The 114,696-nt window shown below is 64.2% G+C and carries 105 protein-coding genes and 3 pseudogenes (1 of these 108 only partly in view); 54 read left to right on the top strand and 54 right to left on the bottom strand.

Going from position 1 to position 114,696, the window contains the following annotated elements; genetic code table 11:
* Positions 1-648: the 5' portion of an SDR family oxidoreductase gene (locus tag J3367_RS18595; RefSeq protein WP_421462075.1), read on the bottom strand. Its footprint begins 108 nt before the window's first position; only the first 648 of its 756 coding nucleotides appear in the window; the start codon lies at positions 646-648; the stop codon falls past the left edge of the window.
* A gap of 99 nt (positions 649-747) precedes the next feature.
* On the opposite strand from J3367_RS18595, the gene J3367_RS18590 reads away from it, so the two are divergent.
* Complete coding sequence (locus J3367_RS18590) at positions 748-1,653, top strand: AraC family transcriptional regulator (protein WP_228242243.1); 906 nt, start codon at positions 748-750, stop codon at positions 1,651-1,653.
* 337 nt (positions 1,654-1,990) lie between these two features.
* On the opposite strand, the gene J3367_RS18585 is transcribed toward J3367_RS18590, so the two are convergent.
* From J3367_RS18585 to J3367_RS18575, 3 genes are all read right to left on the bottom strand, one after another.
* Positions 1,991-3,244: a DUF5996 family protein gene (locus tag J3367_RS18585; RefSeq protein ID WP_421462073.1), complete on the bottom strand. Its 1,254-nt coding sequence runs from the start codon at positions 3,242-3,244 to the stop codon at positions 1,991-1,993.
* 96 nt (positions 3,245-3,340) lie between these two features.
* Positions 3,341-4,276, bottom strand: coding sequence for a pirin family protein (locus J3367_RS18580; RefSeq protein WP_421462072.1), 936 nt, complete (start codon positions 4,274-4,276; stop codon positions 3,341-3,343).
* 244 nt (positions 4,277-4,520) lie between these two features.
* Positions 4,521-5,432 carry a LysR family transcriptional regulator gene (locus J3367_RS18575; protein ID WP_228241719.1) on the bottom strand — a complete coding sequence of 304 codons (912 nt, stop codon included), beginning with the start codon at positions 5,430-5,432 and terminating at the stop codon, positions 4,521-4,523.
* 153 nt (positions 5,433-5,585) lie between these two features.
* On the opposite strand from J3367_RS18575, the gene J3367_RS18570 reads away from it, so the two are divergent.
* The 3 genes from J3367_RS18570 to J3367_RS18560 all read left to right on the top strand — a co-directional run bounded on the left by J3367_RS18570 (position 5,586) and on the right by J3367_RS18560 (position 8,707).
* The gene (locus tag J3367_RS18570; protein ID WP_228241718.1) at positions 5,586-6,239 is read left to right on the top strand and encodes a hydrolase; all 654 of its coding nucleotides are present in this window, start codon (positions 5,586-5,588) and stop codon (positions 6,237-6,239) included.
* A gap of 355 nt (positions 6,240-6,594) precedes the next feature.
* Positions 6,595-7,599, top strand: a complete 1,005-nt coding sequence (locus tag J3367_RS18565) for a zinc-dependent alcohol dehydrogenase family protein (protein WP_228241717.1) — start codon at positions 6,595-6,597, stop codon at positions 7,597-7,599.
* Positions 7,600-7,870: 271 nt separating this feature from the next.
* Entirely contained in the window at positions 7,871-8,707 is an 837-nt protein-coding gene (locus J3367_RS18560) for an alpha/beta fold hydrolase (RefSeq protein WP_228241716.1), read from the top strand.
* A 159-nt stretch (positions 8,708-8,866) separates the two neighbouring features.
* On the opposite strand, the gene J3367_RS18555 is transcribed toward J3367_RS18560, so the two are convergent.
* The 5 genes from J3367_RS18555 to J3367_RS18535 form a co-directional block, all read right to left on the bottom strand.
* Positions 8,867-9,493 carry a TetR/AcrR family transcriptional regulator gene (locus J3367_RS18555; RefSeq protein ID WP_228241715.1) on the bottom strand — a complete coding sequence of 209 codons (627 nt, stop codon included), beginning with the start codon at positions 9,491-9,493 and terminating at the stop codon, positions 8,867-8,869.
* An 81-nt stretch (positions 9,494-9,574) separates the two neighbouring features.
* Complete coding sequence (locus J3367_RS18550; RefSeq protein ID WP_421462070.1) at positions 9,575-12,754, bottom strand: efflux RND transporter permease subunit; 3,180 nt, start codon at positions 12,752-12,754, stop codon at positions 9,575-9,577.
* Between the two features lie 153 nt (positions 12,755-12,907).
* Positions 12,908-14,092, bottom strand: a complete 1,185-nt coding sequence (locus tag J3367_RS18545) for an efflux RND transporter periplasmic adaptor subunit (RefSeq protein WP_421462068.1) — start codon at positions 14,090-14,092, stop codon at positions 12,908-12,910.
* Positions 14,093-14,325: 233 nt separating this feature from the next.
* Positions 14,326-14,628, bottom strand: coding sequence for a hypothetical protein (locus J3367_RS18540; RefSeq protein WP_421462066.1), 303 nt, complete (start codon positions 14,626-14,628; stop codon positions 14,326-14,328).
* An 816-nt stretch (positions 14,629-15,444) separates the two neighbouring features.
* A complete protein-coding gene (locus J3367_RS18535) occupies positions 15,445-16,452 on the bottom strand; it encodes a homoserine dehydrogenase (RefSeq protein WP_421462064.1) in 1,008 nt (335 codons plus the stop codon).
* Positions 16,453-16,934: 482 nt separating this feature from the next.
* Here J3367_RS18535 and J3367_RS18530 point away from each other — a divergent pair, with 482 nt between their 5' ends.
* The 10 genes from J3367_RS18530 (at position 16,935) to J3367_RS18485 (ending at position 27,249) form a co-directional block, all read left to right on the top strand.
* Positions 16,935-18,533, top strand: coding sequence for a sensor histidine kinase (locus J3367_RS18530; protein ID WP_421462062.1), 1,599 nt, complete (start codon positions 16,935-16,937; stop codon positions 18,531-18,533).
* Complete coding sequence (locus J3367_RS18525; RefSeq protein WP_421462060.1) at positions 18,530-19,153, top strand: response regulator transcription factor; 624 nt, start codon at positions 18,530-18,532, stop codon at positions 19,151-19,153. Before J3367_RS18530 ends, J3367_RS18525 begins: the two co-directional genes overlap by 4 nt.
* Before the next feature lie 143 nt (positions 19,154-19,296).
* Positions 19,297-19,707: a response regulator transcription factor gene (locus J3367_RS18520; protein WP_421462058.1), complete on the top strand. Its 411-nt coding sequence runs from the start codon at positions 19,297-19,299 to the stop codon at positions 19,705-19,707.
* A 119-nt stretch (positions 19,708-19,826) separates the two neighbouring features.
* Positions 19,827-20,483, top strand: a complete 657-nt coding sequence (locus J3367_RS18515; protein ID WP_421462056.1) for a hydrolase — start codon at positions 19,827-19,829, stop codon at positions 20,481-20,483.
* Positions 20,484-20,617: 134 nt separating this feature from the next.
* A complete protein-coding gene (locus J3367_RS18510; protein ID WP_421462054.1) occupies positions 20,618-20,896 on the top strand; it encodes a DUF1427 family protein in 279 nt (92 codons plus the stop codon).
* Positions 20,897-20,984: 88 nt separating this feature from the next.
* Entirely contained in the window at positions 20,985-22,862 is a 1,878-nt protein-coding gene (locus J3367_RS18505; protein WP_421462052.1) for an amidohydrolase, read from the top strand.
* A 2-nt stretch (positions 22,863-22,864) separates the two neighbouring features.
* Positions 22,865-23,302: a DoxX family protein gene (locus tag J3367_RS18500; protein WP_421462144.1), complete on the top strand. Its 438-nt coding sequence runs from the start codon at positions 22,865-22,867 to the stop codon at positions 23,300-23,302.
* 134 nt (positions 23,303-23,436) lie between these two features.
* On the top strand, positions 23,437-24,273 hold the full coding sequence (locus tag J3367_RS18495; protein WP_421462050.1) for an alpha/beta fold hydrolase: 837 nt from the start codon (positions 23,437-23,439) through the stop codon (positions 24,271-24,273).
* A 6-nt stretch (positions 24,274-24,279) separates the two neighbouring features.
* On the top strand, positions 24,280-25,890 hold the full coding sequence (locus J3367_RS18490; RefSeq protein ID WP_421462048.1) for an MFS transporter: 1,611 nt from the start codon (positions 24,280-24,282) through the stop codon (positions 25,888-25,890).
* A 756-nt stretch (positions 25,891-26,646) separates the two neighbouring features.
* On the top strand, positions 26,647-27,249 hold the full coding sequence (locus J3367_RS18485; protein WP_421462047.1) for an exopolysaccharide biosynthesis protein: 603 nt from the start codon (positions 26,647-26,649) through the stop codon (positions 27,247-27,249).
* Positions 27,250-27,433: 184 nt separating this feature from the next.
* Here the strand turns inward: J3367_RS18485 and J3367_RS18480 are convergent, their stop codons facing one another.
* From J3367_RS18480 to J3367_RS18395, 18 genes are all read right to left on the bottom strand, one after another.
* Positions 27,434-29,089 (bottom strand): ATP-binding protein, encoded by a 1,656-nt coding sequence (locus tag J3367_RS18480; protein ID WP_421462045.1) that lies wholly within the window; start codon positions 29,087-29,089, stop codon positions 27,434-27,436.
* Positions 29,090-29,099: 10 nt separating this feature from the next.
* Positions 29,100-29,888, bottom strand: a complete 789-nt coding sequence (locus J3367_RS18475) for an alpha/beta fold hydrolase (RefSeq protein WP_421462043.1) — start codon at positions 29,886-29,888, stop codon at positions 29,100-29,102.
* 775 nt (positions 29,889-30,663) lie between these two features.
* Entirely contained in the window at positions 30,664-31,284 is a 621-nt protein-coding gene (locus J3367_RS18470) for a response regulator transcription factor (protein ID WP_421462041.1), read from the bottom strand.
* Positions 31,285-31,560: 276 nt separating this feature from the next.
* On the bottom strand, positions 31,561-32,235 hold the full coding sequence (locus tag J3367_RS18465; RefSeq protein ID WP_421462039.1) for a class I SAM-dependent methyltransferase: 675 nt from the start codon (positions 32,233-32,235) through the stop codon (positions 31,561-31,563).
* Between the two features lie 235 nt (positions 32,236-32,470).
* Positions 32,471-33,610, bottom strand: coding sequence for an alpha-D-ribose 1-methylphosphonate 5-triphosphate diphosphatase (locus J3367_RS18460; protein WP_421462037.1), 1,140 nt, complete (start codon positions 33,608-33,610; stop codon positions 32,471-32,473).
* Positions 33,611-33,693: 83 nt separating this feature from the next.
* Entirely contained in the window at positions 33,694-34,515 is an 822-nt protein-coding gene (gene phnE / locus J3367_RS18455) for a phosphonate ABC transporter, permease protein PhnE (protein WP_421462036.1), read from the bottom strand.
* A 104-nt stretch (positions 34,516-34,619) separates the two neighbouring features.
* A complete protein-coding gene (phnD, locus tag J3367_RS18450; RefSeq protein ID WP_421462034.1) occupies positions 34,620-35,615 on the bottom strand; it encodes a phosphonate ABC transporter substrate-binding protein in 996 nt (331 codons plus the stop codon).
* A gap of 39 nt (positions 35,616-35,654) precedes the next feature.
* Complete coding sequence (gene phnC, locus J3367_RS18445; RefSeq protein ID WP_421462032.1) at positions 35,655-36,512, bottom strand: phosphonate ABC transporter ATP-binding protein; 858 nt, start codon at positions 36,510-36,512, stop codon at positions 35,655-35,657.
* Positions 36,513-36,628: 116 nt separating this feature from the next.
* Positions 36,629-37,243, bottom strand: coding sequence for an acetyltransferase (locus J3367_RS18440; RefSeq protein ID WP_421462030.1), 615 nt, complete (start codon positions 37,241-37,243; stop codon positions 36,629-36,631).
* On the bottom strand, positions 37,244-37,966 hold the full coding sequence (gene phnL, locus J3367_RS18435) for a phosphonate C-P lyase system protein PhnL (RefSeq protein WP_421462028.1): 723 nt from the start codon (positions 37,964-37,966) through the stop codon (positions 37,244-37,246). It lies immediately after the preceding gene.
* A gap of 3 nt (positions 37,967-37,969) precedes the next feature.
* A complete protein-coding gene (phnK, locus tag J3367_RS18430) occupies positions 37,970-38,749 on the bottom strand; it encodes a phosphonate C-P lyase system protein PhnK (protein ID WP_421462142.1) in 780 nt (259 codons plus the stop codon).
* Positions 38,750-38,754: 5 nt separating this feature from the next.
* On the bottom strand, positions 38,755-39,651 hold the full coding sequence (locus J3367_RS18425) for an alpha-D-ribose 1-methylphosphonate 5-phosphate C-P-lyase PhnJ (RefSeq protein WP_421462026.1): 897 nt from the start codon (positions 39,649-39,651) through the stop codon (positions 38,755-38,757).
* Complete coding sequence (locus J3367_RS18420; RefSeq protein ID WP_277025394.1) at positions 39,648-40,778, bottom strand: carbon-phosphorus lyase complex subunit PhnI; 1,131 nt, start codon at positions 40,776-40,778, stop codon at positions 39,648-39,650. The genes J3367_RS18425 and J3367_RS18420 overlap by 4 nt, the downstream gene beginning before the upstream one ends.
* A 1-nt stretch (position 40,779) precedes the next feature.
* Entirely contained in the window at positions 40,780-41,376 is a 597-nt protein-coding gene (phnH, locus tag J3367_RS18415; protein ID WP_421462024.1) for a phosphonate C-P lyase system protein PhnH, read from the bottom strand.
* A gap of 11 nt (positions 41,377-41,387) precedes the next feature.
* The gene (phnG, locus tag J3367_RS18410) at positions 41,388-41,861 is read right to left on the bottom strand and encodes a phosphonate C-P lyase system protein PhnG (protein WP_421462022.1); all 474 of its coding nucleotides are present in this window, start codon (positions 41,859-41,861) and stop codon (positions 41,388-41,390) included.
* Between the two features lie 114 nt (positions 41,862-41,975).
* Entirely contained in the window at positions 41,976-42,782 is an 807-nt protein-coding gene (phnE, locus tag J3367_RS18405; RefSeq protein WP_024351254.1) for a phosphonate ABC transporter, permease protein PhnE, read from the bottom strand.
* Positions 42,775-43,551, bottom strand: coding sequence for a phosphonate ABC transporter ATP-binding protein (locus J3367_RS18400; RefSeq protein WP_421462020.1), 777 nt, complete (start codon positions 43,549-43,551; stop codon positions 42,775-42,777). Before J3367_RS18400 ends, phnE (J3367_RS18405) begins: the two co-directional genes overlap by 8 nt.
* 86 nt (positions 43,552-43,637) lie before the next feature.
* Positions 43,638-44,495, bottom strand: coding sequence for a PhnD/SsuA/transferrin family substrate-binding protein (locus J3367_RS18395; RefSeq protein ID WP_421462018.1), 858 nt, complete (start codon positions 44,493-44,495; stop codon positions 43,638-43,640).
* A gap of 71 nt (positions 44,496-44,566) precedes the next feature.
* Here J3367_RS18395 and J3367_RS18390 point away from each other — a divergent pair, with 71 nt between their 5' ends.
* The 3 genes from J3367_RS18390 (at position 44,567) to J3367_RS18380 (ending at position 47,263) form a co-directional block, all read left to right on the top strand.
* The gene (locus tag J3367_RS18390) at positions 44,567-45,775 is read left to right on the top strand and encodes an alpha-D-ribose 1-methylphosphonate 5-triphosphate diphosphatase (RefSeq protein WP_277025387.1); all 1,209 of its coding nucleotides are present in this window, start codon (positions 44,567-44,569) and stop codon (positions 45,773-45,775) included.
* A 5-nt stretch (positions 45,776-45,780) separates the two neighbouring features.
* Complete coding sequence (gene phnF, locus J3367_RS18385; protein ID WP_421462016.1) at positions 45,781-46,557, top strand: phosphonate metabolism transcriptional regulator PhnF; 777 nt, start codon at positions 45,781-45,783, stop codon at positions 46,555-46,557.
* A gap of 388 nt (positions 46,558-46,945) precedes the next feature.
* A complete protein-coding gene (locus J3367_RS18380; RefSeq protein ID WP_081651944.1) occupies positions 46,946-47,263 on the top strand; it encodes a hypothetical protein in 318 nt (105 codons plus the stop codon).
* An 84-nt stretch (positions 47,264-47,347) separates the two neighbouring features.
* Here the strand turns inward: J3367_RS18380 and cysG are convergent, their stop codons facing one another.
* From cysG to J3367_RS18330, 10 genes are all read right to left on the bottom strand, one after another.
* On the bottom strand, positions 47,348-48,853 hold the full coding sequence (gene cysG, locus J3367_RS18375) for a siroheme synthase CysG (protein WP_421462140.1): 1,506 nt from the start codon (positions 48,851-48,853) through the stop codon (positions 47,348-47,350).
* A gap of 52 nt (positions 48,854-48,905) precedes the next feature.
* Positions 48,906-51,626, bottom strand: coding sequence for a molybdopterin-dependent oxidoreductase (locus J3367_RS18370; protein ID WP_421462013.1), 2,721 nt, complete (start codon positions 51,624-51,626; stop codon positions 48,906-48,908).
* Positions 51,627-51,640: 14 nt separating this feature from the next.
* Positions 51,641-51,985 carry a nitrite reductase small subunit NirD gene (gene nirD / locus J3367_RS18365; RefSeq protein ID WP_421462012.1) on the bottom strand — a complete coding sequence of 115 codons (345 nt, stop codon included), beginning with the start codon at positions 51,983-51,985 and terminating at the stop codon, positions 51,641-51,643.
* On the bottom strand, positions 51,982-54,426 hold the full coding sequence (nirB, locus tag J3367_RS18360; protein WP_421462010.1) for a nitrite reductase large subunit NirB: 2,445 nt from the start codon (positions 54,424-54,426) through the stop codon (positions 51,982-51,984). Before nirB ends, nirD begins: the two co-directional genes overlap by 4 nt.
* A gap of 11 nt (positions 54,427-54,437) precedes the next feature.
* Entirely contained in the window at positions 54,438-55,373 is a 936-nt protein-coding gene (locus J3367_RS18355; protein ID WP_277025715.1) for a GAF domain-containing protein, read from the bottom strand.
* Positions 55,370-57,130 (bottom strand): ABC transporter ATP-binding protein, encoded by a 1,761-nt coding sequence (locus tag J3367_RS18350; protein WP_421462008.1) that lies wholly within the window; start codon positions 57,128-57,130, stop codon positions 55,370-55,372. The genes J3367_RS18355 and J3367_RS18350 overlap by 4 nt, the downstream gene beginning before the upstream one ends.
* A 32-nt stretch (positions 57,131-57,162) precedes the next feature.
* Complete coding sequence (locus J3367_RS18345; RefSeq protein WP_188077215.1) at positions 57,163-58,257, bottom strand: ABC transporter permease; 1,095 nt, start codon at positions 58,255-58,257, stop codon at positions 57,163-57,165.
* Positions 58,258-58,331: 74 nt separating this feature from the next.
* A complete protein-coding gene (locus J3367_RS18340) occupies positions 58,332-59,714 on the bottom strand; it encodes a CmpA/NrtA family ABC transporter substrate-binding protein (protein ID WP_277025708.1) in 1,383 nt (460 codons plus the stop codon).
* Positions 59,715-60,055: 341 nt separating this feature from the next.
* A complete protein-coding gene (locus J3367_RS18335) occupies positions 60,056-61,228 on the bottom strand; it encodes a CmpA/NrtA family ABC transporter substrate-binding protein (protein ID WP_421462005.1) in 1,173 nt (390 codons plus the stop codon).
* Positions 61,209-61,811: an ANTAR domain-containing response regulator gene (locus J3367_RS18330; protein ID WP_187392585.1), complete on the bottom strand. Its 603-nt coding sequence runs from the start codon at positions 61,809-61,811 to the stop codon at positions 61,209-61,211. The genes J3367_RS18335 and J3367_RS18330 overlap by 20 nt, the downstream gene beginning before the upstream one ends.
* A gap of 341 nt (positions 61,812-62,152) precedes the next feature.
* Between J3367_RS18330 and J3367_RS18325 the strand changes: the two genes are divergently transcribed.
* The 12 genes from J3367_RS18325 to J3367_RS18270 all read left to right on the top strand — a co-directional run bounded on the left by J3367_RS18325 (position 62,153) and on the right by J3367_RS18270 (position 72,548).
* Entirely contained in the window at positions 62,153-62,518 is a 366-nt protein-coding gene (locus J3367_RS18325; RefSeq protein ID WP_421462003.1) for a hypothetical protein, read from the top strand.
* 53 nt (positions 62,519-62,571) lie between these two features.
* On the top strand, positions 62,572-63,306 hold the full coding sequence (locus J3367_RS18320; RefSeq protein WP_421462001.1) for a HupE/UreJ family protein: 735 nt from the start codon (positions 62,572-62,574) through the stop codon (positions 63,304-63,306).
* A 28-nt stretch (positions 63,307-63,334) separates the two neighbouring features.
* Complete coding sequence (locus J3367_RS18315) at positions 63,335-64,072, top strand: hypothetical protein (RefSeq protein WP_421461999.1); 738 nt, start codon at positions 63,335-63,337, stop codon at positions 64,070-64,072.
* 99 nt (positions 64,073-64,171) lie between these two features.
* Positions 64,172-65,554 carry an MFS transporter gene (locus J3367_RS18310; protein WP_421461997.1) on the top strand — a complete coding sequence of 461 codons (1,383 nt, stop codon included), beginning with the start codon at positions 64,172-64,174 and terminating at the stop codon, positions 65,552-65,554.
* 198 nt (positions 65,555-65,752) lie between these two features.
* Positions 65,753-66,073 carry a hypothetical protein gene (locus J3367_RS18305; RefSeq protein WP_277028296.1) on the top strand — a complete coding sequence of 107 codons (321 nt, stop codon included), beginning with the start codon at positions 65,753-65,755 and terminating at the stop codon, positions 66,071-66,073.
* Between the two features lie 402 nt (positions 66,074-66,475).
* Positions 66,476-67,930, top strand: coding sequence for a TolC family protein (locus tag J3367_RS18300; protein ID WP_421461995.1), 1,455 nt, complete (start codon positions 66,476-66,478; stop codon positions 67,928-67,930).
* 17 nt (positions 67,931-67,947) lie between these two features.
* Positions 67,948-69,339 carry a multicopper oxidase family protein gene (locus J3367_RS18295; protein ID WP_421461994.1) on the top strand — a complete coding sequence of 464 codons (1,392 nt, stop codon included), beginning with the start codon at positions 67,948-67,950 and terminating at the stop codon, positions 69,337-69,339.
* A 45-nt stretch (positions 69,340-69,384) separates the two neighbouring features.
* The gene (locus J3367_RS18290; protein ID WP_421461992.1) at positions 69,385-69,873 is read left to right on the top strand and encodes a cupredoxin domain-containing protein; all 489 of its coding nucleotides are present in this window, start codon (positions 69,385-69,387) and stop codon (positions 69,871-69,873) included.
* Positions 69,874-69,904: 31 nt separating this feature from the next.
* Entirely contained in the window at positions 69,905-70,189 is a 285-nt protein-coding gene (locus tag J3367_RS18285; RefSeq protein ID WP_024351233.1) for a copper-binding protein, read from the top strand.
* Between the two features lie 80 nt (positions 70,190-70,269).
* A complete protein-coding gene (locus J3367_RS18280; protein ID WP_187392574.1) occupies positions 70,270-70,716 on the top strand; it encodes a DUF305 domain-containing protein in 447 nt (148 codons plus the stop codon).
* A 7-nt stretch (positions 70,717-70,723) separates the two neighbouring features.
* Entirely contained in the window at positions 70,724-72,124 is a 1,401-nt protein-coding gene (locus tag J3367_RS18275) for a multicopper oxidase family protein (RefSeq protein WP_421461989.1), read from the top strand.
* A gap of 10 nt (positions 72,125-72,134) precedes the next feature.
* Positions 72,135-72,548 carry a c-type cytochrome gene (locus tag J3367_RS18270; RefSeq protein WP_187392576.1) on the top strand — a complete coding sequence of 138 codons (414 nt, stop codon included), beginning with the start codon at positions 72,135-72,137 and terminating at the stop codon, positions 72,546-72,548.
* An 11-nt stretch (positions 72,549-72,559) separates the two neighbouring features.
* Here J3367_RS18270 and J3367_RS18265 read toward each other — a convergent pair whose 3' ends face one another.
* The 5 genes from J3367_RS18265 to dsbD all read right to left on the bottom strand — a co-directional run bounded on the left by J3367_RS18265 (position 72,560) and on the right by dsbD (position 77,213).
* Positions 72,560-72,682: a hypothetical protein gene (locus J3367_RS18265; protein WP_266102233.1), complete on the bottom strand. Its 123-nt coding sequence runs from the start codon at positions 72,680-72,682 to the stop codon at positions 72,560-72,562.
* 132 nt (positions 72,683-72,814) lie between these two features.
* The gene (locus J3367_RS18260) at positions 72,815-73,585 is read right to left on the bottom strand and encodes a MauE/DoxX family redox-associated membrane protein (RefSeq protein WP_187392577.1); all 771 of its coding nucleotides are present in this window, start codon (positions 73,583-73,585) and stop codon (positions 72,815-72,817) included.
* 248 nt (positions 73,586-73,833) lie between these two features.
* On the bottom strand, positions 73,834-74,514 hold the full coding sequence (locus tag J3367_RS18255; RefSeq protein WP_421461987.1) for a L,D-transpeptidase: 681 nt from the start codon (positions 74,512-74,514) through the stop codon (positions 73,834-73,836).
* 1 nt (position 74,515) lies between these two features.
* A complete protein-coding gene (locus J3367_RS18250; RefSeq protein ID WP_187392579.1) occupies positions 74,516-75,322 on the bottom strand; it encodes a TlpA disulfide reductase family protein in 807 nt (268 codons plus the stop codon).
* 1 nt (position 75,323) lies between these two features.
* A complete protein-coding gene (gene dsbD / locus J3367_RS18245; protein ID WP_421461985.1) occupies positions 75,324-77,213 on the bottom strand; it encodes a protein-disulfide reductase DsbD in 1,890 nt (629 codons plus the stop codon).
* 132 nt (positions 77,214-77,345) lie between these two features.
* Here dsbD and J3367_RS18240 point away from each other — a divergent pair, with 132 nt between their 5' ends.
* From J3367_RS18240 to J3367_RS18230, 3 genes are all read left to right on the top strand, one after another.
* A complete protein-coding gene (locus J3367_RS18240) occupies positions 77,346-77,783 on the top strand; it encodes a PA2169 family four-helix-bundle protein (protein ID WP_421461983.1) in 438 nt (145 codons plus the stop codon).
* 313 nt (positions 77,784-78,096) lie between these two features.
* On the top strand, positions 78,097-79,104 hold the full coding sequence (gene galE, locus J3367_RS18235; protein WP_421462138.1) for a UDP-glucose 4-epimerase GalE: 1,008 nt from the start codon (positions 78,097-78,099) through the stop codon (positions 79,102-79,104).
* Between the two features lie 672 nt (positions 79,105-79,776).
* On the top strand, positions 79,777-80,109 hold the full coding sequence (locus J3367_RS18230) for a hypothetical protein (protein WP_421461982.1): 333 nt from the start codon (positions 79,777-79,779) through the stop codon (positions 80,107-80,109).
* A 10-nt stretch (positions 80,110-80,119) separates the two neighbouring features.
* Here the strand turns inward: J3367_RS18230 and J3367_RS18225 are convergent, their stop codons facing one another.
* Complete coding sequence (locus J3367_RS18225; RefSeq protein ID WP_421461981.1) at positions 80,120-81,499, bottom strand: polysaccharide biosynthesis/export family protein; 1,380 nt, start codon at positions 81,497-81,499, stop codon at positions 80,120-80,122.
* 37 nt (positions 81,500-81,536) lie between these two features.
* Complete coding sequence (locus J3367_RS18220; RefSeq protein ID WP_421461979.1) at positions 81,537-83,081, bottom strand: polysaccharide biosynthesis C-terminal domain-containing protein; 1,545 nt, start codon at positions 83,079-83,081, stop codon at positions 81,537-81,539.
* Between the two features lie 127 nt (positions 83,082-83,208).
* On the opposite strand from J3367_RS18220, the gene J3367_RS18215 reads away from it, so the two are divergent.
* Positions 83,209-84,033: a glycoside hydrolase family 16 protein gene (locus J3367_RS18215; protein ID WP_421461977.1), complete on the top strand. Its 825-nt coding sequence runs from the start codon at positions 83,209-83,211 to the stop codon at positions 84,031-84,033.
* Positions 84,034-84,104: 71 nt separating this feature from the next.
* Here the strand turns inward: J3367_RS18215 and J3367_RS18210 are convergent, their stop codons facing one another.
* The 8 genes from J3367_RS18210 to J3367_RS18175 form a co-directional block, all read right to left on the bottom strand.
* Complete coding sequence (locus tag J3367_RS18210) at positions 84,105-85,166, bottom strand: glycosyltransferase (protein ID WP_421461975.1); 1,062 nt, start codon at positions 85,164-85,166, stop codon at positions 84,105-84,107.
* Positions 85,163-86,038, bottom strand: coding sequence for a hypothetical protein (locus J3367_RS18205; protein ID WP_421461973.1), 876 nt, complete (start codon positions 86,036-86,038; stop codon positions 85,163-85,165). The genes J3367_RS18210 and J3367_RS18205 overlap by 4 nt, the downstream gene beginning before the upstream one ends.
* Positions 86,039-86,087: 49 nt before the next feature.
* Positions 86,088-87,218: an acyltransferase family protein gene (locus J3367_RS18200; RefSeq protein WP_421461971.1), complete on the bottom strand. Its 1,131-nt coding sequence runs from the start codon at positions 87,216-87,218 to the stop codon at positions 86,088-86,090.
* Between the two features lie 7 nt (positions 87,219-87,225).
* The gene (locus J3367_RS18195; protein ID WP_421461969.1) at positions 87,226-88,119 is read right to left on the bottom strand and encodes a glycosyltransferase family 2 protein; all 894 of its coding nucleotides are present in this window, start codon (positions 88,117-88,119) and stop codon (positions 87,226-87,228) included.
* A complete protein-coding gene (locus J3367_RS18190; protein WP_421461967.1) occupies positions 88,116-88,760 on the bottom strand; it encodes a methyltransferase domain-containing protein in 645 nt (214 codons plus the stop codon). The genes J3367_RS18195 and J3367_RS18190 overlap by 4 nt, the downstream gene beginning before the upstream one ends.
* A 4-nt stretch (positions 88,761-88,764) precedes the next feature.
* Positions 88,765-90,573 carry a Wzz/FepE/Etk N-terminal domain-containing protein gene (locus J3367_RS18185; protein WP_421461965.1) on the bottom strand — a complete coding sequence of 603 codons (1,809 nt, stop codon included), beginning with the start codon at positions 90,571-90,573 and terminating at the stop codon, positions 88,765-88,767.
* The gene (locus J3367_RS18180; RefSeq protein WP_421461964.1) at positions 90,570-92,030 is read right to left on the bottom strand and encodes a hypothetical protein; all 1,461 of its coding nucleotides are present in this window, start codon (positions 92,028-92,030) and stop codon (positions 90,570-90,572) included. Before J3367_RS18180 ends, J3367_RS18185 begins: the two co-directional genes overlap by 4 nt.
* Before the next feature lie 165 nt (positions 92,031-92,195).
* Positions 92,196-92,903, bottom strand: coding sequence for a sugar transferase (locus J3367_RS18175; protein ID WP_188077187.1), 708 nt, complete (start codon positions 92,901-92,903; stop codon positions 92,196-92,198).
* A 284-nt stretch (positions 92,904-93,187) separates the two neighbouring features.
* On the opposite strand from J3367_RS18175, the gene J3367_RS18170 reads away from it, so the two are divergent.
* The 14 genes from J3367_RS18170 to gspM all read left to right on the top strand — a co-directional run bounded on the left by J3367_RS18170 (position 93,188) and on the right by gspM (position 107,477).
* Positions 93,188-94,009 carry a Crp/Fnr family transcriptional regulator gene (locus J3367_RS18170; protein ID WP_421461962.1) on the top strand — a complete coding sequence of 274 codons (822 nt, stop codon included), beginning with the start codon at positions 93,188-93,190 and terminating at the stop codon, positions 94,007-94,009.
* Positions 94,010-94,100: 91 nt separating this feature from the next.
* The gene (locus tag J3367_RS18165) at positions 94,101-95,453 is read left to right on the top strand and encodes a glycosyltransferase family 4 protein (RefSeq protein ID WP_421461960.1); all 1,353 of its coding nucleotides are present in this window, start codon (positions 94,101-94,103) and stop codon (positions 95,451-95,453) included.
* Complete coding sequence (locus J3367_RS18160; protein ID WP_421461959.1) at positions 95,450-96,706, top strand: polysaccharide pyruvyl transferase family protein; 1,257 nt, start codon at positions 95,450-95,452, stop codon at positions 96,704-96,706. Before J3367_RS18165 ends, J3367_RS18160 begins: the two co-directional genes overlap by 4 nt.
* A gap of 4 nt (positions 96,707-96,710) precedes the next feature.
* On the top strand, positions 96,711-97,970 hold the full coding sequence (locus tag J3367_RS18155) for a glycosyltransferase (RefSeq protein WP_421461958.1): 1,260 nt from the start codon (positions 96,711-96,713) through the stop codon (positions 97,968-97,970).
* 358 nt (positions 97,971-98,328) lie between these two features.
* Positions 98,329-100,671 (top strand): multicopper oxidase family protein, encoded by a 2,343-nt coding sequence (locus J3367_RS18150; RefSeq protein WP_421461956.1) that lies wholly within the window; start codon positions 98,329-98,331, stop codon positions 100,669-100,671.
* Between the two features lie 46 nt (positions 100,672-100,717).
* On the top strand, positions 100,718-101,776 hold the full coding sequence (locus tag J3367_RS18145) for an SCO family protein (protein ID WP_421461954.1): 1,059 nt from the start codon (positions 100,718-100,720) through the stop codon (positions 101,774-101,776).
* 67 nt (positions 101,777-101,843) lie between these two features.
* Positions 101,844-103,058 (top strand): type II secretion system F family protein, encoded by a 1,215-nt coding sequence (locus J3367_RS18140; RefSeq protein WP_421461953.1) that lies wholly within the window; start codon positions 101,844-101,846, stop codon positions 103,056-103,058.
* Positions 103,055-103,519 carry a type II secretion system major pseudopilin GspG gene (gspG, locus tag J3367_RS18135; protein ID WP_421461951.1) on the top strand — a complete coding sequence of 155 codons (465 nt, stop codon included), beginning with the start codon at positions 103,055-103,057 and terminating at the stop codon, positions 103,517-103,519. Before J3367_RS18140 ends, gspG begins: the two co-directional genes overlap by 4 nt.
* Positions 103,473-103,973, top strand: coding sequence for a prepilin-type N-terminal cleavage/methylation domain-containing protein (locus J3367_RS18130; RefSeq protein WP_421461949.1), 501 nt, complete (start codon positions 103,473-103,475; stop codon positions 103,971-103,973). The genes gspG and J3367_RS18130 overlap by 47 nt, the downstream gene beginning before the upstream one ends.
* Positions 103,970-104,341 (top strand): type II secretion system protein, encoded by a 372-nt coding sequence (locus tag J3367_RS18125; protein ID WP_421461947.1) that lies wholly within the window; start codon positions 103,970-103,972, stop codon positions 104,339-104,341. The genes J3367_RS18130 and J3367_RS18125 overlap by 4 nt, the downstream gene beginning before the upstream one ends.
* Positions 104,341-105,033, top strand: a complete 693-nt coding sequence (locus J3367_RS18120; RefSeq protein WP_421461945.1) for a PulJ/GspJ family protein — start codon at positions 104,341-104,343, stop codon at positions 105,031-105,033. The genes J3367_RS18125 and J3367_RS18120 overlap by 1 nt, the downstream gene beginning before the upstream one ends.
* Positions 105,020-105,862: a general secretion pathway protein GspK gene (locus J3367_RS18115; protein WP_421461944.1), complete on the top strand. Its 843-nt coding sequence runs from the start codon at positions 105,020-105,022 to the stop codon at positions 105,860-105,862. The genes J3367_RS18120 and J3367_RS18115 overlap by 14 nt, the downstream gene beginning before the upstream one ends.
* The gene (locus J3367_RS18110) at positions 105,859-106,920 is read left to right on the top strand and encodes a PilN domain-containing protein (protein ID WP_421461942.1); all 1,062 of its coding nucleotides are present in this window, start codon (positions 105,859-105,861) and stop codon (positions 106,918-106,920) included. Before J3367_RS18115 ends, J3367_RS18110 begins: the two co-directional genes overlap by 4 nt.
* On the top strand, positions 106,920-107,477 hold the full coding sequence (gspM, locus tag J3367_RS18105) for a type II secretion system protein GspM (RefSeq protein WP_421461940.1): 558 nt from the start codon (positions 106,920-106,922) through the stop codon (positions 107,475-107,477). Before J3367_RS18110 ends, gspM begins: the two co-directional genes overlap by 1 nt.
* A gap of 474 nt (positions 107,478-107,951) precedes the next feature.
* Here the strand turns inward: gspM and J3367_RS18100 are convergent, their stop codons facing one another.
* Positions 107,952-109,619, bottom strand: a complete 1,668-nt coding sequence (locus J3367_RS18100; RefSeq protein WP_421461938.1) for a GspE/PulE family protein — start codon at positions 109,617-109,619, stop codon at positions 107,952-107,954.
* A gap of 270 nt (positions 109,620-109,889) precedes the next feature.
* On the opposite strand from J3367_RS18100, the gene gspD reads away from it, so the two are divergent.
* Both gspD and J3367_RS18090 read left to right on the top strand, forming a co-directional pair.
* On the top strand, positions 109,890-111,914 hold the full coding sequence (gene gspD, locus J3367_RS18095) for a type II secretion system secretin GspD (RefSeq protein WP_421461936.1): 2,025 nt from the start codon (positions 109,890-109,892) through the stop codon (positions 111,912-111,914).
* A gap of 89 nt (positions 111,915-112,003) precedes the next feature.
* The gene (locus J3367_RS18090; protein ID WP_421461935.1) at positions 112,004-112,489 is read left to right on the top strand and encodes a prepilin peptidase; all 486 of its coding nucleotides are present in this window, start codon (positions 112,004-112,006) and stop codon (positions 112,487-112,489) included.
* Between the two features lie 188 nt (positions 112,490-112,677).
* Here the strand turns inward: J3367_RS18090 and J3367_RS18085 are convergent.
* Positions 112,678-112,926: pseudogene (locus J3367_RS18085) on the bottom strand (IS5/IS1182 family transposase); the annotation flags it as partial.
* A 3-nt stretch (positions 112,927-112,929) separates the two neighbouring features.
* On the opposite strand from J3367_RS18085, the pseudogene J3367_RS18080 reads away from it, so the two are divergent.
* The 5 genes and pseudogenes from J3367_RS18080 to J3367_RS18060 form a co-directional block, all read left to right on the top strand.
* Positions 112,930-113,127: pseudogene (locus tag J3367_RS18080) on the top strand (ATP-binding protein); the annotation flags it as partial.
* Positions 113,128-113,213: 86 nt separating this feature from the next.
* A complete protein-coding gene (locus tag J3367_RS18075; protein WP_421461933.1) occupies positions 113,214-113,426 on the top strand; it encodes a hypothetical protein in 213 nt (70 codons plus the stop codon).
* Positions 113,427-113,497: 71 nt separating this feature from the next.
* Positions 113,498-113,689, top strand: a complete 192-nt coding sequence (locus J3367_RS18070; RefSeq protein ID WP_421461931.1) for a transposase — start codon at positions 113,498-113,500, stop codon at positions 113,687-113,689.
* 136 nt (positions 113,690-113,825) lie between these two features.
* Entirely contained in the window at positions 113,826-114,236 is a 411-nt protein-coding gene (tnpB, locus tag J3367_RS18065) for an IS66 family insertion sequence element accessory protein TnpB (protein WP_421461929.1), read from the top strand.
* A 72-nt stretch (positions 114,237-114,308) separates the two neighbouring features.
* A pseudogene (locus tag J3367_RS18060) lies at positions 114,309-114,542 on the top strand (IS66 family transposase); the annotation flags it as partial.
* Positions 114,543-114,696 lie beyond the last annotated feature (154 nt).

The raw sequence follows: 114,696 nt of genomic DNA, 5'->3' as shown, positions 1-114,696 counted from the left end.
CCTGGTGACGGGACCGGAGTGCTGCCGCAACTGCTCAACGACCGCGTTCGTGTAGTCCGCATAGGGCTCGGGGAACCCGCCAGCCTCCTCGATACGTCCAAAAGCATTCTTTCCGAAGCTCGTCTCGGGCGCGAGACCCGGCAGCACGATGCGGACCGTAACGTCGAAGGGGGCCAGCTCCAGCGCGACGGATTCGGTGAAGGCGTTCACTGCCGCCTTGCTGGCCGTGTAAACGGACAGCAGTGGCAGCGGCTTCACCGTGACGGTCGAAGTCACGTTGACGATCGTGCCAGACCGACGCTCACGGAACTGCGGCAGCACAGCCTGCATGGTCCGCATGGTCCCGATCGTGTTGGTCTCGAAGATGTCCCGGGCAATGTCCATGGGCGTGCCTTCCAGGGCATTAAGCCAGCCGACCCCGGCATTGTTGACGAGAACGTCGATCGGGCCTGCCGCCTCGACCGCGCGCCGGACGCTCTCGTCGCACCGGACGTCGAGGGGGAGGATACGCAGATGTTCCGAGGCGGGGAGGACGCTCTCGTCGGGGGTGCGCATGGTGGCGACGACCTTCCAGCTCTGGCCGAGGAAGTAGCGGGCGATGTCGAGCCCGAAGCCGGACGAGCAGCCTGTGATGAGGACGGTGTTCATGATGTCTCCTTTGGTGCCTGTGCACGGGGAGACATGTGGACGTCGCAGGGCGGACCAGCTATCGCAGGTAGTCCTGTTGGCATTCGCGAGCGTCCTGAATTGATCGATCCCTTCGCCGAGGTGGTGGCTTTGCTGCGGCCGAGTCTGCCGTTCTCCAAGCAGGCCAGCGGCGCGGGGTCGTGGCGGATCGACGCGTCGGTGACGAAGGATCCGCTGTTCTGCGTGATCCTGGAGGGAGCCGTGCTCATAACCCTGGATGGGCAGCCGAGGCTCGAACTGAAGGAGAATGACTTCGTTCTTGTCCCCGCGGCCCGCGACTTCACGATGTGCAGCGTCGATGGAGGTCCGCCCAAGGGGCATTCGGTCCATACGATGCTCGACGGCGAGATGAGGCACGGCGATCCGTCGAATCCGACGGACGTCCGCATGCTGGCCGGCCGCCTTGCCTTCGGCTCGCCGGATGCCGGGCTGCTCCTGTCCCTGCTTCCGGAACTCATCCATGTGCGGGGGCTGAAGCGGATCGCGACCCTCGTGCAACTCGTCAGGGACGAAGCACAGGACGACCGTCCGGCCCGGGAGATGGTCCTGGCACGCCTGCTCGACGTCCTGCTCATCGAGGCGTTGCGGGCGGCGTCGGGCAATGCCGCGCCGCCGGGATTGCTCCGCGGACTGGCCGATGCCCGGCTGGGAAGCGCCATACGCTGCATCCACGCCGATCCGCGTCATGGCTGGACGGTGGAGCGATTGGCGAGGGAGGCGTCGATGTCGCGCTCTGTCTTCTTCGACAGGTTTCGAAGGGAGGTTGGAATGCCGCCGATGGAATACCTGCTGTCCTGGAGAATGGCGCTCGCGCGGAACATGCTGAGGCGCGGGGAGGGCGGCGTAAAAGCGGTCGCCGAGGCGGTGGGCTATGGATCCGCCAGCTCCTTCAGCGTCGCGTTCACCCGGTTTGTCGGTGTCCCGCCGATGCAGTTTGCTCGCCAGTCCGGCTCCGAGGCGGGCTAGGGCTGCCCGCCTGCGGCCGCTCTTGAGGCGCTATAGGCACGGGTTCAACGACGAAAAAGGTTGGAAGCGGAAGGTCCGCTGCCGGTTGGCAGATGACGGAAGCGAACTTCACGGTTCCGTACGCAGAGGTTCGCCTCAAGCAGAGTGATGCATGGCAGCCAGACGGGAGAGCCGTGGACGACTGAACCCGTCCATCGTCATCCACTGTGACAAGCTCAGCTGCAACCCTTCACCAGTCCCGGTGATGATCGTCGCATCCGAGTACGGGGAGGGGCTTCGCGGTCGCCTGGCACAGTCGAGGCTGCGGCGTTGCGGACGCCGTCGGGATGCCAGACCGCTATGATCGGCGCAGCACGTCCTGCCATTCCGGATGGCGGTCGATCTGCGCCCTGGCGAACGGACAGAGCGGGACGATGGCCACCCCGTCGCGACGAGCGTCCTCAATGGCCTGTCGCACCAGCCGCTCGCCGATCTTCTGGCCGCGCAAAACGGCCGGGACATCCGTGTGGTCGATAATGATCAGCGCCTTGCCAGCCCGGCTGTAGGTCATCTCGGCTTCAACCCCGTCGACGACGAGCAGGTAGCGACCCTTGGAGGCACCGTCCTCACGTTCTACCGTTTCGCCCGACGACTGGGCGATCGTCTCGGGCTGCGCGGCGTCCAGAGGTCGTACCTGGCGTGGACGTCCCTGCGTACATTCCAGCAGATCGCGGTCCCAGCCGCCCAGATCGGCCGCAGCCTCGTACGTCGAGACAAGAAACGCCATGAGTGCATCATCGGGATCGGACGCAGACTGAACGGCCTCGTAGGGCAGGACGAACTCCGACAAGCCGTCGTGCCAGAACGCGGCCGCGGGCTGGACCGTCGCGCCCCGGAAGCCATTCGGCGCCGGATAGGCGTAGGCGTAGAATGCGGGGTAGTCGAGGCCGCCACCGCCAGGCCAGAAGCCTGCCGACGACACCTCACGGTCGTAGGCCTCCCGCGCCACATCGTCTGGTAATGCAGGAACGCCACCCGGATGCACCGGCGCGCGTCGCCCGGAGAAGCGGGTGACGGCTAGGTCGAAACTGCCCCAGAACAAGTGAACGGGACTGGACTTGCCGAGGAAGCCGGTTCGGAACCGGTTGAAGACTCTATCAACAGCCACCGAGCCCGCGTGGAAGCGCTGAACGGCGTCCGGGTCATAGGGCCGGTCGCGATGATCCTCGGAAAACGGAATGGGGTAGGGCACCTCGTTCGGAATGTCGTTGAAGGTCGGCGTACCTCCCAGTTCGGACAACAACCGAACGAAATCGGCATGGAATGCCGCGACGGTGGACGGTCCAAGTGCAAAGGACGCCCTCTTGCCGTTGCCGGAGGTCCCGACGACCATGTGCTCGCGAAGATCGAAGAGGATCTCGATGCCCGGGCCATCGGGGATCGGCGAGGAGGCCAAGCCGAGTGGCGTGACATAGAAGGTCGCATGCCAGGAATGGTTGAGCCACGGGGTATGGGCAAGGCGATACTTGCCGGCGATCTGCAGATAGAGATGCAGGGCCGAACACGTCTCACGCCAGCCGAGATAGTCCAGTTGGGGCCACCTGTTGCTCATTGCGCTTCCTCCATTCAAACCATACCGGCACGCAACGCGCCGTCTCCGTCCGAACCACCCGGGTCCGTTCCTGTGCGGCGGCTTTCCTGCCACTGGTCAGCCGGGCAGGGGGATGTGCTCGTCCCGGTCATCGATCGGCAGATCGAAACGTCCGTTGCCCCAATCCTGTGCCCGCCATTCGGCCTTGGCTTGTTCAATCCGCTCCATGGAGGAAGCGACAAAATTCCACCAGATATAGCGCGGTCCGCCGAGCGTTGCGCCGCCCAGGATCATCAGCCGGGCACCCCGGCTGCCGGCCGCGACCGTGATCCTGTCGCCAGGCCTGAAGACCATCATCTGCGATGCCTCATAGTCCTGGCCGGCAACCGAGATCGAACCGTCGACGATGTAGATACCCCTGTCCTCGTGGTCGTCCGGCATCGGCAGTCGGCATCCGGCATCGAGCGTCACGTCGGCGTAGAAGGTCTGCGAGTACATCGTCGCGGGCGCCGTCTGGCCATAGGCGTTCCCGAGGATGAGCCGGACCGAGACGCCGGTGTCCTCGATCACCGGCAGCGCCTCCTTGCCGTGGTGCTCGAACAGCGGGTCCATGTCCTCGTGGCTGTCGGGCAGCGCCAGCCATGTCTGGATTCCGAACAGGCTGTTCGGGCCGGTTCGCGCGGCTGCGGAGGTGCGCTCCGAATGGGACACGCCGCGTCCGGCGACCATCCAGTTTAGCGCGCCCGGACGGATGATCTGGTCGGCGCCGGTGCTGTCCCGGTGATGGAAATCGCCGCGATACAGATAGGTGACGGTCCCGAGTCCGATATGGGGATGGGGCCGGACGTCAATGCCCTGCCCGGTCAGCAGCTCGGCGGGGCCGGCCTGGTCGAAGAAGATGAACGGCCCGACCATCTGCCGCTTTGGCGCCGGCAAGGCGCGCCGGACCTCGAAGCCGCCAAGGTCTCGGGCCCGGGGGACGATCAGGGTTTCGATCGCATCGATGCCGACGGCATCGGGGCACCCCGGTTCGACTGCTGGGTTCCAGCTCATCCGCGTCATCCTCGCTTGGGTCTCCAGACAACCTCGCTCATGGCAATGCGAATGCCTGGCTCAATTCGATCCACGCCAAACAAGCGGTGAGCGCTTTCGGCCGAACCAGAGCGCAATCTGACGGGCGAGCATGCGTCCAGCTAGTCCTGCGATGCACCAAGCTGTGTCGCAGCGAGCGGAACGCGCTGGCGACGTCGCTGCGGGCAATGGCGAAGTCGAGGTTCCTCGAACTCCTGCCGTCGGATCAGCCTTTGCATTGATCGTGTTCGGTCATCCCCCAACGGCGTGGGTTCATCTCGAAGCTCTTGATCAGCATCTCGGTGAGAGCCCGCACCTTTCGCGCGGGATGCTGACCTGGTGGGCGGATGACATACGCCCCGGCTGACGGAGGTGGGTAGCGTGTCAGGATCGGAACGAGGGCGCCAGAGGACACGTATTCATACGTGATGCAATCGGGGAGCCAGGCGATGCCGAGGCCTGCCGCAGCGGCCGCGGCAAGCGCCAAGGCGTTGTCGGCCTTGAACCTGCCCTGCGGCTGCACCGAGACGATCCTGTCGCCATCCATGAACTGCCAAGCTTCCGTTCCCTGCATGAGGGCCTGGTGATTTACGATCTCATCGATTGTCTCGGGCGAACCGTAGGCTTCGATGTAATCCGGGCTTGCGACGAGCTTTCCATAGATCGGCCCGACCCGCTTCGCGATCAGATTGGAGTCCTGAAGGTACCCCACCCGGATCGCGCAGTCGAAACCTTCGGTGATCAGATCCACGAAGCGGTCGCTGTAAACGGTATGGACGTTGAGTTGCGGGTGCTGTTTCGCCATGTCCGCAAGGACGGGGGAGAAGTGGCTCGGGCCGAAAGAGAGCGGCATGGCAACCCTGAGGCGGCCGCGCAGTTCGCCGTTGGGCAGGATCGTCTCCCTGGCCGCATCTATCTCGGCGCTGGCCCGGGCCGCATGGTCTCGGAACGTGGTTCCCGCTTCCGTGAGGGCAGCCCCTCGGGTCGTGCGCGCCAGCAGCTGGACGCCAAGCTCCGCCTCGACCCGAAAGAGCCGCCGACTGACGATCGATTTGGAGATGCCGAGCCGGCGTGCGGCGGCCGATACGCCCCCGGCATCGGCCACTGCGACGAATGTCTGGAGATCCTCGATGTCCAATTCGGCGTTCCTTCTTTCGCGACACAGCTTGGCTGAGTATGGCGCTATCGCATCACCCGGAAGAACAGCAAATTGCGTTCAGGCAATTCCGCCAGCCGGCGCATGTCGCCAGCGAACCCATCGCCGTCCCTGGCGGCAACCAAGGATATCGTGATGATCCTGCGTAACGGCCTCGATTCTCTACTTCGCCCCGAAAAATCTGTCCTTGTTCTGATTGACCACCAGCCCTACCAGCTCGCGAACCTGAACAGCCATGAACCGCAGATGGTGATCAACAATACTGCCGGGCTGGCAAAGGCCGCCAAGGCATTCGCCGTTCCCACGATTCTGACGTCCGTGCTTGCCGAGCGCGGCGGTCTGCTCTTTCCCCAGATCACTGAAGTGTTCCCGGGACAGGACGTGATCGACCGCACGCTCATCAACACCTGGGAGGACCGGACGGTGGTGGACGCGGTCAAGGCAACCGGCCGCAAACAGCTGATCATCGCCGGACTGTGGACCGAAGTGTGCGTCGCGATGCCGACGATCCAAGCCCTCGGCGAAGGCTGGGACGTGACGGTGATCACCGATGCATCCGGTGGCGTTTCGGTCGAAGCCCATCAGGTCGCCATCCAGCGCATGATCGCGGCCGGAGCGAACATGATGACATGGGTCGCGCTCGCTGCCGAATGGCAGCGTGACTGGGCCCGGGCCGATACTGCCAGCAAGATGACCGAGATCTTCGCGCAGCATGCCGGCGGGAGCGGCATCGCTTACTTGTGGGAACAGCAGCTGCTGAATACGCCGGTGCCGAGCGTCGCAGTCTGATCTCCGGCAGACGACAGAAGCCGTGCGACACCAAACGGAAGCCGGCCGTCGCACGAGCGTCGTGATGTCCCGCCGCGACAAAGTTTGGAAGCATCGCAGGTGGAAAGCCGCGATGCCGATACGTCGGCAGATTCGACCGGGGCCATTCACACAGGGTAGCGGAACGAAGACGATACCGAGGAGCAGAGGGGCCGTGTTCGCAACCGGGATTGCCATCCAAACTGGAAGGGCGCCCGCTTGACCGTCCCAGTATCTTCCTCAGCAGGCAAGAAAGATCGTTGCGTATCGCAGTAAGAATGTGGGGATACTGATGGGGATATTGCTGTCGTCCGGCTTTACGAAAGAAATGCTAGCCATGACCGATACCATGAAGGCAGTCGTTCTAAAGAAGTTTGGTGGCTACGACGCGTTCGAGATACGCGACGTTTCCGTACCCGTCGTCGGACCTCGGCAGGTCCGGGTCCGGGTCCATGCCACGGCCATCAATCCCCTGGACTATCAAATCCGCCGCGGCGTCTATGCGGACTATGTGCCCCTTCCCGCCATCATCGGTCACGACGTGTCCGGCGTCGTGGAGGAGAAGGGGGCGTCTGTGAACGAGTTCGACGTGGGTGACGAGGTCTACTACACGCCGAAGATCTTCGGCGGCCCCGGTTCGTACGCGGAACAGCACGTTGCCGATGTCGATCTGCTTGCCCACAAGCCGCGCAACCTCAACCATCTGGAGGCTGCCAGCCTGACGCTGGTTGGAGGAACTGTCTGGGAAGCTTTGGTAACCCGTGCCCAGCTGACCGTTCAGGAGACCATCCTGATTCACGGTGGTGCCGGCGGTGTAGGTACGGTGGCGATCCAGCTTGCTAAGGCGATTGGTGCGCGGATCATCACCACTGCGCGCCGCAGCAACCATGACTTCGTGCGTTCCCTGGGAGCCGACGAGGTCATCGACCACACGTCCGATGACTACGTCCCGGTCGTGGCTGATATGACGCGGGGGCACGGCGTCAACGTCGTCTTCGATACCATCGGCGGCGATACCTTGGCGAGAAGCGCGCTCGTCCTGGCGGACGCCGGACGGGTCGTCAGCATCGTAGATATCGCACAGCCACAGAACCTGATCGAGGCGTGGGGCAAGAATGCCGCATACCATTTCGTGTTCACGCGGCAGAACCGCGGCAAGCTCGACGCGCTGACAAACCTCGTCGAACGCGGCCTGATCAGACCGGTGATCGGAGCGGTGCTGCCTCTGGCTCGCGTTGGAGAAGCGCATGAATTGCTTGAAAGCGGGGGCGCGCGCGGGCTTCGCGGAAAGGTGGCGATCGATGTGGAGGGCCAGACCGTCGATCTCCCCACGCGGCGATAAACCCGCCTGTCGTTGCCATTTTCCAGATCGGGCGCAGCAAGCGCGTCGAACACCGGAGCGTGTCGTGGACCCCAGGTGCCAGCAGCGAGGTGTTGGTGGTCTCCAGGTGCAGATACACGAGGTTGCCATCCGGGCCAGCTAGGATCGCCGCCAAACCGTTCGCACCGTCATCCTGCAACCGGGATGCCATCGCGGCGAACAGCTCTGCTTTTCTCTAGGAATGCTCATACTTCAGTGCCCACGAAGCCGACCTTCTAGAAGGAGAACTCACATGGGCTTTGTCACGACCAGCGACGACGTACAGATCTTCTACAAGGACTGGGGGCCCAGGGAGGCCCAGCCCATCGTTTTTCACCATGGCTGGCCGCTCAGCGCCGACGACTGGGACGCGCAGATGCTGTTCTTCCTGTCGAAGGGCTACCGCGTCGTTGCGCATGACCGGCGGGGCCACGGACGCTCGGCGCAGGTCGCCGACGGACACGACATGGCCCATTACGCGGCCGATGCGTTCGCCGTCGCCGAGGCGCTGGACCTGCGGAATGCGGTCCACATCGGCCACTCCACCGGTGGCGGCGAAGTCGCGCGATATGTGGCGCGACACGGTGAACCTGCCGGGCGCGTGGCCAAGGCGGTCCTCGTCTCCGCCATTCCGCCGCTGATGCTGAAGACCGACGTCAACCCGGAAGGCGCACCGCTGGAGGTCTTCGACGACTTTCGGGCGGCCCTGGCCGGCAATCGCGCGCAGTTCTTTCGCGACGTCCCGTGCGGGCCGTTCTACGGCTTCAACCGGGATGGCGCGACGGTCCACGAAGGCGTGATCCAGAACTGGTGGCGGCAGGGCATGATGGGCAGCGCCAAGGCGCATTACGACGGCATCAAGGCCTTCTCGCAAACCGACCAGACCGAGGACCTAAAGGCGATGACCGTGCCGACGCTGGTGCTGCACGGCGAGGACGACCAGATCGTCCCGATCGCCGCTGCGGCCCTGAAGGCGGTCAAATTGCTGCCGAACGGCACGCTGAAGACCTATCCCCGCTTCTCCCACGGGATGCTGACAGTGAACGCTGACGTGCTGAACGCCGACCTTCTTTCGTTCGTCACCGGCTGAGCCGCAGCGGGACGAAATACCCGATCCTGTCCCGGTGCTCGGCGACGTTGCCCGGGAAGGTGTACGCGCGTCGGCGGAGCACAGGAGTTCCCTCGCGCACCACCGCAGCGGCGAGGGGACGCATCGACGCCGTTGATCCCGAACGCTGTCGATTGCTGTTCAAGCCGCGCAGACGTCCGGCGCTCCTGCGTCATCCGGCTTGCCGGGCCACGACTGCATGAACTGCCGGACGACCGTCCTGAGCTGCTCTGGTCCGGCGCCGCCATTGGCCTGCACCACGAGGCCGTTGGCGACGGTGATCACATAGCGGCCGAGGCTGTCGGTGTCGGTATCGACCGGGAGGTCGCCGTCAGCCTTCCAGCGCTCCAGCCGTTCGCACAGCCGCTTCAGATTCGACATCCGGCGCGACTGCAGATCGTCCTTCACGGAATCACCGTCCGGGCTGCAGACGAGCGCTCCCTGCACCATCAGGCAGCCGCTGGGCGTACCGTCGGGCGCTTCCGCTCCGGTAAACAGCATAAGGAAGCCTTCGATGGCGCGCCGGGACGAGGGTTGGTCGAGGATCGTATCCAAGTATGCGATCCGCCGTTCGGCGTAGCGATCGACCGCCTTTCGGAACAGCTCTTCCTTGTTGCCGAAGGCCGCATAGAGGCTGGGCTTGGTGATGCCCATCGCGTCGATTAGTTCGGCCAGCGACGTGCCCTCGTAGCCCTGTCGCCAGAACAGGAGGATCGCCTTGTCCAGAGCCTCGTCGACATCGAACTCCCTGGGACGGCCCCTGGCCATTTCATATCCTCCCGATCTGCAGGTTTCCTTGCCTTCATATAGGAAACCCTGCGCCGTCCTCAAAGCGTCAGGCCAAGCTTGTCATCGCTGGGCGACCGGCGCCGCATCGGCATCTGTCGCATCGGCTCGCGTCAGCGGCCGGAAACCTGCCAGAGCGCGCACCAGCACGTAGAACACCGGCGTTAGAAAGATCCCGAAGACCGTGACGCCCAGCATGCCCGCGAACACAGCGACGCCCATGGCCGCGCGCATCTCGGCGCCCGGGCCGGTGGAAAGCACCAGGGGCACCACACCCATGATGAAAGCGATCGAAGTCATCAGAATGGGACGCAGCCGCAGCCGGCTCGCCTCCACTGCCGCCTGGCGGGTCGCCATGCCAGAAATCTCCAGATCGCGGGCGAACTCAACGATCAGAATGGCATTCTTGGCGGACAGGCCGACCAGGACGATGAAGCCGATCTGCGTGAAGATGTTATTGTCGCCCTGCTCGAGCCAGACGCCGACCAGCGCAGCGAGAATGCCCGTCGGCACGATCATGATGATCGCGATGGGCAGGGTCAGGCTCTCGTACTGAGCCGCCAGGACCAGGAAAACCAGGAGCAGGGCCAGCGGAAAGACGATCAGGCCCGAATTGCCGGCAATGATCTGCTGGTAGGTCAGGTCCGTCCACTCGAAGCCGAAGCCGTTGGGCAGTGTCTTGGCCGCGACGCGCTCGACCGCGGCCTGCGCTTCGCCGGACGAATAGCCGGGGGCAGGGCCGCCATTGATATCTGCGGCGAGGAACCCGTTGTAACGGCTCACCAGTTCAGGCCCGGCCGACGGCTTCACGGTCATCAGCGCCGACAGCGGCACCATGGCGCCGTTCGACGAGCGCACCTTCAAACGGGCGATATCGTCGGATTGGCTGCGAGCGCCGGCATCGGCCTGGACGCGCACCGAGTAGGTGCGGCCGAAGGCGTTGAAATCGTTCACGTACAGCGATCCGAGATAGATCTGCAGCGTGTCGAAGACGTCCGTCACCGAGACGCCGAGCTGATGCGCCTTGGTCCGGTCGAGATCGGCGAAGAGCTGCGGAACGGTGATACGATAGCTGGAGAACATGCCGGCGAGCTCGGGCGTCGCCCGAGCCTCGGCCAGGAAGTCGTTCGTCGCCTGGCTCAGCGCCTCGTAGCCGCGGCCGGCGCGGTCCTGAAGCTGCAGCTTGAAGCCGCCGATGGTGCCGAGGCCCTGCACCGGCGGCGGTGGGAACATGGCGATCGTCGCCTCCCGAAGGGCGGCGTATTTCTGGTTGAGCGAGCCCGCAATGGCACCTCCCGGCAGGCCTTCACGGTCCTCGAAGGGCGCTTCGGTGACGAAGACGACGCCGGCGCTGGGGCTGTTGGTGAAGCCATTGATCGACAGACCCGGGAAGGCGACGGTGCTGCTGGCGCCTGGCTCGTCGAGGGCAATGTCGCTCATCTCGCGGATGACTGTCTCTGTCCGGTCGAGGCTGGCGCCATCGGGCAACTGGGCGAAGCCGACGAGGTAGCCCTTGTCCTGCGCCGGCACGAAGCCGCCGGGCACCTGGTTGAACATGAACGCGGTCGCCCCGACGAGGACGAGGTAGACGCCCATCACGATCGACTTTCTCGACAGCAATCGTCCGACGGAGTTGCCATAAGCGCGTGAGCCGAAACCGAAGGCGCGGTTGAAACCGCGGAAGAACCACCCGAAGACGCCGTCCATGGCTCGCGTCAGGGGATCCTTCGGGGCGTCGTGTCCTTTCAGCAGAAGGGCCGCGAGTGCCGGCGACAGGGTCAGCGAATTGATCGCGGAGATCACGGTCGAGATCGCGATCGTGACGGCGAACTGTCGGTAGAATTGCCCCGTGAGACCGGAAATGAAGGCCAGTGGAACGAAGACAGCGACAAGGACCAGAGCGATCGCGATGATCGGGCCGGAGACCTCGCGCATCGCCTTGTAGGTCGCCGCGCGGGGCGCGAGGCCCTCTTCGATGTTGCGCTCGACATTCTCGACGACGACGATTGCGTCGTCGACGACGATGCCGATCGCCAGCACCAGGCCGAACAGGCTGAGCGCGTTGATCGAGAAACCGAGCAGGTAGAGCGCGCCGAACGTGCCGATGATCGATACCGGGACGGCGATCAGCGGGATGATCGAGGCACGCCACGTCTGCAGGAAGACGATGACCACCAGCACGACGAGCACGACGGCTTCGAGCAGCGTGTGCACGACGGCCTCGATCGATGCGCGCACGAACTGGGTCGTGTCGTAGACGATCTCGTACTCGACGCCTTGCGGCATGTTGGCCTGCAGCTCGTCCATCGTCGCGCGGATGGCGTCGGAGACTGCGATCGCGTTGGAGCCAGGCGACTGGAAGATCGGCAGGGCGACGGCCGGCTCGCTGCTGAGGAGGGAGCGCAGCGAATAGCTGGAGACGCCGAGTTCGACCCGGGCGACGTCGCGCAGGCGGACGACGGCGCCGTTCGGGGCGGTCTTGATGATGATGTCGCCGAAGGCCTCGGGCGTGTTCAGCCGGCCCTGCGCGTTCACGGACAGCTGCAGCTCGATGTTGCCGCTGGTCGGCGGTGCGCCGATCTGGCCGGCGGCGGCCTGGACGTTCTGCTGGCGGATCGCGGCGACCACGTCGTTCGCCGACAGGCCCTCCTCGGCGACCTTCTGCGGGTCGAGCCAGACACGCATGGCATAGTCGCCCGAACCGAACACCTGGACGTCGCCGACTCCCGCGATCTGCGCCAGCCTGTCCTTGACGTTGATGACGGCGTAGTTGCGCAGATACTTGATGTCGTAGCGGCCATCCGGCGAGACCAGATGCACCACCATCATCAGGTCCGGGGAGCTCTTGGTCGTGGTGATGCCGAGCGCGCGGACCTCTTCCGGCAGCCGGGGTTCCGCCTGGCTGACGCGGTTCTGGACGAGCTGCTGGGCCCGGTCGGGATCGGTGCCGAGCTGAAACGTGACGGTCAGGGTGAGGGCGCCGTCCGCGGTCGCCTGGCTGGACATGTAGAGCATGCCCTCGACGCCGTTGATCTCCTCCTCGATCGGCGTTGCGACGGTCTCCGCGATAACCTTCGGATTGGCACCGGGATATTGCGCCCGGACCACGACCGAGGGCGGTACCACCTCGGGATATTCGGAGATCGGCAGGGCCTGCATGCCGAGCAGGCCGCCGAGCAGGATGAGAACCGACAACACGCCTGCAAAGACCGGGCGATCAATGAAGAAGTTCGAGATGTTCATGTGGGGCTCTCCGTCTGACGGCGAGGGCGTTTCATCAGCACGCCCGGCGCCCGGCAAAGCGGGGAGGCACGGCGGCCGGCGGATCTTGAAGGCACTGGTCGACGGGCGGCCCGGCTACGGGGGAAGAGCCGGGCCGCCCTCGACCGTCACGACTTATTCGGCAGAGGCGAGCGTGACGGGTTGGGGATCGACGAGCGTGCCCGGGGTCAGGGACTGGATTCCCTCGGCGACGATCTGCTCGCCGGGCTTCAGGCCATCTTCGACCACCCGCAGCCCATCCACCGAGGCACCCAGCCGGATGGTCCGGTACTCGACCGTCCTGTCCTTGCCGACGACCAGGACATATTTGCGGTCCTGGTCGGTGCCCACGGTGCGCTCGCTGATCAGCAGCCTGTCCTGCGGCCAGGGTTGCCCGAGCCGGATCCGCACGAATTCGCCGGGGATCAGCGATCCCTTCGGATTGTCGAGCGTGGCCCTGATCCGCAAGGTGCCGCTCTGCGGATCGACCTCGTTGCCGATGAGCTGCACATGACCGCGCACGGCTGCCTGCGCGCCCTCGGAATCGAACCGCTGCACCTCGACGGGGATGTCGCCATAGGCGGGAAGCGCGCCGTCCTGGTCGGGCAGAGCGGAGAGGATCTCGGCGACATCGCCGGCATTCACGTCAAAACCGGCGTAGATCGGATCGACCGAGACCACAGTCGTCAGAACGGCGGAGGAGAGACCCGCCGCCACCAGATTGCCTGCAGTCACCGCGATCTGGCCGATCCGGCCATCGATCGGCGACCGGACCTCGGTGTAGCCGAGGTCGAGTTCGGCGGTTCTCAGGGCGGCCTTTGCCGCATCGGCGTTGGCGACCGCCTGGGTCAAGGTGCTGGAACGCTGGTCAAGCGTGCTCTGCGAGACGGCGCGAGAGGTCACCAGTGACTTGGCGCGGCCGACTTCCAGCGCTGCCAGATTCACCTGCGCCTCGGCCGCCTCGACATCGGCACGAGCCCTGGCAACGGCGGCCTGGTAGGGCGCCTGGTCGATCGTCGCAATGAGATCGCCCGTCTTCACCAGCGCGCCCTCGCGAAAATGAAACGACTGGATCGCGCCGCCGACGCGGGGCCTGATCTCGACCCGGTCGACCGCTCCCAGCCGTCCGGAATACTCCTTCCAGAGCGTCACGGATCGCGGTGTCACCTCCTGGACGGAAACCTTCACCGCGGCGGTGGCTGCCGATTCACCGGCCGCCGCGCGACCTGTTTCGTTCATCGCCGCGGTCGTCGCGCCCATTGCGATGGCGACCACCAGGCCCGAGCTCCAGAGGAGCCGCCGAAAGACTGTCCGTGTCATTGGAACCTCTTGCGAAGGATTTTGAGATGAGGTGCGGTCCGGCGATCTCTTGCCTGACCGTCTGCTTTCGATGGGAACGCGGGGCAGTACGTCGACTTTTGCGTCACGCTCATCGCGGCGACGGACCGCCGGAGAATCGCATTGCGTAAGGGCAGGGCGCCTGGACGGCTGAACCTGCCGGGCGCGGACACGTGCGCGCGCTCATGGCGAAAACCGGCCCTCAGGCTGGTAGGTCAGAAGCCGCCAGCGCGGGTCGGGCGCAGGACGCTCGCCCGGGCAGCCTCTTCGGCTCGCTTGCGCGCGTATTCGGAGCCCGGAATGTTGGCCGATGACGGACCGGCGACCGGATAGCCGTAGGTCGAATTGCGCGTTGTCGGCCGGGTAACGGCATCGGGATATCCGGCGGCAATCCGTTCGCGCTCGGCAAAACCGTTGGCGCGGCTGGTCGCGTCGGAACCCGGCACGTATTGCGCGGAAGCCAGGGTCGTGCCGAACAGAACGAGCGCGACAGCACTGGTGGCGAGAAGACGGGTCATGATCTTGCCCTTTGTGACAGGCGCTGCGCCAGACCCCCAGATCAACGGAAGAGGCTGCGAGCGTCCGGATCGGTGCGATATGTACCGATTGGTAGCGATCAGATAGATGGACCCCTTGACCGGTTCAAGGACTTCAGTACCGATCGGAATAAAAAACTTTTTTGGCGTCCGCTTTGCCGCTGACGCTCGCCGTCAAGCACGAGGTTCGGTCGCTGGCGACCCGGATCGACGCTGCGTGATTGCCTTGCCCGTAGCCATCGCGGGAACCGCAAGGTTTTGGCTGCCGATGGCCGTCGGCATTACCGCGACGTTCTGTAGCGTCAGCCGGCGGACCGTGCGATGCGCACCTCATCATCCTGACCCGCTGCCGCTCGGCGTGGGCTTGAGCCTTAAGGGAATCTCCAGAGGGCCGAACGTACGCCATGCTGATGAACGGCAGCCACGCTACGTAGGAGCACCCGAGCGTTAATGCTTGCTGAGACTGTCGAATTGCTAAGCCATCAGATGATTTCCCGGTGGCCTCGCATAAGCGCGGGCTCCGAGGCAGATGCTCAGCGGCAGGCACCAAGGCGCACGTAGGAGACGCAATTCCTCCCCCACGACAGATTACTTTTGGTCATGCACGCCGATCGGGACGCTAAAACCACGAGCAGGTCGGCGCCGAGCGGGTAAGGCGGCCAATACCGCTCACGGCCATCCGCGTAGTCGATACGTTAGCGGGCCTCCAGCAAAGAGGCTTCAAAGCCGCTAAGGTCGCCAAAGCTACATGGCAAATTGCTTGGGCGATGCTCCGCGCATGAGGCATTTCGCAATCCATCAGGGTCCCTTGGCGGATCGCGCCGCCAGGATGTGTTCGAGATCCTTCAGCGCGGCAGCGCTCGTGGCAAGGGGCTCGGTTCCGGAGCCGATGGCAACCGTCTCACCCATCGCATCGGTGATAATCCGGACCGCCTTGTTCTTCCCCCGCACCAGCGCCAGAGGATCGGCTGGCGAATAGGTCCTGATGCCGACCTCGGCACGCACCCCACCACTCTCGCGAACGAGGCTACCGATAAGCTTCGGTACGAGGTTTTCCGTCCGCAACGCGGCAATCTGCTCTCCTGTCACCGACTGGATCCCCTGGACCACAAGGTCGTCCATCGTAAGGTCCAAGCCGAGGCCGAAATTGGCGAGGATCAGGAGCTTGCTGGCAGTATCCCATCCTTCCGTGTCGTTGCGTGGATCGCTTTCCGCGAACCCGCCTGCCTGGGCCTCCTGCAACGCTTCGTCGAATCCGATCCCCCGCGCGGTCATCGCGTCGAGAAGATAGTTGGTTGTGGCGTTCAGGATACCTTCCAACCGCAGCACGGTTCCGCCCAGGAGACTGTGCTCTACGAGGTCGATCGTCGGGAGAGCGCCGGCAGTCGCGCCGCTGATCTTCAGGTTTGCGCCCGAAATTCGTGTGAGGTCGCGCAACTCCCGCCCGCTGTGAACGAGCGCGCCCTTCGAAACAACGATCGCATCGCGACCGTCGGCCAGGGCAGAGCGGATATAGTCCAAGCCCGGACGACCCGTGCGAAAGTCGCTGGGGCCGGCCTCTATCAGAATGTCCGCGCCGCTCGCTGTCATGAACTCCGGTCCAGACAGACCCGGCTCCAAAGTGTCCAACTGCCCCGGCTCGATTCCCCGCGGGTCGCAAAGTCCGGATCGGGAGCCACAGACGGCAACTAGGCGAACCTCGGTCCGGTAGAGCCGGAGATAGCGCGCGCTGCGCGACAAGAGTAGCATTGCGGTGGCCCGACCGACCCCGCCTACGCCAGCGATGGCAACCTTCGCGACGCGCATGGCTTCGATCCCTTTCAAGCTAACTGGCCAACTGCAGGCTCTCGATCAACGCGACATCTGAAGCCTGCCGTCCAATTCCGTCCTTGCTCAAAATCCAAAAAAGCAAACGTGGCGAGCGATGCATAGCTGGGCGGCTTGGTCGCTGATACTAGCGGTCCACGAACTCCGGATCGAACGCTGGGTAAAGCGCCCGATCGGTGTCTTTCCTGATGGGCGCGGCCAGCACCGCGTTGTGGTCCGCCAGCTCATCTAAGTAGGCAAAGAAGGTCGCGGACGAAGACTGAGGGCATGTTTCATCCAACGATGCTCTGGAAACCGCCTTCGGGATTGGCGAGGCGCTGGCTCGACCCACCGACGCGCCCCAATCGTGCCGGTAGCAGATAGCTCAGTAATGAACTTGCATTCAGAGTTGCCGCAAACGACGGTATGACTGATTGGAGTGCGGCGCCGAAGCGACGAAACCGCCGACGCGGGGACCAGACTTGGACGACGATCGGTTTCTCCTGTCGACATCGATGCCGACCCCGGGGCAGGCGAAGCTTGCTTGGGGCACGATCGCCCTCCTGTGCCTCGCGGGGCTTCTGGTCACGCCCTTCGCCCGCATTCATCTGCCCGGAACGGAGGGGCTTCTGCCGGCCTATGGAGCGGCCGTGTTTCTGGCGGAGGCAATCACCGCCGGCCTTCTGTTTTCGCTGTATTACGTCATGCCGCGCACCGCGGTCCTCATCCTGGCGGCCGGCTATCTCGTCTCGGCACTGAGCATCGTTCCGTGGATGCTGAGCTTTCCCGGAGTGTTCCAGGCGTTCGGCCTCGACAGCGGTCCGCAGGGCACGGCCGCCATCGCGGCATTGCGGCGGCTGCTCTTCCCGATGGCCGTCGTCGCTTATGCGCTTCTCAAGAACCGGCCGGTCGGACCCGTCGGCCGACGCGGCGTGCGCATGCGGATCGTGGTCTGTATCGCGGCGGTTCTGCTCTGGACGCTGACGGTGGCGTATTACGTCCTCGGTACGGCGGGCTGGCTGCCGCCGTTTCTCTCGGCTGACGGAACCCTGACGATCGTCTGGATGCTCGTTCCGGCGATCGCGCTGCTTCTCTACGCGGTGGGCATTGCCCTTCTGGTGCGCGGCGTGCGCAGCGTCGTCGACACATGGCTGATCGTGGTCCTCGTCGCCCTGACCATCGAGACCGTTCTTCTTGCCTATGTCAGCGCGGGATTGCGGCTCAGTCTCGGATGGTGGGCGGGCCGCGTGTACGGTCTGGCGTCGGCCAGCCTCGTGCTGATGGTGCTCCTGTCGGAAGCCGTGCTGATGCAGGGGCGCCTCGCGCGCTCGATGGCGGCGGAGCGACGGGCCCGCAGCGATCGTCTCACCGCGATGGAGGCTCTCTCGGCTATGGTCGCGCACGAGGTCAATCAGCCCCTTGCGAGCATGGTGACCAACGCGGCAGCAGGCCTCCGCTGGCTTGACCGGCCGCAACCCGATCTCGCAGAAGCCAGAGATGCCTTCCGGCGGATCGGCGCCGATGGCCACGTCGCCGGTGAGGTTGTCGCCGGAGTGCGCACGATGTTCCGGCGCGGCGCGCGCGATTGCGAGCCCTTGGACCTCAATGCGATCGTTGCCGACGCGCTGCGTCGATCGGCCGACGAGACGCGGCTCGCCGGGATCGCGGTGACGACGCGCCTTCATACTCCGCTCCCCCAGGTGCTCGGCAATCCGGCCCAGATCCAGCGGCTGGTGGCCAATCTCGTTTCGAACGCCGTCGACGCGATGCTGGGTGGGGCGAGCGATCCGCGACGTCTGCTGGTGGCGACGAGCCGGCAGGGAGATCGCGTGACCCTGTCCGTGGCGGATACCGGGACCGGCATCGAGCCGGCGACGGGTCACACGATCTTCGAGCCCTTCGTCACGACCAAGCCGGACGGCATGGGCATGGGGTTGATGTTCTGCCGCGTCGTGGCCGAGGCTCATGGTGGCCGGGTCACCCACGCCCCCAATCATCCGCAGGGCACGATCTTCACGATCACGCTTCCGGCCGCTACGGTGCCCCGCGACGCATCATCGGATGATCGGGCCGGACCATGAACGCGACGGTATTCGTGGTGGACGACGACGCATCGGTTCGCGAGGCGGTCTCGAGCCTGTTGCGGTCGGTCGGCTACGACGTGGCCGGATTCGCCACCACCCGCGACTTCCTGCTTGCCGAGCGCGGACGGCAACCCTCCTGCCTCGTTCTCGACATCCGGCTACCTGGCGCCAGCGGGCTGGAGCTGCAACGGGAACTCTCGGCCCTGGGCTCCCATCCGCCGATCGTCTTCGTCACCGGACATGGCGACATTGCCATGTCCGTCGCGGCGATGAAGGACGGTGCGGTGGAGTTCCTGACCAAGCCGTTCCGCGAACAGGATCTCCTCGACGCCGTCCACGCGGCGCTGGAAATCGACCGCAGGCAGCGGGCGGAGGGGGAGGCCTTCGCGGTCATTCGGCAACGCTGGGAGACGTTGACCCCGCGCGAACGCCAGGTGATGGCGCAGGTGGTGGCCGGTCGGCTGAACAAGCAGATCGCCGGCGATCTCGGTCTGAGCGAGGTGACGGTGAAGGTTCACCGTGCCGCCGTCATGACGAAGATGCAGGTGGCCGGTCTGCCCGATCTCGTCCGGGCGGCCGACAGGCTGGCCAACGACGCCGCCATCCAGAAGGCGTAGCGCGGTTATACCACCGCACGATTGCGCCGAACCTCTCCTTTTCGGCACTGTCTCCCCCGAAGCGACAAGGTGCTTCGCGGTCGCATCCTCCGCCAGCGGACGCTTCCAGCAAGGCCACTTCGTCGGCGGCGGGAGGGTCAGCCATGAGTGAGGCACGCCTGATCGCGATCGTCGATGACGACGCTTCGGCGCGCCAGGCTCTGTCCGCCCTTTTGCGCGCCATGGGGTTTCGCGTCGCCGAGTTCGGCAGCGGACCGGAGATTCTGGAGACCATGCCGATGATCGAACCGGACTGCCTTATCGCCGATATCCGGATGCCGGCGATGACCGGCCTGGAACTGCATCGCCGGCTGCACGAGACCGGCCGGCCCCTGCCGACCATTCTGATCACGGCCTTTCCGACCGCACTGGTCACGGAACGGGCGAGGGCGGAAGGCATCCTTGCTGTCCTGACCAAACCGCTGGAACCGGGCCCGCTTGCGGCCGCCATCGCGGCAGCGCTCGGCGAAGAAGACGGGGATCCAGGCCTGCCGGTGGATCCCTCCACGACCTGAACGCGGCGTCGGGACACTGGCTCCCACACGCCAGCATCGACCCAACCGGGACATGGCACGCGCGGCAACTGCCGGCGTGATCGCCCCTCCATGCTCATCGACAACACAGGAAACACAACATGCCGATCGAAGCCACTGCCGCTGCTGGATCGCTCCTGATCTCTCCGACGGATCATGCGTTGGTTCTCATCGACTTCCAGTCGCAGATGTCCTTCGCCACCAAGTCCATCGACGCGGTGATGCTGCGCAACAACGCTGCACTGATCTCGCGTGCCGCCGCCGGGTTCAACGTGCCCACCATCCTCACGACGGTTGCGGAAAAGAGCTTCTCCGGGCCGATGTTCGAAGAGATCACCAGCGCCTTTCCGGGGCAGAGCCTGCTCGACCGGACGTCGATGAACACCTGGGAGGACGCGGCGGTGATCGACGAGGTCAACCGGATCGGCAAGACGCGCATTGTCTTCGCCGGCCTGTGGACCAGCGTCTGCATCGTCGGGCCGACGCTGTCTGCCCTCGATCAGGGGTTCGAGACCTATGTGATCGCCGACGCCTGCGGCGACGTCTCCGACGAGGCGCATGAGCGGGCGATGGAGCGCATGATTCAGGCCGGCGTGCGGCCGATGACGGCGCTGCAGTATCTGCTGGAGCTTCAGCGCGACTGGGCGCGTGGCGAAACCTACGACATGACCACCGGGATCGCACGCCAGTTCGGCGGGGCTTACGGCCTCGGTGTCACCTACGCCAAGACCATGTTCGGCGCGTCGGAAGGCCACTGAAGCGAAAACGCTGGTGGTCCGCGCGGGGCGAGCCCGCGCCGTGCGGATCACCAGAGCCAATCGCTCGGGCTTCGCCGTGATCTTCGGAACCTCGCGGCCTGTCTCACCCAATTTCTGGACGGAAAGAGATCGACATGAGGATCTACATCGCCTCCCTCGGCGCAGGGCTTCTCGTCGGCGTCGTCTACGCCCTGATCAACGTGCGCTCTCCCGCGCCGCCGATCGTTGCGCTTGTCGGGCTCCTCGGAATCCTGCTCGGCGAGCAGATCCCGCATCTCGTCAAGGCGGCGGTGCGCGGGTCGACCGACGCGTCCGCTGTGCTGAGCCGTCAGGTCCGTCCCCACGTCTTCGGCCACCTGCCGTCAGGTGAGCGCGCCTCAGACGCCGCTATTCCCGCATCGAGGGAAGGCTGATGCCGGTCCCTAAACCATTCCCTGCATCGCCTTCACTTTCGGCTTCTCCGCTCCCGCAGGGGCGACCCCATTCATCGGAGACCTGCGCATGACTGCCGATCTCATTCTCCATAGCGGACTGGTGTCCACCCTCGACAGCACCAACCCGAGCGCCGAGTCCATCGCCGTCAAGGACGGGAGTTTCCTTGCGGTCGGCCGTACGAACGAGATCATGGCGCATCGCGGGCCCGATACCAAAGTGATCGACCTGAAGGGGCGCCGCGTCCTTCCCGGCCTGATCGACAACCATCTCCACATCATCCGTGGCGGTCTGAACTTCAACATGGAGCTGCGCTGGGACGGCGTGCGCAGCCTTGCCGACGCTATGGACATGCTGAAGCGACAGGTTGCGGTGACGCCCCCGCCGCAATGGGTGCGCGTCGTTGGCGGGTTCACCGAGCATCAGTTCGCCGAGAAGCGCTTGCCGACCATCGACGAGATCAACGCGGTCGCGCCGGATACGCCGGTCTTCCTCCTGCATCTCTACGATCGCGCACTGCTCAACGCCGCGGCGCTTCGCGCCGTCGGCTATACGAAGGAGACGCCGGCGCCGCCCGGAGGTGACATCGTGCGCGATGCGTCCGGCAACCCGACGGGATTGCTGCTGGCCAAGCCGAACGCCGCCATCCTGTACGCGACGCTCGCCAAGGGCCCCAAACTCCCCTTTGACTACCAGCTCAATTCCACGCGCCATTTCATGCGCGAACTCAACAGGCTCGGCGTCACGGGCGCGATCGACGCCGGCGGCGGCTTCCAGAACTATCCGGACGACTATGCGGTGATCCAGAAGCTGGCGGACGAGAAGCTGCTCACCGTCCGCCTGGCCTACAACCTGTTCACCCAGAAGCCGAAGGAGGAGAAGGAGGACTTCCTTCGCTGGACGGCAACCTCCCGCTACAAGCAGGGCGACGACTACTTCCGGCACAACGGAGCGGGCGAGATGCTCGTCTTCTCCGCTGCCGATTTTGAGGATTTCAGGGCCGAGCGGCCGCACATGCCGCCTGAAATGGAGGGCGATCTCGAAGGCGTCGTGCGGGTGCTCGCCGAGAACCGCTGGCCGTGGCGCATGCATGCGACCTATGACGAGACGATCTCGCGAGCGCTGGACGTCTTCGAGAAGGTCAATCAGGACATTCCGCTGGAGGGCTTGAACTGGTTCTTCGACCACGCCGAAACCATCTCCGACCAGTCGATCGACCGCGTCGCGGCACTCGGCGGTGGCATCGCGGTCCAGCACCGCATGGCCTACCAGGGCGAATATTTCGTCGAACGCTACGGTTTCGGTGCGGCGGAAGCCACGCCGCCCGTCGCCCGCATGCTGGAGAAAGGGGCTCGAACCTCGGCGGGAACCGACGCCACGCGCGTTGCCTCCTACAATCCTTGGGTCTCGCTCGCCTGGATGATCACCGGCCGCACGGTCGGCGGCTTGCGGATCACGCCGCCCAGGAACTGCCTCGACCGCGAAACGGCGCTCCGCATGTGGACGGAGAACGTCACGTGGTTCTCGAACGAGGTGGGCAGGAAGGGCCGGATCGAGGCGGGCCAGTTCGCCGACCTCGTCGTTCCGTCGAAAGACTTCTTCGCCTGTGCCGAGGACGAGATCTCGCACGTCACCTCCGATCTCACCATGGTGGGTGGCCGCGTGGTGTATGGTGCGGGCGACTTTTCCGCCGAAGATGAGACCGACATCCCTCCCGCCATGCCGGACTGGTCGCCGGTGCGAAGCTTCGGCGGCTATGCCGCCTGGGGGGAGGCTGAGGGCGCCGGACGCAATTCGCTTCGTCGCACGGCGATATCGTCCTGCGGCTGTGCCAATGATTGCAGCGTGCATGGCCATGACCACGCGACGGCATGGTCGTCGAGCCTGCCGATCTCCGACCTGAAGGGCTTCTGGGGTGCGCTCGGCTGCGCATGCTGGGCGGTCTGAAGATGAGGGCCCTTTCGCTTTCTCCAGGACACGACGCTCTGTTCCGCACGTTGCCGGAAAGGCTGGCACTGGTCGCTCTCTGCGGCGCTTACATCCAGGGGCCGATCTCGAAACTCGCCGACTTTCCCGGAGTTGTGGACGAGATGGCAAATTTCGGTCTCCGCCCGTCCGCGCTGTTCGCCGTCGGTGTGATCGCGTTCGAGCTCGTCGCGTCCGGCATGGTCGTGTCGGGCCTCAAGCGTCGCGCCGCGGCTCTGGCCCTGGCCGCTTTCACGCTCGCCGCGACAATGCTGGCCCTGCGCTTCTGGGAGATGGAGCAGGGCACGGCACGCCAGATGACCGCCAACGCCTTTTTCGAGCACCTCGGTCTCGTCGTCGGCTTCGTCATCGTCGCCGGTCTCGATCGGCCTGCTCGGTTCAAGCGAGAGGACGTTCCATGACCGGCCCATTCCCGACTTCGTCCGTATCGCGTCGCGATGCCCTCATCGGCGGCGCCAGCCTCGCGGCCACGGCCATGCTTCCCGGCATGGCGTTGTCCACGACCACCACCCCGCATCCGAAAAGGACCCACACTATGGCTACCGTGAAAACCAGCGACGGCGTCGAGATCTTCTACAAGGACTGGGGGCCGAAGAACGCCCAGCCGATCATGTTCCATCATGGCTGGCCGCTGTCCTCGGACGACTGGGACAGCCAGATGCTGTTCTTCCTTCATAATGGCTACCGTGTCGTCGCCCATGACCGGCGCGGGCACGGACGCTCGGCGCAGGTCAGCGACGGGCACGACATGGATCATTATGCGGCCGATGCCTTCGCGGTGGTCGAAGCACTCGACCTGAAGAATGCCGTCCATATCGGCCATTCGACCGGTGGCGGCGAAGTCGCCCGCTACGTCGCCCGGCACGGCGAGCCCAGCGGCCGCGTCGCCAAGGCGGTTCTCGTCAGCGCGGTGCCACCACTGATGCTGAAGACCGAGGCCAACCCCGAAGGCCTGCCGCTGGAAGTGTTCGACGGATTTCGGAAAGGCACTGCCGAGAACCGGGCGCAGACCTTTCTCGACGTGGCTTCCGGGCCGTTCTACGGCTTCAATCGCGAGGGCGCGACGGTCCACCAGGGCGTCGTCCAGAATTGGTGGCGCCAGGGCATGATGGGCAGCGCCAAGGCGCATTACGACGGCATCAAGGCTTTCTCGGAGACCGACCAGACGGAGGATCTGAAGGCCATCTCGGTTCCGACGCTGGTTATGCATGGCGATGACGACCAGATCGTGCCGATCGCGGATTCAGCGCTGAAGTCTATCAAGCTCCTGAAGAACGGGACGCTGAAGGTCTATGAAGGCTTCCCGCACGGCATGCTCACCACGCATGGGGCGGTCCTGAATCCCGACCTCCTTGCCTTCGTGAAGAGCTGAGCCGCGGTGGCGAGCCCGGCGTCCCGACCCGTCGCCGCCGACGGAGGTTTTGCGCCTCTGCGCCACCCTGTCTTCGCCGTCCTGTGGACGGCGACGATCCTCGGCAATGTTGGCAGCTTCATGCGCGACGTTGCAAGCTCGTGGCTCGTCACGGACCTCACGGCATCGCCCGCCGCCATCGCCATGATCCAGGCGGCGGGGACGCTGCCGGTGTTCCTGCTCGCCATCCCGGCGGGTGTGCTGTCGGACATCCTCGACCGGCGCCGGTTCCTGATCGGCGTCCAGGTCTTCCTAGCCGGCGTCAGCCTCTCGCTGGCCATGCTTGCGGCCACCGACTCCTTGACGATCGAAGCGCTGGTCGCGCTGACGTTCCTTGGCGGCGTAGGCGCTGCCCTGATCGGCCCTGCCTGGCAGTCGATCATGCCGGACCTCGTGCCCCGGGACGAACTCAAGCGTGCCGTCGCACTCAACTCGCTCGGCATCAACATTGCCCGCTCCATCGGCCCGGCGGCGGGCGGACTGATCCTCGCAAGTGCCGGGGCGGCGGCGACCTATGGCGCCGATGTGGCGAGCTATCTGTTCGTGATCGCGGCGCTCTTGTGGTGGAAGCGTCCCGCCGTCACCCGTGACGATCTCTCCGAAAGCTTCAACGGCGCCTTCCGCGCAGGGCTGCGCTACGTCCGCGCCAGCCCGGAGGTCCATCGCGTCCTGCTGCGCGCCTTCGTGTTTTTTGCCATGGCCAGTTCGGTCTGGGCGCTGCTGCCGCTCATCGCACGCAATCTGCTGGGCGGCGATGCGAGCTTCTACGGCATTCTGCTGGGGACCGTCGGCGCAGGGGCGATCCTCGGCGCCGTGCTGATGCCCCGGATCCAGGCCAAGCTTGATGTCGACGGGCTGGTGCTTCTCGCGGCCTTGCTGACCGCGGCGGTCATGGCGCTCCTGTCCCTTGCTCCGCCTCGCTGGGCGGCCTTGCCACTCTTCCTGGTTCTCGGCGCAGCCTGGATCATGGCACTGACGACCCTCAACGGTACGGCTCAGGCCGTTCTTCCCAACTGGGTCCGGGGGAGGGCGCTGGCGGTCTACCTGACCGTGTTCAACGGCGCGATGGCCGCGGGCAGCCTGGCCTGGGGGCTGGTCGCGCAGGAAATCGGTGTGCCGGGGGCACTTCTCGCCGCCGCTGCCGGGCTGACTGCGAGCGCTCTCGCCATGCACCGTGCGAAACTGCCAATGGGTGAGGCCAATCTCGGTGCCTCCTATCATTGGCCCGAGCCGTTCGTCGCAGGACCAGTAGCGCAGGATCGCGGCCCGGTGATGATCACCGTGGAATATTGCGTCGCCCCGAGCAATCGCGGCGCATTCCTCGAAGTTCTTTTCCGGCTCGCGTCCGAGCGCCGGAGGGATGGCGCGTTCGCCTGGGGTGTCACGGAGGATGCCGCCAAGCCGGCCACGATCCTCGAGTGGTTCATGGTGCCGTCATGGGCAGAGCATTTGCGTCAGCACGGGCGTGTGACAAAGGCCGATGCGGAGGTTCAGGCGGAACTGCACCGCTTCCATCAAGGCGATCTGCCACCCCAGGTACGGCACTTCCTGAGTATCGACAGGTTGGCAGTAAGCTAGGGGCTCGCTCGGCAAGCCGGCGCGAACGCATTCGGCCGGGCGCCGACACTTGCCTGTTGCATACGCTGGAGTAGCCCTTGGGGCCGACAGGAGAACCAATCCAATGGGGAAATTGGAAGTCGTGGCGTCGGACACAGAAGTTCGTTTCCTCGGCGGATTGCGAGGAGTTGCGATTGTCGCACAAACTGCATAACATGGACATTGCACAGGCCGACAAGTCTCTGTAATCACTGGTAAAAGTTTGGTGTGGATCGAGTCCTGCCGGGCCCACAATTTCCTGCTCAAGTAATTGCAATCTCTTGCCAGTTTGCGCGAATTCGGCCTCGACGGAGCCCGAGCTGCATAAGATGCAACATACGGTGCTCTTGCCGAGTGACGTCACCCTGCGAAACGGGGGGCAGTACGTCCGTCACGTGCGGGATGATGATGTCGCGGACGTCTTTGCCGGCGCCCGGATTCAGCGATCCCTCGAAACGCGTCTTTCCAGCGAAGCACGCCAGCGGGCAGCGCGGATCGACGCCGATATCGGGCACAGTTTGCCGAGGCGCTTCAGCGCAAGGGCGCGCGCTTCACGCTTGCCGCTGAACCTCGGGACGTTGAAGCCACCCGACACGCTGACCGAGACATTCAGGGAGCTCCCATCGCGGCTGAGCGTCGCTTCTTTCTGTCAGCCGGGCCCACAGATGGATCAGGCGGCACGGAACGGACCGAAGAAGCAGGAGTTGGTCACGCTGGAGTCACCGTCGAGGAGCCGGCATGCAGAAGGAAGAGGGCGCGCTCACTGACGTCATAGCCGAACTCGAGGAATCTGCTTCGGAGTCGGGAGGCGACGAGGTCGAGGCTGGACACCTCATCGACGCGCTCGATCATCGCGGCTACGGGCCAGCCCTGGCCGTCCTGCCGCTGATCGAGATTTCCCCGCTTGGGGGCATTCCCGGCTTCCCGACGATCCTTGCGCTGACGCTCGCAGCAATCACGGTGCGCCTTATCATAGGCTATGAGCATTTCTGGGCGCCGAACTGGCTGCGCCGGCGGACGCTCAAGTCCGACCGGGTGATCAGGGCGGTGGAATGGCTGAAACCGGTGTCGCTCCGGATCGATGCGAAGTTGCACGAGCGCTTGTCGCGCTTTGCCGGTTCGACCGGGCGACGCGCGGCCTGTATCGTGATCCTGTTCCTGCTTCTTACAATCCCGCCGCTCGAACTCGTGCCATTCGCGACGACGGGGCCGATGATCGTCATTTCGATTTTCGGGCTGGGGCTGCTCTACCGCGACGGGCTCCTGATGCTCTTGGGATTCGTCGGCGCAGCAATCGCAGTTGCCAGCGGGCTTTGGGGATTTGTCGGCTCCTCGAGTTGATCGCATCAAAGCGGCTCATGATCGACATTCGCGTCGCCTCGGGCATCTGATTGACCTGGAGCGGTCGAAGGAAATGGCCGCTTTCCGCAATCTCGTCCCACAGGCTGCCAGGCCGGCTTCGGCCCTGTACTTCTATAGCGGGTATCCGCATCCACGCTCGCATGAACCCGAACGTCGAGACGACCTACTCATCCAGAACTTCGCGGACCTTCAGAGCCAATTGCTCAAGCGAGGCCGGCTTTGGCAAGAGATGCACACCCGGGTCCAGCACTCCATTGTGCACGATCGCATTGCGCGAATATCCTGTCGTGAACAGAACCCGGAGTTCGGGCTTTCGCTGCCTGGCTACATCGGCGAACAGGCGCCCGCTCATGCCCGGCATGACGACGTCGGTGAAGAGCAGGCAAACCTCCGGATGCCGGTCAAGCATCTCTAGCCCGCAGGCACCGTCTTCGGCTTCGAGAACACCGTAGCCGAGATCACGAAGCATCTGGACCGCGAGTTCTCTGACCCGCCGCTCATCTTCCACGACAAGGATGACTTCGGACGATTTCCCGTATGCAACGCCACGGGCGGACGTGCGAGCCGGAGCCTCGGCGTTGCCGTAGTACCGGGGAAGATAGATCTTCACCGACGTGCCATGGTCCGGCTCGGAATAGATCTTCACGTGCCCGCCGGATTGCTTCACGAAGCCGAAGACCTGGCTCAGCCCGAGGCCGGTGCCCTTGCCGACGCCCTTGGTCGTGAAGAAGGGGTCGAACGCCTTGGCGGCAACCTCGGGCGGCATGCCGCTGCCATTGTCCGTCACTGCGACCAGAACGTATTGTCCTTCCGCTACGCCGTGCTCGGCGGCATAGGCGCTGTCGAGGTGGCAGTTCGCGGTTTCGATCGTCAACCGCCCGCCATCCGGCATGGCGTCGCGTGCGTTGACCGCCAGGTTCAACACGACATTCTCAAGCTGACCAGCATCAGCATAGGTTTGCCAAAGCCCGCCTGCCAGCACCGTCTCCATCTGGATCGTCTCGCCCAACGTCCGACGCAAAAGCTCGGACATGTCCGAGACCATGTCGTTCGCCTTCAGAGCCTGCGGCGACAGGGGCTGCTGGCGCGAGAAGGCGAGAAGGCGCTGCGTCAGCGTCGCGGCCCTGTTGGCTCCCTCCATCGCGCCCGAGATGAACTGGCCGACATCCGTGTCGCCCTTGGCGAGCCTGCGCTGAACGAGGTTCAATCCACCGATGACGATTGCCAGCATGTTGTTGAAGTCGTGTGCGATGCCGCCGGTGAGCTGCCCGACGGCCTCCATCTTCTGCATCTGTCGGATCTGGTCCTCGGCCCTGAGACGCTCCTGGACGGCATCGTTGATCCGCTGCTCCAGTGTCAGGTTGAGATTGCGCAATTCTGCACTCGCCTGTTCTGCGGCGTTGCGCGCCTCAAGCAACTCCCGCTCGTACCGTCGGCGATCGGATGCATTGAACACCGTCATGCGGATGAACCGCACGTCGCCGGTCTCGTCGCGTCGCTCGACAGCGTTGACCAGGACGGGGAAGGCGGTGCCGTCCGCGCGCACAAGGTCGAGCGCAACCTCATTGAAGAAGCCCTGCATTCTCAACAGCGGGGCGAAGTGCGTCTCGTAATAGATCTTCCCCGCGATGTTCAGAAAGTCCTGGAACCGTTGCCCGTGAAGTTGCGCGCGCTCATGCCCCAGCCATGCGAGCAGGGTCTGGTTGACCTTGGTAATCCGGCCTTTCGCATCCGCCGACACATAGCCGCACGGCGCACTCTCAAAAAGGTCCTCCAGATCTTCCAGATCATCCTCTTCGAAGTTGTTGGCCCGGCTCACCCTCGCACCCTCAGAGGAAAGCTCTCATGGCCGCTATCGTTTCGTTGGGCGCGCTGAGGTTCGGGCAGTGTCCGACGGCATCCAGGGTCACGAGTTTGCTGTTCGGAATATTGCTGTGAACGTACTCGCCCACGCTGGTCGGCGCGATGACATCTTCAGAGCACTGGAGGATCAGTACAGGGACCTTGATGTGCGCAAGATCCGCCCGGTTGTCGGAGAGAAAGGTGACGCGGGCAAAGCGCTTGGCGATATCCGGATCCGTGCGGCAGAAGCTGTTCGTGAGTTCTTCACCCAGCTCTGGCCGGTCGGGATTCCCCATGATGATCGGGGCCATGGCTTGCGACCATCCCAGATGATTGCTGTCGAGGAAGTCCAGCAACTCGGCAATCTGAGGCTCGGTGAAGCCACCGACATAGTCTCCATCGTTCGTATATCGCGGTGACGGGCCGATCATGATCAATCGATCGAACAGGTCGGGCGCCTTGTTGACAGCCAGAACGCCGATCATCGCGCTGACCGAGTGGCCCACGAAGACGCCGTGCTCGACGCCGGCTTCCCGACAGAGCGTGACCACGTCGTCGACATATCCGTCGAGCGAGGCATATTTCTCCGGGTCGTAGGCCGTCAGATCAGATCTCCCGGCGCCGACATGATCGAACAGGACGGTCCGATACTGGTCTTCGAAAGCAGGAGCCACGAACCGCCACATGTTCTGGTCACAGCCGAAGCCGTGCGCGAACACCATCGACATTGTCCCGGTGCCGGCCAAGGTCACATTGTGCCGCTGAAATGCCGTCAAAGCCGTCTCCTCTCCAACTGCATCGTCATGATCGAATGGCCTTCCCCCGAAGGCTCTCATCGGCTCTTGCGTTGGCGAGCCCTGCCAAGACGGAGCCCCTCCCAGGGACGATCAAGCTTCCTGCCACAACGTCGAGGCCTCGTGTTTTCGGCGTATCATTGGAAGAGAAACGATACGTGTCGCGCGGCACCGACTATCGCATCGCTATTCGTTCGCTTCGCGGGCGTCAATCGCCGCAAACGATCCAGGCGACGTTCGGTCTGCCTCGGATGGAGCTGGTCTCAAGGCCTCCGGGCCCGGGAGTTCCGATTGCCTTGCATCACCGACATGCGTGAGAAAGGCGAGCCGCGGCAGCAGAGAAAGGCCTTTAACTTCTGGCCTCTCAGCCGCTCCGCGCGGGTGGCCGAGGGGCTACATGGCTCTTCAGATCAGGCTTCGGAAACCTTCCGGAATCATCGCCATCTCGGCAAGCTTAAGTACGGCGATCTAGCGCCTTCGATGCCCAATCCATCCGGCTGCTTACCTGCAGTCTAACGGCGCGACCGACTTGGAGCCGAAGACGCGAACATCGTCCTCGGCACCGATTCATTCGCACAAGCGAAGGCGCGCGCGACATGTCTGAAACGCAGCGAAACAACCGCTGCAACCGCCCGACGTGGACTGCTTCCGGGGGCGCCGATTTGCGTTCCCTATGACCGGGATGGCTCGGCTCCCGCCGTTTGGGGGGGGGGGGGACGGCGCCGGGCAAAGAACATTGTCGATGGCGGCCAGTCGCCTATTGCTCGAAGAGCTTGGCGTCGCGGGCGATCATGGCGGCGTGGGTGCGGTTGCGGGCGTCGAGCTTGCGGGACAGCGTCTTGACGTGCAGCTTGACGGTGACCTCCTGCAGGTCGAGATCGCGGGCGATCTCCTTGTTGGCCTTGCCGTCGCACAGCCCTTCCAGGACCTGCATTTCCCGTGCCGACAGCTTGTCCGCCAGCGGATGGGCGGCTTTCGCCTCCATCTCCGTCATCCATTTGACCGGCGCGTATTGTTCGCCCGACGCCATGAAACGCAGCGCGTTGACCATGGATTTCGCGCCCAGCGTCTTCGGCACGAAGCCGGCCGCCCCGGCCGCCAGCGCGTCTTCGGCGACGGTGCGCGATGCCACCCCCGACATCAGCGCCACCGGCTTGTCCTGATTGGCCGCGATGGCCCGCTTGAGGCCGGCAAGGCCGTCCATTCCAGGCATGCCGTAATCGAGGAGCACCAGATCGAAGGAGCCCACCTCGTCGATGCGCACCAGCGCCTCGTCGAGGGTCGCTGCGACCGTCACCTCGATCCCGCCCTCATTCTGCAGGAACAGCGCGATGGTATCGCGAACCAGGTCGTGATCGTCTGCAACGAGAATCTTCAAGGACCGTCTCCTTCCGATCGCAGACCTCGGGCTTCTGCCGCCAGGACTGCGGCTCTCATTGTGCCCCGCCCGGCAGGCGAGGACCAGCGGCGCCTCGCAGTGATCCGTCTCGCACGGTCAGCGTGAGGGCCCAGGCTTTCCGATGGATTAAACAGGCGCATGGGGGACCGCTGCACTCGGCAGAGGCCCCCGTGCGTTGCACATTGTCTGTGCGCGCCGTTCCATGGCCGGCGCCGCATCTAGAAAGCGTCTTTCCCGCCCACGTTCGGCACCGGGTCAGGGGGCGTAGGCGGTCCAGCCCCTGAACGTGAACCCGGCGTAAAACAACGCGACGTCCTCGAAGCCGGCCTCCCGAAGCAAGGCCTCGTCGTCTTCCGGCGACAAGGCCGGCAGACGGTCGCCGATCGCCGCGATCGCGCCCGGCATCTGCGCTGCAGGCACGCCCGACATGACTGCAAAGGCGGCGAAGCGTTCCAGCCAGAGTGCTTTGCGCTCCGGGTCCTGCGGAAAGCTGTGATGCGCAACGGCGAAGGGCGCACCGGGCCTGAGCCGCCTGCGGAGGGCGATCAGCGTCCGCAGGCGCTCCTCCCGGGGCAGAAAGTGCAGGGTCAGGAGGCAGGTGGCACCGTCGAAGGGCCCGTCCGGCGCGACATCGATGGTGCCTTCATGCAGCCGAACGCGCGAGGCGAGGGGGCCGAGCGTCCTCTTCGCCAGATGCAGCATCTCCGCCGAGGGATCGACGCCGTCGAACCGCCAGCCGGGCTGGAACTCGGCAAATGCCTTCAGTTCAAGCCCGCCACCGGCCCCCAGGACGAGCACACGACCGTCCGCATCCACGCGCTCCGCAAGAAGCAGCGCTGCCATGCGTTGCAAATGGTGAAAGCCCGGCACCATTCGCACCGGACCTTCTGCATATCGGGCAACCGAGGCGGGATCAGAGAACGACGACAAGTGGCACCTTCAGGTCTCCGGGTGCAGAGGCACCGCCTGCATAACATGGACTTAGTACATGCCGGCAAGTCACTGTCATTGCTGATGGAAATCTGGCGTGGATCGAGGCATGCCGGCCCCACCATCTTCTAATCAAGCGATTTGCAGTTGCCTGCAATTAGGCGAATTCGGAGTCCGCACAGGCCGCGAGGGGCCGGTCGTTCTTCCGGGCCGGAGCGGGATGCCCGCGCACGCCTCAGGCGACACGGTTGCCCTGGCGCCAGACGGAGCGGACCACCGGCGGCTCGCCGGGATGGCTGCGTACCCGCACCAGATCGGCGCGCCGGCCGACGGCGATGGTGCCGCGGTCTGTCAGGCCGACCGCCTCCGCCGGGTTCAGCGTCACCAGTCTGATCGCCTCCGGCAAGCCCGCCGCACCAATGCCGACGAGATGGAAGGCTGCCTGCAGCATCGAAAACGGGACGTAGTCCGAGGACAAGATGTCGAGGAGGCCGAGCCGAAGCAGTTCGATCGCCGAGACGTTGCCCGAATGCGAGCCGCCGCGCACGATATTCGGCGCGCCCATCAGGACGTGCAGACCAGCGGCGCGCGAAGCGGACGCCGCCTCCAGGGTCGTCGGGAACTCGGCGATGCTCATACCCAGCGCCAGGGCCTCGTCGACATGGGCGATCGTCGCATCGTCATGGGAGGCCAGCGCGATGCGGCGCTCCCGGCATATCTCGGCGATTTCGCGGCGGTGTCGGTCGGAAAATTCCGTCGACTGCGCCAGCCGCTTGCTGCTGAAGCTCTCGAACGCGGCGTCCGAGAGGCCGAGCTTCTTCTGGTAATACGTCCGGTACGCCCCGAGATCGGCGAACTGCCTCTGGCCGGGCGCATGGTCCATCAGCGAGACGAGCTTCAGGAGGGGATTGCCGGCCAATCCGGCAAAGCCTGCGAGGACATCCGCTGAGGAAACTTCGCAGCGCAGATGGATGTAGTGGTCGGCGCGCACCCGTTCTTCGTTGACGGCCCTGCCGATCATCTCTCCCATCTCGGCCATTTCGTCGGCATTGAGCGTGGCGTTCTCGTCGGTGCCGACCCGCAGCGCGTCGAAGACCGTGGTGATGCCCGAGCCGGCGATCTGGGTATCGTGCGCCTGGATGGCGGCCATCTTGTTCCACAGCACCTTCGGCCGGGGCATGAGATGCCCCTCGATATGGTCGGTATGCAACTCGACGAGGCCGGGGATGAGTGTGTCGCCGTCCATGTCCTGCCCAGTCCTTGCCGGGCCCTCGCCGATCTCCGCGATCAGTTCGCCGTGCAGGACCAGGTGCCCGTGGATGACCCGATCGGCGGTGACGATGCGGGCGTTGGTCAGGACTGTTTCGTGCGGCATGTCGGGTGATTTTCTGGGCTGAGGGCTTGCGGGAGGAGAATGGCGCCGGCCGCTGCCTTTTCGGGACGCGCGGCGTCGACCCCTCAGGTGACGAAACGCCGGAGCTGTTGCGACAGGAGGTCGGTCAGCACCACCGACAGGACGATGATGATCAGGATGGCGGCGGATTGCGGATAGTAGAATCCGCGGACCGACTCGAACAGGACCTGACCAATGCCGCCGGCGCCGATGACCCCCAGGACCGTTGCGGCCCGCACATTGGATTCGAAGCGGTAGAGCGCATAGGAAATCCACAGCGGCAGCACCTGCGGGATCACCCCGAAGACGATTTCCTGCAGCTTCGACGCGCCGGTGGCGCGGATGCCTTCCACCGGCCGCGGGTCGATCGCCTCGACCGCTTCCGAGAACAGCTTGGCGAGAATGCCCGTGGTGTGGATGAACAGCGCCATGACGCCGGCAAACGGTCCGAGGCCGACGGCGACGACGAACAGCACCGCCCAGACGATCTCGTGGATGGCGCGGAAGAAGTCCATCAGCCGGCGGCAAGGCTGCAGGATGTACCAAGGCACCATGTTGTGCGCCGACAGGATGCCGAAGGGGATGGCGAGCAGCACGGACAGGACGGTGCCCCACAGGGCGATCTGCACCGTGACGACCATTTCCTCGGCGTAGTAGCGCCAGTCGGTGAAGTCGGGATTGGCGAAGCCGGCGGCGTATTGCGCCATATTGTCGGCATCGGTGAAGAGATAGGTCCAGCGTCCCATCTCGGCCGGTGCCCAGCTCCACAGAAGGGCGGCCGCAAGCCCGATCCAGATCACCGCGTTCCAAGCACTGCGGGACCAGTCGCGGCCGGCATTCAGGTCGGGGGCAGCGGGGCGCGAGAGAGAAACCGCGTCGTCGGTCATCGGGCATCCTGTGATCGGCGAAACCGGCCGGCGCCTGGATGCGGTGCCGGCCGGAGGGATGTGGCGAAATGTGCGGCGGGCAGGGCCCGTCGCCGCGTGACGCGTCAGCTCTGCGGAGCGCTCTTGATCTTCTCCTCGTAGCCGGCCTTTTCCGCTTCGAGCTTCTCGATCTCGGCGGTCTTCTCCTCGGCGCTCCGGGACTCGTCGGCCTCGATCTGGGCGATCGTCTTCGACAGTTCCATCACGCGGATCGGCAGGAGCTGGTCATTGGTGGATGCGACGAAAGGCGCCCATTCGAGGCCCGCAAGGACTTCCTTCTCGTGGGCCACGTCACCGGTCGACTGGTCGGTGCCGTAGGTCACGAAGAACTCCCTGATCTTGTCCTTGCTCTCCTGCGGCAGGTTGGTGTTCCACACGATCGGATCGGCCGGGATCAGCGGCGACTTCCAGATCACCTTGATCTTGGCGAAGGCGTCCGGATTGTTCTTCTCGATGAGGGCAAGGCTCTCGGTATTGTTCGCCGCCGCATCGACCTGGCCGTTGGCGACGGCCATGGCGTTGGTCTCGTGGTTGGCGTTGGTGACGTTCTTGAAGCATTCCTTCGGGTCGACGCCGTTGGCGGCGAAGACGAAGGTCATCGGGACGAGATAGCCGGAGGTCGAGTTCGGGTCGCCGAGGCCGAAATTCAGCGACTGGTCGCAGGTCAGGAGATCCTCGACCTTCTCGAGCGGCGAGTCCTTCGGTGCGAGCACCAGCGACCAGTAGCCGGGATTGCCGGAGATATCGACGGTCTGCGCGAAGATCTCGCCATTGGCGCGATCGACGGCTTCCATGGCGGACTTGTTGCCGTACCAGGCGAGCTGCACCTTGTCGAAACGCATGCCCTCGATGACGCCGGCATAGTCGGACGCGAAGAAGGGCTTCACGGCGAGGCCGGTCTTCTCTTCCATGTCGGCGAGGAACGGCTCCCATTTCGGCCGCAGATTCTGCTGGCTCTCGGTGGAGATGATGCCGAAGGCCAGCTCGTCCTGGGCAAGCGCCGTGGTCGAGATGCCGGCGACCATCGTGGCGGCGGCGAGTGTGCGAAGAACCATGTTCATGGCGTTGTTCCCCTGTTGCGTTTGGTTGTCGTGGTGACTTCAGGCCGGCACCAGCGCCGGTGCGTTGACCGGCGCTTGCTTCGTCGCCCGGACGCGCCTGTCGGCGTCGACCGGCAGTGCGTCCGGAAGGACGAGTTCTTCCGAATCCGCGCCGTAGAGCTCGGTCAGGAAGGCGTTGGTCAGTGCGTGGGAGGGGCCGTCATAGACGACCTCGCCGCCGCGCAGCGCGATGGTGCGGGGGCAGTAGCGGCGGGCATATTCGACCTGATGCAGCGACACGACGGCGGTGATCCCGTCGGTGCGGTTGATCTCCGCGATCACGTCCATCACGCGGCGGGCCGAGGCCGGATCGAGCGAGGCGATCGGCTCGTCGGCAAGGATGACGCGGGATTTCTGCACGAGGCAGCGGGCGATGGCCGCGCGCTGCTGCTGGCCGCCGGACAGGGTGGAGGCGCGCTGCCAGGCGACTTCCGGAATGCCGACGCGGCCGAGCGCGGCACGGGCCGCAAGCTTCTCATCGCGCGAGAACCAGCCGAGCGTGCCGCGCCAGCGCGGAATCCGGCCGAGATTGCCGAGGAGGACATTGGTGATGACCGGCAGCCGCGAGACGAGATTGAACTGCTGGAAGATGACGCCGATCTCGCGGCGCATGGCGCGCGCGCCGGCGCCGAGCCGGCCGTCGGACTGGATCGGTGCGCCGAACAGCGCGATGCTCGATCCGGTGCCGCGGTCGGCGCGTTCGAGGCCGGCGATATGGCGGATCAGCGTCGACTTGCCGGAACCGGACGCGCCGATCAGCGCGACCATTTCGCCTTCGGCAATGGTCAGGCTGACCTTGTCGAGCGCCTGCTTCAGGGCAAAGCGCTTGGACAGGTCTTTGATCGCTATGGCGCTCATGCGGGTCCCCCGTCCGGCGTCTCGACGGGTGACTCTTATGAGCGCTCCATGTGGGTGCGATGACGACTTTCTAAACGTTCGATGACAGCCGCTCGGCGGCATCGAAGCGCAGCGGATTATCCGCCGTGACGGTCGAGAAACGCCTGTGCGTCAAGGTTTTGGAAGTCGGCAAGGGCGGCGCGCAGCGTCTCGTGCGGCCAGTCCCACCACGCCAGCGCATCCATGCGCGCGCCGATCTCGGCGGCAAAACGCGGCCGGATCGGCCGGGCGGGAACGCCGCCGACGATCGTATAGGCCGGCACGTCCTTCGAGACGACCGCGCCCGCGCCGATCACAGCGCCGTTGCCGATGGTGACGTCAGGCAGGATCGTCGCGCCATGGCCGATCCAGACATCGTGGCCGATGACGACCCGGTGCGCGCGGCGCCAGTCGAAGAAGCCCGCTTCGTTCTCTTCACCGTCGAAATAATCACCGGCCCGGTAGGTGAAATGGTGCTGGGTGGCGCGCCATGTCGGGTGGTTTGTGGCGTTGATGCGGACGCAAGCGGCAATGTTCACGAACTTGCCGATCGCCGTGCACCAGATGCTGCCGTCTTCCATCACGTAGGAATAGTCGCCGAGGACGGTCTCGGTCAGGCGGCAGCGTTCGGCGATCTCGGTGTAGCGCCCGAGAGCGCAATCCTCGATCTCGGCGCTGGGGTCGACCAGCGGGGATAGGGAGAGCTTCGGCATTCAGGCCGCCTTGCGGGCGGAGAAGGCGGAGACGTCGATGATCCGCGTCGCGATCCGCTCGCGCACCGCCGCATCGTGGAAGATGCCGAGCACGGCGGTGCCCGCCGCGGTCTTGGCCTCGATCATCTCGCAGACCACTTCGCGGTTCTGCGCGTCGAGCGAGGCGGTCGGTTCGTCGAGCAGCAGCAGCGGCTGGTCGGTGATGAAGCCGCGGGCGATGTTCACCCGCTGCTTCTCGCCGCCTGAGAAGGTGGCGGGCGGCAGCTCGAACAGCGGCTCGGGCAGATTGAGGCGGGCCAGCAGAACGCGGGCCCGTTCGCGCGCGGCTTCGGGCGCGGTGCCGCGGGCGACGAGCGGCTCAGCGACGACGTCGAGCGCTGGTACGCGCGGGATGGCGCGCAGGAACTGGCTGACATAGCCGATCGCGTCGCGGCGAAGGGCGATGATCCGCCGCGGGTCGCCGCTGGCGAGGTCCGTCTCGTTGCCAGTGGCCCCGTCGCGGATCAGGATCTCGCCAGCATCGACGGCGTAGTTTCCATAGACCATGCGCAGGATCGACGATTTGCCGACCCCCGAGGGGCCGCCCAGCACGACGCATTCGCCGGGCGCGACGGTGAAGGAGGCCGCCTCGACGACCGGCAGGCGAATGCCGCCGCGCAGATGCATGGTGAAGGACTTGGCGACGTCGCGGACCGTGAGGATCGGCTGGGAAGGCACGGACATGGCTCAGCTTTCCGGGATCGAGGCAACAAGGAGCTGGGTGTAGGCATGGTGCGGGTCGTCGAGGACCCGGTCGGTCAGGCCCTGTTCGATGACGCGGCCGGCCTTCATGACGATCATGCGCTGCGACAGAAGCCGCGCAACGGCGAGGTCGTGGGTGACGATCACCACCGACAGGCCCATCTCGGCGACCAGCGAGCGGATCAGGTCGAGAAGCCGCGCCTGGACCGAGACGTCGAGCCCGCCGGTCGGCTCGTCCATGAAGACGAGGCGCGGCCGGGTGACGAGATTGCGGGCGATCTGCAGGCGCTGGCGCATGCCGCCGGAGAACGCGTCCGGGCGGTCGTCGATCCGATCCTCGGCGATCTCCACACGGCCCAGCCAGTCGGTGGCGCTCTCGCGAATGCCGCCATAATGGCGCTCGCCCACCGCCATCAGCCGTTCGCCGACATTGGCGCCGGCCGACATCCGCATCCGCAGGCCGTCGGCGGCATGCTGGTGGACGAAGCCCCAGTCGGTGCGCATCAGAAGGCGCCGTTCCGCCTCGCCGAGGCTGGCGAGATCGCGCATCGTGCCATCGCGCATGGCGTAGGAGACGCTGCCCGACGTCGGGGCCATGCGCGCTGCGATGCAGTTCAGCAGCGTCGTCTTGCCGGAGCCGGACTCGCCGACGATAGCGACGACCTCGCCGGGCCAGACGTCGAACGAAACGGCTTCGCAGCCGACCCGGGGGCCATAGCGGCGGGTGAGGTCGCGAACGGTGAGAAGCGGCGATGCCTGGTCCATCGATGTCATGCCTCGCCCTGCCTGGTCTCTTGCCGTAGAGCCGGACCACCGTCGCCGGCATGGCCGGCCTCGCGCCGCGTTTCGCAATGGTCGGTGTCGGAACAGACGAACATCCGCCCGCCGCGGTCGTCGGTCACGACCTCGTCGAGATAGACGTTCTCGGCGCCGCACAGCGCACAGGGGCGGTCGAAAGCCTGAACGGCGAAGGGATGGTCCTCGAAATCCAGCGACACGACGTCGGTGAAGGGCGGCAGGGCGTAGATCCGCTTCTCACGCCCAGCACCGAAGAGCTGAAGGGCCGGCGAGCGGTGCATTTTCGGATTGTCGAATTTCGGGATCGGCGAGGGATCCGTCACGTAGCGGCCCTCGACCTTCACCGGATAGGCATAGGTCGTGGCGATGTGGCCGTGGCGGGCGATGTCCTCGTAAAGCTTCACATGCATCAGCCCGTATTCCTCCAGCGCGTGCATCACCCGCGTTTCGGTCTCACGCGGTTCGAGAAACCGCAGGGGCTCGGGGATCGGTACCTGGTAGACGATGATCTGGCCGGCGGTGAGCGGCGTTTCGGGAATGCGGTGACGGGTCTGGACGATCGTCGCCTCGCTCGTCCGCGTCGTGGTGGCAACCCGCGCGGTCTTTTCGAAGAAGGCGCGGATCGACACGGCGTTGGTGGTGTCGTCGGCGCCCTGGTCGATGACCTTCAGGACGTCGTTCGGGCCGAGGATCGCTGCGGTCACCTGCACTCCGCCGGTGCCCCAGCCGTAGGGCATCGGCATTTCGCGGGAGGCGAAGGGGACCTGGTAACCGGGGATCGCGATCGCCTTGAGGATCGCGCGGCGGATCATCCGCTTGGTCTGTTCGTCGAGATAAGCGAAGTTGTAGGCGGGCAGGGCGGCGGTCATTCGGCGGCCTCCCGCGCGGCGGCTTCGTCGTCGCCGGTGTCTCCGTTGGCCTCATCGACGTCTCGCGCGGCGTGCTCCCGGCGCATGCGACGCACCAGATCGAGCTCGGCCTGGAAGTCGACATAATGCGGCAGCTTCAGGTGCTCGACGAAGCCGGTGGCCTGTACATTGTCGGAATGGGCGATGACGAACTCCTCGTCCTGCGCGGGGGCGGTGCGTTCCTCGCCGAACTCGTCGGCCCTGAGCGCCCGGTCGACGAGGCTCATGGCCATCGCCTTGCGCTCGGACTGGCCGAAGACCAGTCCGTAGCCGCGGGTGAATTGCGGCGGCTGCTTGGCCGAGCCCCGGAACTGGTTGACCATCTGGCACTCGGTCATCCGGACCCGACCGATGGTCACCGGGAAGCCGACTTCGGGCATGTCCATCACGACATCGACGAGGCCGATGCGGATTTCGCCGACGAAGGGATGCGAGCGGGCAAAGCCGCGCTGGGTCGAATAGGCGAGCGACAGGAGGAAGCCCTCGTCGCCGCGCGCCAGTGCCTGCAGTCGCAGGTCGCGGCCGGCAGGAAATTCCGTCGGCTCGCGGGTCAGATCACCCGGCTTGCCGTCCGGTGCGTCGCCGTCCGGCTCGATCAGGCCGTCGGCGCCGAGAATGTCGGTCACACGCGGACAGGCTTCGCCCGGCCAGTCGCGACGCGCGCCCGCCTCGACCGGCGGGTCGCCCGCCATGTCCGGGTCGATCAGCCGATGGGTGTAGTCGAAGGTCGGGCCCAGCAACTGGCCGCCCGGCAGATCCTTGTAGGTTGCCGATACCCGCCGTTCGATCCGCATGTTGTCCGTCTCCAGCGGCTCCGAATTGCCGAAACGGGGAAGGGTGGTGCGATAAGCGCGGATCAGGAAGATCGCTTCGATCAGATCGCCCCGTGCCTGACGCACGGCCATCGCGGCGAGTTGGGGATCGTAGAGCGAGCCCTCGGCCATCGCCCGGTCGACGGCGAGCGCCAGCTGACCGGCAATCTGCTCCAGTGTCAGTGCCGGGACGTCGCGGTTGCCGCGACGACGGTCGGCGAGAAGACGGTGGGCGCTGGCGATTGCGGCTTCGCCTCCCTTGGCGGCGACATACATCTCAGCGATCTCCGATCTGGGTGGTGCGCGGCAGGCCCAGGGCTTCGCTGCCGGAAACAAGCAGCATGTCGATGCCGCGGGGATAAAGGCCGCGATTGTTTGCCCAATCCTCGAGGAAGAAGTCCGGCAGTCCGCGCGGGCTGACGGAGGCGGTCGTCTCTATGCCGGGGCCGGTCAGCTGCAGTCTCTCGCCGCCCCGAAGAGCGGGGAGGCAAAGGATCAGCGTTGCCGAACGATCGGGATAAGCCGCAGTGCCGGCCGAAAAATGCGACAGGGCTGGCAGCTGGGTCGGGTCGCAGACGAGGGCGAAGGCGGCAGCCTGCGGCTCGGGAACGATCGCCGCACCGGTGTGGAAGGCAAGCCATTCGGCGACACCGGCGCCGAGAGCCGCAGGGTCGAGCCAGAGGGGCGTGTCGTAGTCGGCCAGCGCGGCAAGGATCGCCCCCGCCGCCGGTGGGGCAGCCGATGGCGGCGCGGCCAACGCGCCAAGATCGAGCATCGTGCCCGGCCGGGCAAAGGCATTCATGATCGCGGAAAAGGCGGCCTGGGCATCGAAGACGGGGTCGGCGAAGCCACCTTCGAGGGATGCGGTCGTCATTGTGCCGGTCATCATTCGTCGCCCCAAACCATCGTGAAGAAGTCGACGCGTGTCGCCTCGGTCTCCTCGGCGGAGCGCCGGTCGGCCTCCTCCTGCTTCGTCAATGCTGGGCCGACGACCATGGCTTCGATCGCGGCTCGCCAGTCGTCGCGCTGCCAGCCGGCATCGAGTTGCGCGGCAAGGCGCGCGTGGTCGGCGTCCCGCCCCATGATCATCGCGTGGCCGACTTCGCCCGAGGCGAGGCGCATGCTGGCGCGCGTGACGCTGGCCTCGCCGATATTGAACGGCGCGCCGCTGCCGCCGATCCGGCCCTGCAGCATGACAAGCCCGACCTCGGGGCCGCGCAGGCTGGTGACCGGCACTTCGCCGGCGATCGCGTCCCAGGCCGTTGCGAGCGAGTGTGCATCGCTGGCTGCAAAGGCTTCCATGGCGCGGCGGCGCGCGGGCCGGCTGGGATCGCAGGAGTGGTTGTCCGAGGAGGGCATGGCATTCTATCCGTTGTGGTCTGATCTGATGGCGTCAGTCGGCTGAGGCACTCAGCGCGGATCCCGACAGGACCCGCTTTGGCGGTGTCGGTCGTCAGGCTTGCGATTACCGGCTCACTCGAACCGGGCACGCAGCCGGTCGGTGAAATATTCCATCACCAGCACGATCGCGAAGATCGCGAGGATGATCGCCGAGGCGTTGCGGTACTGGAAGAGGTCGAAGGCAACCTTCAACTCCTGGCCAATGCCGCCGGCGCCGACGAGGCCGAGGACGACCGAGGAGCGGACGCCCTTCTCCAGCGCAAAGAGCGAGCTGTTGATCAGCGTCGGCATGATGCTCGGCAGCGTCGCCCCGAAGAGGATGCTGACCCGCGAGGCGCCGATCGCCCGCAAGGCCTCCTGCGGCTTCTTGTCGGCCTCTTCCATGGCTTCGGCGAAGAACCGGCCGCAGAAGCCGATCGTGTCGACGACGATCGTCATGGTGCCGGCAATTGCGCCGAGCCCGACCGTCGAGACGAAGACCAGTGCCCAGACGAGATCCGGAATGGTCCGAAACAGCGAGATGATGCCCCGTGGCAGCTGCCGGAACGCCCCGAGCGGGGAGATGCCGCGCGCTGCGAGCCAGCCGATCGGCAGGCTGATGACGACGCCGATGACCGTGCCGACGAGTGCGATCTGCAGGGTTTCGAGAATGCGCCAGCCCATGCGCTGGAGGAAGGTCGGTTCCAGATTGGGCGGCAGCATGCGGCCGATCAGCTCGACCATCTGCGGCGCCCCGGCGGCGAGCCGCTCGGGCGACGGGGCGACCTGGCCGAGCGAGACCAGGAAGACCGCTGCAAAGGCGACGAGCAGCGTGAAGCTGATCGGCGAGATCGAGGGCAGACGCGAGGGCGCGCGCATCCGGGCCGGCGCGTCACCCATTGAAGACGTCTTCCATCTGCTGCCGGTCGACCATCGGAGTCGGGAGATCGAAATGCACCCGACCGGCCTTCAAGGCGATGATCCGGTCCGAATAGTGCATCGCATGTTCCATATCGTGCGTCGTATAGACCAGCGTGATGCCGTGCTCGGAGGCCAGGTCGGAGAAGATCGTCATGATCTCGCGACCGACCCAGGGGTCGAGGCTCGCGGCGGGCTCGTCGGCGATCAGCAGCTTCGGCTTTCGGATCAGCGCGCGCGCAATGGCGATGCGCTGGGCCTGGCCGCCGGAAAGCTGGTCGGCGCGGGCGCAGGCCTTGTCGGCAAGGCGCACGTCGGCCAGCACCTGCATCGCTTCCTCGCGCCAGTCCTCGCGGGCAAGGGCATGGTGCCAGGCCCGCCATCCGCCGGGCAGGCCGAGCTTGCCCTGGACGACGTTGGTGAGCACCGACTGGCGCCCGACCAGTCCGTGGTTCTGGAAGACGAAACCGATCTGCCGCCGAAGGCGCTGCAATTGCGCGCCGCTCGGGGCCGACCGGAAGGTCTCGCCCAAGGTCATGATCTCGCCGTCGCTGAGCGACAGCAGACCGACGAGGCATTTGAGCAGTGTCGACTTGCCGGCGCCGTTCGAACCGATCAGCGCGACACGCTGATCGCTCCCGATGTCGATCTTCACACCGGTGAAGACATGGCGGCCGTTGGCGTAGGCTTTGCCGAGATCACGGGTGCTGATGATCGTTGCCCCCGGCGCCGTGGCCGGCGGGACATCCAATCGTTCCGGCTCCCCGCAAGGGGGAGCCGACAGGGCCGCGTGAAACGGACCGGCCTTCGCGGCCGCCGTCTGGTCCAGGAGAACGCTCATTCGACGAAGGCGGTGAAGGTGTCGACGCCGATGGTGCGATACATCGAGCGCACATAGTCGTACTCGCTGTCATCGATGTCGGTCAGGAAGGTGCCGCCCTTGAACTTCTGATTGTCCTCGCCCTTGAGGACGGCGTTCATCAGTTCGTTGCCGTTCTCGAGAAAGGCGTCGCGGATCGTCTCGTAGACGTCTTCGGGGATGTCCTTGCGGGCAACGAGGATGTCATTGGGCAGATCGCGGCCGCGGGCGACGACCGCAAAGGCCTTGTCGGGGAAAGCGGCCCGGATCGAGTTGAGATGGTCGAAATTGAGCCCCATCGCCGCGATGTCGCCGCGGATCAGGGCCTCGGCCGCGACGTTGCGCGAAATGATCACCGGCTCGTAGTCGACGCCGTAGTTCACGCCCTGATCGGCGAGCGCCTGGGCGGGTCCCAGATGCTGCGAGGTGGAGCCGACCGAACCGAAGGCGATCTTCTTGCCCTTCAGGTCCTCGATAGTGCGGATCGGCCCGTCGGCGAGAACGGCGAGCTGGGCAAAATAGTCCGGGCGCTGCCAGGCGACCACGATGCGCGGGTCGCTCAACTCCTTCATCACCACGTATTCGGCGGGGCCGGTCAGGACCAGCTCGACCTGTCCGGCGTTCAGCGCCTCGACGGCCGCCGTGCGCGAGCTGACGGAAATGAGCTCGATATCGAGGCCGGTCTCGGCTTCGAGCGCTTCCTGGAAGCCTCCGAACTCCTGCTGCAGGGCTTCGAGCCCCTCGATGTCGGTGACAGCGAAGCGGACGGGTTCGGCGATAGCCGTCACCGAGGAGACGACCGAGGCGGCGAGAGCGAAAACCAGCGAACGAAGCATTCTGTTTGTCCTTCTGTATAGACAGGGCAGCGGGTTCGCAGCTACCTGTATAGACAGCAGGTGACGCATGAATGACAAAAGAACGAGGGGCCGAGATGGCGTGGCTGATCGAGAACGCGAGGACGCTGGCCGGCGACAGCTGGCATGAGCGCGGACTGCACGTTGCGGGCGAGCACATTGTCGACCGGGCCGAGCAGCCGAGGCGACTGAATGCCGAAGGGCTGCTGGTGCTGCCCGGCATCGTCGACATCCATGGCGACGCCTTCGAGCGGCAGATCATGCCGCGGCCCGGCGTGCGCTTCGATGTCGGTCTGGCGCTGCGCGACACCGATCGCCAGCTCGTTGGCAACGGCATCACCACGGCGTTTCATGGCGTGACGATCTCCTGGGAGCCGGGGCTCCGCTCGCTCGACGCGGCGCGCAGCTTCATCGGCTCGCTCCTGGCCCTGCGCCCGCATCTGAACTGCGACACGCGGCTGCATCTGCGCTGGGAAACTTTCGCGCTCGACGCGGTTGCCGAGGTGACCGGGTGGTTGTCGCTGGAGCCTTCGCCGATCCTCGCCTTCAACGACCACACGACCGGCTCGGTGCTGAAAGGAACCATCGCCCGAAAGATCGGCCAGATGGCCGAGCGCTCCGGCCTGTCGCGCGATGACTACATGGCGCTGCTCGACGCCGTGTGGGCGCGGCGTGACGACGTGCCGGGCGCCATCGCCGAGCTCGCGGCGGCAGCCCAGGCAGGCGGCAATGTCCTGCTGGCGCATGACGAGGCGACGCCCGAGGAGCGCGCCCGGTTCCGGGCGCTCGGCGCGCGCTCCTGCGAGTTTCCGCTGAATGCCGAGACCGCGGCGGCGGCCCGTGCCGGCGGGGAAGACGTTATTCTGGGCGCGCCGAATGTCGTGCGCGGCGGCAGCCACAACAAGGCGATGGATGCGCGCGAAGCGGTCGCATCGGGCCATTGCACGGTGCTGACCAGCGACTATCACTATCCGTCTCCGCTGCATGCGGCCTTCGCTCTGGCCGATGGCGATGTGGACGCGCTGGCGCATTACTGGCCGCTCGTCTCCGCCAACGCTGCGCGCGCCGCGGGGCTTGAGGATCGCGGCAGTCTGACCAATGGCAAGCGGGCGGATCTCGTCCTGGTCGACATGGCTGACATGCGGCATCCGGAAATCGTGGCGACGATGGTCGGCGGGCGCATCGTGTATGCACGGCGGGCACTGGAGGAGTTGCCTTCGGCATCACCGGTCGCGGCGACCCCCGAGATGGCGGCGGGGTAGGACCCATGAGCAGCATCGCCTCGCAGAAGATTGAAAACGACGCCGCGACGCCGGATTTCGGCGATCTGGTTTTGCGGCCGCGCAGCGACATGCCGATCTGGCAGCAGATCCACGATTATGTCCTGGCGCTTGTCGAGGATGGGCGGCTGCGCCCGGGCAGCCAGTTGCCGGGCGAGGTCCATCTGGCCGAGAAATTCGGCGTCACCCGCATCACGCTCCGCCAGGCGCTGCTGCAATTGCAGCAGGAAGGGCATCTCACCTCACGGAAGGGCGTCGGCGTGTTCGTGCGCAGCCCGCCCTCGGTGCTGTCGGTGCGCGACGGCAGCCGATTCTTCGACAGCTTGCGCTCCGACGGCAAGCTGGTCGAGACGCGCACGCTCGTGCTGGAGGAAGAGGAGGCCGACGCGGCAGCCGCCGCGCAGTTGCATCTCCCCGTCGGCGCTCCGGTCATCCGGCTGCGCCGCGTGCGCTCGGCCGATGGACAGCCGATCCACGCCAGCACCAAGATCCTGCCCGCAAGGCTCCTGCCGGACTTCGCCGCCGTCTATGCGCGGCGGCAATCGGTCACCGATGTGTTCGTCGCACATGGCATCGGCAAGTATCGGCGGATTGAGACGCGGATCAGCGGAGGCTTTGCCACTGCCGAGGAGGCGAGCCAGTTGGAGCTCACGCCCAGCACGCCGGTCTTCCGCACCAGCGCCGTCAATGGCGACGCGGCGGGGAACCGGATCGAATGGGGCACCGGCTGCTGGCTGCTCACGTCGGTCGATTTCGTTTTCTGAGGGTCGCAGGAGTCGATGTAACCGGCGACCAATCCCATCAAGTCCTGCCGAAGGTGTTCGGGGCCTTTCGCGTCATGGCCGAAGGCCTGCGCGCCGGCGCCGAACGAGTGCGCACCCGGGCCCGGCACGAACCTCGAGAGGCACTCACAACGCTAAGTCGGCTTCTGGTGGACGCTTCACGGCGTCGATAAGACTGGGCCGAGAACGGGACGGCAGCTCTCCGCGTGCAACGCCCCAATGCTGCCAGTCCGCTTTCGGCCCCTTTGCGTTAGTCAAAGATGGCGCCGAGACTTGACCGACCGCGTGAAGTCGGCCCATCACTCGCGCCGAATGCAGATAGTGCCACAGCACAATGCCGCACCGTGTTCTGCGCAATAGGAGCTGTGAGATGGCGCGAAAAATTCGGGACGCAAGTTGGCTTGAGAACCAGACAGCCGATGCCGAGCCTCCGGAACCGTGCTGGCTATGCGGCCGATTGCTGGGTGAGACCGTGGATCGCTTCCACCCGATCCCCAAAAGCCGGGGTGGCCGAGATACCGTTCCTGTCCATCCCATCTGCCGGGAGACCATCGACGCCAATTTCACGGCGAGCGAACTGGTCCGCCACGCAGAAAGCGGGACGCCCCTTACGGACAATCAGACGGTCGCGCGCTTCGTAAAATGGGTCGCCAAGAAGCCTGCTGACTTCCATTCTGCGACCAAATAGGGCTGCCAGTCGAACGTCGGCTTCGTCACCTCTTCTCCCGGAGAGCTGCCCGGCTGCAACCGGCCCATTCTAAATGAGCGATCATCAGCACGCGTCGACGAGAGCCTCCAGATCGTCAGTTGCGTTGGGAGGTCCGCGCCAAGCGCGGTGTGCCTCTCCGGTGATCGCGCATCCGCGCGCATGCGCAATGGGGCTGGCAAACCGTGCGCGCTCCGCAAACACCCGGCCAACGCCGATCAGGATCGGGCGGTCGACGCCGATCCGGGCGACGATGGCGCCGAGGTCCGCGAGCGTGCCGGCAGCGCGGGTCTCGTCTTCGCGCGACAGATTGGCGGCGACGGCGACCGGGGTCGTGGCCTGCAGGCCGTGATGGATCAGCCGCTCGGCGATCTTCGCCGCCATCCGGCCGCCCATGTAGAAGACGGTGGTGGCGTGATCGTCGGCCAGCGCATGCCAGTCGAGGTCCTCCGGCAGGCCGCCCTTCTTGGAATGGCCGGTGACGAAACGCAGCTGCTGGGCCCGGTCGCGATGGGTCAGCGACACGCCGAAGCTCGCCGCCAGCGCCGAGGCGGCGGTGATGCCCGGCACGATAGCGACCGGAATGTTCTCGCGCGCCAGCTCGTCCAGTTCTTCGCCGGCCCGGCCGAACACCGACACGTCGCCGGATTTCAGCCGCACCACGTGCTTGCCCGCCTTGGCGAAGCTGACCATCATGGCGTTGATGTCTTCCTGGCGGCAGCTGTCGCGGGCGGCGCGCTTGCCGACCAGCATGCGCCGGGCCTCGCGGCGGGCGAGTTCCAGGATCTCGTCGGAGACGAGGTCGTCGAAGAGGATCACGTCGGCCGCCTGCAGGGCGCGCACCGCCTTCAGTGTCAGGAGTTCGGCCTCACCGGGGCCGGCCCCGACCAGGGTGACGCGACCGCCCGCCTCGGGTGAGCGGGCCAGATCGTCGATGAAGCCGCCGGCCGCCGCCTCGGCCGCGGCGTCGGGCAGCTTCGTGGTGAAGGCGCTGTCGGCGAAGCGTTCCCAGAAGGCCCGGCGCAGCGGGCCCGGCGCCAGCCGCTCCATCACCGCGCCGCGGACCCTGGCGGCCAGGGCCGCCCACTGGCTGAGCGCCGGCGGCAGCAGGGTCTCGATGCGGCGGCGGATCGCCTGGCCAAGGATCGGGGCGGCGCCGTCGGTGGAAATGCCGATGACCACCGGCGAACGGTTGACGATCGTGCCGAAGCGGAAGTCGCAATAGGACGGCTTGTCGACGACGTTGACCGGCACGCCGGCCGCCCGCGCGGCGCAGGCGAAGGCCTGCCCCTCGGCGAGGCTCTCGGTATCGCCGACGGCGATCGCCGCGCCGGCGAAGACATCGGTCGCCCAGGGCCGGTCGTGATGAAGGATGACGCCGGATTCCGGCGGCACGGCGAGAAGCTCGGCCATCTCGCCATTGATCCCGTCGGACGGGACGTAGAGATCGACATGGGCGCCCGCCGAGGCCAGGAGCTCGGCCTTCCATGCCGCACCCGGTCCGCCGCCCGCCATGACGACGCGCTTGCCCGCCAGATCGAAGAACACCGGCAGGCTCGCCAGCGGACCCATGCGCTGGAAGCGCTGCGGGAGCTGTTCGGTGTCGTTCACGGCGAGGGGCGGCTTACGCCGTGTTCGCGAGCCGTGCATCATCGATGATCCCCTTGATCTCGCTGCGGCAGGAGCCGCAATTGGTTCCTGCCTTCAGCGCCGCGCCGACGGCCTCGACGGTGATTGCCCGGCCGGTGGTCACCGCCGCCGCGATCTCGTTGACGCCGACGCTGAAGCAGGAGCAGACGATCGCGCCCGGGTCCGGGCGGTCGGCTCCCCCACGCCCGGCCAGCAGCCGGAAGCGGTCGCGGACAGCGTTGTGCGCGTCGCCCAGCTGTCCCGCGGCCCAGACGCGCGACACGGCGACGGGATCGCGCGCAATCCAGAGCGCGCCGATCAGTGCTTCGCCGTCGAAGGCGGCAAAGCGATGCGCACCGGTCGTCGTGTCGTGGAACGCCAGCATCTGTGCCCTGTCCGGCGCCTCGAGCAACGCCATGGCGAAAGCGCTCGGGTCGGCCAGCGGCGCCAGGCCGGCCAGTTCCATGCGCCAGCCAGCCTCGGCTCGCGCCAGCGCGAAATAGTCGAGGCCTTGCGGATCGGGCCGCGACCGCGTGACGGCGAAGCCGAACCAGGCGGCTGGGAACGGCGCGATCGACACCTCGGTGGCCTTGAGACCCGGCTGGCCGGAGACCGGATCGACGGCCGGTGCGACCACCGCGTCGATGCGCCCGCTGCCCGAGAATTCGTCGCTCCAGTGCATCGGCACGAACACCGAGCCGCGCGATTGCCGGTCCGTGGTGCGGCAGCGTACGATCGCCGCGCCGAAGCCGGATCGAACGGTGACGAGGCTGGCTTCCGCAATCCCTTGCGCTGCGGCGTCCGCCGGATGGACGTCGACGAAGGGCTCCGCGACATGGGCCGAAAGCCGGGCCGAGCGACCGGTGCGGGTCATCGTATGCCAATGGTCGCGCACACGCCCGGTGTTGAGCAGGAACCGGCCCTTGTCCGCCCGGCGACGGGGTTCGACATCGACGGCCACGAAGCGGGCGCGCCCGTCCGGGTGGTAGAAGTGTCCGTCGCCGAAGAAGCGGCTTCCGTCCTTCGCCGAAGCCGCACCCGCTTCGGCCGAGGCGTCGCCGGAATCGGGAGAGGGGACGGTGCGGCGCTGCGGCCACAGGACCGGCTGCAGCGCGTCGTAGCCGCACTGGTCGAGCCCGGCGAGCGCGCCGATGTCGAAGTCGCGCTCTCCCGCGTTATCATGGGCCGAGAGCCGGGCGTGTTCGTCGAAGACGTCCGCCGCGCTGGCGTGGGAGAAGCCGTCGGCGAAGCCCATGCGGCGGGCGACGTCCGCGATGATCGCCCAGTCGGGCCTGGCCTCGCCGGGCAGCGTCAGGAAGGGGCGTTGGCGCGAGATCCGCCGCTCGGAATTGGTGACCGTTCCGTCCTTCTCGCCCCAGGCCGCAGCGGGCAGGGCGACATCGGCGAAGGGCAGGGTGTCGTTGCGTGCGACGACATCGGAGACGACGACGAAGGGACAGGCGGCGAGGGCCGCCTTCACGGAATCTGCGTCGGGCATTGAGACGACGGGATTGGTGCCGATGATCCAGAGCGCCCTGATCCGGCCGTCGGCGACGGCGCGGAACATGTCGACCGCCTTCAGGCCGGCGCGGTCGGGCATCGCCGGGGCGTCCCAGAAGTCCTGCACCAGGGACCGGTGCGCCGGGTCCTCGATCGCCATATGCGCCGCGAGCATGTTGGCCATGCCGCCGACTTCGCGCCCGCCCATGGCATTGGGCTGGCCGGTCACCGAGAAGGGACCCATGCCGGGCCGTCCGATGCGGCCGGTCGCCAGATGGCAGTTGATGATCGCGTTGACCTTGTCGGTGCCCGACACCGACTGGTTGACGCCCTGGCTGTAGACCGTGACGACCTTTTCGGTCCTGGCGAAGAGCTCGTAGAAGGCCTGGATCTGGCGGATGTCGAGGCCGGTGGCCTCCGCGACATGCGGTAGCCGCATCCCGCGGGCTCGGCGCAGCGCCTCGACGAAGCCGTCGGTATGCCGGGCCACATAGTCGCAATGGATCGCACCGGCCTCGGCGAGGAACGGCAACAATCCGGCAAAGAGCGCCGTGTCGCCATCGGCGGCGATCGGCAGATGCAGATCGGCGAGATCGGCGCTCGCCGTGCGGCGCGGATCGACGAGTACGATCTTCATCTGCGGATGCGCGGCCCTGGCCGCGGCGATCCGCTGGTAGAGCACCGGATGGCACCAGGCGAGGTTCGAGCCGACGAGGACGATCAGATCAGCCTGTTCCAGATCCTCATAGGTGCCCGGCACCGTGTCGGAGCCGAAGGCCCGGCGATGGCCGGCGACCGAGGAGGCCATGCACAGGCGGGAATTGGTGTCGATGTTCGCCGAGCCGATGAAGCCCTTCATCAGCTTGTTGGCGAGGTAGTAATCCTCGGTCAGCAACTGGCCGGAGACGTAGAAGGCGACGGAGTCACGGCCGTGTTCGGCGATGGTGGCGGTGAAGCGTTCGGCGACGCGCGACAGCGCGTCGTCCCAGGTCGCACGTGCGCCGGCGATGGTGGGGAACAGCAGCCGTTCCTCCAGCCCCAGTGTTTCGCCGAGGGCCGAGCCCTTGGAGCAGAGGCGGCCGAAATTCGCCGGATGAGCGGGGTCGCCGGCGATCGCCACGCTGCCACCCGGACGCGGACTTGCCAGGACTCCGCAGCCGACGCCGCAATAGGGGCATGTGGTCCGGATGGTGGTGTCGGCCGGTCGTTCGTCCATCGCGCGGGTCCCGGCTATTCGGCGGCGAGGACGAGGGAGGGTTCGTCCAGCGACAGTTCGATGGCGCCGGTCGGCGGGTCGACCCGCACGGCGAAGACCCGCACCCGACCTTCGTCCGGCCCGGCGGCGATCCCGCTCTCCAGCGAAAACACCATGTTGTGCAGCGGGCAGGTGACCGAGGCGTCGTGGACGATGCCCTGGCTGAGCGGCCCGCCCTTGTGCGGACAGCGGTCCTCGGTGGCGAAGATGCCGTCATTGGCGGTCCGGAACACCGCAACCCGACCGAACGGCGTGAGCACGCAGCGCGCGCCGCGGCGGGGGATGTCGGTGACCGCTCCGATGCGATGCCAGCCGGTCATTCGGCAGCCTCCAGGGTGAGATCGGCCATCGGCCGGAACTCGTGGCTGGCGCGCGCACCCGAGGCCCGCTCCGACCAGGGGTCGGTCTGGCTGAAGGTCTGGCTGTGGACGAAGGCTTCGTAATAGCCGCGTCGCCGCGCAGGATCCTCGACAATGACGGCGCGGATCGAGTCCATGCCGACCCGCTTCAGCCATTTGTACATGCGCTCCAGGTAATGACCCTGCTCACGGTAGAGCTGGACGAGGGCGACGATCATCTCCAGTGCCTCGTCCTCGGTCTTCACGTGGGTGAGGATCTCGGTGCCTTTGATGTCGAGCCCCGCCGCACCGGCGAACTGGATTTCGTAGCCGGCGTCGGTGCAGATCACGCCGACATCCTTGCAGGTCGCCTCGGCGCAGTTCCGGGGGCAGCCGGACACCGCCATCTTCACCTTGGCGGGCGTCCATGAGCCCCACATGAACTTCTCGATCCTTACGCCGAGGCCAGTGGAATCCTGCGTGCCGAAGCGGCACCAGTCGGTGCCGACGCAGGTCTTCACGGTGCGCAGGCCCTTGGCATAGGCGGCGCCGGAGACCATGCCGGCGGCGTTCAGATCAGCCCAGACCGCGGGCAGGTCCTCCTTCCTCACGCCGAGGAGGTCGATGCGCTGGCCGCCGGTGCACTTGACGGTCGGGATCGCGAACTTGTCGGCGACGTCGGCGATCGCCCGCAGTTCGTTGGCCGAGGTGATGCCGCCCCACATGCGGGGCACGACCGAATAGGTGCCGTCCTTCTGGATGTTGGCATGGACCCGCTCGTTGATGAAGCGGGACTGCTTGTCGTCGACATAGTCGCCCGGCCAGTCGGCGATCAGGTAGTAGTTGAGCGCCGGCCGGCACTTCGCGCAGCCGCAGGAGGTCTTCCACTCCAACTCCTGCATGACCTCGGGGATCGACTTCAGCGCCTTGGCGCGGATCAGCCGCCGCACGTCGCCATGGCCGAGATCGGTGCAGGGGCACATCGGCTTGACCGCGGCGGGATTGAAGGCGGCGCCGAGGGTCAGCGCCATCAGCTGCTCCACGAGCCCGGTGCAGGAGCCGCAGGAGGCGGACGCCTTGGTGTGGGCCCGCACCTCGTCGAGGCTGGTCAGCCCGCCCGCGGCAACCGCGCCGGTGATCTTCGATTTGCATACGCCGTTGCAGCCGCAGATTTCCGCATCATCCGGCAAGGCTGCAACGGCCGCCATAGGGTCCAGGGGGGCGCCCCCCTGGAAGGACTGGCCGAAGATCAGGGTTTCGCGCATGTCCGATACCGGTGCGCCGTCGCGAATGAGGTCGAAGAACCAGTTGCTGTCGGCGGTATCCCCGTACATCACGGCGCCGACGAGCCGGTCGTCCTCGATCACCAGGCGCCTGTAGACACCCTGCGCCGGATCGCGAAGGACGATCTCCTCGCGTCTCTCGCCCTCGGCAAAGTCGCCGGCGCTGAAGAGGTCGCATCCCGTGACCTTGAGCTTGGTCGACAATTCCCTGACCGCAAAGGCGTCGGGCTGGCCGAGCAGCGACTTCGCCAGCACCCTGGCCTGATCGTAGAGCGGGGCGACGAGGCCGAAGAGCGTGCCGTCGAACTCCACGCATTCGCCGACGGCGTAGATGTCGGGGTCCGACGTCTGCATCTGGGCGTTCACGACGATCGCGCGGCCGACGTCGAGACCCGCATCCCTGGCGATCTGCGCCGCCGGGCGGATGCCGACCGCCATGACCACCAGATCCGCCTTCAGGGTCGTCCCGTCCGCCAGTTCCACGCCTTCGACACGGTTCGTACCGAGAATCTTCTGGGTCGAGGCCCGCGTCATCACCGTGATGCCGCGCTTTTCCAGATCCTTGCGAAGGAGATAGCCGGCCGCCTCGTCGAGCTGGCGCTCCATCAGGTGACCCGACAGATGCAGGACGGTGACCTCCATGCCGCGCAGCCGCAGCCCGGCCGCCGCTTCCAGGCCGAGAAGGCCGCCGCCGATGACGACCGCATGGCTGCCGGGTGTGGCGGACGCCTCGATCATGGCATGGGTGTCGTCGAAATCGCGGTAGGTGATGACCCCGGGCAGGTCCCGGCCTTCCACCGGTACGATGAACGGGACCGAGCCGGTGGCGATGATCAGCTTGTCGTAGGGCACTTCGCCCTTGGCGCCGATGACGATCTTGCGCTCGCGGTCGACCGCGATGACTTTCTCGCCGAAGCGGCAGGTCACGTTGTGCGCGCCGTACCAGTCCTCGTCATGGGTGACGATCTCGTCATAGCTCTTCTCGCCGGACAGGACCGGCGACAGCATGATGCGGTTGTAGTTGCCGCGCGGTTCCGCGTTGAACAGCGTGACCGCGTAGGCGTCCCGATCGGCCTCGAACAGCGTCTCGAGCACCCGGCCGGACGCCATGCCGGCACCGATGACGACCAGTTTCTGCATGAACGTTCCTTTCAATAGTACCAGGCGACGACGTGGCTGATCGCTCCGTCGCGATAGATCGGAACAGCCACCATCGATGCGTAACCGGCGGTCAGAGCGGGATTGCCGTGCTTGACGGCGGGGATGCCGGTGCCCAGCACCTCGCCGATCGGTCCCTGCCAGGCCGCCACGCGCCGCTCGGTCTCGTCGTCCCAGAGCGGTCCCTCGCGCTGGCAGATGCCGTCGGCGAGGATCGCTTCCCTGGCGCCGGTCGTTCCGGCGGCGCGCACATTCCACAGCTCGAACCGTTGGGCGATCGGCGTGCCGCGGGCCGAAAGCAGCGTCAGGACATAGGTCCGGTCCCCCGGCACGGTGATCGGCAGGCCAAGACCGGTGGTCAGGCCGGCCCTGCCGGCGCTTTCGGCGCGGATGAAGCGGTAGCCCGAGCCGAGATCGCGCATCAGCATCGGCGCGTTCGCCGCCCATACGCCGCCGGGCAGGCCCTGTCCGCGGGGGAAATGCGTATGCTGCGAGACCCATTCGAAGTGCCGCGCCGCGCCGTAATAGCCGTCGTCCAGCATCAGGAGGCCGTCGCTCTCGCGCCAGACCTCGATGGCACCGGTGCGCGATTCGTCGTCGGCGCACAGCACGACGATGACGGCCTTCAGGGCGCTTCCGGCGAAGATCGGCACGGCGACCGCGCAGGTCAGTCCCGCCGCCCTCGCGGCTTCTGCGCGCTGGAAATAGGAGCCGTCGAACTGCTTCAGCACCACCGGGCGGGCCTCGTCCCAGGCTCGGCCGGGCAGGCCTTCGCCCCTTGCGAAGCTCTGTTCTGCCGAAACGGCGGCGAAGGCGTCCAGCGTGCCATAATTGCCGCTCGACCAGACCAGACGGTCGCCATCGGGCACCCACACTTCCGTCACCTCGACAAAGGCGCGGGTGGCGAGTTCGGGCGCGATCACGCTCATGCCGCTTCCCTTTCCGCGCCCGCGGCCTTGTCGTCGGCGGTCGTCTCTGCGCCGGCCGCCTGTGTGCCTGGGCCACCCTTTTCGTACTCTTCCAGGAAGCTCAGCAGCTGTTCGCGATAGAGGTAGTAATCGGGATGTTCGAGCAGCGCCTTGCGCGTGCGCGGGCGCGGCAGGTCGACCTTCATGATCTTGCCGATCCGGGCCATCGGGCCGTTGGTCATCATCACGACCCGGTCGGCGAGGAGGATCGCCTCGTCGACGTCGTGGGTGACGCAGACGGTGGTTACCTGGGTTCGCTTCCAGACATCCATCAGGACGTCCTGGAGCTCCCAGCGGGTCAGTGAATCGAGCATGCCGAACGGCTCGTCGAGAAGCAGCAGTTTCGGCGACAGGGCGAAGGCACGGGCGATGCCGACCCGCTGCTTCATGCCGTTGGACAGGTCTTCGGCCCGTCGGTGCATGGAATCCCCGAGCCCGACACGGTGGAGATAATGTTCGACGACATCGCGGCGTTCGGCCGGCGTCGCGTCGGGATAGACCCGGTCGACTCCGAGAGCGACGTTCTCCCGGGCGGTCAGCCAGGGCATCAGGGATGGCGACTGGAAGACCACCGCGCGTTCGGGGCCGGCTCCGCTGACCTCGCGGCCATCGAGGATGATGCCCCCTGACGAGATGTCGTTAAGTCCGGCGGCCATGGAAAGGACCGTCGACTTGCCGCAGCCCGAATGGCCGATCAGCGAGACGAACTCGCCCTTTTCCATCTTCATGTCGAAGCCGTCGACGACGGTCAGCGGCCCCTTCGGCGTCGGATAGGTCTTGGTGACCTCGAAGAACTCGACATAGCCGCGCCCGATGGCGGACTGCGCTGCGCGGCGATAGGCCGCCGGAAGCTCCGGCATCGGTCCCTTCGCCGACTTCTGGGTGATCGGGACGACGTTGGGCAGTGAGACCGCTGCATCCGTGTCGGCGGAGGCATGGCGCCCCCGATCCATCAGATAGCCCGTGACCTCGCGCCGCAGGCGCTTGAACTCGTCATTGGCATTCATTGCCGAGCGGTCGCGCGGGCGCGGCAGCTCGACCGGAAAGGACGGGCCGAGACTGGCCCTTGGGCCAGGGTCGAGCGGGATGATCCGGTCGGCGAGCAGGATCGCCTCGTCGACATCGTTGGTGATCAGGATGATGGTCTTCTTCTCGACCTGGCTGATCGCGGCGAATTCGTCCTGCAGCTTGGCGCGGGTCAGGGCGTCGAGCGCCGAGAGCGGTTCGTCGAGCAACAGGATCTGCGGGCTCATGGCGAGAGCCCGCGCCACCGAGACACGCTGGCGCATGCCGCCGGAGAGCTCGGCGGGCTTGCGGTCGACGGCGTGTGCGAGGCCGACCATCTCGATGTATCGGTCGACACGCGCCTTGCGGGAGGCCTTCGTCTCGCGGGCGAAAACGGTGTCGACCGCGAGCGCGACATTGCCGCGGACCGTGAGCCACGGCATCAGCGAATAGGACTGGAAGACCAGCCCGCGCTCCGGGCCGGGGCCCGTCACCTGGGCGCCCCTCATCAGCACCTGGCCGGCATCGGGCCGGATGAGCCCTGCCAGGAGGGAGATCAGCGTGGTCTTGCCGGAACCGGAAAAGCCGACGATCGCGACGAACTCGCCTTCCGCGACCTTGAGGTCGATGCCGTCGAGGATTTCGGCGCGAGCCGGGCCCTCGCCGTAGGCCTTCGAGACATTCGCCAGTTCGATCATCGGGGAGGTGGCCATGGTCGTGTCCTTTCGCGCCCGGGAAGGCCGTCTCAGCGGTTCGAGGTGAAGGTGAAGGCGGTTTGCAGGGCAGCCATGATCCGGTCGAGCATGAAGCCGACGATGCCGATGGTGATCACCGCGACGATGATCCGGGCCAGCGAATCCGACGAGCCGTTCTGGAACTCGTCCCACACGAACTTGCCGAGGCCGGGGTTCTGGGCCAGCATCTCGGCGGCGATCAGCACCATCCAGCCGACGCCGAGCGACAGGCGCAGCCCGGTGAAGATCAGCGGCATGGCCGAGGGCAGGACCAGCTTGGTGATGGTCTTGTGCGTCGGCAGTTGCAGCACCTTGCCGACATTGACGAGATCCTTGTCGATCGAGGCGACGCCGAGCGCCGTGTTGATCAGGGTCGGCCAGAGCGAGCAGAGGGTGACCGTGATCGCCGAGACCACCATCGACTTCGGCACGGCGTCGGAGGCGTTCACGTAAAGAGCCGAGACGATCATCGTGACGATCGGCAGCCAAGCCAGCGGCGACACCGGCTTGAAAATCTGGATCAGCGGATTGAGCGCGCCGTTGATCGTCGCGGACAAGCCGCAGGCGATGCCGACCGGAATGGCGATGATGGTGGCGAGCACGAAGCCGAGAAACACCGTCTTGAGGCTGGTGAGAATCTGTTCCGGATAGGTCGGGGCACCCGTGTAGCTGCGGGTCTTCACGCGGTCCGCCATGCCCTGTTCGACCAGCTTGGCATTGCGCGCCTCCTGTCGCTCGTAGAACGCCACCCGGTCCTGCCGGCCCCGCTGATAGTCGTCATAGAGCGAGCCGACCTGCTGCCAGACCTGAACCGGCCCGGGCACCGTGCCCAATGATGTCTGGACCTGCGGGGCGAGGGCGGCCCAGGCGGCGAGAAAGGCGACGATGCCGATCAGCGGCACGATCAGGCTCTGCCACAAGGCGCGCAGATTGCTGCGGGCATCGTCTCCCGCAGCGATCTTCATGACCGGCACGGACCAGCCAAGGCCGATCGCGGTCAGCGGTCCGGTGGCGCGGGTGATCCGGGACATCCGCTTTTCGCGCTTCAGAATCCGGCGCTCGGCGGGGGACAGCTCGTCGCCCATGAAATCGGAGGCGGTACTCATCGCTGGCGTTCCTTCGTCGAATGCTTCGGCGGCAAGGGCGCCGGGCAGGGGCTGCCCGGCGCGAGCGGCTGCGCTCAGTTGGAGACGACGCTGGCGACGTCCTCGGAGCCCTTCAGCCCGATCTCGAACTTCGCGAGATATTCGTTCGGCTTGCGCCCCTCGTATTCGACGCCGTCGATGAACTCGGCCGTCGCCGGCTTGTAGCCATCGGTGTCGGGCACTGCGGACGGGTCCAGATAGCCGTCCTCGACGAGTGATTCCGCAGCCTGGCGGTAGATGTCGGGCCGGTAGACCGACGCGGCGGTCTCGGCGTACCAGGCATCGGATTTTTCCTCGGAGATCTGGCCCCAGCGGCGCATCTGGGTGAGGTACCAGACCGCATCCGAGTAGAAGGGGTAGGTGGCGAACTTGTCGAAGAAGACGTTGAAGTGCGGCGCTTCGCGCGTGTCGCCCTTCTCGTATTCGAAGGTGCCGGTCATCGAGTTGGCGATGACCTCGGGATCGGCCCCGACATATTCGGGCCGCGACAGGATCTCGACCGCCTGCCGGCGGTTGGCGCCGCCATCGGCATCGAGCCACTGGCCGGCGCGGATCAGCGCCTTGGTGATGGCGATCGCAGTGTTCGGGTTTTCCTCGACGAAGGCCGCCGTCATCCCGAAGACCTTCTCGGGATTGTCCTTCCAGATCTCGTAGTCGGTGATCACCGGCACGCCGATGCCCTTGAACACCGCCTGCTGGTTCCAAGGTTCGCCGACGCAATAGCCCTGGATAGTGCCGGCCTCGAGCGTCGCCGGCATCTGCGGCGGCGGGGTCACGGACAGGAGCACCTCGGCGTCGATCTGGCCGGAGGTATCGCTCGGCGAGTAATAGCCGGGGTTGAGCCCGCCGGCGGCAAGCCAGTAGCGCAGCTCGTAATTGTGGGTCGAGACGGGGAAGACCATCCCCATGTTGAAGGTCTTGCCGGCCGAGCGGTACTGCTCGACCACCGGTGCGAGCGCGGCAGCCGAGATCGGATGCTCGGGCTTGCCGTCCGCCCCCGCCGGGATGTGCGTCTTCATCTCCGCCCAGACGTCGTTCGATACGGTGATGCCGTTGCCGTTCAGATCCATGGAGAGCGGCGTGACGATATGCGCCTTGGTGCCGTAGCCGATCGTTGCCGCCAGGGGCTGGCCGGCCAGCATGTGGGCGCCGTCGAGCTCGCCGGTGATGGTGCGGTCGAGCAGCACCTTCCAGTTGGCCTGGGGCTCGATCGTAACGTACAGGCCCTCATCCTCGAAGAAGTGCATCTCCTTGGCGATGGCGAGCGGCGCCATGTCGGTGAGCTTGATGAAGCCGAAGGTCAGTTCGTCCTTCTCGACCGGCAGCATGCCGGCCGACGCAGGCGAGGCGGCCAGGACGGCAAACGCTCCCGTGCAGCCAAGAAGGGTTCGGCGAGAGACTGCGATGATGCTGGCCATGGCGTAGGCGTCCCCGTTCGCCGGGCATGCCGCGCCGGCGTTGCTGATCGTTGAAATGAAAAAAGGCTGCCCGACCCGTTGTCGCTCCGAAGCCTCGGAAGCGCATGAAAACGAAGTCGGCAGCCTTGCCGGTGCGCCCGCCATTGGGCGCCTATGATGCCGGCAAGCGTTGCCGGGAGATAATGGGAGACGGATCAGTAATCCGGTCTCTGGCGACCATTCTTACTGCCGCGGCGGAGATGTTGCAACGCGGCAGGACACGTTTTTGCGGTTTTTTTGAACTTTTCCAAAGTCTGTATATTTGTTGTGCAGATCGCCGCCCATCCGATCAGGCGATGTGCTCATGTCTCATGCGGATCGCCGGTTTCTGCATCAAAAAAGCCCGCCGGACGGTTCGTGATGGAGGACGGTCCATCCATGTCCGCATCTTCATCTTGTGCGGCAGTGGGCTTTGGATCTCCTCGTGCCTCGTCGAAGAGATCCGGGCGGAATGTCCGGCCGGCGATGGCCAGACCGGTTTCGCAGAAGCGGACATCGCCCCATCGTGCCATCTGACGATAAAGCCATCTGCCATGGCTCCGGTCGGGACGGTTGGCGTCCCCACCCGCGAAGATCATGAAGCCCTCGATCGACCGGAATCGTCCGGGAGCGACTTCCATGCGACCCGTTATCCCCGCCATGAGATCGTCCGACGGCACGCCGAGATGTTGCGGCAAGGCCAGCAAGTCCGCGAGAGCGCGATGATTGGCGGGATCAGCGCACCAGAGCGCGGCCTGGCCGAGGGCGTCGATGAGCCGCGACAGGGTTTCCGGGCGGTCCCTTGCAAAGGCGGCGGAGACGCCGAGCACCTTTTCCGGGCCGCGTCGCCAGATCTCCGCCTTGCTGGTGACAATCCGCCCGACACCGCGCCGCACGGCCACCGTGCTCCAGGGTTCGCCGACGCAGAAGCCGTCGATCTCCCCGGCGGCGAGGGCGGCGGGCACCAGTGACGGCGGGACGACGGTGATCTCCACGTCCCGGTCCGGTTCGATCCCGGAGGCGGCAAGCCAGTACCGCAGGTCGTAATTGTGGCTCGAATACCGATGGACGACAGCAAGCCGGGCATGGCTGCGCCCCGCCTGCGCCCGCCGGCCAAGGGCCGATTTCAGCGCGGCACCCGCCGCCGCAGGTCCATCCGGATCGTCGCCGGCCGAATCGGCCATCGCCTGGGCGAGGGCGGTCGAGACAGTGACGGCATTGCCGCCGAGCGCCAGCACCATCGGCGCGATCATCGGAACGGCGAGCGGGCCAATGCCCAGATTGGCCGCGATCGGCATCGGCGCCAGCATGTGTGCGGCGTCGAACTGGCCGACCCCCATCCGGTCGCGGATCGTCGCCCATGAGGTTTCCCGGAAGAGGGGGAGGTCGAGGCCGCGTTCCTCGGCAAAGCCGAGCTTCGCCGCAACCAGCAGCACGGCGCTGTCGAGCAGCGGCAGATAGCCGAGGCGCACGCTCTCAAGCTTCGTCACGGGCATCTCCCAACAGCGAATAGGCGCTGACGAGGCCTTGGGCGACGTCGGCGATCTTCCGGTTCTCGTTCATCGCCGTTCGACGCAGGAGCGCGTAAGCTGCAGGCTCGTCCAGCTTCTTCAGTTTCATCAGGATGCCTTTGGCGCGTTCGATCACCTTGCGCTCGGCCAGTTCCGAGCGCGCTTCCGCCAGTTCGCTGGACAGCCGGGAGAAGGCATTGAAGCGCGAGATCGCCATGTCGAGGATCGGCTTGACGCGCTCCTTCCTGAGCCCGTCGACGATATAGGCCGAGACGCCGGCATCGACGGCCGCCTCGATCGCGCCGGCGTCGGAGCGGTCGACGAACATCGCCACCGGCTTTTTCACCGAGCGGGAGACCTGGAAGAAGTGTTCCAGCTGGTCCCGGTTGGGGTTTTCCAGATCCACGACGATCACGTCCGGCTGAACCGTCTCGATGCGTTTCACCAGGCCGAGAATTTCCCTGACGACGGCGACCCGCCGATGTCCGGCCTCGCGCAGTCCCGCCTCGATGATGGCGGCACGAACGGCATTTTCGTCGAAGACCAGGATGGAAAGATCGGCGTCCATGCCGCGCAGTGTGCGCACGCAGGATTTTTCCGCAATGCAATATTTTCGATGGCCTGTACCGCTGGGCGACTGGAACGTCGCTTTGCGCGGCCTGCCGATCAATCATCTGCTCTCGGCTGCGATGGAAGAAGCTGCGGCCATCATGTCGTGGAGGCCCGCCGCAATCGCGCTGGACAGGTCCATCGTCGCGATGGCCTGGTCGCAATCGCGAGCTGGTGGCGTCGAGCACGAAGGAGGTTCATTCGCCACCATGACCATGCCATGTTCTTCGCCGACAAGTTTCGCGCCGGGATCGGGGATCAGGATCGCGGTCTCCGCCGAGGGAACCAACCGCCGACAGTATGCTGACGTTCAGTCGAACCCTCCTTGGACATCTGACGATCGCCCTGGCGGTCGCCTTCGCCATGTTCGCGGCGCCTCAGGGGCCGTCGGCTTCGCACGACCCGGTCGCCACGCTGCACGCCGCCCTTGATGACCACGGCCACTCGCATGACGACGAGCCGCTCGCCGACACATCCGGGCACGGCGATCACGAGCACAAGCACAACCCCTTCGACCATTCCCACGACAAGCCCGGAACGTTGCCCAGGTTCGACGCGCCCGTGCCGCCCGGTGCCGTGCAGCATGCTCTGGTTCGTCAGGACCGCGGCCTGGAGGGCGAAGCTTCGACCCTCGATCGACCGCCGAGACCGTCCGTCACCGCGTGATCAGACGCCGTCCCCGCGACGGCATGGCACCTTACGGACAATCGGAACCAACCATGCAAGACCCTTCCGTCGAAGGTCGTCTCGGGTCGCGCCACGCGATCCGGTCGACGCTTCGCACCCCCATGCTCGCGCTTCTCCTGGCTATGACATGGGGCACGACAGCTCTCGCGCACGGCGTTGCCGCCGGCGACCAGGGCTACATCCAGGAGATCACCGGGGTGAACCTCATCGCCTTCATGTATCTCGGCGCCAAACACATGGCGACGGGCTACGACCACATCCTGTTCCTGCTCGGCGTGATCTTCTTCCTCTACCGGATGAAGGACATCGGCATCTACGTGACCCTCTTCGCGATCGGTCACTCCACGACGATGCTGCTCGGCGTCTATTTCGACGTCGGGATCAACAGCTACATCATCGACGCGATCATCGGCCTGTCGGTCGTCTACAAGGCGCTCGACAACATGGGAGCGTTCCAGCGGTGGTTCGGCTTCCAGCCGAACACCAAGGCCGCAACCGTGATCTTCGGCTTCTTCCACGGGTTCGGTCTGTCGACCAAGATCCTCGAATACGACATCTCGCCGGACGGCCTGGTGCCGAACCTCCTCGCCTTCAATGTCGGCGTCGAGATCGGCCAGCTCCTCGCCCTCGGCGCGATCCTCATCGTCATGGGCTTCTGGCGGAGGACCCCGAGCTTCTTCCGCCACGCCTACACCGTCAACGTCGTCATGATGGCCACCGGCTTCGTGCTCTTCGGCTACCAGGTCGCCGGCTATCTCGTCACCTGACGACCCCTCAACGCAAGGATATCGACACATGTACAATACCGACATGCCCACCCGCGCCGAGCTTCCTTCCACGCGGAAGCTGGTGCGCTCGACCGTCATCGCGGCGGTCTCCGCCACTGCGATCCTCGTCGCCGTCGTGCTCCCGGCCGAGTACGGGATCGATCCGACCGGGGTCGGATCGGCGCTGAACCTCACCGAGATGGGCGAGATCAAGACCCAGCTCGCGGCAGAAGCCGAAGCCGATGCCACGAGGGACGCGGCCGCCCGCGCTGCCCCGGCAACCGGTGACGACGCTGCGCCACTTCCGCCTGCCGCCGTCGGGGTGGTGCCGCCGCCCGTCGCCCCGCTGGCCCCGCCCGCGCCACCGGCCCCGCCCGCCCCGGAGCGGCAGTCCAGCCTGTTCGGTGCGATCGGCGGTCTCTTTGTCTCGTCCGCCGTCGCTCAGGAGATGCGCCAGGACGAGATGACCATCACGCTCGCCCCCGGGGAGGGTGCGGAGATCAAGCTGACCATGCAGGAGGGCGAGATCGCATCCTTCGCCTGGGTCGTTTCGGAAGGCGGCGCAGTCAACTACGACACCCATGGCGACGGCGGCGGGCAGAACATCTCCTACGAGAAGGGGCGCTCGGTCTCCTCCGACGAGGGGACCATCCAGGCGGCCTTCACCGGCAACCACGGTTGGTTCTGGCGTAACCGCGGCGATGCGCCGGTGTCCCTGACGCTGCGCACGAGCGGCACCTACACCGCCTTCGAGCGCAAGGTCTGACGAGGCCTTCCAATCACCGCCGACCGATGGTCCCGTGCCGTCGGTCGGCATTTTCTTCCGGCTGGGCAGCCGCAACGCCGGGGTCGAGGTAACACAACCATGCTGACCGTCCTGCGCCATCGCACCTATCGCCATCTCTTCGCAGCGCAGGTTCTGTCGCTCATCGGGACCGGCCTGACGACGGTGGCGCTGGGGCTGCTGGCCTACGACCTTGCCGGCGCGAACGCCGGCGCGGTGCTCGGGACGGCGCTTGCGATCAAGATGATCGCCTATGTGGGTGTCTCGCAGTTCGCCGGGGTCCTGACGGGTTACCTGCCGCGGCGGACGCTGCTCGTCGGCCTCGACCTCGCCCGGGCGGCCTTCGTGCTCGTCCTGCCCTTCGTCACCGAGATCTGGCAGGTCTACGCCCTCGTCTTCGCGTTCCAGTCGATGTCGGCCCTGTTCACGCCGACCTTCCAGGGCACGATCCCCGACATCCTGCCGGACGAGCGGGCGTACACGAACGCCCTGTCGCTCTCGCGGCTCGCCTACGACCTCGAGTCGCTCTTCAGCCCGCTGCTGGCGGGGCTTCTGCTCACCGTGATCTCCTTCCACTGGCTGTTTCTCGGCACGGTCTTCGGCTTCCTCGCATCCGCGGCGCTGGTCGTCTCGGTCGCGCTTCCGGTCGCGAAGGCGGCCACCGGCGGTCGGTTCGTCGACAAGTTGACCCGGGGTATCCGCGTCTACCTCGCGACACCGCGGCTGCGCGGTCTCCTGGCCCTGTCCTTCGCGGCGTCGTCGGGCGGGGCGATGGTGATCGTCAACACCGTCGTCTTCGTGCGCGCCGATCTCGGCGGCACCAACAACGACGTGGCCTTCCTCTTCGCCGCCTATGGCCTGGGCTCGATGGCGGTCGCCATCCTGCTCTCGCGGCTTCTCGACCGGGTTCCGGCCCGCACCGTCATGCTGACGGGCGCGAGCGCCATGGCGGGTCTCCTCGTCATAGCCAGCACGGGCCCCGGATGGATGGGCAGCCTCATCCTGTGGGCCCTGCTCGGTGCGGCCGCGTCGGCGATCGGCACCCCCGGGGGGCTGCTCCTGCGCCGCTCCTCCGATGCCGACAGCCGGCCCGCCGTCTTCGCCGCGCAGTTCGCTCTCTCGCATGCCTGTTGGCTCGTCACCTATCCAGCCGCCGGCTGGCTTGGCGCGACGATCGGCCTTGGCCCGACCTTCCTGGTCATGGCTGCTGGAGCGGCCGGGGGCGCCGCGATCACGCTGGTCTTCTGGCCCGCGAACGATCCGGTCGAGGTCGAGCACGTCCATCAGGCGCTGGCGCACGATGCGCTGCATGTCCACGACGATCACCATCAGCATGAACACGAGGGCTGGGAGGGTCCGGAGCCACACCGCCATCCGCATCGCCACCAGCCGATCCGCCATCGGCACGCTCTGGTGATCGACGACCACCACGCGACCTGGCCGACCGGCACCGCCGGCGGGTGACCCTCGACTTGCCCCGATGACGGGTTGGTTTCAGGAGTACGGAGATCGTCGCGTCGGACCAGGCGCGTCCCACGAGGGCAGGGGGGCTGAGAATGGACGCCTCTTCGAGTTCATGATATCCACAACCCGATGATGTTTCACCGATCCCACGCTCGCACGCCTGCTCGGCTGCTGACTGCTCTCGCGGTCATGCTGAGCATGCTGTTCGCATCCGTCGGGTCGGTCGGGGCGGAAACCCCCATCATGTCGTCGCAGCCCCTCGCCATGGCGGTGGTCGCTGAGGCGGATATGGCCGGCGAACCCGGGCACGCGCACGATGGCCACCATGCGCCCGCGAAAGCCCATGATCACAAGGCCGCCGGCGCAAGTGACTGTGCGACGCACTGCCTGACGGCAGTCCCGCAGGCCGTCGGGCCGACCGACGCCATGCCGGTCAGTCGCAATCTGTCCTATCCGATCCTCACGACGGATCTGACCGGACAGTCCGGCCCCACTACCGAGCGTCCTCCTCGAATCTGATCGTCCAGGGCTTTTCCAGCCTTATTGCGTCTTCCGGCCATCCCTTGGTCGCAAGCGTGGACGTCAGGAATTTGCCTACGGCGAAGCCTGATCCTCTTCCTCCATGACCGGTTCCGCGAGGCGTATCTCGCGGCGAGCGGTATGGCGTTCAGGTTCAACAATGAGATTCTCCATCATTGCCGGCATCCTGCCCGGCCTGCTTCTGGCGGGCTGCGCGGACGCTGCTCGGGGTCTGCCCGAAACAACCCTATTCCCGTCGCCTGATGACCCGAGCACTTCCGGCGGAACACCCGGCCGTGCTTCCGTCGTCGGCGCCTATACCCATCGCACGGTCCGCGAGCCGGATGGTTGGCGCGGTACCGGCGTGTCCATATCCCCCGTTGCCGGCCAGGAGCCGACACGATGAGGCCGCTGTTCAGGGTGAGCAGCGTCCTTCTCCTGCCGCTGATCATGTCCGGCTGCGTCGCGGCATCGGAGACCTTCGAGCCGGATCTCGGCTTCGGTGCCGTGTCGGCAGACGCCGGACGGCGCCTGGGAAAGCAGACGGTCTGGGTCCAGGATCAGGCGCAGGCTGCGGCGGCCAACGAGCAGGTCCGGAACCTGCTCGCGGCGAAATATATCGGCGCCGACGCGGCCGTGCAGGTCGCGCTTCTCAGCAATAAGACGTTGCAGGCGGACTATGCAGAGGTCGGACTGTCGGTTGCCGAGCTCTGGCAGGAGGGGCTCGCCGTCAATCCGAGGCTTTCGCTCTCCTACAGCGGGATTGGAGTCGGACGGACGATCGAGGGGCTGATCGCCGCCAACATCATCCGGATGATGACCCGGGACCGGCGCCTCGACGTCGCGGAGGTGCGGGTCCTCCAGGCGCAAATGCGGGCCGTCGACGCAACGCTGGCGCTTGCGGCCAGAACGCGTGAGGCATGGATCGAGGCTGTCGCGGCCTGGGAGACGGTCGCCTATCTGAACCGTGCGAAACTCGCCGCGGACGCTGCCGCGGAACTGGCCAGCGAACTGGGCCGGACCGGAGCGATGCCGAAGGTCGAGCAGGCCCGCGAACAGGCCTTCTATGCCGAGCTCACCGGGCGGACGGCCGAAGCGCGACTGGCCGCGCAACTGGCCAAGGAGAAGCTCTACCGGGTGATGGGCGTATGGGGGAAGAATCTCGATTTCGAGGTTCCGAACGCATTGCCCGCACTGCCCGGCACGCTGAAGGGCTTCAAGGCCATCGAGGCCGAAGCCCTTCGCAACCGGGTCGACCTTCAGGTCGCGCGTCTCGAACTCGAGGCGCTGGCGCGGTCCTACGGCCTGACGAAGGCCACGCGATATGTGTCCGACCTCGAACTGGCCGCTGGCGTGGAAGTCGAACGCGAGGTCGAGGAACGCGACGACGGATCCGAAGCGGCAAGCAACGTCGTCTCCGCATCGGTGGAGGTGGGGCTCGAAATCCCGATCTTCGACAGTGGGCAGGCCCGGCTGCGAAAGGCGGAATTCCAGTACCTGAAGGCCGCCAACCAGCTGGCGGCCAAAGCCGTCGACATCCGGTCGCAGGCACGCGCCGCCTACAAGGCCTATCGCGGTCGCAGCGAGATCGCCCGCCACTACCGCTCTCGCGTCGTGCCATTGCGGACGACGATCGAGAAGGAAGCTCTTCTCACCTACAACGGGATGATCACGAGCACCTTCGATCTCCTCGCCGATACGCAGGCGAAGCTCGACGCGATCCTGCTCTCCCTCAACGCAAAGCGCGAATTCCACCTCGCCGACGCCGCTCTCACCGCGGCCGTCTACGGCGGCGGCGAAGATGCGTCCGAAGCCGCTGGTGGCGCCGAGATGGCGTCCGCCTCCGGCGACGATTGATCGAAAGGATCCGAACGATGGTTTCGAGACGACAATTCATCGGGGCCGGAGCGGCTCTTGCAGGCGTCGCCGCCTGGTCGAAGACGTCGGCCATGGGGCTTCCGGAAGCGCCGATCATGGAAACGGCGGCCACCCAGCCGCCGCTGATGCCGACGGCCGGGCCGGACTACAATCCCGTGGTGACGCTGAACGGCTGGTCGCTGCCCTTTCGCATGAATAACGGCATCAAGGAGTTCCATCTCGTTGCCGAACCGGTGGAGCGGGAGATGGGCGAGGGCATGACCGCCTATCTGTGGGGCTACAACGGCCAGGCGCCGGGACCGACCATCGAATGCGTCGAAGGCGACCGGGTGCGGATCTTCGTATCGAACAGGTTGAGGGAGCACACGACCGTTCACTGGCACGGCGTCATCCTGCCCTGCGGCATGGACGGCGTGACCGGCCTGACCCAGCCGGGAATTCCGCCGGGCAAGACGTTCGTCTACGAGTTCGACGCCGTGAAGAGCGGGACCTTCATGTACCATCCGCATGGCGACGAGATGGTCCAGATGGCCATGGGGATGATGGGCATGTTCATCATCCATCCGAAGGACCCGGCCTTCATGCCGGTCGATCGCGACTTCGTTTTCATGCTGTCGGCCTACGACATCGATCCCGGTGCGTATCTGCCGAAGGTCATGGAGATGACCGATTTCAATCTGTGGGCGATCAACGCCCGGGTTTTCCCGGATGTCGCACCTCTCGTCGCGGCGACCGGCGACCGGGTCCGGGTGCGGGTCGGAAACCTGACGATGACCAATCATCCGATCCACATGCACGGTTACGACTTCGAGGTGACCTGCACCGACGGAGGATGGGTGAGGCCCGAGGCACGCTGGCCGGAGGTCTCGATCGACATTCCCGTGGGGGCGATGCGCGCCTACGAGTTCGACGCGGTCTATCCGGGCGACTGGGCCCTGCATTGCCACAAGTCGCACCACACGATGAACGCGATGGGACACGACATCCCGACGCCAATGAATGCCAACAAAGCCAGGGTTGCGGCGAAGATCCGCCAGATCCAACCGGACTACATGCCGATGGGCGAAACCGGGATGGCCGAAATGGCCGAGATGGCGATGCCACTGCCGGACAACACGATCCCGATGATGGCCGGCTGGGGGCAGTTCGGCGCCCTCGAAATGGGCGGCATGTTCACCGTGATGAAGGTTCGGGACGGGCTTGCGGCCGACGATTACGCCGATCCGGGCGATTACGAGTTTCCCGCCGGAACGGTGGCCTACGAATGGACCGGATCGCTCCCTGAAGCACCTGTCGCGCCAGTTGGCAGCGCCGACGGTGCCGCACTGCCCCACACGCCATCCGCCAGACGGGTCATGCCGGCCGGCGGCGATCATTCCGGCCATTGAGGCCGGGACGCAAGGAACACCAACCACAATCAAAGAGGACCATTCATGCGCAAACTCACGATGCTGCTCTTCGCCGCAACCTTGCCGCTTGCCCCAGCCACCGCCCTGGCGGCCGGGAGCCATTCGGGGGGGCACCACGACGAGATGATGCTCGGCAAGCCGGCGGAGCCCGCGCAGGCGGGGCGAACCATTGCCGTGCGGATGCTGGAGACCGACGACGGCGCGATGCTGTTCGAGCCGTCGTCCATCGCGGTCAAGCGGGGCGAGACCGTGCTTCTGGACATCCGCAACGATGGCGAGATCGAGCACGAATTCGTCATGGACGGGCACGAGATGATCCAGGAGCACAAAGTGCTCATGGAGAAGTTCCCGGAGATGGAGCACGCCGATCCGAACGCCGTGCGTCTGGCCCCCGGCGAGAGCGGCCAGATCGCCTGGACCTTCACCAATGACGGCAGCTTCGAGTTCGCCTGCCTGATCCCCGGCCACTACGAATCCGGCATGCACGGTCCGCTGACCGTTGCCGCCGAATAGCCCCCGACCGAACGATCCTCCGGAGAGAACCATGTCCAAATTCGTGAAAACCCTCGCGCTGGCGCTCGTTGCGCTTCCCCTGGCTCTGCCGGCTCTTGCCGCCGATTACACCAGAGGCACCGTCCAGAAGGTCGATACCAAGGCCGGGAAGCTGACGATCCGGCATGAGGAACTGGCCAATCTCGACATGCCGGCCATGACGATGGTGTTCGTCGTCGCCGATCCGGCGATGCTGGAAACGGCAAAGGAAGGCCAGGCGATCGAGTTCGTGGCGGAACGGATCCGCGGCAAGTTGACCGTCGTCGAGATGAAATAGGCGCCTTTCCCGCCGGGCGGCGCCAACCGCTCGGCGGGAGCAGGTCCCGAACATCACCACCATCACCACAGGCCCGCCCCATGAAGTACTCGACCTTCGGCGCGATGATCGCGACCTCCACCATCGTGATGTTCGGACTGATGTATCTGAACACCTACAGCCTCGATCATATCCTCTTCAGCGAAACCCGGGCATGGATGGCGATCGTCATGGGGGCGGCGATGGCCGTCATCATGCTGGCCTTCATGCTCGGCATGTACCGGAACCGGACGACCAATATCGCGATCTTCGCCGCCGCGATCATCGCCTTCGCCGGCGCGGTCTATCACGTGCGCAGCCAGGACACGGTCGCGGACGTTGCCTGGATGAAGGCGATGATCCCGCATCATTCGATCGCTATTCTGACCAGCGAGCGTGCCAACATTTCCGATCCGCGCGTCCGCAAGCTCGCGGACGCGATCATCGAGGCGCAACGCCGGGAGATCGGAGAGATGAAGGCTCTGATCGCTGATCTCGAAAGGGAGTAAGCCCGCAATGACATGTCCGATCAGTCGCCGGAGCTTCCTGCTCGGATCGAGCGCGCTGCTTGCAACCAGCGGAATATCGAGCGCCTCCGCCGCCACGCGGCACCGTCTCGTCGCTGCCGTAGGCCAGGCGCAGATCGTGCCCGAAACATTCGCAGGCCCAACGCCAGTCTGGGCATTCAACGGGACCGCGCCAGGGCCGGTGTTGCGGGTGCGCGCAGGCGAACGCCTGGCCGTCGATGTCGAGAACGGCCTTGCTGAGCCGACCAGCGTGCACTGGCACGGCATCCGGATCGACAACGCGATGGATGGCGTGCCCGGGCTGACGCAGGCCGCGATCGCGCCGGGCGAGCAATTCTCCTACGATTTCGTCGCGCCGGATCCGGGGACCTACTGGTACCACTCCCACAATCGATCCTGGGAGCAGAATGCCCGCGGGCTTCACGGGGCGCTGATCGTCGAGGAGCCTGAGCCGTGGCGGGGTGCCGACCGCAACCTCGTTCTGGTCCTCGACGACTGGCGTCTCGCCCGGGACGGCGCCATCGCAGACGGCTTCGGCCAGATGATGGAATGGGCACATGGCGGCCGCATCGGCAACACGCCGACGGTCAACGGACGCCTGGGCTCAAAGATCGCCGTCCGGCCGAACGAGCGGGTCCGGGTGCGCCTGATCAATGCGGCCAATGCCCGGATCATGGAGATCGCCTTTGCGGATCTGCCGGTGCACCTCCTGGCGCTCGACGGCATGCCGACGACGATCGAAGCGCTAAGCGGAACCATCCAGCTTGCCCCCGCACAAAGGGCCGACCTCCTCGTCGACTTTGCCGGAGCGGATGGAGACACGATCCCGCTGTCGCTGCAGACGCGGGATGGGCCCTTCGAGATGGCCACGTTCGCGCTTCAAGGGGAACCCGTGCGATCGCGATATCCCGACCCCGTCGGGCTGCCGCTGTCCGGCCCGGCCGCTCTGCCCGAATTGTCGGACGCCTTCAGAACCGAACTGGTGATGGAGGGCGGCGCCATGGGCAGCATGCAGGGCGCCACGCATCAGGGCCGCTGGATGGACATGCGCGAACTCGTCTCGAAGAGCCGGGTCTGGTCGTTCAATGGGGTGGCAGGCGACATGGACGAACCGCTCGCGAGTGTGGAGCGCGGCCGTCCGATCGTCTTCACCCTGCGCAACGCCACCCGATGGCCCCATGCGATGCATGTCCACGGCCATCACTTCCGTGTCGTCTCCCGCGACGGCAAGCCCGTTGCGAACCCGGTCCTGCGCGACACCGAGCTGATGATGCCCGACGAGACGATCGAGATCGCCTTCATCGCCGACAATCCGGGGAAATGGCTGCTCCACTGCCACATGCTGGAGCATGCCGCCGGCGGCATGATGACCTGGTTCGACGTGACATGAAGAGACGTCGATGAGGGCATCGAAAGCGACCATCTCGGCCATCGCCGGCGCGCTCGCAATCGGCGTGTTCCTTGTCTGGTGGGCCTTGTCCGAGGGAACGCCATCCGACGCGCATATCGTGGCCGTGACAGTTCCTCAGCTCTCCGTCCGGGCGGAGCGTGGACAGGAACTCTTCGCCGCGAACTGTGCTGCCTGTCACGGGCAGAACGCCGGCGGCACCGAACAGGGGCCGCCGCTGATCCATCGGATCTACGAGCCGAACCACCATGGCGACCAGGCATTCCTGATCGCCGCGACCCAGGGCGTTCGTGCCCACCACTGGGGCTTCGGAAACATGCCGCCTGTCGGGGGCGTGAGCGAGCGCCAGGTCGCCGATATCGTTGCCTATGTTCGCGAGGTCCAGAAGGCCAACGGCATCTTCTGAACTCCCCACGATCACCGTCGCAGGTATTTCACCAGCGCCGCGATCACCAGCACGAAGACCACAAGGACCAGAATGCCCCAGAGTCCCATGCCAAAGGGCATCCATCCCATATCGCCAGAGTGTTCGCCCATCATCGTTGTTCTCCTTGCTAAAGGTGGCTTTTCCGTCGGGTAGTCTTGCGAGCCAACGTCGGAGTTCTTGTCGAAGACGAGGAGCGTCCCCGAACCTTGTCCGCAGTGTTGGCACATGGTTGGAACGAGGAGGCTTCAGCCTCCCCAGATCATGCGCAGGGGCATCCACAGGCCCATGCCGATCATGACGAGGTTCTCGGTCAGCGACACGAAGCCCAGGGGCACGTTCGAGCCGCCGCCGACGCAGGCGCATTTGAGTTCGCGCTTCTGCACATAGACCGCATAGGAGACCGACACGGCGCCGATCGTCCCGATGACCAGCGCGATCGGCGCCGACAGCCAGGTGAGGGTGCCGGCGATCATCAGCACGCCGGCCAGCGTCTCGCCGAACGGGTAGATCTTGCCGTAGCGCACCCATCGCTTGGCCAGAAGGTCGTAGTTCAGGAACATGGTCGAGAAGCTCTCGATGTCCTGCAGCTTCTGGATGCCGAGCAGGCACATGGAGATGGCGAAGAACCACTCGATCGCCCGCACGGTGAAGATCGTCTCATAGGCAGCGAAGGAGACCGCGAGCGCCATCAGGAAGGCGACCGAGAAGATGGCGATCACCGGCTGGTAGGTGGTCTCGTCCTCCGACTGGACCGACTTGCCGAAATGTTCGCGCAGGTCCGTATAGCCGCCGACGCGATCGCCGCCGATGAAGGTCTGGGGTGTCGTCTCGACGCCATGTTTTGCCTTGAAGGCGTCGGTCTCCACGCGGGTGGTCAGCCAATTGTCGTCGACCGCGAACCCTTCGCGCTCGAGAAGATCCTTCGACTTCAGCCCGTAGGGGCAGACATGCTCGTCCATGACCATCCGGTAGAGGACGGCCGTCTTCCGTGTTGGTGAAGGCAATATCGTACTCATGCCGCTTCTCCTGCAACGATGGTCAGCGAACACTCGTTCGTTCGCCGATCGTCGTTATTAGATGGAGATTCCAGCTACTGGAAGGTCAAGGCGGGATCGGCAATCCGCACATGAGGCGTGTCGTAATTCAAAGCACTCGCCTCCGGAGACGCGGCGATACACAGCGATCAGGCACTGGATCAGCGTTGAGACGAACTCGGCGTCAGATCGCCAGTCCGCGTCTCCTGGCGTCCGTTTTTCGGAATGCCCTACGCAGCGGCGCCGAGCGCACTTCGTACAACGACGTTCGCTCCAACGGGAACACGATCTTCCAGATCGATGACGTCCTGGTTGAACATACGAATGCAGCCTGACGACACTGATCGGCCGATCGTTGAGGGCTCGTTGGTACCGTGAATCCGGTAGTAAGTGTCCCGGCCACCGCGATAGAGATAGAGAGCGCGGGCTCCCAACGGGTTGCCGAGCCCGCCCTCAAGGCCGCTCGCGTAGGGGCCGAACCGTTCGGGCTCACGCTTCAGCATGTTGGGTGTCGGCGTCCAGCCCGGCCACTCAGCCTTGCGGGCGATTGTCGCGTTGCCAGTAAACGCGAAGCCGGCTTTGCCGACGCCGACACGGTAGCGCATGGCCTTGCCGTTTTCCTCGACGAGATAGAGGAAATGCGCGGCCGGATCGACGACGATGGTGCCCGGAGCTTCGGAGCCGGCGAAATCAACGATCTGGCGCCGGTTTTCATCGGTAAGATGGGCAGCGGGAATGGCCGGGATGGTGCGGCCACTGTCCTCGAAGGTGGCATATCGCGGATCGCCGATCAGGCTCGGCGCAGCGTAACCGAGCACGGTCCGGGGCAGTTCGCCGACAGACGAGCAACCCGCCATCGTAAGCAGAGCCGCGGCCAGCAGGCCTGTGCGGTGAGCGTTCCTCAAAGTCATGTCAGTCCCATTCCGCCTTGGCTCTATCGATACCCGCCGCGATTGTTTCGCGCGAGATCTCTCCGAAATGCAGCGAACGGAGCGTTCCGGTCGCGTCGAGAAACAACGTGGCGGGGTAGCCGGACACGCCGTAATGCTGTGCGAGCGCATACCCTTGATCGAGTACGATATGGTCGATTTCGAGGTCGGCTCCGGCAAGGAACCGAGACACGGTTTGCGCGCTTTCACCCTGGTTGGCGAAGACGAACACCGCATCAGCTCGGTTTGCAGCCATTGTCGCCATCATCGGCATTTCGCGGCGGCATGGTGGGCACCAGGAGGCCCAGAGGTTGAGCACGATCGGCCTCGCTCCGAAATCGGCCAGTGAGCGGTCCGGACCGTCCAGCATGGCAAAGCTCTCGCTGGGAGCCGCGATTGCCTTCGTGCTCGCGACCAGCTGCCAGGCAATGTTCCAGGCAACGAAAGCGCCGGCGAGCGCGCCGATCGACCAGACCCGGAGACGAACGTCCCGAAACACGTAGAGGGTGTAGAGAAGGGCAACCGCAAGCCCGGCCAACCCTGCGAAACCACCTTCCCAGATGCTGAAAACGCGGAGCGGCTCCGGTGCAAAGGTCTCCCAGTGAAGGACGACATGCCCCAGCCGGGCAGCGATGATCCCAATCGGCACGACCGTCAGCGACCAGTTGCCCAGCCGCTCGTCGACACGTCCTGTCAGAATGGCAGCGACGCCCAGAAACACGACAATTGCCACGATGGCCGCAAGACGGTCTCCGGCGAAGACGAGGGGACCCAGCGTCAGGGCAGCCAACTCAGTTGCCCTCCGCAAGACGGATGCGCTCGATGAAGGCCTCGGCGGGAATCTCGCCTACGATCCGCGATCCCGGTATCTCCAAGCCTTCATGGTCAACGAACAACATGGTCGGCGGCCCGACAACCGCCAGTTCCGACGTCAGTGCGGCTGACCCGGGGCGCTCGTCCGTGACGTCAACCTTCAGGAGCCGATAGCCGACGAGCCGCGCCTGCACCCTCTCATCCTCGAACACCTCGCGCTCGAGAACATCGCAACTGACACACCAATCGGCGGTGAAATACAGGAGTGTAGGCTTGTCTCCAGAGGTAATGGCATCGGCCACCTCCATGGGCGCATCAACCTTCTCGAAAGGGAGCTTCGCGGTGCCGCGCGCACCCCCGTTCGCGGTCAAGGGTGCGAGTGGGCGCAGGGGATCGTCGGCATTCGCGACCGCACCGACGGCAAGCGTGCCTCCATAGATGAGGGACAGCACGCCCACCGTCCGTCCGATTCGCTGAAGCGGACCCCGGGGGGCGCTCCGACCTCCAAGCCCGCCCAACTCGAAACCGACGCCGATCAGCAGCGCGGCCCAGAGCCACAAAGCCACGAAAGGCGGCAGAATGCGCGCGATCATCCAGATGGCGAGCACCAGGAAGGCGATGCCGAAGGCGCGAGTGACCGTCTGCATCCAGGGTCCGGATCTGGGCATGATACCCGCACCGAAGGTGCCGAATGCGACGAGCGGCGCGCCTTGTCCGAGGCCGAGGGCGAAGAGCGCAGCGGCACCGAGACTGATGTCGCCTGTCTGACCGATATAGATGAGCGCGCCCGCGAGGGGTGCCGTGACACAAGGACCAACGATGAGCGCTGACGTGAAGCCAAGCGCTGCCGTCGACCTGATTCCGCTACGCCCGGCCGTGACGCCGGCAACGGCACTGGTCCAGGCACTCGGCAGCCGCAACTCGAACAGGCCGAACATCGACAGGGCCAGAATGAGGAAGACCAGCGACACGACGAGGATTGCTGGCGTCGACTGCAAGGCCATCTGGAGATTCTGGCCGGACCAGGCCGCAGCGACGCCCAGCAGGCCAAAGGCCGTTGCCATGGCCAGCACATAGACTGCGGAATGCAGGAGCCCGTGCCTGGTCGAGGTGCGGCCTTCTTGCCGGCCGAGCTGCCCCGCCAGGATCGGATACATCGGGAAGACGCATGGGGTAAAAGCGAGGCCGAGGCCGAGCAGGAAGAATGTACCAATGGCCCAACTCGCCCCGCCATCGTTTAGGAGAGATGCGACGAGACCTCCGGACGCGGCGTCCACCTGAATCCCTGTGCCCGGTGCCGGGTTCGTCACGGGCAGATTGCTCTTCGCCGTGCCGGCGGGACCGCTGGCTGCCTCGAAGGCATTGCGGAAGCTGGAAGGCGTCAACGTCCGCCGTTCGCCTCCACCATTGGTTGGGCGTGCCAGACGCTGCCCCGGTGCGCCTCGCCCGCTTTGCGCCGCCAGTTCGATCGTCCGCGTGACTGGCCGGTAGCAGATACCGTTCTCTTGGCACCCCTGGAAGGAAACCGCGACCTCGCTGGTCCCGGTTGGCACCGAAGCGAGCGTCGCGGTCGCCGCATCGTGGAAGACCTCCATGACGCCGAAACTTGGATCGTTCTTCGGCTCGCCACGGGGTATGTCGAGCTCTACGGTTTCCCCGGCCGGCGTCGCGGCCGCAATCCTGTCCCGATAGAGATAGTAGCCACCTGCGATCGCCCAGTTGAGTTCAACTCCGCCCGTGGCAGTCGCCGTGCTGGTCAGAGCGAAGGCCTGATCGACGGGGAGCGGTTCCGACTGGGCGGTGGCTGCTTTCGGGGTTCCGGCGGTGACCGCAAAAGCAACCGCGGCCAGGACACGTGTGATCGCCATCATTCTCTCCGGTCGACTTCTCGGACCGGCTGGTCGGACGCTCAGCTTAAGGCAGACTTAAGTCGGGTCGGCCGGTGCATCCTTTTCGCTCGTCGTCAGTTTGCCGAGCGGAAACATACATGGAGAACGCCGATGGCTACCGAGCTTTCGATCATCGAGACCCTGACCGATACCGCAGTCGACAGCGCCCTCGGTTACGAAACAGCATCCGAGTCAGCTGATAACGCCGGGTTGAAACAGACACTTCGGGAGCAGGCGGGGAAGCGGCGCGACACCGTCCGCATGTTGAATGCCGAGATTGTGCGACTGGGTGGCGAACCCCGAGAGAGTGGCAGCACAATGGGCGCTGCGCATCGTGCCTTCACCAGCTTGGCTGATGCCTTCGAAGACAGCAATGAAGCGGCCGCCGAACGGGTGGAAGAAGGCGAGGATTACATCGAACAGAAGTTCCGAGCGGCTTTGGACCATCAGGACCTCACGGCCGAGGCGCGCGTTGTGATTCAGCGCGCGCATGACGAGATCAGCAAGGGCGAACGCATCACTGATGTCTTGAAGAAGCGGTTTGCCTGAGGCTCCCGTAGCGAAGTCGGCTCGGCGGTTCTTAGGGACTGCCGAGCCGCTTCTCGGGGGCACACTGCGGCTGAAGGATCTCCGGAGTATCGATGTTCAGTGGACGCCCCTTCGCGCAACGCTCCCGTCCCGTGTCGCCAGCTTCCGCAAGCCAGCCCGAATGTTCGCATGAGATATGGAAGAGCCCAGTTCGGCTTGTCGGGGGAAGCGAAATTGCTTCCAATCTGCTCCCGTCTGCCCGATGGTATCGCGTAAGACCCGCCAGTTCGGCTGACTAGTCCGTGGATTAGCAAGCATGCAGGATGCGTTCGGCATGACCAAGAGAGTCCTGATCACCGGTGGCGCCGGGTATATTGGTGCCCACACATGCCTGCTGCTCGCCGAGCGTGGCTACGAGGCCGTCGTGTACGATAATCTGTCCAACGGGCATGCTGAGTTCGTGAGATGGGGGCCATTCGAACAGGGCGACATTCAAGACACGGACCGCCTGCGCACCGTGTTCAGGCAGTATCAGCCACACGCCATTATTCATTTCGCCGGGTTGATTGAGGTCGCACAGTCAGTGCGCGATCCTCTCGCATTCTACAACAACAACGTGTCGGGAACGCTGTCGCTCCTCACCGCGGCCGAAGCGGCGGGCGTGGACAAGATCGTCTTCTCCTCGACTTGCGCCACCTACGGCATTCCTCAGTTCACTCCGCTGACCGAAGATCACGTCCAGGCCCCGATCAGTCCGTATGGGTGGAGCAAGCTCCTCGTCGAGCATATCCTGCGTGATCTTTCCGGGCTGGACCGGATCCGTTGCGCCATCCTCCGCTATTTCAATGCGGCCGGAGCGGATCCCGAGGCGCGCATCGGTGAATGGCATACCCCTGAGACTCATGCGGTGCCGCTGGTGATCGAGACCGCGCTCGGCCAGCGTGACTGTTTCACGATCTTCGGCGACGATTACGACACTGCCGACGGCACCTGCATTCGCGACTATGTTCATGTCATCGATCTCGCCGATGCCCATGTGCGCGCCGTCGAATATCTGTTGAACGATGGAGCAAGCGTCGCCCTGAACCTGGGCACGGGGACCGGAACCTCGGTCGCCGAACTCGTGGAGACAGTGGCGATGGTCTCCGGCCGTCCGGTCAAGACCCGCAGGGCAGAAAGGCGTCCAGGGGACCCTCCCATCCTCTTGGCCGACAACCGGCGCGCGCGGGACGTTCTTGGCTGGCAGCCGCAACACGATCTTGCTTCGAGCATCGAGAGCGCATGGCGCTGGCACACAAAGAGCAATCTCCTGGCGGCTGGCGCATTACGCAGTACGCTCTGAGCAGCGCCAGCGAGTTGCGCGGCGTGGAAGCAGCGCCGACAGATCCTCGTATCATCGAATAACCTGAGCGACGGTCTTGGGATCGCGTTCGATATGCGTTCCGGCATTGCGCGGTTATCGGATACCCGCGCCACTGGCTGCGCAAAGATCACGACGTTGGCCTTCTGCGATCCGTCGGTGACCAGACCAGCCGGACGCTCCCCAGATGTCGAGAAGCTCGAGCCGCTACAGAATGCCACCTGTCCGTGTGCTGATTCTTGTGTGCGAATCATTTGATCGCGATGATGTCAAGCCTTGGCCCGAATTGCGCCAAGCTTGGGTGCCATGGTCGGTTCTTCGGCGAAGTGATGCGGGAAATGGAGTCTTTCCGTCCGACGACGTGGCGGGAAACGCATGGCTGTTTGCGCCATGCGGGAGCAAGCATCTTGCGCGAGGGGAATCCTTGGTTGATGCCGGTGGATCGCGCAAATCGGGTTTCGTCTGGATCAGACGTCTGTGCCGCAGATGCAGCGGTTCGACGTTGCGTTTGGAGCCCTGCGACGTAACGGAACAGTGCCGACAATTATGACAACGGTTCAGAATTGTAACGGTATCTGAAGAAATATAGTATGCTGTGGGGAATAAGGCACGTGCCCGGCAGAACCGGGCCGCACCAAGCCGCTGGAGGAAGATGTGCCCTGGGAGTTGATTGCAGTCAGTGCTGTCTGCTTTGCAGCCGGCTTCAAACTGCGTATCGGTGGTTTCGCGATCTTTCTCACGATTCTGCTGGCCGCCAAGCTCGTCGCCACCCTGGCCATGGGCACCAGTCTCTTCGCCGTTCTGATCTTCTATCTGGCCGGGCAGATCGCTTATTTCGCCGGCCTCCTGGTGCATGCCGGTTTGACCGATCGGATGCGAAGCAAGCAGAGCGCATCGAGATCTGCGCGCAGGGATTCCGGTTCCTGGTTTCCAGGCAAGGCTGCAACGCCCCGTCCCGACGCCAAGTCCGAACAACCCACGCACTGACAAAACGCGGTCAGCTCGGCCCGGCCGCGCCGGAATTCGGTCTCGCGAGCCTGTCGGCTGCCTGAGGGCTGTTTCCCGTTCCTCCATCGACCGCGGACGTCGATGCCCCATGGGGCATCGTGATCACCTCGACCAGATCCCTGGGCGCTATGATCGTCTGCGGATCGGCGGCGATGACCGTTTGTCCTCCTGCGGCGTTCTTCCGCGTGATCCGGTAGGCGATCCTGCTGCTGTCCTCATCGTCGCCGGCATCCAGGCGAGCGGAAAAGTAGGCTGTCTCGTCCATCATCAATCCCGCAATGCGGATCGCGAGCTCGGCCTTCCGAAGCTGGGTGGCGATCGTGCCCAGTTCGGACTGGATCTGGGAATTGCGCTCGTTGGCCAGTTCCGTCAGGCTGCGCTCGGCCTGTTCCTGCGCCTGCCGCGCGCGGGTGAGGGCTACGCGAAGATCCAGAAGCTGGCTCTGTGATTCCGCCACGATCCGCTGCAGACCGAATTCACGCGACGACACCGTCAGTCCGCGCTGGACGAGATCGCTGATGCTCTTGAGTTCACGGCCGACAAGCGCGACCTGTTCCTCCTGCGACTCGATCTTGGCGACGAGCGAGTCGATTTCCTCGGCAAAGAGCGCCTTCAGGCTACGCGCAGCCTCGAGCTTACCCTGAAACTCGGTCCAGCGAAGTCTCTGGAAAGATCGTTCGTCGGCCACGATCTGTTCGATGTTGGGTGCGCCGACAATCGCCTCGGGCACGGCAAAATCGTCTTCGCCAGCGAGTTCTGCGCGCAAGCGAGCCTGCCGGACGAGGAGATCGCTCCGGTCGATCTGGCCCTCCTTCAGGGTGCGGGCCGACTGGATCTGCTCGCGCTCGACGCGGGATTCAGCCGAATCCGAGGGACGGCGCAAGCCGCCAGCCAGGCTCACAGCCTTCATCACGGTGAGTTCGGGCGCGAACGGATATTGGCCCGGCTTCTCGACCTCGCCCGTGACGTAGATCGGGCCGTATTCCGAAATCTCCACGGATACGGACGGCGGCTTGCCTGTGGACGATCGGCCGGCGAGCTTGCCGGCGATCCGATCGGCGAGTTCGCTGGTCGTCACGCCCGCCGCGTCCACTTCGCCGACGAGAGGGATCGCAATTCTGCCGACGGCGTCGATGCGGTAGACACCGCCCAGTGCCTCCCATTCCCGGTACTCACCTTCGCCCGACCGCCAGTCGACGATGGTCACCTTCACCTTGTCGTCGCCAACGAGGCTGTAGGCGGAGCGCGATTCGGCCTGAGCTGCATGTCCAGCGGACAGGATGATTGCGAGAAGCACCAGAAGGCCGGAGAGCCAGCGCATCCGGCTGCTGGCCCGGACGCTGCATTTGGTCGAACGGTGGGTGAACATGGGGGCACCTCTTGATCGATCGCCGGAAGGCGTGGCGTCAGGATTGATGGGCGGGCGCGAGAAACGAGACGAAGGCGTTGGCCGCGGGACGGGAGAAGGGCGGAAAGCGCTCGGCGAAATGCATGATCGCCGCGCGTTCATCCGGGCCAAGGGCCCCGAAGAGCCGAAGCGAAAGGGGATAAACTACGAGGCCCGCGAGGATTCCCTCCAGAAGGCCGAGTGGTCCGGCGACCAGTTGGGTGACCGCGAATGCGGCGCCGGCCGGGGCAGCGGCGGCCAGGGTCAGGCGGATCAGGCGGGCGAAGGGATAGGCGTATCTCAGGCGCCGGGTGATGAACCAGATGCCGAGCATGACGGCGGCGATCTGCACCAAGGCGCGGGTCAGCGCTGCACCGACGAGACCGAATTTGGGGACGAGCAGGAAGCCGAGCGCCACCGCCACGACTGCCCCGGCGATGGACGACCAGAAGATGAAATCGCTGCGACCGAGCCCATTGACCAGATGGGTGCCGATTGTCGAGGAGACCGAGATCGCAGCCGCGACAAGGATGATCGCGGTGGCCGTTCCCGCGGCGGTGAAATCCGGCCCGTAGAGCAGCACGATCATCGGCTGGGCGATGGCCGCCATTCCGAAGCAGGCGGGCAGGGCCAGGAGCGCCACGATCGTCGTCCCGTTGGAGAACACCTTCTGCACGGCGTCCTTGTCGCCGCGGCTGTTGTGGGCGGCCAGGACCGGGAGAAAGGCGCCGGTGAGCAGCAGCGGTCCCTGTGAGGCCAGTGCTGCCAGGGCGACCGCGACGCTGAACAGCCCCACTTCGGCCGCGCCCCAGTAGAGTTGCAGGAACAGGATCTCCATCCGCGACCAGACGAAGATGTTGCACATGTTCGCGGCCCAGGCGTAGCGGCCGTACTGCCAGATCTCGCGTCTCAGGAGGGGCTCCAGGGGGGCGCGGTGCAGGACGAGCGGCAACGCGAAGAGGGCGAGCGTCGTCTGGCCGAGCACGTAGCCGGCGACTGCGCCGGTTGCGCCGTAGAAAAGCGTGCCGATCGTCACGGCGGCGACCTGCAGGACGAAGGCGACAGCGGCGATCTTGGCGAGGAAGCCGAAGGCTTGCGCACCGCGGTGATAGCTGATGGTGAAGGTGGCCAGAGCCTGGGCGAGGGTCAGAGCGACGACCAGCGCGACCAGACCGGTGGCGGTCGCGATGTCGACTGCCGGGAACAGGGTTCCTACCGCATCGCGCGCCGCTCCCGGTGCGATGACGGCGATCGCCACTGCCGCGATCGCCGCGACGATCGCGAAGCCGAGAAGGCGGCGCAGCAGGAAGCCGGCGAGGGCCTGCGCCCCCTGATGATCTTTGCGCCCCGTCCGGTCGGCGAAGAAGCGCAGCACGCTGAGCGACGTCCCGCCGTCGATGACCGGAGCCAGGACCACCGAGAGCCAGACCGCGAAGGCGACGAGACCGGCACCTTCGACGCCGAGCAGATTGGCGACGACCACCGTGCTGATGAAGCCTGCCAGCAAAGTGGCCGCTCCGGCAATAGCCGATCCCGTCGATTTCTTGAGGAGGGCATCAGACATTGGCCAATACCCTAGAAGAGTCGAAGTATTGATGGAAAATAATACATGAAAGTTGTTGAAAATAACTCAGGATTGGCGTAGTGGTTCTTCGCGCACAACGATGCGCGGGAATGGAAGGTCGGATTTGATGGCGTTGCTCGTCCGCGTACTTTCCATCGCAGCTGTTGGGTTTGCCGCCGCTGCGGGCGTCGCCGCCTATACGGGCGCGCTCGACCGGTTTTTCGGCGAGCGCATCGATCTGGGCAGTGCGGAACTGGTCTTCGCGGACGATTTCAATGCCCTGGATGTGTCCGCCTGGGGACCGGGCACCCGCTGGATCGCTCACACGCCCTGGAACGGGGATTTCGGCGACGCCAAATTCGTCGATCCGCGCGAGGGATTTCCGTTCACCGTCCAGGATGGCGTGCTCAGTATCGAGGCGCGCCGCGACGAGGCCGGCGAGTGGGAATCCGGCCTTCTCGCGTCCGTCGATCCGAACGGCGATGGGTTCAGCCTTTCCTACGGTTATTTCGAGATGCGGGCGCGGTTTCCGGAAGGCGCGGGCACCTGGCCGGCCTTCTGGCTGATCAACCGCAACGATGCGCGCACGATCGAGGTCGATGTGGTCGAACATTACGGGCACGAGCCGGCCCGCTACAGCGCGTCGCTGCATGTCTGGGATCGACAGATTCCGGAAAACAGCCGCAGCGCCACCGGGCATGTCCCTGTTTCCGAGGGTAGCCTCTATTCGGACTTCCACACCTACGGAGTGGCCATCCGGCCGATGAACATCGACTATTATTTCGATGGCCGGAAGGTCTGGTCGCAGCCGACGCCCGTCGAACTCGGCGATGGCACCTTCTACATGCTGGTCGACCTCGGTCTCGGGGCGGGATGGCCCATCGACGACGCCCCGAATCCCTCCATCATGGAGGTCGACTACGTGAAGGCCTGGCGGCTGGCGGCCGAGTAGTAGGCGGCCCGTGGCCAGCCCGCGCGCCGGAGCGCGGTCCTGCCGAGCACCGTGAGGGGCCGGCCGGAGGGTCATGCGGCAGCCGCTTCGGCAATGGCGACCAGCCGGTCTGTCTGCTCGCGTATATCGATCTCCGGGCGCGCCGCATGGGCAAGGGCAGCCTTGCTGAGACGCGCATGCTCGCGCTCATCATGCCACATATGGCGCAGCGTCTCGGCCCAGAGGTCGGGCGAGGCGTCATGGGCGAGAAGCCGGCCCCCGGGGCCCACGGCTTCGGGCAGGCCGCCCCGCAGACTCGCCAGCACCGGAATGCCGCTGAACTGCGCCTCGCTGGCGACGCGGCCCCATGTCTCTTCCCACTGGCTCGGCGCGAGAAGGATGTGTGTCTGCTCGTAGACCGGCTTCATCGCCGATTGCCGGTCGAGAAGATGGACATTTCCCAGCGCCTCCGCCTGACGGCGCAGCGCCGTTTCGGCTTTGCCCGAAACGGGCCACCCACGCACGAAGAGGAAAGGGATCTCGGGGCAGCGTTCGGCGATGGCGAAGGCGAGATCGCGTCCCTTGACCGGCACCGGATTGATGAAGGTGACGTTGCGGGACCGCGGCACCGTCCGGTACTCGTCCGCCGGAAAGATCGGCGGGATGACGCTTGGCCGGATGCCGAACCGCCGCTGGAACTTGTCGGCCGTGAATTCGGAGTTGGCGATGTAGTGCGAGAATGGCAGGTCGGCGGCCGTGCCGTGCCAGGCGCGGGGGCCGCTTTCGAATTCCAGCCCGTGAAGATAAGCAACGCTGGCGATCCCCTCGCGGCGGAAATTGCGCGCCATCTCCACCATGTTGCCGTTCTGCACGACCACGATGTCTGGCCGGTCGAGGCCGCGCAGATCGCTCCAGGGGCGGATCGAACGATAGACGTCGTAGCCGAGCTCGCGGTCGCGGGAGACGTCCCGCCGGGCAAGACAGTTCGCCATGAAGCGGGTCATTCCGAAGCCGTCGCGCACCGAAAGCTTTGCGAGCACGGAGGCCCGGTGGCCGCGTCGGTTCAGTTCCAGGGCCGCCAGATGCGAGTTGACTTCCAGCCCGCCCGAGAGCTGGGGCAGATGCGGGGTACCGCTAGCGAGGAGCAGGTTCATGAAGGCATGGGCTCCCCGTAGCTGTCGGCAACGCCGGCGCGCGCATGGGCCGTCATGTAAAGCCATTCCTGAAGCCCGGTTCGGCGCTCGTTCATCAGTTCCACCGCCGTCGCCGGCGCCAGTTTCGCCAGAGCCGGCAGTTTCTCCGATGGGAAATCCGCCGCCGTCCGCGGTTCGGCGAAGATGGAGAGGATGTCGTGGGTCTTCTCGAAGCGCTGGATCAGCGTTCGGGTGCAGCCGGCCACGAGGTCGTCATGGGTCTCGACGAGGAGATCTGCGTGGGCCAGCGCCGGCGTGAGGCTCGGGTCGAGGAGCGCCTTTTCGCCGCCCTCGATATCGCAGAGGATGAGGCTGCCCGGTCCGGTCTCGTCGAGCGCGCGATCGAGGTCGCGCGTCTCGCAGAAGCCGCGCAAGACGATCCTGTCGGAGATGCCGTTCTCCTCGGCCGCGCTTCGCACCAGCGGATGATGCTCCGGCAGACCCTCGAAGCCGATGATGCGGGTGGCCGGCATGCGGCGGGCAAAGCCGATGGCGTAATAGCCGTCGGCCACGCCGATATTGATGATGTGGCCGTAACCCCGGGCGATGATGTCCTCAACTACCCCGTGCAGTTCGAGTTCCTGCGTTCCCAGGATATAGCCGAGGAGGTGACGGCTCGATACGGCGCTGAGCTGCAGCTTCATGCCCTCGAAGGGCCCATCCACGACCCGCCCACCCGAGCGGCCGACGACATAGGTGCAGGCCGCGTTCCAACGCGGGGCGACGAGCCAGCGCGCCGGCGTGCGCACGAAGCCGGGCAGGCGCCGATAGGCCCGGTAGGCTTCCATGGCGAGCGAATTGCCTTCGATGGCGGTCCAGGTGGCATGACGCATGATCGCTACGTTCCCTTGTTGCATCGGAAGAGGAGACGGGGGCCGCGCATCAGGAGCCCCCGAAACTGCGCATGAAGCTGGCGAGAGCCGTCTGATGGATGGGCCCGGATGCGACGTTGCGACCGCGCGACAGCCTCATGATCGGCTGCTCGACGGCGACGTGGATCACGCCGGCCGCGGCGATCGAGGTCGCGGACGCAAAGGCGACGAAGGCGACGAAGGCGATCTGGCTGTGCGCGACGCCGAACAGCGACCACCAGATCTTTTCGGCGGCGACAATGCTGAAGAAGTGGAAGAGGTAGAGGGCGTAGCTGACATCACCGAGCCAGACGCCCGACCTCAGGATGGGCGTGGGGCGTTGCGGCTCGCGGGCGGCGACGCTCAGGCCGACGGCGATCGCGCACGCAATCCAGGTCGCAGCCCACCAGACGAACGGGGCGGGCATCCGATCGACGAAGAGTGAGAAGCCGAGCAGATTCTCGCCGAGCAGCAGCAGGATGATCGCCAGGGCACCCGGAACGATCGGAAACCAACCGGCCTTGTGCAGGAGCGCGACCAGCATCCCGGCGGGAAACAGCAGGATGATCGGTTCGCTCAGGAAGCTCAGGATCGTGTGAGGCGCCGAAACGTCGGTCAGCGGTGCGATGAAGATCGCGCCGAACGCGACGATGGAGACCAGGGCGGCGAACAGCAGCGGCAGGCCGCGGCGGATGGGCAGGGCGAGAGAGGCCGCGAAGAGCAGGTAGAAGAACATCTCGTAGTTGAGCGTCCAGCCGACACCGAGAAGCGGGCGCATGTATTCGCCCTGTGCGACCGGGTAGGGAATGAACAGATAGGAGGCGAGAACCCGGTCGAGGGTCACCTCCGAGCCGGCCCGCAGGCGCAGCGCAAGTTCGAGTGACGTCGCGATCCAGTAGAGCGGCACGATCCGCCACAGGCGTTTGACGAGGAAGCCCCGGACCGCACCGGGGGCGCCGTAGTTGCGCGCGCTGGTGTGGAGCATGATGAAGCCGCTGATCACGAAGAAGACCGCAACCGCCAGCGCGCCGCTGTACTCGGCTGCCCGCATGACGGTTTCCGACGTCTGCGACCACTCGGCCTGCCGCAGGATGGCATGATCGACCACGACCGTAACCGCAGCCAGACCGCGCAGCACCTGAAGCGTCGCGAGCTTGCTCATGACCGCCTCACATCGCCAGGATTCTGGACGGGCTGAGGCGCATGCGAACGAGGTCCGCGATCGCTGCCGCGTTGCCGGCAAGGCGCCCAGGTCGGTCGATGCCGACCTCGCCGCGCAGCGTCCCGTAGAGATTGGCAAGCAGGTTGCGGCCGATCTGCGCCAAGCCCTTCTGCCAGGAGCAGGTGCCCTTGCGCATAAGATGCACCGGATTGGCGATCTGGGAGTAGCCGAGCCGCAACCCCGGCTGGCGGCCGGATTTGGCCCCCAGATGAACCCCGACCGCGTCACGGGCGCGCATGATCCGCCCGTAGGGCGCAACGCTGCGGCTGAAATCCATGTCCTCCAGCCAGCCATAGAGCGGCAGCGCTTCGTCGAAGCGCAACCGGTGCCGACAGACGGGATCCATGCGAACCGCCATGTTGCAGCCGTAGCCATTGTAGACCTCGGCCAGGTCGGCACCGGTCGCAGGCACGGCGGAGGCAAGCCGCGCCAAGCCTTCGTCGATAGTCATGCCCGGTCCCTTGATGCCGTCTGCGACCACCCGTCCGGTGATCATCGCGATATCGGGGTGTCCGGCGAAGATGCGCTCCAGCGTGACCAGATAGTCCGGCGCCAGCAGGAAGTCGTCGTCGATGAAAAGCAGGATATCGACATCGCGCGCTTCGGTGAGAAGGCGATTGCGCTGCCGCGGCAGGCCGCGTTCGCCCTGTATGGCGCGGACCTGCGGAAAGGCGGCCGCGATGCGGTCGATGTCGCCCTGATTTGGCGAGCAGACGAGAATTGCGTCCGCCGGCCGGGCCTGACCGTCGAGAAGGCCGACGACACGTTCCAGTATGTCCGGACGGCCGGCGGTCGCGATGCCGATGGCGATCCGCAACGGGCACGCGCCGGCGGGGCTCATTGCGGATGATCCTCTGCACCGGCCAGCGGCTTGCGGGCATAGGCCCAGACCATGACCGGGAAATCGGGTTCGTTCTTCAGCGAGCCGAACAGGCCGGGCTTGGCCCAGCGTGAGAAATTGGCCTTCACGCAGCTGCGATTGCCCCAGGATCGCGTGGTGATGTGGTCGGCGGGAAAGCCCGCATCCTCCAGAAGCTGTGCGAGGCCGGTCTCGGTCCAGCGGTTGCAGTCGATCGGCGAGGCATGAACGCGCAGGAGAAACGGAGTCGCGATGATGAAATAGCCGCCGGGACGCAGCATCGCATGAACGTTGCGCGCGGCGGCTGCCGGCTTCTTCAGGTGCTCGAAGACCTGATCGGCGATGAGCAGGTCGAAGCGCTCTTCGAGCGTCTCGGCGCAGATGTCGAAGCCGGGATATTCGGTCGCGCGGTAACTGCGGAAATCGAACTCACGGCGCCACTGCACCCCACCGGAGATCTCCAGCGTGTCGAGTGTCTGCGGGCCCAGTTCGCGAATGAAGGCGAAGGCGTCGCGATACATCATGACGCGGACCCAGTCGTCGGTCTCGTAGCCGATCGACTTCAAGGTCCGTCGGACTTTTTCCTTCAGGTCCGGGCTCTGGACGATCTGTGCAATGCTCATGGGATCACCTCTGCTGCGATACGGACGGTGCCTGGTTGATGACGATGCTGATGGGCTCGGTGCCGATTTCCTGAAGAGAGTCGACGAGGGTCACGACATGGTCGACGAGCGTCGTGCCGTAGCGGGTGACCAGCACCAGCGCATCGAGATGGGGCGCGATGGATCGGGCATCGGCCGAATGGGCCATGGCCGGCAGGTCGACGATGATGAGATCGAACTGATCGCCCACATCCGAGAAGCGCCACGCGGTGCGCTGCGACGAGATCCGGGCGGCCGGCGTGACGTCGTCGGTGCGCCCGATCGGCAGAAACGACAAGGACGGGGTGACACCGCGCAGGGTCGCCTCCGCCTGAGCGGTCCCTTCCAAGAGATCCGACAGCCCCGGTCCGTCCGGCATGCCCAGGGTCTGGCTGAGGGTCGGATGCTCGCTGTCCGCGTCGATCAGCAAGGTGCGGGCACCCGATCGGGACCACAGCCACGCCAGGTTGAACGCCATGGTCGTGGCGCCGACATCGGCATCGGCCCCCACGAAGCCGATGATCCTGGCGTCACGGCGGCGACGGAGTCCGTCGAGGCTGGCGCGCAGTTCGTCCATGTCGTTGCGGAAGAAGCGGCTCTTGACGCGGGCGGTCTTGCTGCTGTCGCACAGGGTCGGGAAAGGCAGGCTGCGGCGGCGGAGCAGGGTGCGGCGGCGCAGGCGCCGGACCGTGCTGACGCTGTAGATGCCCGTGCTGTCGCGCACGCGCTCGGCCGAGGTGATCTCGCGCTTGATGACGCGGCGCACGATGGCGCCGGCGGTTCCCGCACCGGCGCCCAGCACCAGAGCGAGGGCGACGATAAGGCTGCTGCGCGGATGGCTCTTGCCGATCGGCACGGTGGCTTCGGAAAGGACGGTCGCGTCGGATAGCGGGTTGGAGACCTGCTGGCGGGTCTCAGCCGCCCTTTGGAGATAGGTCTTGTAAAGATCGCGGGTGGTGTCGGCGACCGCTTCAAGCTCGGCGAGCTTGTACTGGTCGGTCGGCGCGCCGGACGAGCGGAAGGCGCCGACCGCCCGCTCCGCGTCGAAGACCTTTTGCTGCAGAGCCTTGACCTGCTCGGCGAGCCAGTTGGCCGACAGCCGGGCAGCCGACGATTTCATCGCGATGTTGTGGGCGATGAAATTGGCGGCAAAGGCGTTGGCAAGCGTCGCGGCCTTGACCGGATCGACGGAGGTCACGGCGATTTCGATGACCGGCGACTGGCCGACACGGCGCACCCAGATCTGCTTGCGCAGGCGCGCCATGACGCGATCCTGTGACCGTACACCGCCCAATCCAGGAGCGGCATCTTCCTCGCCAACAGCCGGCGCCTCCACTGCGGGAGCCGGCGTGGCAGGCTGGGTCGGGTCGACGGTCGCCATCGCCAGGAGATCGCGCAGACCTCCGACGATCGACACGCTGTTGTCGGCAAATTCCGGGTCTTCGAGCAGATTGTGCTGCCTGATCACCGCGGCCAGCACGTTGTTGGACTGGGCGACCTCGATCTGGCCCTCCATCATGGCCTGTTCGGCGATCGAAGACGCGCCGTCGGGACCGCGCGTCTGGCCAAGATTGAGCATCAGCTGCGTGGTGCTCGAATAGGTGGGGGGCGTGGTCAGCGCGTAGGTCGCAGCGGCACCGCCGAACAGAGCAGCCATCCCGAGGATCGGCAACCAGCTGCCGATGAGAAATTCGAAGATCCTGCGCAGATCGAGCGGACGCTCGCGCTCGGGGTGGTGGGGCGTGAGCGGATAGCCGACCGGGATCGTGGCCAGGGGACTGCGATGCGACGTCAAGACCGTGATCCTCCAAACGAAGCCGAGGGAAGCGGCTGCCTTGCGGGGGAGCCCGGGATGCGGAGGGCCTGCGCAGGGCCGCCGAACCAGCTGGGCGCGAAGGGCAGGGTCATCGCCTGCCGCTCGCTCGAAGCCTGGGCTGTCCCCGTGGCAAGGCCCGCCATCAGACAGAAGCCGATGCCCAGATCGACCGAACCGGCGGAGATCGACGCGGCGGTGATCTGGGCAAAACAGGCCGTCAGCGCCGCGATCACGATCGGATCACTGTCGGCCTGCTTGGTGGTGGCGATGGCGAGGCGCAGCAGCGAGACGAAGAAGGTCAGGAAGAGAAGGGCGCCCGGAATGCCGACATTCGACAGGAGTGCCACGATGAAGCTCGACGTGCGGATGCTGCCGAGCCCGCCGCCCAGGCCCGCGGTATCGGCGAAGGAGATCAGCGCCCGTTCGTTCCAACGCATGCGCTCCACGCCGGACTGGCTGTCCAGCTTGGTGATGACAGTCTCTTGAAAGAGAGCTGTGACGGTGTCGCGTACCGCCGGCAGCAGCGTCGATCCGGCGATGATGACCGGTACGACCACGACGAAGGCCAGGATGTAGACGAGGTGGCGGGCGCTGGCGCGGCGCCGTACAACCGCCGCCACGCAATATCCGAGGACGCCGAGCGAGAGAACGGCCGTCGCGGCATAGGCCGTGGTCGAGGTCGCCAGGAGGATTGTCGCCAGCAAGGTCGCGGCGAGGGGCCCGACGAGCCGCGAGCGATCGCCTTCCAGCCAGAGCATCAGCGAGAAGGCGTAGAAGGCGAGCGCAACGTAGCCATAGGCGCCGGCCTCGCTGAACGAGCCGACGATCCGCTTGAACCCATGGATCTCGCCATCCTCGAGCATGCGATAGTTGGCGTTGCGGATGAGATCCATCAACCCTTGCGTGCCGGTGGCGTAGGTCGCCAGATCCAGGAAAGCGAAGCCCACGCAGACTACGCCGGTGGCGAGAAGCATCTTTGCCAGGGTCGTTGCGCGACCAAGCCGGGCATAGGCGAAGGCGGCCCCGAAACAGACGAGGTTGCCAAGGAGATAGACGGCCTGTGTGAGGTTGGTGGCCGTCGGCTTCAGCGGGGTGGCGAGGATGTAATGGAGGTCGTTGCCGCGCGCGAGCGAGTAGGTCACGGTCGAGCCGGCGAAGATGCGCGGCAGGAACATCGCCGTGACGACGCCATAGATGGTGAACAGGGCAAACCAGAACCCCGGGCTGGGATAGTTGAAGGCAGAGAATCCGATGCCGAAGGTTTTTGGACGCGGGGCCAGGGCGGCGCAGAGGAAGGCCAGTGACAGATGGGCCGGCTGGATGCTGGCGCCGCCGAGGGCAGGCAGGATCAGGGCTGCCGAGGCGCCGAGCAGACTGAACAGGGACAGAGCGGCGAGTCCGAAGCCAAGGCCCCGATGTACTGTCAGGGCGCCCATTATCGCGACAATCAGGCCAATCAACTCAACTTGCATCGGGACTCCGTCAAGGCGTCACGGGAAGGTGCGGTTCCTGCGCAAGCCCGCGGCGCCCCGTGATGAGGCTGCACTTGTCACTGGCACGGATCGGCGGCCCGGAAGCCGCCGAAGCGGGCTGGAGGCAGCTCAGTAGGAGCCACGCTGGGAGAACAGGGCTGGTACGGTCTTGAGGATGATTTCCGTGTCGGCGACCAGGGAAAACCGGGACAGATAGTCGGCATCGAGCCGCACCCGCTGGTCGTAGGACGTGTCGCTCCGGCCGCTGACCTGCCACAGGCCGGTCAGGCCCGGGCGGGCCGAAAGGTAAAGGCTGACGAGGGCCCCGTATCTTGTCAGCTCGTCGACGACCACGGGCCGCGGCCCGACAAGGCTCATCTCGCCCCGCAGGACATTGATGAGCTGCGGCAACTCATCGATGCTCGACCGGCGCAGCATCGTTCCGATGGCAGTGACCCGCGGATCGTCCTTGAGCTTCCGCGTGGCGTTCCATTCCTTCGCGATGTCCGGGTCGGACTGGAGGTAGGCGGTGAGCCGCTCGGCGGCATCGACGCGCATCGTGCGAAACTTCAGGCAACCGAAGGAGTTGCCGCGAAACCCCACTCGCTTATGCGAAAAGAAGATGGGGCCGCCATCCGACAGTTTGACCGCGATCGCGGTCAGCACGAACAGCGGAGCGAGCAGAATCAGCCCGGCCAGCGCCAGCAGGAAATCGACGGCACGCTTGGCCCGGCCGCCGTAAGGTCCGGTTTCGCTGACGTTGCGTCGTGATGGTGAGGCATCAGAAAAGTTGGCTGTGTTCGTCAGCAAAGAGGCGTGCGACGGATCGGACGGCATTGAGACCTCCAGAAGGCGATTGTGCGACGCACAATTCCGTTAACGCTTTGATAACGGGAACTAACGTCAGGTCAGGTCAGGAAGTCTGTGACCGAGGTCATAGGTGCAAAAAAATAATTGTGATAGCCGTAAAGAACAATCGCGCTAGTATGATGTGCATAGTGCCCTTGTGCGACGCACATCAAAGAATACCAGAAAAATGCACAACGATGGGTTGTGATTTATGACTAAATTCTACGTACATAAGAGGGTGTGCGAGCATTGTAAGCCGGTTCGTCTTCTTCATGAAGGGCGATGAAATGCACCCCGAGAAAATCCGATACAATAGCGCAGAATTGCTGCAGCGCGTCCCGTTTCTAGCTGATATAGAAACGGATGCCACGGAGCATTTCGTCAATCTTTCTACCGTTCGCGTCTTTGCCAAAGGGGCGGTTATCAGCTCCTCGGAGGATTCCACTGGCGGTATGGCGATACTCATTGAAGGAACGGCTTACACAACGTCATATCTCGCGGATGGGCGTGTGTTCATTATCGATGTCCTGTCACGGGGATCGCTTTTCGGTTGGAGTAATCTTTCCGAAACGAGAGCTGTGGCGATGGAAATGGTCGCCAAGACTCAATGTGCAGCTTTGCTTATCGATCGCCGAACGTTGCTTGAAGCCATGGATATCTGGCCCAAATTCCGGCAGGCGATGTGGGCGGAGGCGCTCGCAAAGATCGCCACTCTGAAGACCAAGGTCGTGTGCGGTGCAACACCGAGCCTGCCCGCACGCCTTGCATCCTGCCTGTTGCGGCTGTTGGCCCAGTCTGAACGAAGCGACGGCGAGGCCGGCGATACGGTCACGATATCCCAGCACGATCTCGCCTGCATGCTGCCCGCTTCCCGCGAAAAGGTGAATCGCTGCCTGCACAGCTGGGAGGAGAGGAAGCTTATCGAGCTTGGGATGGGGTGCATCACGGTCCTCAGGCGGGACGCGCTTGCATCCTTCGCTTTCTGCGATCCGGTTCCGAAGGGAACCGATACCACGACCCCGTCGAACTCCCATAGCGGTCCGACCGCTCTTGATTACCGCAACGGGTGCAATGGTGCAGCGTGGGCGGGCTGAGGGGCGTTCGCCGATCGAGACGGGCCGCGAACGGCCTTCCCTCCGCGTCGGTCCGGGATGTGGTGACGCCACTCTTCGCGCGGAAAGTGTCATGACACGGATGGACGCGATGGAGGGTGATGTCCTGCGGGACAAAGACCGGGAAGACCGACCGCTCGCCTATGCCAACGCCGGCAACGGGTGCGGGGGCGCGGCCAGTCGGGATATCGACCGTGTCGTCATTCTCAACGACGTCTCGACAGCCAAGGGCGGGGCGACCGACCTCGCACTCCTGTCAGCCAGGATGATCCGAAGACGCGGGTTTCCCGTCACCTTCATCTCGGGCGGTGAGACAGATCACGGCGAACTCGCCACGAGCGGCGTCGACCTGGTCGCGATGGGAGAGGCCCATATCCTCGACCAGGGCCTGAGGGCAGCGGTGAGCGGCATTCACAATGGCGCAGTTGCAAGCTTCGTCGCAGAGTGGATCCGGGCCAACGACACGCCGGGCACTGTCTATCACGTCCATGGTTGGTCGAAGATCCTCTCACCGACGCTGTTTCGTGCACTGGCCCCGGTGTCCGGGCGCATGATCGTCCATGCCCACGACTTCTTCCTCGCCTGCCCGAACGGCGCGTATCATGACTATCAAGCCGGCGAGGTCTGCGAGCGCGAGCCGCTTGGTCTGTCGTGCATGCGCACCCATTGCGACAAGCGGAGTTATGCCCAAAAGCTCTGGCGCAGCGCCCGATCGCTGTCCCTCGCATCGAGTTTTCCCAAGCAGGCCGCACATCGCATCCTGATGCTGCATGAAGGCATGCAGCCCTTTCTGGAGCGGGCCGGCTATCCGGGGAGCGCGCTGCATACGGTGCGTAACCCAGTCCGGCCTTTCACCTCGGAGCGGGTCCGGTCGGAGGCGAACGTGACGTTTCTCTTCGTCGGCCGCCTGGTGACGGAAAAAGGAGTGGAAGCGTTTTTGGCCGCGGCCGACGCCTTGAACCTCGAAGCAATCGTCGTCGGCGACGGACCGCTGCGGCAGATGCTGGAACAGCGCCACCCGTCGGCGAAATTCACCGGGTGGCTTGCGCGCGAGGATATCGCGGCCATGGCCACCAAAGCGCGCGCACTGGTCATGCCGACACAATATGCCGAACCCTTCGGCCTGGTGGCGGCCGAGGCCTCGTTCAGCGGTCTTCCCGTCATCCTGTCCGATCGCGCTCTGCTTGCGGCCGATGTGGACGCGGCCGGGATCGGGTTTTCCTATCGCGGCGACGATCCCACGTCTCTGGAACAGGCTATGGCAAGCTTCGCGGCGCTCTCCAAAGCGGAGACGAAGGCGATGAGCCTGCGGGCTTTCGCGCGCGCCGGGCATATCGCTCAGTCGCCCGATGCCTGGTGCGACGCGCTTCTGGGACATTACCGAGAGGTGCTTGCAACGATGCCGGCGGACGGGCTGCGGCCATGACGTTGAACGCCCTCGACGAAAACACGCTGACTCTCTCCTCCGCAGCCGTGGCCCGCGAAAGCGAGGCGTCGGTCGCGGGGCGGAGCATCCGCCTGTTCAATGTCAAATACAGTCCGAATCTGGGGGACGGCGTCCTGTCGGAGTGCCTGGAGGAGGCCTTGGCCCAGGAGCTGGGCAGCGCTGATGTCGCGTCGATCGATCTGGCCGGGCGAGAGGCCTATGGCGGGTCCGGCGCCGGGCGTCATCTGGCCTTGTCCGTTCTGAACAACCTCCCGCAATCGGTCCGCCGGGCCGCCATACGTCTGCCGCTGGTGCTGCAGTCGCGGCGCAAATGGCGACCGCACTACAGGACCGGGGTCAAGCCGTGCGATGCGGTGGTCATCGGCGGCGGCAATCTTCTCGCCGATCTCGACCTCAACTTTCCCACGAAGCTCGCCCTGGCGCTGGACGAGGCGGCCCGCCGCGATCTGCCCGTCGCCTTTTACGGCGTTGGCTGCGCCGCCCGCTGGTCGGACACCGGCCGGCAAATGCTGGCGAGAATGCTGGCGCGTACCGATCTGAAGGCAGTGTTCGTCCGCGACGACGCTTCAAGGATCAACTGGAACCGTCTGTTCGGTCATGCCCTGCATGTTCCCGCCGAACTGGTCCGAGATCCGGGTCTTCTCGCCAGCGAGACCTATCGTGCCGCGCGGCCCATATCCGTCGGGCGCCGGGTAGGTCTCGGCATCATGAGCGATACGGCAGTGCGCTACCATTCCGATGTGGTGCTGCGGCCCGGCGAACTGGCCGATTGGTACGTCGCCGTCGCCTCTGCCCTGTGTCAGGACGGCGCCAGTGTCGTCGCCTTTACCAATGGCAGCCCCGAGGACAAGGCAATGCTGGCGGCAATCGCCGAGCGCCTCGAAGCGGCCGCCCCATCGGTCGCTTTCGTCGAGCCGCGCACGCCGGCCGAACTCTGCGAGACCATCGCGGGGCTCGACCGGCTGATCGCCTTCCGAATGCATGCGATCATCGTCGCCTATTCCTACGGGGTCCCGGCGCTGGCCCTGCGCTGGGACCCGAAGCTCGACGCGTTCATGGCGTCGGTCGGCCTGTCGGAACAGGTTGTGGCTATCGGTGAAGCTGCTCCCGACGGAATTCCGCGCCGGCTCGATGCAGCAGCGGCGGTCTTTCCCTCGGAACGGCGCCGAGCGCGCATCCTCGCTGAAACGCGCGCAGGCATCGGACGGCTTGCCACCGCTCTGGAGGTATAAAGCGATGAATGTTCGCGCGTCTCCGCCGGTGCAACCGGCAGCATTTTCCCTTTCCGCTGGGCGGATCCCCAGCCCGCGGATCGCCCGCCGCGATCGTCCGGCCAGGGTCGCGATCATTCATTACTGGCTCGTCGGCATGCGTGGCGGGGAGAAGGTGGTCGAAAACCTCTGCGAGATGTTTCCCGAGGCCGACATCTTCACGCTGGTCTGCGATCGCGAGAAGCTATCCCCGATGCTGCGCGAACGCCGGATCGTGACATCCTTTCTCCAGCGCATCCCGGGAGCGAGGCGCCACTACCAGAAGCTGCTTCCGCTGATGCCCTTCGCGATCGAGGAGTTCGATCTGCAGGAATACGATCTGGTGATCTCCAGCGAATCGGGACCCGCCAAGGGTGTCGTGACCCGGCCGGATGCACTGCATCTGTGCTACTGCCATTCGCCGATGCGCTATATCTGGGACCACTATCACGTCTACCGAAACAACCTGAACGCTGCCGGGCGGCTGGCTATGTCGGTGACCTCGCCGATGTTGCGGATGTGGGACGTCACCACATCTGCACGGGTCGACCATTTCATCGCCAACTCCGCCCATGTCGCGCGACGCATCTCCCGTTACTACAACCGGCCGGCTGCGGTGGTGCATCCCCCTGTCGCCGTGGACGATTTCGCCATCGGCGAGCAGCGCGGCGACTTCTATCTCTATGCGGGCCAGCTGACGCACTACAAGCGCGTCGATCTGGCGGTGGAGGCCTGCACCCGTGCCCGCAAGCCTCTCGTGATCATCGGCGAGGGTGAGGCGACGAAACAGCTGAAGGCGATCGCCGGGCCGACGGTGCGGTTTCTCGGCTTCCAGCCCTTTGATGTCCTCAAGGATCATCTCTCGCGCTGCCGGGCGCTGCTGTTTCCCGGAGAGGAGGATTTCGGAATCCTGCCGGTCGAGGCGATGGCCTGCGGACGTCCGGTGATCGCCTACGCGTCCGGCGGCGCGCTGGAAACCGTGATTGACGATACCGTCGGGGTCCATTTCCAGGATCAGACCGTCGAGGCGGTGCTCGATGCCATAGGCGAGTTCGAGGCGCGGGAAGATACGTTCGAGCCCACTGTGATCAGGGCTCATGCCGAACAATTCTCCAGCAGCCGCTTTCGCAGCTCCATTGCAAGTGTGGTTGCCGAGAGCTGGCGCGTGGCGGGGCTAAGGCCCGAATCCCTGAATGCCGCGATTGATATCCCGTATCGCACTGATGCTATGCTGCCCTGCGCCTGAACTCAGACGAGCCCAAAGCGTCACGGCGTATGCTTCATCCCCCGGAACGCCCCCCTTACCTCTTGATACGCCGTATGCCGATCGGGCGATCTTGAACGCCGTTTGACAGGCGTTTTCTAGGAACTTGGCGGGGACATCAGTGTCCGTTGCCAAAAAACAACGTTGTAATCTACGCTAAAATCCACCTCGAAGTCCCGCAGACGGTCACCGGACCTTAGTCCAAACGATCTGGAGCGGAAGGTCGAAAGTATTATAGGACCAAATGCCCTAACGGTACGTAGGCCAGTTAGATATGTTCCCAAAAAGGGTCCGCTAGAGGGCATTCGCCTCAGGCGATACTCGAAACCGGAGCGAATCTATGTATACGCCAGCTAACGCCTCGAAAGCGCACTGCCGCGAAGCCGAGAAGGCACGCGAGAACCGTGCCGAGATCGTTATGGCGCTCAATCAAGAGCAGGTTACCCGTAGAGAACTCTTCAAATGGGGCCTCTTCACAACCGTCGGAACGCTAGCGCTGGTCAACGGCCTGAGTCCTTTTGCTCGTAGTGCGTTTGCCGACATTCCCACCGGCGCGCCGCGGAGCCCGCTGTTCGGTGCAAGAAAGTTCACGACGGAATTGCATCGCTGCCAGTTGCAGACGCCGATCCCCCTTAAGCGGAAGGTGGCAAACAATGGTGAATCAAGAGCCAAATTCCCGAACGAGCTAGGCGAGTTGCCGGGACGCCGAAAATCCTACCACACTCAGTTCTCGAAGAATCCGGAGAATGACCGCTTCCGTAATCCGCTTACTGGCAGGGGCCCGATCGAAGGTCGTCCGCCGGGTGAAATCTTTGCGCATCAGCGCTGGGAAGAATACTTCCCCAAGGTCGGCTACCTCTTGTCGCTCGGCCAATGCGCCGGCGATACCTACATGCACGAGAGCTTTCCGTACCAAAACCCAGACAGCTTCTGGTGCTACGGCTCAGGTCGAAACGCGGTTGGGAGTATGCCGCCGTTCTTGATCAAGGCACGGTATGGTGAGCCGATGCTGACTCGGGTTTACAACAACTTGCCGATAGACCGAGCGCAGAATGCCGGCTTTGGCCGCAATGAGACACAGCTCCATTTCCACAACGCTCACAACGGCGCCGAGAGCGATGGTGCTGCAAATGTCCATCATTTCCCGGGTACATTCTATGACTATCGGTGGAGCACGACACTTGCCCGTGCCGACAAAACCAACACGGATGCTTCCGACCGGCGGGCTTCGGGGCCCGATGGCAATGGCGGCCTCAATCTTGTTCCGGGTGATTTCCGTGAAATTCAAGGGTCTATGTGGGCGCACGATCACAGGTTCTTCTTCACAGCAGAAAACTGTTACAAGGGAAATTTCGGAGCGATCAACTATTACAGCGGTCCTGACCGTGGCAATGAAGAGCTGGACGATGGCGTCAACTTAAGACTGCCTAGCGGATCCCTGCTCGACTGGGGCAATACGGATTTCGATGTCAATTTGGTGATTTGGGACTGTTGCTATGATGCCAGCGGGCAATTGTTCTTCGATATATTCGATACGGAAGGAATGCTGGGAGATATACCAGCAGTCAACGGGTCTTATGCGCCATTCTTCGAGGTTCTTCCGAGGAAATACCGCTTCCGCCTGTTAAACGCGAGTATGTCTCGCTTTTGGAAGATCGGGCTCGCTGACCAATTGGGGCGGGCGGTGCCTGTTCATTTTATTGCTAACGACGGAAACCTCGTCGTTTCTCCCCTCCAGATCCCGACCCTCGGGCCACAGGGGATGGGTGAACGCTTCGATATCATCGTCGACTTCTCACAATTCCGGAAGGGCGACAGAATATACCTAGTCAACCAGGCCCTGCATCGCGATGGCCGACGTATGAAGGAGGAGTTGCCCCTTAAGCAAGCGATTCGCGGCGACGACAAGGATCCTGTAGTCGGCGCGTTTATGGAGTTCCGAATTGTCAACAAAGTGGAGAGCGTCGACGTCCCGGGTGTGTTCCATAAGGCCAGCGATCCAGACAAAAGCCAGATTCCTCCATTGCTGACCGAACAGATTCCAATCGTCGCGCCGGTTCGGACGCGTCATGTGGAATTCAAGAAATCGGGGGGAGATTCCCGTGGCCCGGACGGCGAATGCATTCCTGACTGCCAGGAATACGCAACCTTCCCTTGGACAATTCGTGTTAACGGTGAAGATCATCACTCAATGAACGCCAACCGTATCTCGATGCTTATTCCTGAGCCGGGCGAAATCGAACACTGGACGTATGAAAACGGGGGAGGTGGCTGGGATCACCCGATCCATTTACACTTCGAGGAGGGAGTTACTATAAGTCGGGATGGCATGGAAATGCCAGACACTGAGCGTCTAGCACGAAAAGATGTGTGGCGCCTCGGCGAAGGCGGTAGTGTTACCTTTCAGGTCCAGTTCGGAGAGTTTGGCGGCTCGTACGTTAACCACTGCCACAATACGGTTCACGAAGATTTCGCCATGCTTGCACGTATCCAACTGCTGACGGGCGTCGCCGGGTCGCCGCAAACATCAATCACTCCGACGCCCAACCCAACGCCCGACGGCGTATTTTTTACAGACCCTGAGATATTACCCGAGGGGCTCCCCCGCGGCTGGAGCGACGAAACCGTTCGCTCCGCACAGCTGATGCCAACGGTCGGCGGTGATAGCGAGGATGATGATTGATCGTCTATAGAAGTCGATCTGCGTTACAGTATATTGAGGTCATTCTATGAATATGTTCTACGCAAGACTATTCATGATCGTGCTTAGCAGTGTGGTTGTTGCGGACGCATTTGAGGCAAAGGCCGCGTCATCCCGCTACAATGCCGACTACTTTACCAATCGCCTGGTCGTTACCCAGAACGGTAACGAGTTGCGGTTCTACGACGACCTCATCAAAAACCGTATCGTCGTCGTTAGTTTTATTTACACAAGTTGCCTTGATCTTTGTCCATTGACAACTGCACGTCTGGCGGAAGTGCAGCGGCGCCTTGTCGAACGGGGTCGAACGGAAGTTTCGTTCGTTTCTCTGAGCGTTGATCCTGAGCGGGATACGCCCGAGCGCCTCAAAGGTTTTGCGGAGGCTTTCGATATAGGGCCCGGTTGGACTTTCGTGACCGGCACGCCGGAAAACATGAAGGTCATCAATCATGCTTTGGGCGACAGAAGCCGTTCGCTGTCAGAACATCGCAATGAGGTTGTGCTCGGCAACGACCGGACCGGGGAATGGGCTAGAAACAGTACCTTCGGCGACCTGGAACGCCTAGTTGTCGATATCCTTGCAATGGATCCTGAATGGCGCCAGTCGGGCCAAGCACTTTCAGACCGATCAATGTCCCGAGAAGCGGTCGCCGGGCAGATTAGCGAACAACCGGGACAGGCACTCTACAAGAAGCTCTGTGCGGGCTGCCACACCATCGGCGCCGGTGATCGGGCGGGTCCGGATCTTCTTGGGACGACGGAGCGGCGTGAGCATGAGTGGTTGATTTCGTTTATCCGTAACCCGGCTCGGAAGCGCGCAAATGCCGACGCGGAGCTAGCAGCCCTTGTGGCGCGCTTTCCGGGAGTTCGCATGCCCACGCTAGGTCTGTCGCACAACGATGCTGCTGACCTCATTGCCTATATCGATGCGGTTGGTTCCAGGCTCTTCAAAGAGCGAGAACTCGAGGCGCTCCGCAATCCTTCCCACGATCACGGGAGGTCCCAGCCAGCAGCGCAGCAACACCACCACAACGGCGCAACCGAACACAGCGATCATGGTCGGGCCCGGCTTTCACATCACGACTGATCGCAATGAACGTCGAACCCAATAGTCGCTAATGCAAATGGGTGTTCCCGGTCGAAGGAGAGATGACATGGCGAGTTTTGCCTATCAGGCACTCACCTCCGCCGGCGATGTCGTCACTGGCACTCTTGAAGGTTCGACTAGAGCCGCGATAAGTATGGAGTTGGATCGCCAGTCGCTGCTGCCTATCGAAATCGCCGAAGGGGCGGAACGCCTTCAGCCGAATGGCTTTGGTATAACCAAGCTCTTTGCAAAACGACCCGACGCCGGCGATATTACCCGCGTTACCGAGGATTTATCGGCTCTCTTAATGGCCGGCGTGGCGTTGGATCGTGCCATCTTGATCATATCCCAAACGGCTACGAAGACGATCATTGCAGGTCTGCTGCGGGACTTGCATCAAGCGATATCAAGGGGGCAGAGCCTTGCCGAGGCGACTGGCGATCATCCCGCTGCTTTCCCTGCAAACTATGTCAAGATTGTTGAAGTCGCAGAAGCCGCCGGCACCCTGCCGGAGACACTGGCGGTGCTCGCTCACGAGCGGCAGCGCAACGAAGAGCTTCGGCGCCGGATCTCTTCGGCTCTGGCCTACCCCGGGTTCCTCGCCGCTGCCGCCTTCGGCGTACTGGCGTTTGTGCTGACGGTGGTCATCCCGGAGTTCGATCGCGCCCTATCAGGAAGTGCGTTAACCGATAGTCCGGCTGAAGCGATATTCCTGCTGTCCCGCACATTACGTGCCAATGGCATCGAGATCGCGATCGTGACTATTCTAGCGCTTTCAGTTGGCCTGTGGGGAGCTCGCAGGCAAGCGCTGAGAGCGCGCGGCTATGAACTCTTCTGCCGCCTTCCCGGACTGAAGAAGCTAGCGTCCGATGCGCGCACCGTAACGTTCTGCGCCAATCTTGGCTTGCTTACCCGCAGCAATGTCGACATCTCCTCTGCCCTTCGACTAATTCGTGACACAATGGACTTTGAACGCGATCGGCAATCAATCGACGCGGTATTGGCAGATGTTAGGCAAGGCCGCAGGCTGACCGATTCGCTGCAGTCCAGATCTTTGTTGCCAGCATATGCCGTCCATATGCTGCGCGTCGGAGAAGATTCCGGGTTAGGCGCTGCTGCGACGCGGACGGCGCTGTATTACGAAGGAAGGCTGGATCGCGGCATGACCCGTGCGGTCGCCATTCTCGGTCCGACCATTCTGTTGCTCGTTAGCTTCCTGATCGCGTGGATTATAATCTCGGTTATGACTGCGCTGCTTTCGATGAACGAGATAATCCTATGATCCCGCAATTTGCCGTTGCCCATCGCGGATTGGACAATACGACTCGCTCAAAACCGCGGGATCGCGATGGCGGATTTACTCTGGTCGAACTGTTGGTTGTCCTCGTCATCTTGAGCCTGGTGATGGGTCTAGTGGGGCCGCGTGTCCTGAACTATCTCGGAGATGCTCGTGCTAAGACCGCGCAGATGCAGATCGAATCGTTGTCGTCAGCGCTCGATCTCTTCTTTCTGGACGTCGGACGATATCCGACCGAACGGGAAGGACTGGCAGTCTTGGTCGAAAAAGGCAGCATACCAGGCTGGAACGGGCCCTACGTGCAGCAGTCGAAAGTCCCCATCGACCCGTGGGGGAAACCCTACCAGTACCAATCTACGGCGACCGGCATCGGATTCGAAATTCGCTCGCTAGGGCCGGATGGAAGTGGAGGCGGTGGTGGGGCGGTCGACATCACTAGCCGCTGACCCCTGCGGTGGCTTCAGTCTCCTGGAAGTCGTATTCGCGTTAGCGATCGCCTCCCTTATGGTAGTGGTTGCCCTGCCACATGCCCTTCCAATGAAAGGACTTGGCGATCTGCGGAGAGCGGCTTCTGGGATCGCAACTGTTCTGCTGATCGACCGGCATGGCGCGGCCAGAACAGGCACTTGGGTGGATACCGCGCTGGACCTTTCCTCCGGCGTAGTCAGCTCAGGCCTACAGCCCACAAGCATCCACGTCCCGGACGGCATCGTTCTGGAGTTGGGGCAGGCAGATCGCATGATCCGGGACGGAACTGCCGTCATTCGATTTGCGCCCGACGGACGGTCTTCGGGAGGTGTTCTGACCCTTAGGTGGCAGCAGGCCACAGCGCAGGTCATCATCAATCCACTGACATCGAGCGTCACCATCGACTTAGAGCGAGCGAGGAGGGGCCGATGACCACGCTCTTCGAGATGATCGTCGCAGTCGCTATACTCGCCGGTCTCGTCTCATTGACGCCACGAGCGATCGTATCGTCTCGCGCTGGTATTGAGCGGGTCGAAGACATCGTCCAGGCGCAGATCGTAGCGAAGGCGGTGCTGTCCGCAAGTCAGCAAAACACCTCGTTCCGAGCTGGCGTCCGCAGCGGAATGATGCATGGGATAAGATGGATAGCTGAAACACGTCTGTACAGGGAAGGGCGAGAACCTAGCGGGGATGACGAAGTTCACGAAGTCCAGAGTCTTCTCGCCATTCGGGTATCAGTCGAGGCGAGGCCCGGTCATGTGATCGTCCTTGAGGCGCTAAGTATTGGGGCTTTGCAGTAATGCGCCGGCGATCCGCCCACGATAGAGGCTTCGCGCTGATTGAAGCGATCTGCGTTCTGCTTTTATCTGCCTTGGTGATGGCGACGCTGTCGTTGGCTACCAGCGTGGTCGTTCGCCATTCGGAGGCCGCCCACACGAAGACCAACCAGATGGAGGTGCTTGCTGCGAGCATAACGGCGATGAAACGGGACGTCTCCGGCATTATCGCCGTCCGCGCTGGACCTGCGAAGGACAGCCCGCTGCTATTCAGCGGATCTCGGACGTCGATCAACTACGCTGTCGCCGCCGACGGCCAAGTGCCAGAGACAGTGGTATGGATCGAGAGCCACTATGAATCAGGTGTTGGCGCGTTGCTGCGGTGGGAGACACCGCTTGTTCCGGGTAAACCGACGCAGGCACGTGTGCATCGGAGCGAACCCGCGGTTCTTATGTCCGGGCCTTGGATCTTCGAGTTTGCCTATGCCCAAGGCGGTACCGACAAAGCGTTGCGGTGGAACAACCGATGGAACGGTCGGAGTGCGTTGCCCGCATTGCTTCGACTTGATGTCGTTGATGCTGAAACACGCGGTCTGGTGAGCAGCATGATCGCTCCCACGCATGTCGACGCCATCTTCGACTGCATCACTCCGGAAGGGGTGTGTCGCGGCGAGAAAAATCACCCACTGGATGGGGCCGAAGATGCGCGACGATGACGGATACATTACGCTCGCGGTGTTGGGATTTGCGGGGCTCATGTCGGCGGTTGTTATCGGCCTCATCCATCTGACCGGGCAGGGCGTTCAGAGAACGTCGATTGGTAGTCAGGCGCTGCAGATTGAATCCCTGCTTGATAGCGGTCTGACGGGCGCGGGATATCTCCTGTTTGTAGAAAATCTGAATCCTGAAGACCTAAATGCCACCGTTCTGTCTCTGGGCGAGGGATCTGTTTCAATTGCGGTCATCGACGAAGCTATCCGCGTCGATCTCAATAAGGCCACCCCTCCGCTGCTCAGCAGCCTCTTCGAAGCTGCGGGCGGTACATCGCTGGACCCGAAGGCTTTCGCAGAAAGGGTGATCGATTGGCGCGACGAGGATGACCTAAGTTCTATCTACGGTGCCGAGAAGTTCGACTATCGCGCCGCCGGTCGGGTCGGAATGCCCCCTAACCAGCCCTTCCGCTCCGTCGACGAGCTCCGCTTTCTGCACGGTTTGAACATACAGGATTTTCAGCGGCTCAGCCCCTTCCTAACCGTCTTCAGCCCAAGTTCACGCGTCCTTGAAAATGGCGCGTCGGCCACCGTCAGGGCCGCGCTTCGAAAGCCAACTGTGTCACTCACCGACGATAATTTGGTAGACGGTCGCGGACAAGCAAACGAGCCGTCCGGTGTGTTTCGGATTCGCCTGACGGCGCGTACTGCAGGCGGGTCGGTGGGGGTCTCCGAGGCGGTGATCGCACGGCGGACAGAAGCCTCTAGGCCATTTGCCGTGCTCTCGTGGTCACGGCTGCACGACGGTCCCGGAACCAGGGATGGCAAATCATGAGCTTGGCTTCACTGGCCGATGGCAAAGCGAAAATCACCCCGTCGGGCTTCCTGCAGGCCTGCGCGAGCTCGCTGTTGCGGCTTGTCGTTTCCAAGGCCGGGCATCCGTCGTTTCTTCTGGTTGAACGTGAAGGTCGGTTCGAATGCTTTCGTAGATGTCGCAATGGTCAACTGGCGTCGATCGGCAGCTGGGCGTTCGAGGAGGCCCCGTCCGGACGAACGGCGCGCGTACTACGGCGTCATGCTTTCGACCTGAGGCTCGACGCCGCGAACACAGTCACCACGTCAGTCTGTGTTCCGGCGGCCGGCCGGAAACACATTGCTTCGATCGTTCGTCACCAAGTGGAACGATTGACGCCTTGGGCGCCGGAGAAGGCTGTGTACGGGCACGTGATTTTGGAGAGCGACCCATCCGGCGATCCGAGCGAGCTGACGGTTCGTCTGACCGTGATGTCGCGAGCCATCTTCACCGCGCGAATGGCTCCCTTGATTGAAAGGGGCCTTCGGCCAGCGTTGATCGGGATCAGCGACGATCCCCTTGATTGTCCGAGTACCCTCGACCTGAGCCTCGGCGTGGAAACGCTACGAGTGACACGCGGGTGGTATGTTAAATTGACCGCAGCCGTTATGGCCGTCGCGGCGAGCATTGCGTTTGCTCATCTGGCTTGGAGCAACCAGCAGCGTCAAGCGCACTCCTCTATGATGGCCGAGAAAATTGATCATCTGCGTGGAGCTGTCAGTGGTATTGGAGATGTACCGAGGACAAAGGAATCCGTTGAAGTGCTTGCTCAAAAACGACGGAGTTGGCCATTGGTCCTGCTACTCGAGGATTTGTCCGTCGTACTGCCAGACAGCACATATTTGACCGACCTATCGGTAGACGATCGGACGCTTCGCATATCGGGTCTCTCAAGTGCGCCATCCGATCTGATTTCCATCCTCGACGGTTCCCGCTTGCTGGTGGACGTGCGGTTCTCTGCTCCGGTCACGCGGGATCGAGACGGGGGCCGGGATCGCTTCGAGATCGAAGCCACGATCATCGAGAGGAAGATGGAGTAATGGCCTTATTCGCAGCTCGATCCAAAATGCGCCGGTGGCCAACAGCAGCGGTAAGTTGTCTGGCTGCAGTCATGCTTGCCTTGGCCTTGGTTGAGTACCGTTCGTCAAGAGACATAGACGCGGCGCTCGCGGATCAGTCGGTCATCCTTGCGGATTTGCAGCAACAGGTTGCGTCCGCACGCATGTCCAAACTTGCCGAAGAGGCTGGGGAGCGGCCTGAGTTCTATATTGCCGGCGATACGGTTCCCATTGCGGGAGCGACCCTGCAGAATATCCTGACCCAGATCGTCGAAGAGCGCGGAGGAGCGTTATCGCAGGTCGAATTCATTCCAACGGTGGAGAATACGGCCCGCCGCGCAACGCTCAAGCTCTCGTTCTTCGCGAAGCTGGAGAATGTGCAGAACATTCTCTTCGACATTGAAAGCCGGCAGCCTCTGATGCTAATCAGCTCGCTATCGCTGCAAGCAGAGTCCACGGGACGTTCGCTTGAACATAGCGGTGACATGCTTCGGGCTGTGATGGCCGTCGATGGCTACCTTCGGCCGGAAGGTGGCTGAATGCGCTCTGTTGCCTGCCTGTTGGCACTCTTGTTCTGCCTTATCGAACCAATCTCGACGCTCGCTGCCGATGACGCAGGGGGAGGCGACGAGGTCGAACTGGGACTTCCGTTGGACGACACAAACCTTAGCGACCTAACGGAAACCCGGGTCCGCCCCTTGTTTGCGCCATCTCGGCGGCAGCCATTGCCTCCCGCCGCGCCGGTTTCCCGGCCCGTAACCGTTCGCCGAGCTGATCCGCCAGACACGCCACAGCTACCTAGTATCCATCTGCTCGGCGTTATCGCCATTCGGGGCGAACGGACAGCGCTAATTGCCGCCCCTGGGGTAGGAACCGTGCGCTTGAAGACCGGTGACGACTATCAAGGCTGGACAGTCATGATCCCTGACTCGAAAACCATCGGATTTCATATGGGAGGGCGAAGCCAGACATTCCGGCTCTTTGAGCCGAAGTAGGTGGTCAAGCCTGTTTGGTCAGATCGTCGCCCGCAGGACTTCTTCTACGGTAGTGACGCCATGCCGGTACTTTTCCATTCCGTCCTCTAGCATGGTTCGCATGCCGCGGATGCGGGCTTCGCTTGCCAACGTCTTTGCGTCGACATCGCTGCGGATGAGACTTTGCAGATCCTCGTCCAGCCGGATTACTTCGAAAAGCCCAACACGGCCCCTGAATCCGGTTCCGCCACACCAACTGCATCCCACCGAGACGTAGTATGTGTCTTCCGGCCGAGGCTGAAATCGACCAGCATCTGCCAGTGCCGATGCTGCGGCGGAACATTCCCTGCTGGGTCTGCGGCAGCGGGGGCAGAGTTGGCGTACCAGACGCTGGCCGACGACGCAACGCAAAGTGGACCGTAGTAGAAAAGCGTCGATGCCCAGGTCTGCAAGGCGGACCACTGCTTCCGCAGCATTGTTAGTATGTAACGTCGTCAGGAGCAGATGACCCGTGAGTGCCGCTTGAACGGCGATTTCAGCGGTCTCGTGATCACGCATTTCACCGACCATAAGTACGTCGGGATCGTGTCGCAAGAAGGAGCGGATTGCTGAGGCGAATGTATAGCCAATTGCTGGCCGGACCGGAGTCTGGACAAGACCGGGTATCTGGTATTCGATTGGATCTTCCACTGTAATGATCTTTCGATCAGACGTGTTCAGTGCTGAAAGGATCGAGGCGAGCGTGGTAGTCTTCCCGCTGCCGGTTGGACCCGCGACAATGATCAAGCCATGCGGTTCCCTAATCTGCGCATTCACTGTTGCAAGATCATCCCCTGCCATGCCTAGGGCGCTCAGATCCAAGAACTTCGCATCTCTGCTCAGCAACCGGATGACTGCCGTTTCTCCGTGGAGCCCGGCAACTGTGGCGACCCGGAGATCGACGTCGGCGCCGCTTACGCGAATACGTGTCCGACCGTCCTGCGGTAGCCGGCGTTCTGCGATGTCTAGCCCTGCCAGGATCTTTACACGTGAGATAACGGAGCGAGACTGCGCCGCGGGGAGAACGCCGTAGGACCGGAGGAGGCCGTCCACGCGGAGGCGGATCGCCAGACCGTCCTCCTGGGACTCGATGTGGATATCTGTCGCTGACAGCGTCATGGCTGCCTCGAAGATCTCGTCGACGGCTCGTACCACTGGAGCTCCGCTGGCGAGGTCTTGTAGCGTTTGCAGGTCGTCTTCGGATCTCGCATTCTTCGCTGTCAAACTCGCGGTTAGGGACACTGCTGCTCGTCCGGATGCGAAGGCTTGCTCGAAGAGCAGTTCTAACTCGTCGAATGCCGCGATGCGGAGTTCTGACTTGGCGCCGGTCGCCAATCTTGCCGATCGAATGGCTTCCGATTTGGTCGGATCTGCCACGGCAAGAAATGCTTCATCCTTCAACCGGTATGGAAAAACCCAGGACTCCCTCAGGAAACGCAGAGATAGATCCGCGAATAGTTCCTCCTCGTACTCGATCGATCCAAGCTCCGCTCTGGGCAAATTGTGCAACGCAGCTATTGCGTCAGCTAGCGCATCAGCGGACAGTATTCGCTGCTCCCAATAATCGCGATATGTGAGGTTCCCTTCGGATCCGAGCGTGAGCGTGTTTTCCTCGATTTGGCCGTTCCCTGTGGCAAAATCAGCACCAATCTTATCATTGTCGGCCATGGCTCGATTCCATTCGACATCTAGCGCCTCAGTCTTTAGAATTTATACGATGAAACCAAGCAGATAAAGCGCAGGTGGACGCCGAGAAGAGGTGTCATTTGCGAGGGCGGATAGCCAGAAGCACTGTATCGCAGGAGCAGTGCAAACCATGGCGCCGATGGGGGCGGGCTCGCCTTTAGGGAAGGGGAGATTATGCGCTCTGGAGTTTTTGCTGTAGTTCGTGTCGGAGCTCTACTAGTACTGGGAGGATGCGCAGGCCTCGACGGAATCATGCAGACGACTGATCGTTCCGGTATCTACGGTGCCGCCTTCGGGCCGGATTTTACCGCTAGGCAACCTCTGGCAGATTCGAACGGTGTTGCGCGGAGAGCGAATTCACAGGACATTGGGGGCGCTTTTTTTGGGCCTGGAGCCAGAAGCGGGCCTACTCTTCCTCTTGGTGTGTCGACCAGTTCAGACGGAGAAGTTAACTTAAATTTTCAAGGCGCTGAAGTTTCCGAGGTAGTTCAAGCCATTTTGGGGGACGCTTTGGGGGTCGGTTATACGCTAGACTCGGAAATCTCAGGCGAGGTGACGCTATCGACTGCAAGGCCCGTGCGGCGTGACGATCTTTTGGCGATCTTAGAAAGCGTGCTCATAAGCAACAATCTTGCGCTGGTCAAAGCTGGCGAGATTTATCGCATTACCAGCGATGCATCCACCGCCGCTCTTGCCGTGGACCGTGGGCAAGCTGATGCTGGCCACGGCCTTTCTATAATCCCTCTTAAGTATGTATCAGCACAAACCCTTACACGACTGATTGACGGTTTTGCAATTAGGCCAGGCTCCGTACGGGTCGAGAAGACACGCAATCTCCTTATCATCGCCGGAAACGGACAAGCGAGGCAGACGGCTGTTGAGACTGCGCTATCTTTCGATACTGACTGGATGCAGGATCAATCGGTTGCCATCTTGCCTTTGCGCGCCACCAAACCCGAGACAATCATCCCAGAGCTCACGAGGATATTTGGATCCCGGAGTGGCGAATCAAGCGAAGACGTAATCCAATTCATGGCTATGCCGCGCCTTAAGGCTATCCTCGCCGTTTCGCAAAGCCGTGGCCTCGTTGAGCGAGCGAAAACGTGGGTTGTTCGGCTTGATAAAGAGAACCCGGATCTAGATAGCAACGTTCACGTATATCGCGTTAAGTACCGTGATGCTCAGAAGCTATCGGAGTTACTAGCACGACTCTTTTCGTCAAATTCTGTTGGCCCGTCCTCCTCGTCGGTGGCGGACAGCGCACCATCGCAAGGTTCGGATCCTTCCGCGTTGGTGGAGGCTGCGTTCAGTGCGCCCCAGGCGAACGTAGCGACATCATTGTTTCTCGGGGATGCCAACAAATCGCTTGAAGGCGGGAATTCATTACGCATCGAGCCAGATCTCTCGAACAATTCACTGGTGATTTATGGTGACCGCGCCATTCGCGGAAAAGTTTTGCAGGCTCTTGCGCACATCGACGTGCCGCAGATGCAGGTAGCAGTGAATGTTACGATGGCGGAGGTGCGCCTCAATGATCAGTTGCGCCACGGGGTGCAGTACTTCATCAAGAGTGGGGATATCGGGCTTGGGCGGGACAAGGGTTCCGTTGGTCTGTTTCGTACTATTGCGGACGGTATTGCTCGTGAGGTGCCCGGCTTCAATTTCGTCGTGGGGTCCGAGAGTGCGCCTGATATCGTCCTCAATGCATTGGACGCGGTGACCGACGTCCGCGTTCTATCCTCGCCATCTCTTGTTGTGATGGAAAACGAGGTCGCGAAGTTCAGGGTGGGTGACCAAATCCCAATTGTAACCCGTACTGTGAATTCAGTTGAGGACGCAAATGCACCCGTAAGTAATGAGGTAGAGTATCGTGATACGGGTATCATAATGAACGTAAGACCTCGCATCGCCGAGAACGGTGTCGTTACAATGGTAATCGAGCAGGAAATATCTTCGGTGACTGCTAATGCTGGCTCGCTAACGCCGGTGATTTCCAACAGGAGCGTAGCCAGTACAATCTCGGTGGTCGATGGACAGACAGTGTTGTTAGGCGGGTTGATTAGCGAGCAAAGCGATTTAGGGCGGGATGGCATACCCGGCCTGAACCGGTTGAAGGTTGTCGGAAATCTGTTCGGTAGCAAGAGCCGAACGGATGCCCGAACGGAGCTTTTAATTCTAATTCGTCCCTCAGTTATTCGCGACGGGCGCGACGCTCAGAATGTAGCGGAAAGTTTGCGGGCGCAAATGTGGAATATGAGCGGGGGATCCATGAAGTAAAAGGTCACAGGGTGAGGATCGCAGTAGTCCTTTTGTTCGCCTGCTTAAGCGGCTTGGTTAGTAGTATAATTTTAGAGAACGCGGTTCGCGTGGCCGAAGCCATCATATTGGCTGTGTTTATGTGCCTAATTGCGGATGAGGATCGAAGGCATCTCCGGGTTCCCGCGTGGATAAATGGTGCTGCGGGATTCGTCGGGATGATCGTCGCAATAGAAATGTCCATTGCCGAAGGTCAGAGTGTTGCGGATGCGATCATTGCTTGCTTAGCATCGGCGATTGCGTGTGGCGCTTCGATGCTGGCTGTTCGGGAGTTCTTCCTTCGTGCGCGTGGAATAGATGGTCTCGGTCTCGGGGATGTAAAATTGAGTGCAACCGCAGGCATATGGCTCGGGTGGGAAATGTTTTGGTATGCCATTTTGCTATCGGCGATTTGCTGTTTCATCGCTGTCGCGATTGTTCAGTTGAGAACACAAGGTTGGGTACGCTCACGCAGGATACCCTTCGCCATGGCCCTCGCACCGTCGGTTTGGCTGTGCTGGATATTGTTGCAAATAACCGGTGGTATCGCAGTATAATATGAATGCCGGATTCCATAGGTTACAGAAAAGGAGGGTCGACGGTTTCGGCATTGAGCGGAATTAGGAAAGAGAAGTGAATTTTTAGCATCTGTTGACTCTTACTTGAGGCTCGGGAGTGAACGATTAAGTGTGCTCTTAAGCTTCATTCCATGCGGTTCATAGTAAGGAGAAACTAGGCCGTAGACTCATAATGGTTGGCACCAGATGCGGGGTGCGACGAGTTTCACTGCGGCGAGGTAGTTCGCCGGGTTCTTGTCGTAGCGCGTTGCGATGCCTCGGAAGTGCTTGATGCGGTTGAAGAAGCGCTCCACGGGGTTCCGCTGGCGATAGACCCAGGCGGAGAAGGCGAAGGTGCTCTTGCGGTTTGCCTTCGGCGGGATGTTTGCCCAGGCTTTGCGCTCTGCCGCCATGGCACGGATCGCGTTGCTGTCGTAGCAGTCGAGGACCGTGACGAGCGCCGGTCGATGATCGTTACGAGCTAGGTGCCAGTCGACCGTTGGTACGACATCATCGGCAATCCGACCATCGCCGATGCCATTCTCGATCGGCTCCTCCACAACGCCTATCGCATCGAATTGTCCGGCGAGAGCCTACGGAAACGAGCTCCACGGACGACGGCCGCAGCGACACCTTGACCGGAAACCTGACACCGACCCATCATCGAATTTGACCCAGGATCAGATCAGGAGGTGGCCGGCTTCAAATCGGAACGGCGGCCGGAATGAAATCGGAACAGGTGGTCGGCTTCATCTTGGAATGCATGGCCGGATTCGTCGGAATCCGCACCCTGAGCGATGATACTCTCGTCAGCCTGTCAGCAACGGCACACTCATCAGCCCGGTCTTGCCGGAAAGCGCCGTGCGAAGCCGTGAGCTACACCGCGCCCTGGGACGCGATCTTCTCGACCATCGCCGCCGGCACTGCACAGAAGTGATCACGTCAACCGTACGCCTGCGGTGAAGGCCGCCTTGCGGGAGAGATGTTTTCGGCCTGAGAACAGTGCGGATGGACAGGAATACGCACAGAGCCTTTGAGCGGCTTGAGATCGTCGAGATGGGTCGGCGTCGTCGCTGGAGCGACGAGGAGAAGCTGAAGATCGTCGTCGAGAGCATGGCGGCCCCGCGGCTCGTGTCGGCGACGGCACGTCGCTACGGGATATCGCGATCGCAACTGGCGACATGGCGGCGGACTTTTTGAGACGAGCCAGCCGGTCCGGATCCCGTGCCGACGTTCGTCCCCGCGGTGCTCGCACCGGCACCGGAGTTGCCGACGCAAGAGAGCGTGGCGACATCCTCTCGCATGGAGATCATCCTGACGGACGGTCGGCGGATCGTTGTCGACGCCGGTGTCGATCCCGAGGCTCTGGCGCGGGTCATCGCCGTTGTGGATCGGCGCCGATGATCCCGGTCCCGAGGGGGTATGGGTCTGGCTGGCGACGGGGCATGTCGACATGCGCAAGGGCTTTCCCCGCCTGTTGCTGCTGGTGCAGGAGACGCTGAAGCGTGATCCTGCGAGCGGCCGTCTCTTCGTCTTTCGTGGCCGGCGCGGGGACCTGATCAAGGTCATCTGGCATGACGGCCAGGGCGCCTGCCTGTTCGTGAAGAGGCTGGAGCGGGGCCGCTTCATCTGGCCGACGCCGGCGGATGGAGCAGTGACGATCTCGCCGGCGCAGTTCGGCTATCTGCTCGAGGGGATGGACTGGCGTCATCCGCAGAGAACCTGGCGCCCGAGCGCGGTGGGATAGAACAAACTCCCTGTGTTGCAGGAGTTCTATGGCAGAATCGGCTTTGCCACGAACTGCTTCGGGCCTTCCGCCATGGCCGCCGCGCCGGACGACATCCCCACCCTGAAGGCCGCCCTCGCGGCGGCCGAACGGCGTGCCGATCGGGCGGAAGCCGAAGTGGCCAACAGAAGGGCGAAGGCCTCGCACGCCGAAGCCCTGATCTCGCATCTGACGCTGGAGATCGAGAAGCTCAAGCGCGAGCTCTACGGGACGCGTTCCGAGAAGAAGGCGCGTCTCCTCGACCAGCTCGCGATGCAGCTCGAAGACGCGCAGGCTGTCATTCGGCGTGCAATTTTGGGTCTGACTCATATCTGATGCAGTTGAGGAGCGGACTGGCGATTCATGAAGGAGATCGCCATGTCGAACGCCATTTCGCTGTCATCGCTCATTCCGGCCGGGCTCTCGGTCGAGCAGTTTGAAG

The organism is Aurantimonas sp. NFXS3, assembly GCF_049132005.1.
Lineage (GTDB): Bacteria > Pseudomonadota > Alphaproteobacteria > Rhizobiales > Rhizobiaceae > Aurantimonas > Aurantimonas coralicida.
The sequence above is the reverse complement of the archived record's forward strand: the minus strand, read 5'-3'. Positions and strand labels throughout refer to the sequence as shown.

What these genes read in the sequence shown, in the direction of transcription:
- J3367_RS18180 (WP_421461964.1), bottom strand. Translation starts at nt 92,030, where the DNA reads ATGGGCGCCCTGACAGTACATCGGGGCCTTGGCTTCGGACTCGCCGCT.
- galE (WP_421462138.1), top strand. Translation starts at nt 78,097, where the DNA reads ATGACCAAGAGAGTCCTGATCACCGGTGGCGCCGGGTATATTGGTGCC.
- J3367_RS18340 (WP_277025708.1), bottom strand. Translation starts at nt 59,714, where the DNA reads ATGGCCAGCATCATCGCAGTCTCTCGCCGAACCCTTCTTGGCTGCACG.
- phnD (WP_421462034.1), bottom strand. Translation starts at nt 35,615, where the DNA reads ATGAACATGGTTCTTCGCACACTCGCCGCCGCCACGATGGTCGCCGGC.
- J3367_RS18275 (WP_421461989.1), top strand. Translation starts at nt 70,724, where the DNA reads ATGACATGTCCGATCAGTCGCCGGAGCTTCCTGCTCGGATCGAGCGCG.
- J3367_RS18220 (WP_421461979.1), bottom strand. Translation starts at nt 83,081, where the DNA reads ATGTCTGATGCCCTCCTCAAGAAATCGACGGGATCGGCTATTGCCGGA.
- phnK (WP_421462142.1), bottom strand. Translation starts at nt 38,749, where the DNA reads ATGGACCAGGCATCGCCGCTTCTCACCGTTCGCGACCTCACCCGCCGC.
- J3367_RS18295 (WP_421461994.1), top strand. Translation starts at nt 67,948, where the DNA reads ATGGTTTCGAGACGACAATTCATCGGGGCCGGAGCGGCTCTTGCAGGC.
- J3367_RS18125 (WP_421461947.1), top strand. Translation starts at nt 103,970, where the DNA reads ATGACCACGCTCTTCGAGATGATCGTCGCAGTCGCTATACTCGCCGGT.
- J3367_RS18350 (WP_421462008.1), bottom strand. Translation starts at nt 57,130, where the DNA reads ATGGCCACCTCCCCGATGATCGAACTGGCGAATGTCTCGAAGGCCTAC.
- J3367_RS18525 (WP_421462060.1), top strand. Translation starts at nt 18,530, where the DNA reads ATGAACGCGACGGTATTCGTGGTGGACGACGACGCATCGGTTCGCGAG.
- J3367_RS18310 (WP_421461997.1), top strand. Translation starts at nt 64,172, where the DNA reads ATGCTGACCGTCCTGCGCCATCGCACCTATCGCCATCTCTTCGCAGCG.
- J3367_RS18200 (WP_421461971.1), bottom strand. Translation starts at nt 87,218, where the DNA reads ATGAGCAAGCTCGCGACGCTTCAGGTGCTGCGCGGTCTGGCTGCGGTT.
- J3367_RS18370 (WP_421462013.1), bottom strand. Translation starts at nt 51,626, where the DNA reads ATGGACGAACGACCGGCCGACACCACCATCCGGACCACATGCCCCTAT.
- J3367_RS18535 (WP_421462064.1), bottom strand. Translation starts at nt 16,452, where the DNA reads ATGCGCGTCGCGAAGGTTGCCATCGCTGGCGTAGGCGGGGTCGGTCGG.
- J3367_RS18440 (WP_421462030.1), bottom strand. Translation starts at nt 37,243, where the DNA reads ATGCCGAAGCTCTCCCTATCCCCGCTGGTCGACCCCAGCGCCGAGATC.
- J3367_RS18110 (WP_421461942.1), top strand. Translation starts at nt 105,859, where the DNA reads ATGAGCTTGGCTTCACTGGCCGATGGCAAAGCGAAAATCACCCCGTCG.
- gspG (WP_421461951.1), top strand. Translation starts at nt 103,055, where the DNA reads ATGATCCCGCAATTTGCCGTTGCCCATCGCGGATTGGACAATACGACT.
- phnL (WP_421462028.1), bottom strand. Translation starts at nt 37,966, where the DNA reads ATGTCCGTGCCTTCCCAGCCGATCCTCACGGTCCGCGACGTCGCCAAG.
- J3367_RS18460 (WP_421462037.1), bottom strand. Translation starts at nt 33,610, where the DNA reads ATGCCGCACGAAACAGTCCTGACCAACGCCCGCATCGTCACCGCCGAT.
- J3367_RS18315 (WP_421461999.1), top strand. Translation starts at nt 63,335, where the DNA reads ATGTACAATACCGACATGCCCACCCGCGCCGAGCTTCCTTCCACGCGG.
- J3367_RS18075 (WP_421461933.1), top strand. Translation starts at nt 113,214, where the DNA reads ATGAAATCGGAACAGGTGGTCGGCTTCATCTTGGAATGCATGGCCGGA.
- J3367_RS18170 (WP_421461962.1), top strand. Translation starts at nt 93,188, where the DNA reads ATGAAGGGCGATGAAATGCACCCCGAGAAAATCCGATACAATAGCGCA.
- J3367_RS18550 (WP_421462070.1), bottom strand. Translation starts at nt 12,754, where the DNA reads ATGAACATCTCGAACTTCTTCATTGATCGCCCGGTCTTTGCAGGCGTG.
- J3367_RS18115 (WP_421461944.1), top strand. Translation starts at nt 105,020, where the DNA reads ATGCGCGACGATGACGGATACATTACGCTCGCGGTGTTGGGATTTGCG.
- J3367_RS18560 (WP_228241716.1), top strand. Translation starts at nt 7,871, where the DNA reads ATGGGCTTTGTCACGACCAGCGACGACGTACAGATCTTCTACAAGGAC.
- J3367_RS18160 (WP_421461959.1), top strand. Translation starts at nt 95,450, where the DNA reads ATGACGTTGAACGCCCTCGACGAAAACACGCTGACTCTCTCCTCCGCA.
- J3367_RS18290 (WP_421461992.1), top strand. Translation starts at nt 69,385, where the DNA reads ATGCGCAAACTCACGATGCTGCTCTTCGCCGCAACCTTGCCGCTTGCC.
- J3367_RS18280 (WP_187392574.1), top strand. Translation starts at nt 70,270, where the DNA reads ATGAAGTACTCGACCTTCGGCGCGATGATCGCGACCTCCACCATCGTG.
- dsbD (WP_421461985.1), bottom strand. Translation starts at nt 77,213, where the DNA reads ATGGCGATCACACGTGTCCTGGCCGCGGTTGCTTTTGCGGTCACCGCC.
- J3367_RS18190 (WP_421461967.1), bottom strand. Translation starts at nt 88,760, where the DNA reads ATGAGCATTGCACAGATCGTCCAGAGCCCGGACCTGAAGGAAAAAGTC.
- J3367_RS18215 (WP_421461977.1), top strand. Translation starts at nt 83,209, where the DNA reads ATGGCGTTGCTCGTCCGCGTACTTTCCATCGCAGCTGTTGGGTTTGCC.
- J3367_RS18345 (WP_188077215.1), bottom strand. Translation starts at nt 58,257, where the DNA reads ATGAGTACCGCCTCCGATTTCATGGGCGACGAGCTGTCCCCCGCCGAG.
- J3367_RS18070 (WP_421461931.1), top strand. Translation starts at nt 113,498, where the DNA reads ATGGACAGGAATACGCACAGAGCCTTTGAGCGGCTTGAGATCGTCGAG.
- J3367_RS18120 (WP_421461945.1), top strand. Translation starts at nt 104,341, where the DNA reads ATGCGCCGGCGATCCGCCCACGATAGAGGCTTCGCGCTGATTGAAGCG.
- J3367_RS18390 (WP_277025387.1), top strand. Translation starts at nt 44,567, where the DNA reads ATGACAAAAGAACGAGGGGCCGAGATGGCGTGGCTGATCGAGAACGCG.
- J3367_RS18540 (WP_421462066.1), bottom strand. Translation starts at nt 14,628, where the DNA reads ATGACCCGTCTTCTCGCCACCAGTGCTGTCGCGCTCGTTCTGTTCGGC.
- J3367_RS18165 (WP_421461960.1), top strand. Translation starts at nt 94,101, where the DNA reads ATGACACGGATGGACGCGATGGAGGGTGATGTCCTGCGGGACAAAGAC.
- J3367_RS18585 (WP_421462073.1), bottom strand. Translation starts at nt 3,244, where the DNA reads ATGAGCAACAGGTGGCCCCAACTGGACTATCTCGGCTGGCGTGAGACG.
- J3367_RS18265 (WP_266102233.1), bottom strand. Translation starts at nt 72,682, where the DNA reads ATGATGGGCGAACACTCTGGCGATATGGGATGGATGCCCTTTGGCATG.
- J3367_RS18565 (WP_228241717.1), top strand. Translation starts at nt 6,595, where the DNA reads ATGACCGATACCATGAAGGCAGTCGTTCTAAAGAAGTTTGGTGGCTAC.
- J3367_RS18320 (WP_421462001.1), top strand. Translation starts at nt 62,572, where the DNA reads ATGCAAGACCCTTCCGTCGAAGGTCGTCTCGGGTCGCGCCACGCGATC.
- J3367_RS18495 (WP_421462050.1), top strand. Translation starts at nt 23,437, where the DNA reads ATGGCTACCGTGAAAACCAGCGACGGCGTCGAGATCTTCTACAAGGAC.
- J3367_RS18325 (WP_421462003.1), top strand. Translation starts at nt 62,153, where the DNA reads ATGCTGACGTTCAGTCGAACCCTCCTTGGACATCTGACGATCGCCCTG.
- J3367_RS18150 (WP_421461956.1), top strand. Translation starts at nt 98,329, where the DNA reads ATGTATACGCCAGCTAACGCCTCGAAAGCGCACTGCCGCGAAGCCGAG.
- phnE (WP_024351254.1), bottom strand. Translation starts at nt 42,782, where the DNA reads ATGGGTGACGCGCCGGCCCGGATGCGCGCGCCCTCGCGTCTGCCCTCG.
- J3367_RS18335 (WP_421462005.1), bottom strand. Translation starts at nt 61,228, where the DNA reads ATGCCCGTGACGAAGCTTGAGAGCGTGCGCCTCGGCTATCTGCCGCTG.
- nirD (WP_421462012.1), bottom strand. Translation starts at nt 51,985, where the DNA reads ATGACCGGCTGGCATCGCATCGGAGCGGTCACCGACATCCCCCGCCGC.
- gspD (WP_421461936.1), top strand. Translation starts at nt 109,890, where the DNA reads ATGCAGACGACTGATCGTTCCGGTATCTACGGTGCCGCCTTCGGGCCG.
- J3367_RS18205 (WP_421461973.1), bottom strand. Translation starts at nt 86,038, where the DNA reads ATGCGTCATGCCACCTGGACCGCCATCGAAGGCAATTCGCTCGCCATG.
- cysG (WP_421462140.1), bottom strand. Translation starts at nt 48,853, where the DNA reads ATGGGTCCGCTGGCGAGCCTGCCGGTGTTCTTCGATCTGGCGGGCAAG.
- J3367_RS18145 (WP_421461954.1), top strand. Translation starts at nt 100,718, where the DNA reads ATGAATATGTTCTACGCAAGACTATTCATGATCGTGCTTAGCAGTGTG.
- J3367_RS18425 (WP_421462026.1), bottom strand. Translation starts at nt 39,651, where the DNA reads ATGACCGCCGCCCTGCCCGCCTACAACTTCGCTTATCTCGACGAACAG.
- J3367_RS18140 (WP_421461953.1), top strand. Translation starts at nt 101,844, where the DNA reads ATGGCGAGTTTTGCCTATCAGGCACTCACCTCCGCCGGCGATGTCGTC.
- J3367_RS18255 (WP_421461987.1), bottom strand. Translation starts at nt 74,514, where the DNA reads ATGACTTTGAGGAACGCTCACCGCACAGGCCTGCTGGCCGCGGCTCTG.
- J3367_RS18130 (WP_421461949.1), top strand. Translation starts at nt 103,473, where the DNA reads ATGGAAGTGGAGGCGGTGGTGGGGCGGTCGACATCACTAGCCGCTGAC.
- J3367_RS18395 (WP_421462018.1), bottom strand. Translation starts at nt 44,495, where the DNA reads ATGCTTCGTTCGCTGGTTTTCGCTCTCGCCGCCTCGGTCGTCTCCTCG.
- J3367_RS18210 (WP_421461975.1), bottom strand. Translation starts at nt 85,166, where the DNA reads ATGAACCTGCTCCTCGCTAGCGGTACCCCGCATCTGCCCCAGCTCTCG.
- J3367_RS18505 (WP_421462052.1), top strand. Translation starts at nt 20,985, where the DNA reads ATGACTGCCGATCTCATTCTCCATAGCGGACTGGTGTCCACCCTCGAC.
- J3367_RS18225 (WP_421461981.1), bottom strand. Translation starts at nt 81,499, where the DNA reads ATGTTCACCCACCGTTCGACCAAATGCAGCGTCCGGGCCAGCAGCCGG.
- J3367_RS18485 (WP_421462047.1), top strand. Translation starts at nt 26,647, where the DNA reads ATGCAGAAGGAAGAGGGCGCGCTCACTGACGTCATAGCCGAACTCGAG.
- J3367_RS18240 (WP_421461983.1), top strand. Translation starts at nt 77,346, where the DNA reads ATGGCTACCGAGCTTTCGATCATCGAGACCCTGACCGATACCGCAGTC.
- J3367_RS18380 (WP_081651944.1), top strand. Translation starts at nt 46,946, where the DNA reads ATGGCGCGAAAAATTCGGGACGCAAGTTGGCTTGAGAACCAGACAGCC.
- J3367_RS18515 (WP_421462056.1), top strand. Translation starts at nt 19,827, where the DNA reads ATGCCGATCGAAGCCACTGCCGCTGCTGGATCGCTCCTGATCTCTCCG.
- J3367_RS18570 (WP_228241718.1), top strand. Translation starts at nt 5,586, where the DNA reads ATGATCCTGCGTAACGGCCTCGATTCTCTACTTCGCCCCGAAAAATCT.
- phnC (WP_421462032.1), bottom strand. Translation starts at nt 36,512, where the DNA reads ATGAGCGCCATAGCGATCAAAGACCTGTCCAAGCGCTTTGCCCTGAAG.
- J3367_RS18355 (WP_277025715.1), bottom strand. Translation starts at nt 55,373, where the DNA reads ATGAGCGTGATCGCGCCCGAACTCGCCACCCGCGCCTTTGTCGAGGTG.
- J3367_RS18580 (WP_421462072.1), bottom strand. Translation starts at nt 4,276, where the DNA reads ATGAGCTGGAACCCAGCAGTCGAACCGGGGTGCCCCGATGCCGTCGGC.
- phnG (WP_421462022.1), bottom strand. Translation starts at nt 41,861, where the DNA reads ATGCCCTCCTCGGACAACCACTCCTGCGATCCCAGCCGGCCCGCGCGC.
- J3367_RS18500 (WP_421462144.1), top strand. Translation starts at nt 22,865, where the DNA reads ATGAGGGCCCTTTCGCTTTCTCCAGGACACGACGCTCTGTTCCGCACG.
- phnH (WP_421462024.1), bottom strand. Translation starts at nt 41,376, where the DNA reads ATGACGACCGCATCCCTCGAAGGTGGCTTCGCCGACCCCGTCTTCGAT.
- J3367_RS18285 (WP_024351233.1), top strand. Translation starts at nt 69,905, where the DNA reads ATGTCCAAATTCGTGAAAACCCTCGCGCTGGCGCTCGTTGCGCTTCCC.
- J3367_RS18520 (WP_421462058.1), top strand. Translation starts at nt 19,297, where the DNA reads ATGAGTGAGGCACGCCTGATCGCGATCGTCGATGACGACGCTTCGGCG.
- J3367_RS18510 (WP_421462054.1), top strand. Translation starts at nt 20,618, where the DNA reads ATGAGGATCTACATCGCCTCCCTCGGCGCAGGGCTTCTCGTCGGCGTC.
- J3367_RS18300 (WP_421461995.1), top strand. Translation starts at nt 66,476, where the DNA reads ATGAGGCCGCTGTTCAGGGTGAGCAGCGTCCTTCTCCTGCCGCTGATC.
- J3367_RS18555 (WP_228241715.1), bottom strand. Translation starts at nt 9,493, where the DNA reads ATGGCCAGGGGCCGTCCCAGGGAGTTCGATGTCGACGAGGCTCTGGAC.
- J3367_RS18420 (WP_277025394.1), bottom strand. Translation starts at nt 40,778, where the DNA reads ATGTATGTCGCCGCCAAGGGAGGCGAAGCCGCAATCGCCAGCGCCCAC.
- phnF (WP_421462016.1), top strand. Translation starts at nt 45,781, where the DNA reads ATGAGCAGCATCGCCTCGCAGAAGATTGAAAACGACGCCGCGACGCCG.
- J3367_RS18195 (WP_421461969.1), bottom strand. Translation starts at nt 88,119, where the DNA reads ATGAGCCCCGCCGGCGCGTGCCCGTTGCGGATCGCCATCGGCATCGCG.
- J3367_RS18155 (WP_421461958.1), top strand. Translation starts at nt 96,711, where the DNA reads ATGAATGTTCGCGCGTCTCCGCCGGTGCAACCGGCAGCATTTTCCCTT.
- J3367_RS18545 (WP_421462068.1), bottom strand. Translation starts at nt 14,092, where the DNA reads ATGACACGGACAGTCTTTCGGCGGCTCCTCTGGAGCTCGGGCCTGGTG.
- phnE (WP_421462036.1), bottom strand. Translation starts at nt 34,515, where the DNA reads ATGACCGACGACGCGGTTTCTCTCTCGCGCCCCGCTGCCCCCGACCTG.
- J3367_RS18260 (WP_187392577.1), bottom strand. Translation starts at nt 73,585, where the DNA reads ATGAGTACGATATTGCCTTCACCAACACGGAAGACGGCCGTCCTCTAC.
- gspM (WP_421461940.1), top strand. Translation starts at nt 106,920, where the DNA reads ATGGCCTTATTCGCAGCTCGATCCAAAATGCGCCGGTGGCCAACAGCA.
- nirB (WP_421462010.1), bottom strand. Translation starts at nt 54,426, where the DNA reads ATGCAGAAACTGGTCGTCATCGGTGCCGGCATGGCGTCCGGCCGGGTG.
- J3367_RS18100 (WP_421461938.1), bottom strand. Translation starts at nt 109,619, where the DNA reads ATGGCCGACAATGATAAGATTGGTGCTGATTTTGCCACAGGGAACGGC.
- J3367_RS18270 (WP_187392576.1), top strand. Translation starts at nt 72,135, where the DNA reads ATGAGGGCATCGAAAGCGACCATCTCGGCCATCGCCGGCGCGCTCGCA.
- J3367_RS18330 (WP_187392585.1), bottom strand. Translation starts at nt 61,811, where the DNA reads ATGGACGCCGATCTTTCCATCCTGGTCTTCGACGAAAATGCCGTTCGT.
- J3367_RS18305 (WP_277028296.1), top strand. Translation starts at nt 65,753, where the DNA reads ATGCTGTTCGCATCCGTCGGGTCGGTCGGGGCGGAAACCCCCATCATG.
- J3367_RS18175 (WP_188077187.1), bottom strand. Translation starts at nt 92,903, where the DNA reads ATGCCGTCCGATCCGTCGCACGCCTCTTTGCTGACGAACACAGCCAAC.